Raw genomic sequence first — 102,118 nt, forward strand, 5'->3', positions numbered from 1 at the left:
CCTTCTCCGGCACGACCCGGCCCGACCACACCGGGACCCCGCCGCCCGGCCCGTACTCCCAGGCCGCGATGTCGACGCCGTTGCGGACGACCGTCGCGCGGGCTCCGGTCGGCGCCCACGAACGGGCGGTGTGCGCACTGACCGCGGCGAACCGCAGACGGCGTGGGTCGCCGAGCCGCACGGCGGACTCCATCCACGGGGTCGGCGGCGTGTGCAGCGTGGTCAGGACGGGCGCGTCGAGGGTGTCGGCCAGCGCGAGCGGCAGGTAGTGCAGGGAGTTGTTGTGCACCACGTCGAAGCGTCCGCGCTCGCGGGAGAGCGCCAGCAGCAGCTCCAGGTAGGAGTGGTGCTCGGCGAGGAACCACTCCGCCGGCATGCCGACGTCGCTGCGCGCGGCAGGCGAGATCGGCGGCAGCACCGCCATCTCCCGGACCCGCAGCCCCGGGTCGGAACCGGGCGCGCCGAACACGGTCACGTCGTGACCACGGCGTCGCAGCCGGGACGCGAGCCCGGCGGTGTGGGCCTCCAGCCCACCCGGGAACGGTTCACGGATCGGGTAGCGGGCCGAGGCGATGAGCGCGATCCGGGAGGTCACCGGCGGAAGGCGGACGGGGTCATGGGTCGACACGCTCCGAGGCTCGAAGGACGGAACCGTGCGAGCTGGCGGCTGAACCCGGACGTTCCACCGATCATGCGGCTCCCCGGAGCCCCCACAACTCGACCATGGTCGCCGGGACCCGGCTACAGCCCCAGAACCTCCAGCGTGTCGGCGTGTCGGGCCAGTCCGGCGTCCACCCATCCGGGGTGCGTGGCGTACCAGGCCCGCTGCGCCGCGGCGACCTCGTCCTCGGCGACCGGCCGGCCGGAGACGCACCAGTGCGGGCGCGGCGGCACGTCCAGCCCGAGGGCGTCGACGACGTCGGCGCGCAGCGGGGCCCGGATCCCGCCCAGCAGGGTGCGTCCGGGATCACCGACGACGCCCGGCATCCCTGCGGCGTCGAGGACCCGTCCGGCGAGCAGCGTCAGCACCTCGTTGCCGGGGTGGTTGAGGGTGTGCGCGGCCGCCGCGCCGAAGCCCGCGATCGCGTCGGACACCCCGACGTCGGTGTCGCGGGCCTCCCGCCGGGCGAGCTCGGCGATCCCGCGCCGGCCCACCTCGCGCAGCGCGTCCGGCGTCGGCGTCGGCCCTGCCGGGCGTCCGGCGGCGGCCGCGAGGGCCCGCAGGTCGTGGTAGGGCACCCCGGGCGGGACGGCGGCCGGGTCGGACGCGTGGCGCACGATCGCCGACCACGGGTGCAGCGCGGGATGGCGGATCACCGGCCAGCGCACGACGACCGCCCCCGGCGCGAGCCCGGCGGCGACCTGGGCGGTGCCCAGGGGCAGGTCGCGGTAGTCGTCGCGGACCGGCTGGGACGCGAGCAGCCGGGTCCGGGGCAGCAGCCGGCGCAGGTGCGGCAGGTCGTCGGCGGTGAGCTCGTGCACCGGCGGGATGCGGACCGGGGTGACCGGCAGGTCGGCGACGGTGGCGAGCAGCACCCGGACCGACTCGGCCTGGCAGTTGCCCCACACCAGGGCGAGCGGTCCCGGCGGCGGGGCCTCGAGGCCGTAGAGGACGCCGTAGTGGCGGCGGCGCGGATCGGTCACCCGGTCATCGTGGCCCGCGCGGTTGATCCGCGCCCGGACGGGCATCCCGGTGGATCCGAGGAGAGGAGCCGTCGCGTGCGCGTGGCATCCGTGCCCACCGCCCATCCCTACGTGGCGTCGCTGCACCACCCCGAGGTGGTCCGGCTCCCGGACCCGCCGGTCCCGGGTGCCCGTCCGGGGGTGTGGTGGCCCTCGCCCTGGCTCGACGCCGAGCACCTGCGCGCGCACGCCGCGGAGGTGGACGTGCTGCACGTCCACTTCGGCTTCGACGACCGCACCCCCGACCAGCTGCACGCACTCGTCGCGGCACTGGGGGAGACCGGTGTCCCGCTGGTGCTGACCGTGCACGACCTGCGCAACCCGCACCACGCCGACCCGGCGCCGCACGCCGCGGCCCTCGACGTGCTGGTGCCGGCCGCCGCCGGGCTGGTCACGCTGACCCCGGGGGCCGCCGCGCGGATCCGGGAGCGCTGGGGACGCGACGCGCTGGTGCTGGGGCACCCGGCCGTCGTCGGGCCGGACTGGCTGCGCCGCCCCCGGCCCCGCCGCGCCGACGGGTTCGTCGTGGGCCTGCACGCCAAGAGCCACCGCACCAACGCCGACCCGGTCGGGGTGGCCCGCGCGCTCGCCGCGACCGCCCCGCCCGAGGTCGCGCTGCGGGTCGACGCGCACGACGACGCGCGCGGCCGCGCCGTGGCCCACGCCCTGCGCGACGAGCCCCGCCTGGAGCTGCGGGTGCACCCCCCGTTCGACGACGACGCCTTCCACTCCTACCTCCAGGAGCTCGACGTGTCGGTGCTCCCGTACCGGTGGGGGACCCATTCCGGCTGGCTGGAGGCCTGCCACGACCTCGGCACGACCGCGCTGGTGCCCGAGGTCGGGCACTTCCGCGAGCAGGCGCCCTGTCTGACCTACGCCCTCACCGAGGACGGCCCCGACCGCGCCTCGCTCGGCGCCGCCGTCGCGCTGGCGCACCGGACCCGTCCGGCCTGGCGGGCCGACCCCGACGACCGGGAGCGGCGCCGCGCCGAGGTCGCCGACGCCCACGCCCGCGAGTACCGCCGGGTCCTGGCCGGGGTGGCGCGGTGACCGTCACCGTGCGGGTCGTCGCGCCCGGCGCGTCCGGGCACGGCGTGGTCCGGCACGCCGCCGCCGTCGCCGCCGCGGTGGCTGCCGAGGGCCTCGTCCCGGTCGGCTCCGGCCAGGCCGACCTCTCCCACGCCCAGTTCACCGACGCGCTCTGGGGCGCCGACGTCGCCGCGGCCGCCGACGCCTTCGTCGAGCAGGCGCGGGTCCTGCCCCGGCCGCTCGTCGTGACCCTGCACGACCTGCCCGGCGCCGACCCCGACCCGGCCCGCGACGCCCGCCGCTGCGCCGGGTACCGGCGTGTGGTCGCCGCCGCCGACGCGGTCGTCGTGTCCGCGGGGCACGAGGTCGACAAGGCTCGCGCGCTCGGCGCGGTCGACCCGGTGACCGTGGCGCTGCCGCTGCCGGTCGTCGTGCCCGCGGAGCAGGCGCCGGGCTGGGCGGGGCTCCGCACGCTCGGCGTGCTCGGGTTCGTCTACCCCGGCAAGGGGCACGAGGCCGTCATCGACGCGGCCGCGGCGCACCCGGACCGGCCCGCGGTCGTCGCCGCGGGGGCAGTCTCCGACGGACACGACGACCTCGCCCGGTCCCTCGCCGGGCGCGCCCGCTCCCGCGGGGTGGAGTGGATCCTGACCGGGCACCTGGAACCGGCGGCGCTCGCCGCGGCCGCCGCGGCGGTCACCGTCCCGGTGGCGCCGGGCCGCACCGTCAGCGCCAGCGGTTCGCTGCTGGCGTGGCTGGCCCACGGCCGCTACCCGCTGGCGGCGGCGGGCGCCTACGCCCGCGAGGTCGCCGTCGCCGCCCCGGGCTCGGTGGCGCTCTACGACGACGAGGACCGCCGCGACGCCCTCGTCGCCGACGCCCTGACCCGGCCCACCGCCACCCGCGGCCCGGGCCCGGACTGGCCGGACGCCGGGGCCGGGCACGCCGCCCTCTACCGCGGGCTGCTCGCCCGGTGAGCGTGCCGGGAAACCGCTGGGACCTGCTCCGCCCGCACACCGGGCCGCCGCCGTCGGTGGGGGTGGTGGTGTGCCACTACCGCCAGCCCGCGCAGCTGGCCCGCACCGTCGCCGCGCTGCAGGGCCAGACGCTCCCGCCGGTGTCGGTGGTCGTCGCCGACGACGGGTCGCCGGAGCCGCCGGACCCGGCCGCGCTCGCCGGACCGGTGCCGGTGCGGGTGGTGACCCAGGACGACCGCGGCTTCCGCGCCGCCGCCGCGCGCAACCGCGGTGCCGCACGGGCCGACGGCGAGATCCTGGTGTTCCTCGCCGCCGACACCGTCCCCGGGCCCGGGTTCCTCGCCGCGATCACCGCACGGATCGCGGCCTGCCCGGACGTGCTCGCCGTCGGCCGTCGTCGGCACGCCGACCTGTCCGGCACCGCACCGGGCGACGACCCGGCCGCCGCACCTCAGCTGCCCGACCCGGCTTGGCTCGCCGACGGCTACCGGCGCACCCGCGACCTGCTCGACGCCTCGGGCACGGACTGGCAGCTGGTCATCAGTGCCGTGCTCGCCCTGCACCGCGGCCTGTTCGACGACCTCGGCGGCTTCGACGAGCGCTACGTCGGCTACGGCGGCGAGGACTGGGACCTGGCCTACCGGGCCTGGAACAACGGGGCGCTGCTGGTCCACGAACCGGCCGCGGTGGCCTGGCACGACGGCCCCGACTGGGGTGGCCGCCCGGCGGACCACGACGCGGTGGGTGGCGGCAAGGACGGCGAACGGATCCGGATCGCCGCGCTCGTCCCCGACCCGGGCGTGCGCGGCGCACCGCTGCCCGGCGCGGTCCCCGACGTCCTCGCCACCGTCGACGCCGACGCGCGCGGGTGGGAGCTGGTGGAGATCGTCGACGCGGTGCTCAACCAGACCCACCGGGACGTGCGGGTGCGGCTGCCCGGCGGCGACCCACGGCTCGACGAGCTCTACCGCGGGGTCGCCGACCCCGGCCCGTGGAGCCCCGACCGGCTCCGCCGCGCCCGGGCCCGGCTGCACGTCAACGCGCCGCTCCCGCCCGACGCGCTGGCCCGCGCGATGGGCCTGCTCACCGGCCACGACCTCGGCCGCGTCGAGATCGCCGGACCCGACCGACGGACCCTCGCCGCACTCGTCTCCACCCGGGCGGCGGGCCGGGCCCGGCGCGGGCGGGTCGACGCCGCCGTCGCCCAGCACCGGGAGGGTGTCGCCACCCTGCTGCCAGGGACGCTGCCCCGGACGCCGCCAGGGACGCTGCCCGGGATGCCGTAGCCCTACGGAGGCCCGACCGCCCCGCAGGGCCCTAGCCTCGCCGGCATGACCGCACCAGCTGCCTCCCCGGTCCGCGGGGCCCGCCGCGCGATGATCGTCGCGGTGGTCGCGTCGCTGCTCGTCGCCTCGCTCCGCGGGATCGTCGCCCTGCTCGGTGGCGGCTTCGGTGACCTGCAGGCGCGGATCGTCGCCACCACCCTGATCGTCGCCGCGTTCGGCACCTCGGCGCTCTGCCATCTCGCCGTCGTCACCCGTGCCGTGCGGCTCCTCGGGTTCGCCGGCCTGGCGGCGAGCGTCGTCGCCGCGGGGGCGGCCCTGTGGCTGGTCTGGAGCGGCGACGAGCTGTTCGAGGGCGACGGCGACGGCTCGGTGCTGAAGACCCTGCTGGTGGCGACGATCGTCGCGATCAGCCTCGCGCACGCGAACCTGCTCCTGCTGCTCGCCGAGCGACGGCGGACCGTGATCCGCACGGGCCTGGTGCTGACCCTGGCCGCGATCGCCGTCGTCGCGACGATGCTGGCGCTGCCGGTGATCACCGCCGGCGCGGTCGGCGGCGGCGAGTGGTACTGGCGCTGGTTCGGTGTCGCCGGGATCGTCGACGCACTCGGCACCATCGCCCTGCCGGTGCTGGCCCTGGTCCTGCGCGGCCGACGGGAGCACAGGCCTTCCTCCACCGGAACCACCTCCACCGGGGCCGTCTCCTCTGGGACCACCTCCTCTGGGGCCACTGCCGAGGACGACGGCACCGGCACCCCGGGTGCTGCGCCGGAGGTGGCACCGGACGCGGCACCGGTCCGGATCGTGCTCGACCTGCCGGCCGACCTGGTCGCCCGGCTCGACGCCGCCGCGGACGGAGCGCCGAGGGACGCCGCGGCGCTGCGCGTTCTGCGGAACGCACTCGTCCGGGGCTGACCCGCCCGGGTCCTGGCCGTTGGCGCTGTCCGTTGCCGGATCCAGGGCGGTCGCGGAGCCGGGGACGCGACCGGTGCGGGTCAGGCCCGGGTGTCGCCGCCACCGCCACGGTCGCCGTTGCCGTCGCCGTCGCCGCCACGGTCGCTGTCGCCGCCGCGGTCGCGGCCACTGGCGCGGGCACCGTCGCGGTCGTCGGCCCGGTCCAGCCGTGCCCGCCGCTCCTGCTCCCGGCGGCTGTACGCGGCCTGACGGACCGCGCCGTCGTCCGCGAACCCGGAACCCAGCGCCCCGGCGACGGTCCCCATGGAGGTCGACAGCCAGGCGATCATGATCCAGTCGTCCGGCCCGGACTCGCGCATGAGTTTCGAGGAGAGGTAGTCCGGCGGGATCACGAGGAACGCCGCCACCAGTGCGAGCACGAACAGCAGGGCGAACATCGCGAGCACCCCGCAGGCCACCGTGATCACCGTGGACAGGTTCGACAGGAGCATCTCCTCGCGCAGTGAGCGGTGTCGCCGCGACTCCCAGAGCCGGTTGTCGAGGATCAGCCACGCGGTCATCCCGACCAGGGCGATCAGCATGACCGTCACCTGCCGGGCGGTCCCGAGCGCCGTCGCCAGCTCCCAGATGTTGGAGTAGAAGATCCCGAACGCGGCCCCGGCCGCCGCCGCGGCGATGGCGGGGGACAGGCTCGGCACCAGCCGCCACGGACGGTTCGCGCGGACCAGCCCGGCCAGCAGCCGGACACGGCCGCGGAGCCCGGTGAGGGCCAGCCGGACGTCGATGTCGTCCTCGACCCCGCCGCTGCCGGCGCCGGAGTCGTCCCCGTCCGCGTCTGCCTGCCCCCGGTCCTGGTCCCGGCCCCGGCGGTCGTCGTCGGACCTGGCTCCCGACCCCGGATCGATCCGGGTCAGGGGACCCGCATGGCCGGCGCCCGGCGCTCCTGCCTCTCCGGCGTGCGCGGGGTCGGCGGGCATCAGGTGCCCGGTCACCAGACGGACCACCGTGTCGCGGCACCGCCGGTACTGGTTGATCGCGCCCAGCGCGGGCAGCGACACCAGGCCCACCCGGTGCCCGGTCCCGCCGTCGGCCACGACCGGGTCCGCCCCGGAGCGGCGCGGCAGGTCGGTGAGCAGCACGACGGCGTCGGCACCGTCCCGCTCGCGCACCCGGTCGCCGATGTCGAGAGCGGGCAGCGCGCCGCGCTCGTCCAGCACGATCGGCTCGTCGGCGACGCGGACCTCCCAGCGGGCGTCGTCGTGCGCGCCGAGCGCGGCCGGCAGGTCGCGGACGAGCCGGTGGGCGAGCTCGGTCGGCAACCCGGGGTCGGCGACGAGGTCGAGCACGGTGGTGCGGGTCGCGTCGGTCACGGGGCGTGAGGCTAGTGCCCACTGACCGTGGCGGCACGACGTCGGAGGCGGGCCCGCCGGCGGGACCGGTGGACCGCGAGCCTGTGGACAGCGGGGCGGATGGCGGGTGAGCGTTCCGCCGGGTGGCGGACCATCGTGCGGTCGCACGTTGTGTGGCCGTGTGGTCGTGTGGCGGACCGAGATGGGTGGCGGTGGCAGGACCGTGCCGGAGCCCGGGGACGGGCCCAGCCGCTCAGGAGACCAGCACAGGAGAGCAGGGACGCCTGCCCTGGGCCGGGTGCCGTGCCGTCGCGTTCCGCGGAACGTGGACGGCGGCACCGGCGCGTCGGGTCAGGCCGCGGCCGCCGATGCCGTATCGGGAGGCAGGAGTGCGTCCAGGATGGGGCCCGGATCGAGGCGGTCGCCGTACCAATCGGGTGTCAGGGTGTCGCGGTCGATGCGGAGACGGGCTCGGGTGTTGATCTCTAGGAGTGTCTCGGCGCTGCCGTCGAGCGGGGCTCCGGTCGGTCGGACGACGGTGCCGTCGGGGCGGTGGACGGTCCACGTCCCACCGGGCGGGCGGAGGATCACGTAGCCGTGGTCGTGCACGAGCCGGTGGTGGAAGCTGCACAGCAGCACCAGGTTGTCGATGTCGGTGGGGCCTCCGTGCAGCCAGTGCCGGACGTGGTGGGCATGCAGGTGCCGGGTGTGCGCGCAGCCGGGGAACCGGCACTCGGGCCGACCCTCGGCAGCGCCCGCGGCGCTCAGTGCGGCGATCTGGGAGGGACCGGCGAGTCGGCGGGACCGGCCCAGGTAGAGGTGGTTCGCGTGGCGGTCGGTGAGCAGGACGCGGGCACGCGCGTCGCAGGCGAGCCGCTCGGCCGTCGGCGCGGGGATCTCGGGTCCGCCGTCGAGGCGGGCGGTACCGGTGGTGGCGTCGACGACCACCGTGACCCGCGTCCCGGGGCGGGACACGACCGGCCCGCCGTCGGCGTCACCCTCACGCGTGACGAGGTGCAGCAGGGCGTCGGCGCGCCGCGCGGCCAGGGTGTCGACGACGGCGCCCGGGGCGTGCTCGGCGGCCTCGCGGGCCCGTTCGTGAGGGCCGACCCGCGGATCGGGCTCGGTTGACGGCGCCGCGGTCGAGGGGGCGACGACGTGTGACTCGATCGCAGCGACCAGGGCCGCGCCGTCGTCGGGGGTGAGGCGGGCGCGCAGGACGAGCGAGCCGTCGCTGTCGTGGTACCAGCTCACGCCACGCAGGGCTGCGGTGTTCGCGGGCGGTGCGAGGCGGCGGCGCGCGGCGCGGACCACGCTCTCGACGTGGCTCGCGGTGCCGGTCAGGGCGAGGTCGAGCAGGACCTGCTCCGCGGGCGGAGGCGCGGATGCCGGCGACGGGCCGTGCGCACCGGGGACGGGTGCGCCGGTCGGGCGTCCGGGCGCGGCTGGGGTGCCGTCGGTGCCGTGCACGGCCGGGTCGGTGTCGTCGGCGCGACCGGCTGCTGACGAGGACAGGAGGCCCTGGTGCGGGCTGGTCCCGGGGTCGTCGCCGGCGCCGCAGGTGGTGGTGTCGTCGCCGGGGCGAGGGTCGGTGCGGGAGGCGGCGTCGAGGTGGGGCGACGCCGTTGTGGTGCAGGGGGCAGGAGTGTGCGGCATGACGGCCGGTGTGGGAGTGGGAGTGAGGCGGGCGAGGACGGAGTCCTCGGCGCCGGCGAGGCGGGTGATCGCCCGGACCTTGGAGTAGGAGATCCGGCCGGCCGCGAACGCCTCGGTGATCCGCGGCAGTCGGGTCAGCGCATGCGCGACGCGCAGGTGCTCGGTCGCGGTGCGCAGGCTCATCCCTGCTCGCCAGGTGAGCCAGTGCGCGCAGGACCGGACGCCGACCCCGCACCAGCCGCCGCGGTCGTCGAACTCGGCGAGCAGGCGCAGGAAGCGGCACTCGGCGGCGGCGATGTGGCCGGCGAGACCGAGGAGCTCGGACTCGAGCTCGTGCAGGTCGAGTGGCGGCGGGCCCGGGTCCGCTGCGGGGATGGTCGGCTCGGCGGACGGTTCCACGACGGCTCCTTCGTCGAACGTGTGTTCGCACGAGTGTGGCCGAGGGGTCCGACAGTTCGGATCGACCCGTGGTGGGGCCGGGTCTGCGGGGTGCGTTCCGCGGAACGCGCGCGGACGCCCACCGCGACCACCGCAGGCGCCCCCGGTCATGAGGCGCGGTCAGGAGGCGATCCCGATCAGGAAGGCGATCCCGGGCAGGAGGCGATCTCGGGCGGGGCGACCCCGGGCGGGGGCGGCCCTGGTCAGGACTGGGCGCGCAGCCACCCCGCGGCGATCGAGGCCAGCGGCTCGAGCTCCTTGTACTCCGCGACCTCCGGCGGCAGCGTCTCCAGGACCGACGCGAGACGGCTGCGCCAGGCCGGGACCTGCGCGACCCGTCGAGCGGAAGCAGGCGGATCCCGATCAGGAACAGCACCGCCCGGTCAGCGGGAGCCGCACCAGGTGCTGCACCTCGGTGCGCAGATGTATCTGTCGGCCGGGGTCGGTGAGATCGAGCCGGGTCCGGGCGGGCTGCCAGTGCGGGGCGGCGTCGAGGGACAGGTCGCGGTGGTCGTCGGGCTGCAAACCCCAGTTCAGGCGGCGGTAGGCCTCGCCGGGGTGCAGCCGCAGCAGGAAGCGTTCGGCGCGCTCGAACACGCCGCCGGGTCCGTTCCCGGGGACCGGTCCGTGCAGCTCCCGGAAGCTCATGCCGGCGTCGAACCCGATCGACCACACGGAGGCGGAGGCGAACGCGACGGCACCGGCGTCGAGCCACAGCGCGTCGTCGCGGGCACCGAGCACGACCACGTCCTCCGCGACGAGCCGGGACACCCAGCGCAACGGGTGTTCGGGGAGGGTGGCGTCGTCGCCGAACACGAACTCCCGGTCGGTGCCGGTCGCCGTATCACGGAACCGCCACCCGCCGGCCCTGCCGGGGGTGCGGGTCAGGGTGCAGGTGCCGGGTTGCTCGGCGGCGAGCCGACCGAGCAGGTACAGACAGGCGTCCCAGCAGGACGCGCGGGCGTGCGGCGCGGCGACGAACCGGGCGGACTCGCGGTCCAGGATCGACGCGCGCTCGGCGGCGACGGCGGGCCGGTCCGGGCCGTCGTGCAGGATCCGCGCGCCCCAGGAGCCGGCCTCGGTGCGGCGCTCCACGCCGGCCGGTTCGACGTTCGCGCGGATCCGGTAGGTCGGGTGCGGCAGCGGGAACGGGTAGTCGTCGACGCCGGTCACAGATCCAGCTCCAGTGTCGCCCCGGCGGCGCGGGACACACAGAGCGCCATCCGGTCGGCGCGCTCGTCGGCGGTCAGGACCGTGTCGCGGTGCTCGACCCCGCCGTCGACGACGGGGGTCACGCACTCCCCGCAGACCCCGCGCCGGCACATCGCGGGCGCAGTGACCCCGGCTCGCTGCACGGCGTCGAGCAGGGTCTCGTGGGCACCGACCTCGACCGTGCGGCCGCTGCGGCGCAGCACCGCGCGGAACGGGGTGCCGGGCTCGGGCTCGCCGACGAACGCCTCGGCGTGGATGCGGGCCTCGACCCAGTGCGCGGCGCGGGCGGTCCGGGCGGTCGCGGCGATCAGGCCGGGCGGGCCGCAGGTATAGACGTGGCTGCCGAACGGTGCCGTGCCCAGCAGCCGCTCCAGCGCGGCCCGGGCCTCGACGCGGCCGGTCGCCTCGACGAGCCGGTCCCCGCAGAGTGCGCGCAGCGCGTCGCGGTGCGGGGCGGGACCGGGCCGCTGCACCGTGAGCACGGTGTACGGGTTCCCCCAGAACGCGTGCCAGCGGGCGTGGGACAGGACCGCGGTCACCCCGATCCCGCCCGCGACGAGCAGGTGGTGGCGCGCGGTGTCGACCGGCGGGAACGAGCTGCGCGGCGTCGTCGCCACGACCGCGTCACCCGGGGCGAGACCGTGCGCCCACACCGAGCCGCCACGGGAGTCCGGGCGCCGCGCGACCGAGACGTGCCAGCGGTCGGGTGCGGGGGACGGCGCGGTCAGCGAGTAGGAGTTCCAGCGGCCCGGCGCCCACTCGATGCCGATGTGGCCGCCGGGCGGCGCCGCGGGCAGTGGTCCGGTCCCCGGCGCGGCGGCGAACTCCAGGGAACGGACGTCGGGTGCAGCGTCGGTGACCGCGACGACCCGCAGGTGCACCCCGGGCCGGGTCACGGCGCCCGCTGCGGGGTGGGTGCGCCGAGGAACGCCCCGAGCCGGCGCGAGTGGTGCCCGGCGACGTGCAGCACGACCCGTCAGCCGGGACAGGCCACGGCGTCCCCGACGGCGGCGTGCACGACGACGTGCTGGTGGCAGTGTGCGCAGTGCACCGTCCGTTCCCGGGTGGCGTGGGCGACGTCGGTCGGGACCAGGACGAGCTCCTCGTCGAGGGCTCCACGGTGCAGCGCTGCGGCGCGCACGGCCTGCACGAGCGCCTCGGGCCCGGTGACCAGGATCCGGGTGCCGGTGACCAGCGTCGCGAGCTCCCGGTCGAGCAGCGTCGCGGCGTCCGCGCCGGCAGGGAGCCGGACCAGGCGGTCGGCGGGCCCGAGGTCGGGAGCGGGCGCGGAGCCGCAGACGACGACCAGGTGCGGTGACCCGCCGCGTTCGGCCGGACCGGCGTAACGCGGCACCGTGGTCCACTCCGGTGCGACGTGCACGGACGGTGCGGCCGCGCCGGTGCGCAGCGGGCGGACGGGGTCGGGCATGACGGAGAGTGATGATACGGGCGTCGCGTGAACACCACATGGCGCCCAGCGAATGCGTAGGTCGCCATTTCTGGTGAAACTGTCGCCGAGTCGGTCACGATCTCGGCGCCGGCGCGATGGACTGCGTGAAGCGCCCGCACGTCGGAGAGGGGGACGTCATGGACGGCACGCCGTACCGCCCGCGGCACGCCCTGCGTGAGACCCCGCCCACGATCGCCGTCCCGGCGCAGCGGGGCGCCCCGCGGGCCGAGGCCGTGACCCGGCCGGACTCCGTGACCCGGCCGGACACCGACGAGCCGCACAGCGCGGGTCCGTGGTGGACGACGGTCCCGGCGCCCCGGGACGGCACCGCGCACCCTGCGCCGCCCGCCCCGGCGCCCGAGCGGCCCTGGTTCACCCCGGTCCCGGTCGTCGTCGAGCCCGCGGCCGGGCCCGGCACCGACGGGAGACTGCCCGGGTTCCCGACCGCGCTGCTGCCGCGCCGCCGTCGTCCGCTGGCGGTCGGTGCGGGCCTGGCCGGCGCGATCGCGGGGATGCTCGTCGTGTTCGCGGTGGTCGTCGGCGCCGCGGGGGCGGCGGGTCGCGGGATCGAGGACGCCGCCACGGCGACGGCCGCGGTCGGCGACTGGCGCGCCGAGGGCGGCCAGGTGCACGTCACCGCGATCACCGGGGCCCTGCGCGACATCGCCCGGGCAGGGTCGGACGGCGGGATCCCGGCCCTGGTCGAGGCCTGCCGCGGCCTGCGCGACGAGGTCGCCTCCGCCCAGGCGCACCCGGCGATCCCCGACGCCGTCGCCCAGACGTACTGGCAAGGCGGGCTCGCCGCGGGCGCCGATGCCGCCCGGCACTGCATCGCGGGGCGTCACTGGGCGACCCCGGACTGCTCGGCGACGCGGCCCGGGAGCTGAACGGGATGAGCTCGCAGCTGGGCGCGGTCGCCGACCGGCTCACGCTGCTGTCCGGCGGCTGACCGGCGGGCACTCCGCGCCCGGTGCGTCCGCGCCGCCGCGACCCTCCATCGGCTTCGCGGGCCCCTTGTGGACAGTGCTCCACGACCTCCGAGAGCCCCTCCGTCCGCGACGCACGGGCGTGGCGTGTCGTTGCGGCGGGCATCGGAGCCCCTGCGCCGCTAGGGTTCCCGCCGCAGGTCAACCGGGACGAACGGAGTGGGTCATGGATTCGGGGGCGCAACCGGCCGCGCGTGCCGAGGACGGTGGGGCGCGGCGGGACCCGGCGGAGGGCGGACTGCTGAACCCGTCGCCGACGGCCGGGGCCGCGAGCCGCGGCACCGTCATCGGCAACGGGCTCACCTGGGTGGCGGCGTGGAGCCTGCGGGTCGCGCTGATCTCCCTGGGGCTGGTCATCCTCGGCTACGTCACCGGCATGCTGTGGGTCGTCGTCTGGCCGGTGGTGCTCGCGATCCTGCTGGCCACCGTCCTGCGTCCGCCCGCGGCGCTGCTCATCCGGTGGCGCTTCCCACCCGCGGCCGCCTCGGCGGTGGTGCTGCTCGTCGGCATCGCCGCGGTGACCGGCCTGTTCGTGGGCATCGCGCCGTCGATCGCCGGGCAGACCCAGCAGATCACCTCCGGCGTGATCGCGGCGCTCGGCCAGATCCAGCAGTGGATCTCCGGTCCGCCGCTGAACCTCGGTGAGAGCCAGATCGGCGACATCATCACCCAGGTCACCCAGCAGCTGCAGCAGAGCGCGACCTCCATCGCCGGCGGCGTCCTGACCGGGGTGTCCACCGTCGCGTCCGGACTGGTCTCGCTGGTGCTGGCCCTGGTGCTGACGTTCTTCTTCGTCAAGGACGGGCCGCGGTTCCTGCCGTGGCTGACTTCGATCACCGGGCGCAGCGCGGGCGGGCACATCGCCGAGGTGCTGCGCCGGATGTGGGACGTCCTCGGCGGGTTCATCCGCGTCCAGGCACTGGTGAGCCTCATCGACGCCGTGTTCATCGGCATCGGCCTGGTGCTGCTGGGGATCCCGCTGGCGCTGCCGCTGGCCGTGCTGACCTTCATCGGTGGGTTCATCCCGATCGTCGGTGCGGTCGTCGCGGGCTCGCTGGCGGTCCTCATCGCGCTGGTCACGCAGGGTTTCGGCACCGCGGTCGCGGTGGTGGTGCTGGTCGTGGCGGTGCAGCAGATCGAGGGCAACGTGTTGCAGCCCTTTCTGCAGGGCCAGAGCCTCAAGCTGCACGGCGCGGTCGTGCTGCTGGCGGTGACGGCGGGCGGCTCGCTCGCCGGGATCGCCGGCGCGTTCCTCGCGGTGCCGGTCGCGGCCGTCGTCGCGGTGCTGCTGCGCTACCTCGGCGAGCAGATCGACCTGCGGGACCGCCGCTTCTCTCGCGTCGACGACATCGCCGCCGCGGGCCCGCCGGTCGCCGCCGCCCACGACGCGGCACCCGCCGACACCTCCACGGCGGGAGACCCGGACCGGGAGACGGAGGGCGCCGGGAGCGGCCCCGGGGACGGTTCCGTGCCCGCGCCCGCCGGACTCGGCTCGTCAGGACGGCGGCTGACCGACTCGCCCGGGCAGCCGGTCGGTCCCCAGCAGCCGGTCCATCACCCGGAACCGGAGCACCACCCACATCACGGCGAACCAGCAGACCAGGGTCGGCAGCACGACCAGGACCACCGGCGGCTCCGCGCCGGTGAGCCCGACGTACGACGACAGCGCCGGGGTCCCGACCACGCCCGCGAACACCAGGGTCAGGCCCAGTACCAGCCAGGCCGGGCGACGGTCGGGCACCGGCGCCGTCCACGCCGCGAGGAACCGGTGCGGTGGCAGCAGGAACAGGATCAGGACGAACGACGCCAGCCCCACGAACGTCGACAGCCCGGTCTGCGCGCCGAGCGTCGCGGCTGCCTCGGCGAAGTCGGCGTCGGTGCCGTAGGTCAGCCCGGTGTAGCTCTGGAACTGTGCGATCACCTGCTCCGGGGTCCGCCCGCTGGTGAAGCCCTGCAGGATGCCCTGGTAGAGCAGCGTGTAGACGACCGTCCCCGCGCCCGCGGTCACCACCGAGGCCGGCACCACGAAGCGGGCGAGGTTGCCCAGCAGGTCCGGGTCCGGCTCGGACGGCGTCGCCCACAGCGTCAGGAACAGCGTCGGCACGCCGACGGTCAGCAACGTCAGCCCGACCTGGGTGGGGGAGTAGGGGAACCCGAGCCCGAGCATGGTCACGGCCATGATCACCAGGCCCTGGGTGGCGACCCGGGTGAGGAACACGTACATCGACACCGCGATGCCGTCGACGATCCGGCGTCCCTCGGTGCGGGCCGGCAGCAGCGCGGCGAACGAGTCGTCGACGAGCACGATGTCGGCGACGTCGCGGGTCACCGCCGAACCGCTGCGCATCGCGACGCCGACGTGGGCCCGTTTGAGTGCCCGCGCGTCGTTCACGCCGTCGCCGAGCATCGCGACGTGCGCACCGCCCCGGCGCAGGCTCGCGACGATCCGCTCCTTCTGCTCCGGGGCGACCCGCCCGAAGACCGTGGTCCGGGCGACGAGCGCGTCGAGCGCGGCCCGGCGGTCGGCAGTGTTGTCGGCGGAGTCGGCGGAGTCGGCAGTGTTGTCGGCGGAGTCGCTGGACTCGGTTAAGTCAGCGAGCTCCGCGACCGCCGACCCGTCGACCGGCTCGCCGACGTCGAGCCCGGCCTGCGCCGCGAGCGTGGCGACGGTGCGCGGGTCGTCGCCGGACAGCACCTTCACCGCGACCCCGTCCGCGGCGAACCGCTCCAGGGCGTCGGCGACGCCGGGACGCAGCTCGTCCGACAGCGCCACCAGCGCCACCGGGACCAGGTCGGGCAGGGCGGGACGGCCGTCGTCGCCGCGCAGCCCGGCAGCCGGCCGCGCGGACCGGGCCAGCAGCAGCACCCGCAGCCCGGCGGCGGCGCGTGCCGCCACCCGGTCGGCGACGGCGTCCGGGTCGCCCAGGTGCGGGGCGAGCACGTCCGGGGCGCCGAGCACGAACGCCTCGCCGTCGGTGGTGACCTGCCCGGACCAGCGCAGCGACGAGGTGAACGGGACCTCGTCGCGCAGCTCGGACGGGGCGCCGGGCAGCGCGGCGGCGAGTGCGGCGGTGGTGGGGTTCGGGTCGGTCACCGAGGCCGCGAAGCGGGCGAGCACGGGGCCCGGCTCGGTCCCGTCGAGCGGGTCGACACGGTCCAGGCGCAGCGCGCCGGTGGTCAGGGTGCCGGTCTTGTCGGTGCAGACGACGTCGACGTGGGTGACCGCCTCCACCGCGTTGACCCGCTGGACCAGGGCGCCGCGCCCGGCGAGCCGGGCCGCACCCCGGGTGTAGGCGACGGCGATGAGGAAGAACAGGCCGTAGGGGACCAGCCCGGACAGCACCGCGGTGATCTGCACGACCCGCAGCAGCGAGAACCCCTCCAGGAACGCCTGGGCCAGGATCGCGCCGCTCATCAGGACGACCAGCACCATCGTCAGCCGTACGACGAAGTCGATGCGCCGCTGCAGCGGTGTCGCCTCGGTGGTGTCCGCGCGGGCCTGCAGCGTCAGCCGGCCGGCGTAACTGTCGACGCCGACGGCGGTCGCGCGCTGGCGAGCGGTCCCGGCGACGCAGTGGCTGCCCGAGCGCAGCAGGTCGCCGGGATCCTTGACGACCGGGTCGGACTCGCCGGTGAGCAGCGACTCGTCGGCCTCGGCCCGCCCGGTCAGCACCGGCCCGTCGACGACGACCTGCTCGCCCGCCCGCACCACCAGCACGTCCCCGACGACGACGTCGGCGGCCGGGACCCGCTGCTCGGCACCGTCGCGCACGACGGTGACCTCCGCGGCGTCGAGCAGCTGCAGCCGGTCCAGCTTCCGCTTGGCGCGCATCTCCTGCACCGCCCCGACGACGGCGTTGACCAGGCCGAGCCCCACGCTGGTCAGGGCGTCGCCGTAGCGACCCAGCACCAACAGGGCCAGCCCGATCGCGAACAGGATCGTGTTGTAGAAGGAGAAGACGTTGGTGCGCAGGATCCGCCCGTAGCCGCGTGTCCCGGCGCTCACCGGCGCGTTCGTCCTACCCGCGCGGCGCGCCGCCGCGACCTGCGCCGCGGTCAGCCCGTCGTCGGGCGCCGTCTGGACGGTCCCGGTCGTCACACCGTCCCCTCTCCGCCGTCGATCCCCGTGCGGCGATCGTGGCAGGCCGGGATGTGTGCCGGCTGTGCGCGAGCTGAGCGCTCACCAGCGCTGCAGACCCCCGCGCTTGACGAGCTGGGCGGCGATCACGTTGCGCTGGATCTCGTTGGTGCCCTCCCCGACGATCATCAGCGGGGCGTCGCGGAAGTACCGCTCGACGTCGAACTCGGTGGAGTAGCCGTAGCCGCCGTGGATGCGCACCGCGTCGAGGGCGACCTCCATGGCGGTCTCGGAGGCGAACAGCTTCGCCATGCCGGCCTCCATGTCGCACCGCTGCCCGGACTCGTACTTCCGGGCGGCGTGCAGGATCAGGGTCCGCGCAGCGGTGATCTTCGTGGCCATGTCGGCGAGGTGGTTGCCGACCGACTGGTGCTGCCAGATCGGCTTGCCGAACGACTCCCGCTCCTGGGCGTAGGCCAGGGAGTCGGCCAGAGCGGCGTCGGCGACGCCGAGTGCGCGCGCGGCGACCTGGATCCGGCCGGTCTCCAGGCCCTTCATCATCTGGGCGAAGCCGTGTCCCGGCTCTCCGCCGAGCACCGCGTCGGCGGGGACGGCCATGTCGGTGAAGGACAGCTCGCAGGACTCGACCCCCTTGTAGCCGAGCTTGGGCAGGTCCCGGGACACGGTCAGGCCGGGGCCGTGCTCGACGAGCAGCACCGAGATGCCGCGGTGGCGCGGTTCGGCGGTCGGGTCGGTCTTGCACAGCAGCGCGATCAGTCCCGAGCGCCGCGAGTTGGTGATCCAGGTCTTGGCGCCGTTCACCACCCACCCGTCGTCCGTGCGACGGGCGTGGGTCGTCATCGCCTGCAGGTCCGAGCCGCCACCGGGCTCGGTCAGCGCCATCGTCGCGCGCAGCTCACCGGTGGCCATCCGCGGCAGGTACCGGTCCTGCTGCTCCCGGGTGCCGAAGGCGACCAGCAGCTTCGCGACGACGGTGTGCCCGCCCATCGCGCCGGCCAGGCTCATCCAGCCGCGGGCCAGCTCGGCCGTGACCAGGGCGTAGCAGGGCATCGAGACCGGCGCCTCGCCCCACGGCTCGGGGACCGCGAGCCCGAAGATCCCGAGCTCCTTCATCTGCTCGATGAGCCCCTCGGGATAGGTGTTCGCGTGCTCCAGCTCCCGCACCACCGGGCGGACGTCCCGGTCGACGAAGTCGCGCACCGTCTCCACGACCGCCCGCTCCTCGGTGCTCAACCCCGTGTCCGACCCGGCGCTCTGCCCGTCCATGCGACCGAGCATCGGTCATCGACCGGGGACCCCGCGAGCCGGGGTGACCGGTCGTGTGCGACGGAACATCCGCGGCGGTGGGACCGTTGTAGGTTCCGAGACCCGACACAGGGAGGTTCATCCCCATGACCGAGACCGCGATCCTCGCCGGTGGCTGCTTCTGGGGCGTCCAGGAGCTGCTGCGCGCGCGTCCGGGCGTCGTCTCCACCCGGGTCGGCTACTCCGGCGATCCGAACACCCCGAACGCCACCTACCGGCGCCACGGTGACCACGCCGAGGCCGTCGAGATCGTCTTCGACCCGGAGCGGATCTCCTACCGCGAGATCCTGGAGTTCTTCTTCCAGATCCACGACCCGTCGACGAAGGACCGCCAGGGCAACGACATCGGCCGCAGCTACCGCTCCGCGATCTTCTACACCACCGAGGAGCAGCGGGCCGTCGCCCTGGACACGATCGCCGACGTCGACGCGTCCGGGCTCTGGCCGGGCCGCGCGACCACCGACGTGGAGCCGGCCGGCGACTTCTGGGAGGCCGAACCGGAGCACCAGGACTACCTGCAGAAGTTCCCCTACGGCTACACCTGCCACTTCCCGCGCCCGAACTGGGTGCTGCCGCGGCGGACGGCCAGCACGGGCTGAGGCCCTCCGTTCCCAGCACGTACGGACCGGCCCGCGACCACGCATCGCGGGCCGGTCCCGTGTGCGCCGGGCGGCCTCGCTCTGGTCGCTCAGAGGTGGCTGCGGGCCTCGGCGCGGTGCCGGCGCTCCACCGACCCGTTCACGACCTGCACCTTGTCCCCGACCTGCAGGGTCTCGAAGAACCGCCGGGCGTCGCGGGTGCGGAGCTTCACGCAGCCCGCGGACTCGCGGCTGAGGTCCCCGCCGTGGAAGGCGATCCCGCCGTCGGCGAAGAACACCGACCACGGCATCCGCGCCGGACGGCCGTCCGGGCCCGGGTACTCGCCGCTGCGGTGGTCGGCCTCCTTGCGGTACACCCGGAACGAGTGCCCGACCGGGGTGGCCTTCCCCTCGCCGCCGGTGGTGACCGGGAACGGGCCGCCGGTGACCCTGCCGTCGCGGACCAGCCACGCCTGCCGCGTCTCGAGGTCCACGCAGGCGCGCACCGACGCCGAGCACGGTGTACCCGGGGCCGCGGGTTCGGCGTGCGCCTGCTGCGCGACCCGGCTCTGCTCCGGGTCGGCGGTGGCGATCGCGGTCCCACCCAGCCCCACCCCGGCCACGAGCACGAGACCGATCACCAGCACACCGCGACGGCGACGGAGCCGCTCGGTCCGGGACATGCCCACCTCCCACGCCACAGATCACCCACCCGGGTGACAACAGGGCAGACGCCCGTCCGGATGTCGCGGTTGCGCGGGAGCGTCCCGCGGCGGCGAGTGGGCAGCGGTGCACGGCGAACGGGTGGGCGGCGGGCCCGGCGGCGGACCGATGGCCGGTCGACCGCCGGGGTACGGGAGCGGACCGTACGGCGTCCGGGGGCGTGATCTCCGTCCCGACGGGATGTCACGGCGCGATAACGGGGGTAGGTCTCGGTGATCGCCTCCTCACCCGCGGTGGTGGGGACGCCCCCGTCGTGACCGACCCCAGGAGGAACGATGCGCGCAGCCGACCGTCCGGGCTCCGAGCCGGGACCTGCCGACCGGCTCCGTCGTCGGGCGTCCCGTCGCGAGGACCTGCTCGCGGTGCTGTGCGGGCTGCTCGCCGCCTGCGGGCTCGCCGTGGCGTGGCTCGCCGGTGCCGCAGCCCACGGGACGGTGCTCGAACGCGGGGCTGTCGAGGCCCGGCAGCGCGTGCCGGTCGAGGCGACGGTCACCGCGCGGGCGAACGCGGTCGGGGACCTGCAGACCGGGCAGCAGTCGCTCACGCTGAGCTGGACCGGGCCGGACGGCGTGGCGCACTCCGGGGGCAGCTCGCTGCCCGGCATCTACGACGTCGGCGACCGGGTGTCGGCCTGGGTCGGTGCCGACGGCAGGCTGGCGCCGCCGCCGTCGACCCCGGCCGACGCCGTCACGGTCGCCGTCGCGGCCGGGTTCCTCACCGCCGCCGGGTGGGCCGGCGGGGTACTGGTGCTCGGGCGGCTGGCCTTCGCCTGGAACGGGCGCACGTTCGCCCGCGCCTGGGCGGAGGACTGGGCCGCCGTCGAGCCCGAGTGGTCGGGCCGCCGCACCCCCTGAGCCGGGCGACGAGTCAGAACATCAGCCGCCGTACCCGCTCGGGGTGGATCACCAGCCGCACCTGGTCCTCGGCGAGGATCGCCGCGAGGTCCGCGGCCCGCGTGGGGTCGTCGAGGTCCCAGTAGCGCTGCGCCAGACGCTGCGCCAGCGCGTGCGCCCCGTCGGTCTCGACGGTCGTGCCGCCCTCGACCGCGATCCAACGCTCCCGCTCCCCGACCGGAGCGGCGACGACGAGCGAGGCCCGCGGGTCCTTCCGCCTGCGCCGGATGTGCAGCGACTCCGGTCCGGTGAACAGCTGCACCGTGCCGTCGTCGGTCGCCTCGAACCAGACCGGCCGGGGCTGCGGCGGTACCGGGCCGCCCGCGACACTGAGAGCGTGTTTGGAAATTCTAGTGGGTTGAGGGTGTCGTGTGTTTCTGCTGGCGGGTGGCGGGGTATCCACGGGCGATGCGGCGGGTGATGGTGTTGATCGCGGCCCAGCGGATCATGGCTTCGGATGTGGTGGGGTGGCGTTCGTAGTCTCGGGCCAGGCGTCGGTGTGCGGTGAGCCAGGCCAGGGTCCGTTCGACCACCCACCTTCGTGGGAGGACGGTGAATCCGCGCTGCTCGGGTGGCTTGCGGATGATCTCGATCGTTGTCTGCAGGATCGTGGCGGCCCAGTCGAGCAGTCGCCCGGCGAAGCCGGCGTCGGCGTAGACGAACCGCACCCTGGTGCGCAGGTAGAGGTTGAGCAGGATCGGCTTGGCGCCGTCGCGGTCCTGTACCGAGGCCGAGCACACCATCGTGGTCAGCAGCAGACCGAGGGTGTCGGTCACGATGAACCGTTTCCGTCCGCCTGTCTTCTTCCCGGCGTCGTAGCCGCGGGAGTCCTGGCCGACGGTGTCGGCGCCCTTGACCGACTGGGAATCGATGATCCCCGCACTCGGCTCCGGATCACGGCCCTCGGCGATACGTAACTGCCCCCGCACGACCGGGAGGATCTTCTCGGTGACCTTCTGCTGTTCCCACTGGTTGAAGTACCAGTAGACGGTCTGCCAGGGCGGGAAGTCCACCGGCAACGCCCGCCAGGCACACCCGGTCCGCACGACATACAAGATCGCGTCCAGCACGTCCCGACGAGCATGAGCAACAGGCCGCCCCCGCCGCGCGAGCGGCGGTAACAACGGCTCGATCACCACCCACTGGGCATCACTGGTGTCCGAGGGGTACCGGCGCGGTCGTTCCTGCATGCCGACCACGATGGAGCACCCCAGCCGTGTCGACCATCCCGACACACCCACCATTTCCAAACACGCTCTGAGGTGCATGCCCGCATTGTGTCCGGTCCCGGGTTTCGACGGGATGTCCGGGAGGTTCCGAACGGTGTCCCGCCGGTGTCCCGATGTCCGGGTCGACTGTCGGAACCTACGAAAGCCCAGCGGCGAGCGGCCCGGGGTTCGTCGGGGACGGCGGTGCCGGGGGGTCCCGGCCCGGGCGCATGGTGATGCAGGTCGCAATCCGGCCCCTCTGCGCGCCCTGCCCCGTCATCCCCCTCCGGCTCTCATCGAGGTCACCGATGCGCCTGCGCCGATCCACCAGCGCCACCGCCGATCCCGCCCGTCCCGTCCACCCGGTCGACCGGGTGCCGCCCGCCGGACGGCTCGCCGTCTACGGCATGCAGCACGTGTTGGCGTTCTACGCCGGCGCCGTCGTCGTGCCGATCCTGCTCGCCAACGCCATCGGGCTCGACGAGCGCCAGCTCATCCACCTGATCAACGCCGACCTGTTCACCTGCGGCATCGCCTCGATCCTGCAGTCGGTCGGGATCGGCCGGATCGGGGTGCGGCTGCCGCTGCTGCAGGGCGTCACGTTCACCGCGGTCTCCCCGATGATCGCGATCGGGCTCGCCGCGGGGGGCGGGACGCAGGGGCTGACCACCATCTACGGCGCGGTGATCGTCGCCGGGCTGGTCACCTTCTTCGCCGCGCCCTACTTCGCGCGGCTGCTGCGCTTCTTCCCACCGGTCGTCACCGGCACGGTGATCACCGTGATCGGGCTGGCGCTGCTGCCGGTCGCCGCGACCGACGCGGTCGGCGGCTCGAACGCCCCCGACCCCGGCAACCCGCTCTACCTCGGGCTCGCCCTCGGGACGCTGGCGGTGATCGTGCTGATCCAGCGGCTGTTCCGTGGGTTCCTCGCGACGGTCGCCGTGCTGGCCGGGCTCGTGCTCGGCACGCTCGCCGCGGTGCCGTTCGGTCTGGTCGACCTGTCCGCGGTGGGGGAGTCGGACTGGGTCGGGGTCACCACGCCGTTCCACTTCGGCTGGCCGCAGTTCTCGATCGCCGCGATCCTGTCGATGATCGTCGTCATGATGATCACCGCGGTCGAGACGACCGGTGACGTGATCGCCACCGGCGAGATCGTGGACAAGAAGGTCGGGCCGGACGACGTCGCCCGCGCCCTGCGCGCCGACGGCGCCGCCACCACCCTGGGCGGTGTCCTCAACTCCTTCCCCTACACCTGCTTCGCCGAGAACGTCGGCCTCGTCCGTCTCACCCGGGTCTCCAGCCGCTGGGTGGTGGCCGCCGCGGGCGGTTTCATGATCCTCATCGGGCTGGTGCCGAAGGCCGGGGCGCTGGTCGCGGCCGTGCCGCACCCGGTGCTGGGCGGTGCGGCGCTGGCGATGTTCGCGACCGTCGCCGTCGTCGGGATCCAGACGCTGTCGCGGGTCGACTTCCGCGACCACCGCAACGTCGTCGTGGTCGGGTCCGGTCTCGGGGTCGCGCTGTTCGTGACCGTGCAGCCGGACGTGGCGCAGGCCCTGCCGGAGTGGGCGGGCATCGTGCTCGGCTCCGGGATCACCGCGGGCAGCGTGGTCGCGATCGGGCTCAACCTGCTCTTCTTCCACACCGGGCGCCGCCGCGACATCGCACCCGCGACGCCCGGCGGGGACACGGTGACCTTCGACCGGCTCGCCTCGGCCGACGCCGGCGAGTTCTCCGCGGTGCTCGGGCGGCTGTTCGAGGGCCCGACCGCGGTGCCCGCCCGGGTGCACGCCCGCGGCCCCTTCGCCGACGTCACCGCGCTGCGCGCCGCGGTGCAGGACGAGCTGTTCGCCGCGCCGCCCGAGGAGCAGCGGGCGCTGATGGGCCACTACCCCGACCTCGGGGGGCTCGCCGGCGCGGGCGGCTCCGGCGCCCCGGCCCCCCGCCGCCCCGACGGCGTCGGCCCGGTCGGTGGTCCCGTCGGTGGCACCGCCGCGGCGGCGCTGCGTGACCGGGCCGGGCTGGCCCTGCTCGGCAACGACGACCGCGCCGAGCTCTGCGCCGTGGCGTCGGCCTACCGGGAGCGCTTCGGGTTCCCGCTGATCGTCTGTCTGCGCGACGCGGGGGACCCCGCACGTTGCTCGCCACCGCGCGGCGGAGGCTGGAGCACCCGCCCCCGCGCAGGAGCACGCGACGGCCCTGGTGGAGATCGCCAAGGTCGCGGGCGCCGGTTCGACGACCTGGTGTCCGGCTGACCCGGTGACGGGCGCAGGGCCCGGCGGCCGGCGCGGGAGGTCCGCGCCGGCCGCTGCGGGTGTCCCGGGGCCGGTACGGTGGGCGGCGTGGACCTCGGGATCGGACGGCGCGCGCGGGCGGGGGCGGCCCTGCTGGTCGCGTCGCTGCTCCTGCTCGTGCCGGTCCTGCTGCCCGCCGAGGTCGAGACCGGGCTCGTCGGCGCCGTGGTCGCGCTCGCCGTCCTCGTGTGGGCCGGGCACCGCGAGCTCGGCGCGATCCACCTCGTCGCCACTGCCGCGACCACCCCGGTCCGTGAGGCCCGCCGGGTCCGCACCGGGCCGGGATCGTCCGCCAGACCGATCCCGACGCGGCGGGCGTCCCGGCCGCGCGCTCCGGGACCGCTCCACCCGGAGCAGGTTCCCGGCGTCGTCGCGGCCGCCTGACGCGCGCGGTCCGCGCGCCGGTGCGGTGTGCGCACCGGCCCGTCGTCGTCCCTGCTCCGGGACCCGTCCCGCCCCTCGGACGTCCCTGGAGTGAGAAGTGCTCGACTTCCTGTACTACCCCGTCTCCTTCGTCATGCGCCTGTGGCACGAGCTGTTCGGCGCCCTGTTCGGACCGGCCACCGGGCTGTCCTGGGCGCTGTCCGTGGTGTTCCTCGTGCTCACCGTCCGGGCGCTGCTGGTGCGCTCGGCCTGGACCCGGATGCGCGCCGCCCGGATCGGTCGCGCACTGGCCCCGCAGGTCGCCCGGCTCCGCGAACGCCACCGCGGCGACGCCCGGGCACTGGCCGAGGCGACCGCCGCGCTGCACCGCACGCACGGCTCGTCGCCGGTCGCCGGGCTCGGGGTGGTGTTCCTGCAGATCCCGGTGTTCGTCGCGCTGCTGCACGTGCTGCGCTCGTTCAACCGGCCCGGCCTGACCTTCGAACAGAACGCCGCGCTCGCCAACTACGCCTTCCCGCCCGACCAGGTCGCCTCGTTCCTGCAGGCCCGGCTGTTCGGGGCGCCGCTGTCGGCGTGGCTGCGGATGCCCGCCGAGCAGCTCGCCGCGTTCGGGGGGACCCCCGTCGACGGGGCGGCGGTCGCCGCCGTCGTGGTGGTGCTGGCCGTGCTCGCCGCGGTCTGCACCCACCTCAGCATGCGCTACGCCCGGGTCGACCGGGTGCCGTGCCGCAGGGCACAACCCGGATCCTCGCGGCCCTGCCCTGGATCGCGCCGGTCGGTGTCCTCGCCGGTGGGCTGCTCTACCCGGCGCCGGTCGCGCTGCTGCTCTACTGGATGACCGGCAGCGTCGCGACCCTGGTCCAGCAGCTCGTGCTCACCCGGCTGCTCGACCGCAGGCCACCGGTCGTCGTCGCCCCGCCGGCGCCGGAACGCAGCCGGGCGCCACGGCCGTGCGCCAAGCCGGTGCGCGCCGCCGCGCCGCCGGCGCCCGCCGCCGGGCCGCCGTCACCGAGAGCGCAGCGCCAGGTAGAGGTCGACGCGGTCGGTGAACGAGGACGGGTCCCGCCCGGTCAGCTCCGCCACCCGGCCGATCCGGTACCGGACGGTGTTGACGTGCAGGTGCAGCCGGGCCGCGGTCCGGTTCCAGGACCCGGACTCGTCGAGGAACACCTCCAGGGTCTCCACCAGCCCGGTGCCCGACCGCGCGTCGTGGTCGAGCACCGGGCCGAGGACCTGGGCGGCGAAGCCGCGCCGGACGTCGTCGGGGACCCCGGCCAGCAGCGCCACGTGCGAGGTGATCTCCCCGGCCCGCACCGAGGTCACCGGGCCGACCCGGGACGCCGCCAGTCCCGCGGCGTGCCCGGCCTCGGCGAGCGCACCCGACAGCGCCTCCGCCGTCGACGGCCGCGACACCCCGGCCGACAGCCGTCCGCCCGCCAGACCGGGGCCGAGCCGGTGCACCGCGCCCAGCACCACCTCGACCGGGTCCGGGGTGTCCGCACGCCCGGGCACCGCGACGACGGCGACCGCGTCGCCACCCAGCACCCCGACCGCGGCCGGGCCGGTGCCGACCAGCGCGTCGAGCAGCACGGTGTGCGCGGTGTCGGCCGGGTCCGCGACGCCCGAGGCACGCAGCACGACCACGGCGAGGGTCCCGTCCGGTTCCACCCCGGCCTGGCGCAGCCGCACCCGGGTCTCCGGCCGGTCGCCGGTGTCGGCGGCGATCCGGGCCAGTGCGTCGTCGGCGATCGGGCGAGCCACCGCCGTGCCCTCGCGGCGCCGGGACCGGTCCAGCGCGGCGATGGCGGCCAGCTCCCCGACGGCGTCGACGGCCTCGGTGCCCGCCTGTGCGGTGCCCGGCGGCAGCTGCGCGGCGACCAGCCAGCCGGTGGCCCGTGCCGTTCCCGGTGCCGCGGGACCACCAGGTGCGCGGCATCCTCCCGCCCGGCCGGGACGGTCACCGGCAGCCGGCCCGCGGTGAGGAACCCGGCGACGACGTCGTCGCGCTCGGCGTCGGGCAGGGCCGGCCCGGCCAGGAGGCCGCCCGCGGCGGTGAGCACCCGGCAGACCAGGCCGGTGCCCGCCGAGACCGACCCGGCCAGCTCGGCCAGCTCCGCGCCGCCGGCGAACGCGGCGAGCAGCCGCCGGTGCCGGCCCAGGGTGTGGGCGAGCCGGTCCCCGCGGGCCGCGGACAGCGCCCCGATCACCACCTCGGTCACGGCGCCGAACGACACGTCCACCGGGACCGCGATGAGGACGAGGTCGTGGCGGCGGCAGGCGTCGACGACGTCGGCCGGGATGTCGCCGAACACGGCCTCGCCGGCCACCAGCGCCGCCGCCCCGGACCGGGCGACGGCCGCGACGAACCGCTCCGAGTCCGCGGGTGTCCGTCGCCACACCAGCCCGGACACCACCAGCTCGCCGCCGCCCAGGTAACGCGACGGGTCGGGCAGGTCGGTCGGGTACACCCAGCGCACGGACCGGTCCAGATCGGCCGCCGAGCCGTGCAGGACCCGCAGCCGCAGCTCCGGTCGCGCGACCAGCTCCGAGAGCAGCATGGGAGGAACCTACAACTCGGTGCACCCGCTGGGACCCCGATTCGTCACAGTGGTGCCTTCTCCTGGTGACCGTCACACGGTGCACTGGGGTCCATGCAGCAGCCGAACGCCGGGCGGGCCGCCAGCCGGGTCGCCACCGGATCGCCATCGAGGGTGCCCACGTCGTCACCGTCAGCGGGGAGGAGATCCCCGGCGGGCACGTCGTCGTCGAGGGGGAACGGATCGCCGCCGTCGGGCCCGGCCCTGCCCCGGCGGGGTCCTACGACCGCAGGGTGGACGCCCGCGGCTGCCTGCTCACTCCGGGGCTGGTCAACACCCACCACCACCTCTACCAGTGGGTGACCCGTGGACTCGCCGTCGACCACACGCTGTTCGAGTGGCTGACCACGCTCTACCCGGTGTGGGCCGGCATCGACGAGCACGCCGTGCACACCGGCGCCACCGGGGCGCTGTCGGCGCTCGCGTTGTCGGGATGCACGACCACCACCGACCACCACTACGTCTTCCCCCGGGAGGGCGGCGACGTGCTCGGCGCCGAGATCCGGGCCGCCCAGCAGGTGGGGCTGCGGTTCCACCCGACCCGCGGGTCGATGGACCTGGGGCGCAGCGCGGGCGGGCTGCCGCCGGACCACGTCGTCTCCGACCGCGACGAGATCCTCGCCGCCTCCGCCGACGCCGTCGCCCGCTGGCACGACCCGTCACCGGGGTCGATGCTGCGGATCGCGCTGGCCCCCTGCTCGCCGTTCTCGGTGACACCGGAGCTGATGCGGGAGTCCGCGACGCTGGCCCGCGAGCTCGGCGTGCGGCTGCACACCCACCTCGCCGAGACCGACGACGAGGAGGCGTACTGCCGGGAGCGCTTCGGTGCCACCCCCACCGAGTACGTCGCCGACCTGGGCTGGACCGGGCCCGACGTGTGGTTCGCCCACACCGTGCACCTCGACGACGAGGCGGTGAAGTCCATCGGCGCCACCGGCACCGGCGTCGCGCACTGCCCCACCTCCAACGGCCGTCTCGGCGCCGGCATCGCGCGGGTCCGCGATCTCGTCGACGCCGGCGCCCGGGTCGGGATCGGCGTGGACGGCGCCGCCTCCAACGAGGGCACCCACCTGCTGGAGGACGTCAAGCACGCCGTCCTGTTCGCCCGCGCCGCGGGCGGCCCCCGCGCCCTGTCGGTGCGCGAGGCCCTGGAGCTCGGCACGCTCGGCGGCGCCCGGGTGCTCGGTCGCGAGGACGAGATCGGGTCGATCGAGACCGGGAAGCTCGCCGACCTCGCGCTGTGGCGCCTCGACGGGTTCCGGCACCGCGACGTCGCCGACCCGGTCGCCGCCCTCGTCCTGGGCACCCCGCCGCCGCTGGAGCTGCTGCTGGTGCACGGCCGCCCGGTCGTGGAGAAGGACACGGTCCTCACCGTCGACACCGACGCCGTCGCCGCCGAGTGCGCCGCGGTGCACCGCGACCTCGTCTCGCGGGCCGGGTGAGCGGATGGATCTGCACACCGTCACCGGGTTCCGGCGCGCCCGCGAGCGCGCCGACCTGGCGCTGGCGCCGGGGGAACGGATCCTCGCCGGCGGGACCTGGCTGTTCTCCGAGCCGCAGCCCGGCGTCACCGGCCTGGTCGACCTGACCACGATGGGCTGGGAGCCCCTGGAGCCGCTGCCCGACGGCGGCCTGTCGGTGGCGGCGACCTGCCCGATCGCCGACCTCGCCGGGTACGGGGAGCGCACCGGGCCCCGCTGTTCGCCCAGTGCGCGCACGCCCTGCTGGCGTCGTGGAAGATCTGGCACACCGCGACCGTCGGCGGGAACGTGTGCCGTGCCTACGCCGCCGCCGGGATGGTCGCGCTCGCCGCGCCGCTCGACGGCGTCGCCGTCGTCTGGACCCCCGACGGCGACGAGCACCGGGTCCCGGTCGCGACGCTCGTCACCGGGAACGGCACCACCGCGCTGCGCCCCGGCGAGGTCCTGCGCGCGGTCGAGCTGCCCGGTGCCGCACTGCGCGCCCGCACCGCCTTCCGCAAGATCGCACTCGCCGAGCTCGGCCGCTCCGGCGCCGTGCTCACCGGGCGGGTCGACACCGCGCGCCGACGGCGGCGCGGCCACGTTCGTGATCACCGCCGCGACCGAGGCACCCACCGTCCTGCGCTACCCGGCCGGTGTGCCCGACGCGGACCGGCTGCGCGCCGACGTCGACGCCGTCGACGGCTGGTACACCGACCCGCTCGGTTCCGCGGACTGGCGCCACGGGGTCAGTGCGGTGCTGCTGGAGCAGATCCGGGAGGAGCTGTCGTGAAGCTGCACATCAACGACACCGAGCTGGAGGCCGAGCCCGCCCCGGGCAGTGCACCCGCACGTTCCTGCGCGAGCACGGGCACCTGGAGGTGCGCAAGGGCTGCGACGCCGGGGACTGCGGTGCCTGCACCGTCCTGCTCGACGACCGGCCCGTGCACTCCTGCCTGATCCCCGCCCAGCGTCTCGACGGCGCGCGGGTCACCACCGTCGCCGGGCTGGCCGGGCCGGACGGGGAGCTGCACCCGGTGCAGCAGGCGTTCGTGGAGAAGTTCGGCTACCAGTGCGGGTTCTGCACGGCCGGGCAGATCGTCACCGCGTCCGCCCTGACCGCCGAGGACCTCGACGACCTGCCGCGGCGGATGAAGGGCAACCTGTGCCGCTGCACCGGCTACCGCAGCATCCGGGAGGCGATCGAGACCGGCGTCCGTCGTGGGTGCGCCGTCGACGGTCCCCGCGCCGCGGAGGGCACGGTCGGCTGCTCGGCCCGGCCCCCGGCGGCCGAGCGCATCGTCACCGGTGCCGAGCCGTTCACCTTCGACGTCGACCTCACCGGTGCCCTGCACCTGCGGATCCTCGGCTCCCCGCACGCCCACGCCCGGATCCGGTCGATCGACGCCACCGCCGCACGGGCCGCGCCGGGCGTCGCGCTGGTGCTGACCCACCACGACGTGCCGGACCTGCGGTACTCCACCGCCCGGCACGAGCACCGCACCGACGACCCCGACGACACCCGGATGCTCGACGACGTCGTCCGGCACGTCGGGCAGCGGGTCGCGGCCGTCGTCGCCGAGACCCCGGCGCAGGCGGAGGCCGCCTGCGCCCTGATCGCCGTCGACTACGAGGTGCTGCCCGCCGTGCTGGACCCGGAGGCGGCCCGCCTGCCCGGCGCGCCGCTGGTGCACCCGGACCGGACCCCGGCCGACCGCGTCGACGAGGCGTCCCGCAACGTCGTGCTGGCCCTGCACGGCGGACACGGCGGTGACGTCGACGCCGCGCTCGCCGGGTCCGCGCACACCGTCACCGGCACCTGGCGCACCAGCCGCGTCTCCCACGCCCAGCTCGAGTGCCACGGGGCCATCGGCTCCCTCGACGGCGACGGGCGGCTCGTCGTCCGCGCGGGGACCCAGGTCCCGTTCCTCACCCGCGCCGAGCTCGCCCGCGTGCTCGACCTCGACCCCGACCGGGTCCGGGTGCACACCGCGCGGGTCGGCGGCGGGTTCGGCGGCAAGCAGGAGATGTTCGCCGAGGACCTCGTCGGGCTCGCGGTGCTGCGGACCGGGCGCACCGTCGTCCACGAGTTCACCCGGACCGAGGAGTTCACCCGCACCGCACTGCGCCACCCGATGCGGGTCGCGGTCACCCTCGGCGCCGACGACGACGGCCGGCTCACCGCGATGAAGCTCGACGTCCTGTCCGACACCGGCGCCTACGGCAACCACTCCCGCGGGGTGCTGTTCCATGGCGTCGCCGAGTCGGTCAGCGTCTACAACTGCCCCGTGAAGCACCTCGACGCCGAGGTCGTCTACACGAACAACGTCCCCAGCGGCGCGTTCCGCGGCTACGGCCTGGGCCAGGTGATGTTCGCCGTCGAGTCCGCGATGGACGAGCTGGCGATCGTCACCGGCCTCGACCCGTTCGACCTGCGGCGGCGCAACATGGTCCGCGCCGGGGACCCGCTGCACGTCGCCCACCACGGCGATCCCGAGCACGACCTGCACTGGACCAGCTACGGCATGGACCAGTGCCTCGACCTCGTGCAGGACGCACTGGCCGACGGCAGCGGCGACCCCGTGCCGGAGGGCCCGACGTGGCGCGTCGGCGAGGGCACCGCCCTGGGCATGATGACGACGATGGCCCCGTTCGGGCACGCCGCCACCACCACGGTGACCCTGCTGCCCGGCGGGCGCTACCGGCTCGGTGCCGGCACCGTCGAGTTCGGCAACGGCACCACGACCACCCATCGCCAGGTCGTCGCGACCGTGCTGGGGACGACCGCGGACCGGGTCGACGCCCACCACGGCGACACCGACGCCTGCGGCTACGACACCGGGGCGTTCGCCTCGGCGGGCACCACCGTCGCGGGCAAGGCCCTGCACGCCGCGGCCACCGCGCTGCGGGCCCGCATCCTCGCGGTGACCGGCGGCGGAGAGCTGCACGCCGACGGCGTCACGACCCCCGACGGCGAGTGGTCCCTCGACGAGGTGCTGGCCGCCGCGTCGTCGCCGGGGGGACTGCCCGCGACGGGGGAGGAGCCCGGCACCGCGCGGGCGATCACCGCGAACTGCCACGGCGTGCGGGTCGCGGTGGACACCGCCACCGGCGAGGTCCGGGTGCTGCGCTCGGTGCAGGCCGTCGACGCCGGCACCGTCCTGAACCCCGAGCAGCTGCGCGGGCAGGTGGAGGGCGGTGCCGCGATGGGGCTGGGCAGCGCGCTCTACGAGGAGGTGTACGTCGGGGAGTCCGGGGAGATCCTCAACCCGGTGTTCCGCACGTACCGGGTGCCGCAGATGGCCGACGTCCCGGTCACCGAGGTGCGCTACGCCCGGACCCACGACGCGCTGGGCACCTACGGCGCGAAGTCGATGAGCGAGGCGCCCTACAACCCGGTGGCGCCCGCGGTCGCGAACGCGATCCGCCGGGCGCTGGGGGTGCGGCCGTACCACCAGCCGTTCAGCCGCGACCGGGTGTGGCGGCTGGCGACCGGTGGCACGGCGCCGTGAGCTGCGTGGTCAGCCGCGGCGGCGGGCGTGCTCCAGCAGCGCGGTCGCGGTGCGCCTGCCCAGCTCGTTCGCGGCCAGGGGGCTGTCACCGGTGATGACGTTGCGGTCGGTGGTGCAGCGGCCGGTCATGTCGTCGTTGACCACGCGGACGCCCTCGTCCTGGAGTGCCTTGCCGAGCAGCCACGGCATCTCGCCGGGCAGGTAGCCGATGTCGATGTTGGCGCCGGCGTCCAGTGCGTCGGGGAACACGCACATCTCGTAGCCCTCGAAGACCGACCGGCCGCGGCCGATGCGGGTGGAGAGGAACGCCGCGGGCCCGTGGCACAGCGACACCACGAGCCGGTCGGTGCGCATGGCCCACTCCAGGGTGTCGCGGACGTCGGTGGAGAACGGCAGCCCGGACAGCGCACCGTGCCCTCCCGGGACGAACACCGCCAGGTAGTCCGAGTCCTCGCCCAGCTCGCGGTCGACGACCTCGGCCAGCGACTTCGGGGCCCGCCACTGCGCGAGCAGCTTCTCGCGGGCGCTGGCGACCGCCTCGTCCTCGCCGGGGTAGGCCCACCACTCGAACTTCGCCGGGTTGCCGGTGAGCGTCGCGATCTCGACGCCGAACCCGGCCTCCAGCACGTGGTGCAGGGGGAGCAGGGTCTCCACCGGGTGGTTGCCGGTGGAGAAGAAGGTGCCGTTGCCCATGCGCAGGTAGCGCTCGTCGGTGGCCAGGACGAGTACCTTCCAGCGGCCGCCGGACCAGGCGCGCCGCTCGGTGGCGAGACCGTCGAAGTCCGTCCTCGGCGCGGTGTAGGCGTCCAGCGAGTACGGCGACGGGAAGTACGCATCGTGCTCCGCCGGGTCCGCGGTCGGATCCTTGCTGAGCGTGCTGTCGGACATCGGGGTGCCTCCGGGTCGTTCGTGCGGTGCCCCAGCGGCCTACCCCCGCCCGGTGCCCGCGAACCGCGCCGCCGGACCCCGCCGTGGGAAGGACGGTGCGTGCGGTGAACGGTGGCGGGCGACGTCGTCCGGGTCAGAAGTCGTGGCTCGCCTCCGGCGGTGCCCCGGTGATCCGCTGCAGGTGCACCCGGCGGGCGAGCCGGATCACCGGTCGGATCATCAGCTCGATCGAGCCGAGGAGGAACAGCCAGGTCCCCGCGTAGCTGGTGGCCTCGGAGAAGAACAGCACGCTGCCGATCACGAACCACAGCGCCACCAGGATGTCGTTGACGATGCTGAGCACCTCGTAGCGCTTCCGGACGACGAGCTCCTCGTGCCCGATGGTGAACGTCAGCGGTCGGTCGTGCGGGGTCGGTCCCATGCCGTGGTGGGTACCCCCTCGACCGGCCGTCCGCACGCCGGGAAGGGTGAGCACGTGCACACGACGCCCCAACGCCGGATCGGCACCGGCGACGCCGTCGTCCTCGGGATCGGGTCCATGCTGGGCGCCGGGGTGTTCGCGGTCTTCGGGCCCGCCGCGGCCGTCGCCGGGACCGCCCTGCTGCCCGCGCTCGCCGTGGCCGGCGCGGTCGCGGTCGCCAACGCGATGTCCTCGGCGTGGCTCGCCGCCCGCCACCCCGAGTCCGGTGGGGCCTACGTCTACGGCCGCCGCCGGCTGGGGGAGACGTGGGGGTTCCTCGCCGGGTGGGCGTTCGTCACCGGCAAGACCGCGTCGTGCGCCGCGATGGCCCTCACCCTGGGCTCCTACGCCTGGCCGGACAACGCCCGCGCGGTCGCGGCGGCGGCGGTGGTCGCGATGGTCGCGGTGAACCTGCGTGGCGTCACCCGCACCGCGCTCGCCACCCGGGTCCTGGTCGGGTGCACCCTCGCGGCGCTGACGGCGGTGGTCGTCGCCGCGTTCTCCCGCCCCGCCGTCGCCGCGCCGCTGCAGGGCTGGGCCGACGCCGGTCCGCTCGCGGTGCTGCAGGCCGCCGGGCTGCTGTTCTTCGCCTTCGCCGGGTACGCCCGGATCGCGACGCTCGGCGAGGAGGTCCGCGACCCCGCACGCACCATCCCACGGGCGATCCCGCTCGCGCTCGGCCTGGTGCTGGTGGTCTATGCGGTGGTCGCCGTCGCCGCGCTGCGGGCCGCCGGGCCCGACGCGCTCGCGGCGTCCGCGGCCCCGCTGGCCACCGCGGCCGGGGACGGGACGGCACCCCTGGTGCGCATCGGGGGCGCCGTCGCGTCGGCCGGGGTGCTGCTCGCGCTGGTCGCCGGGGTGGGGCGCACCGTGCTGGCCATGGCCCGGGACCGGGAGCTGCCGGGCGCACTCGCCGCGGTCCACCCGCGGTTTGCGGTGCCGCACCGCGCCGAGCTCGCCGTCGGCGCGGTCGTGCTGCTGCTGGTGGTCACGGCCGCTCCGGTCACCGCGATCGGCCTGTCCGGGTTCGCGGTGCTGCTGTACTACGCCGTCGCCAACGCCGCAGCGCTCACCCTGCACCGCGACCGGCCGTGGCGCCGCGCCCTGTCGGGGTTCGGGCTGCTCGGCTGCGTGGTGCTCGCGACGCTGCTGCCGCCGGTGTCGGTGCTGGCCGGGGCCGTGGTCCTGGCGGCCGGGACGACGGTGCGGGCGCTCGTACGGGCCGTGCGGGTCCGCCGTGGCGGCACCTCCACCGGCGACGACCGGACGGATCCCGTCGGACGCTGAGCCGCGGACGCCCCGCCCGCGGTGGCCCCGGGCCCGCTCGGTCCGCCGCGACCGTTCCCCCGCCCGCCCCGGCCCGGCCCCGGCAGGGCCCGGCCCCGACGGAGGCTGCTCCGGTCGTGGGCGGCCGGGCTCAGCAGCGGCGGTGCTCGTCGGCGCCGTCGCGCAGGACGGCGAGGATGCGGGCCAGCTCGGCGCGGTCGTCGTCGGACAGCCGCGCGAACAACGCCTCGGCCCCGTCGGCCCGTGCGGCCCGCACGTCGCGCGCGGTCGCCGCGCCCGCGTCCGTGACCCGCACCAGCACCGCCCGCCGGTCCGCCGGGTCGGTCGCCCGTTCGACGAGCCCGAGTCCGGCCAGCGCGTCGACGACCTCGGTCGCCGACCGCGGCGTGATCCGCAGGTGCCCGGCCAGCGTGCCCGGGCGCATCTCGCCGTGCCGGACCAGCGTGCCCAGCGCCCGCGCCTGCGACGGCGTCAGACCCCAGGCCGCCAGCCGCTCGGCCGAGGCGTGGCGCAGCGAGCGCGCCACCGACCAGAACGCGTCGACGAGGTCGCCGCGCGACTGGCTGGGTGGTTCCCGGTCCGGCACGGGAACAGACTAGCGCAGGACGCTGTTGCTGCCTCATAGTGAGGCAACCACAGTAATTGGCCCGGAGGAAACCCCTTGGACACCCGACCCCCGAACCGGCCCGGACGGCCGGACACCCGCACCGCCACCCCCGAGGAACGGGAGCAGGCGCGCGCGGTCTCGCTGCGCCGCATCGGCGCACTGTTCGCCCCGCACCGGGGCCCGCTCACGGTCGTCGTCGTGACGATCGTGGCGTCCTCGATCGTGGGAATGGCCTCGCCGTTCCTGCTCCGCGAGGTCATCGACGTCGCCCTGCCCGAGCGCGACGTCACCCTGCTCGCCTGGCTGGCCGCGGGCATGGTCGCGGTCGCCGCGGTCACCGCCGCCCTCGGCGTCGCCCAGACCTGGATCTCCACCCGCATCGGGCAGGAGGTCATGCACGGCCTGCGCACCGGCGTCTTCGCCCACCTGCAGCGCCAGAGCCTGGCGTTCTTCACCCGCACCCGCACCGGGGAGGTGCAGTCGCGGATCACCAACGACATCGGCGGCATGCAGTCGGTGGTCACCAGCACCGCCACCTCGGTCGCGTCGAACCTGACCACCACCGTCGCCACCCTGGTCGCGATGACCGCGTTGTCCTGGCAGCTCACCCTGGTGTCCCTGGTCGTGCTGCCCCCGGCGATCCTGCTGACCCGGCGGGTCGCCCGCACCCGCCGCGCGATCACCGCGGCCCAGCAGCGCGAGCTCGCCGACCTGAGCGTCGCGGTCGAGGAGAACCTGTCCGTCGACGGGATCGCCCTGTCCAAGACCCTGGGCAGTGGCCCGGAGCTGAGCCGCCGGTTCGCCGAGTCCTCGTCCCGGCTGATCGGGCTGGAGCTGCGCTCCCAGCTCGCCGGACGCTGGACGATGGCCGTCACCCAGGTCGTGTTCGCCGCCGTCCCGGCCGCCATCTACCTCGCCGCCGGGCTGCCGTTCGCCGCCGGGACGATGAGCATCGGCACCCTGGTGGCGTTCACCGCGCTGCAGGGCGGGCTGTTCCGCCCGGTCATGGGCATGCTGAGCGTCGGCGTGCAGATCGTCGCCTCGCTGGCGCTGTTCGAGCGGATCTTCTCCTACCTCGACCTGACCACCGACGTGCCCGAGCCCGAGCACCCCGTCGCCGTCGACCACGACCGCGTCCGCGGGCACGTGCGGATCGAGGGCGTCACCTTCGTCTACCCGGGCAGCGACGCCGCCGCCGTCGCCGGCATCGACCTCGACGTCCCCGCCGGCACCACGCTGGCCCTGGTCGGGGAGACCGGGTCGGGCAAGACCACCCTGGCCGGGCTCGTGTCCCGGCTGCACGACCCGACCGCGGGCCGGGTGACCATCGACGGGATCGACCTGCGCGACATGGCCGCGGCCGACCTGACCCGGATCGTCGGCGTCGTCGGGCAGGACACCTACCTGTTGCACGCCACCGTGCGGGAGAACCTGCGCCACGCCCGCCCGGACGCCACCGACGCCGAGATCGAGGCCGCCGCCCGCGCCGCGCAGGTCCACGACCTGATCGTCTCGCTGCCCGAGGGCTACGACACCGTCGTCGGCTCACGCGGGCACCGGTTCTCCGGCGGGGAGAAGCAGCGGATCGCGATCGCCCGCACGCTGCTGCGCGACCCGAAGGTGCTGGTCCTCGACGAGGCCACCAGTGCGCTGGACACCCGTACCGAGCGGGCGGTGCAGGCCGCGTTCGACGCGCTGGCCCACGGCCGCACGACGATCACCATCGCGCACCGGCTCACGACCGTGCGCGACGCCGACCGGATCGCCGTCGTCGACCACGGCCGGATCGTCGAGTCCGGCAGCCATGACGAGCTGCTCGCCGACGCGGGCCGCTACGCCGCGCTCGCCGCGGTGTGAGGGACGGCGCCGGCCTACGCCACGCCCGGCGCCGTCACGACCTCGATGAGCCGGGGGCCGTCGTCGGCGAAGGCCTCCTTCAGCGCCGCCGCGGCGGAGGCGGCGTCCCGCACCGACACCGCGGGCACGCCGTAGCCCTCGGAGATCCGCACGAAGTCGATCCGGGGACGTCCAGGCCCGGTGTCTCCCCGGTGCCCAGCAGCTCGGCGAAGCCGCGCAACGCACCGTAGGTCCCGTTGCGCAGGATCACGACGACCACCGGCACCCGGTACTGCGCCGCCGTCCAGAGCGCGGTGATGCCGTAGTTGGCGGACCCGTCGCCGACGAGTGCGACCACCCGGCGCGCGTCGCCGTGCGCCAGCTGCGCGCCGACGGCGGCGGGCAGCCCGAACCCGAGACCGCCGGACGCGGGGAACAGGTAGCTGCCCGGCTCGGTCAGGTCGGCCTGGGTGACGAAGTCGTCGATCGTCGAGGTGGACTCGCACACGTGCACGGTCCCGGCCGGCGCCGCGTCGCGGACCAGCGCGAACAGCTGCTGCGGCGGGACGTGGTCCGCGGCGCCCTGCGGGGCGGGCGGTGCGGGCCGGGGCGGCAGCGGCGCCCGCCCCGAGGCGGGCACCCGCCCGGCGAGCGCGGCCAGCGCCGGACCGACCGGGCCGACCCAGGCCTCGCCCATCGGGGCCCGCGCGGCCTCGGCCGGATCAGCGGTCAGGTGCAGCAGCCGGGAGCCCGCCGGCAGCAGGTCACCGGGGACCCACTGGTGGTAGCGGAACACCGGCGCACCCGCGACGAGCACGACGTCGTGCCCGGCCAGCCGGTCGGACACGTCGCGCACCGACGCCGGGAGGATCCCGCGGAACGCCGGGTGCCGGGTCGGGAACGGACACCGCGACGCCGACGGCGCGATCCACACCGGGCAGGCGAGCCGCTCGGCCAGGGCGACGGCGTGGCCGTTCGCCCGGTCCGCGTCGACCTGCGGACCCAGCACCAGGACCGGGTTCGCCGCCCCGGCCAGTGCCCCGGCCAGCTCGGCGACCGCCCGTTCACCCAGCTGGGCGGCGGTGGTCGTGCGTCGCGACGGCAGGTGCGCGGCGTCCGGGCCGGCCTCGCGGGACCAGTCGTCGTAGGGGATCGAGAGGTAGACCGGGCCCCGTGGCGCCAGCAGCGCGGTGTGCACCGCCTGGGACAGCGCCCGCGGGACGTCCTGGGCCGACGCGGGCTCGGCGGAGTACTTGACCAGCGGACGCGGCAGGGCGGCCGCGTCCACATTGGTCAGCATGACCTCCTGGCCGACGGTGGACCGCACCTGTTGGCCCGCGGTGAGCACGAGCGGGGAGTGGGAGTAGACGGCGTTGGTGAGCGCGCCCATCGCGTTGCCCGACCCGGACGCCGCGTGCAGGTTGACCAGGGCCGGGCCGCCGGAGGCCAGGGCGTAGCCGTCGGCCATGCCCAGCACCGCGCCCTCGTGCAGACCCAGCACGTAGCGCACCCCGTCGGGCATCGCCGCCAGGAAGGGCAGCTCATTGGAGCCGGGGTTGCCGAACACGGTGTCGATGCCGTGGGCGGTCAGCACCTGCCAGCCGGCTTCACCGACGGTCGTCATGGGGCTCCTCGGGTCGCGGAACCCCACCGTAGGTCGCCTCAGCGGCGCGCGGCGACCCGCTCGTCGTGGGCACTGCGGCGCAGGTGGGCGACGACCAGCGGCCGGACGGCCAGCGCGGCGGCGGCCAGGACCAGGGTGACGGAGGTGGGGGCCAGCGACACCGAGACGATCGTGGCGACGGCCAGCAGGACCATCAGCACCCCGGCGAGCACGACCGCGCGCACCTCGGTCGTCCGCGACTGCGGAGCGGCTCGGAACATGGCGTCCACCTCCTGGTCGGCGCCCGTGCCACCGACTCGCACAGTACGCCCCGAACCCTGGAGTTCGGTCCGGCTAACTCTACGCCTCGGCGCGCCTGAACAACAGCGTCGGGTCGCCACGGGATCGGTGATCACCTATCGTGCACGCAGCGTCACGCCCGCCGGGGGACCGAGGGGACGCCATGACGGGGGTGATGTGTGACCGCACCGGTACGGGTCCCGCACCGACACGTGCTGACCGTGCCGGTCAGCGATGAGCAGCTCGCCGAGGACGTCGCCGCGTTCCTGGCCGAGGGGCTCGCGGCGGGGGAGCGGGTCGTCTACCTCGACGACGACACCGCAGGTCTGGTCCTCTCCCGCCTGACCGACGACGGCGTCGACGTCACCGGCCCGCTGCGTTCCGGGCAGTTCCGGCTCGTCCCGGGCGAGGTCACCCGCGCCGCCCTGCGCGGCCCGCTCGAGGAGCTGACCGGGCTGGTGGCGCACCACCTCACCTCCGCCCTGGACGACGGCTGGGCGGGGCTGCGGGTCAGCGGCCAGACCGACCACGGCCTGCGCCGGCCCGGCGGGCAGGTGCTCGACGAGTACGACCGCAGGCTCGACGACGCCGTCCGCGACCAGCCGCTGCGCGTGCTGTGCGTCTACGACCACCTGCGCTACCCCGACGATCTCATCGCGACGATGCGCGCCCGGCACCCCGCCGAGCTGACCGCCACCCCGCTCCACGACGACAGCCTGCTGCGCGTCACCGAGACCGGGCCGGCCCGGATCCGGCTGGCCGGCGAGGTCGACCACGCCAACCGCCCCCAGGTCCGCCGCGTGCTGGCCGGACTGATCGACCAGGTCGTGCGCGGCGACGTCGGGGAGGGCACGCTGACCGCGGACCTGTCCGCGCTGCGGTTCGTCGACGTCGCCGGTGCGGTCAGCCTCGTGCACGCCGCCGACGAGCTCCCGGCCAGTGTGCGGCTGCAGCTGGTGAACCTCCGCCCCGGCGTGGCCCGGCTCCTCGAACGCTGCGGTGCGGGGTTCGCCCCGCAGCTGGAGATGAGCATCCGCGAGCGGCACGCCCTGCGCCCCGCCCAGGGCCCCGGCAAAGTCGTGATGGGTGGGTCCTGAGCTGCGGTGATGTGGGGGGTGGGGGTGGGTGCGGACACAGGCTTGGCGTGATCATGAGGGTGTCGAATCCTTGCTCACGTCAGGAAGCCTGTGTCCGCAGTGTCAGTGTCTCCGATCGTTGCTGCTCTGGAAGGCCTGGAGGTCGGTCCTGACGCGGGGAGAGCCGCGCCGGTCGTGAGGCGGCGGGGTTGTCGCTGGTGGAGGCCCTGTCGCGAGTGCCGGACCCGCGGAAACCACGCGGTGTCCGCCACGGTGTCCTCGCGGTGTTGCTACTGGGGGCGTGCGCGGTGTTGGCGGGGGCCCGGTCGTTCACCGCGATCGCCGAGTACGCCCATGACGTCGGCCGCGCCGTGCTGGACGTGCTCGGGGTGGGCGCGGTCGCTCCGCACGAGTCGACCATCCGCCGGGTCCTGCAACGGGTCGACGCCTCGGCGCTGGAGGCGGCGTTGCAGTCCTGGGTGTTGCCCCAGCTCAGCGCCCAGCCGGCCCCGGAGGGCACACCCCGGCGAGAACAGCGCCGCGTGCTGGCCTTGGACGGCAAGACCCTGCGCGGCGCCCGCGTCCGTGCCGCCGACGGCAGGGTCTGGCTCCCGCATCTGGTGTCGGTGCTCGACCAGACCAGCGGTGGCGTGCTCGGCCAGGTTCAGGTCGCAGAGAAGGGCAGCGAGATCACCGCGTTCACCGCGCTGCTCGACCCCCTCGACCTCGACGATGTACTGGTCACCGCGGACGCTCTGCACACCCAGCGAGCCCACGCCGACTACCTACACCGCCGCGGCGGGACTACCTGATGACGATCAAAGCGAACCAGCCCACGCTGCTGGCACGGGTACGGGCCTGCCCTGGACCCAGATCGGCGTCGCTGATCGTCAACGCGGGCGTGGGCACGGCCGCGTCGAGACCCGCACGATCAGCGTGGTCAGCCTGCACCCCTGTCCCGACCTGGGCGCAGAGTTCTTCCCCCACGCATCCCAGGCGATCAAGCTGGTGCGCCGGCGTCGCCCACTGCGGCCTGGCGGGAAGTGGAGAACCGAGACCGCCTACGCGATCACCAGCCTGACCAGCACCGACGCCGATCCAGGACTGCTCGCCCGCTGGATCCGTGGGCACTGGTCGATCGAGAATCGCCTGCACTGGGTCCGTGATGTCTGCTTCGACGAAGACCGCGCCACCGCCCACACCGGTCACGCCCCGCAGGTCATGTCGGCGTTGCGGAACCTCGCGATCACCGCGCTACGCCTGCACGGCGTCAGCAACATCGCCGCAGCACTCCGCCACCACGCCCGCGACCCCCATCGACCACTGACCACCTACAAGATCATCTAGCGACTTTGCCGGGGCCCTGGCGCCCCGCCGAGGCGCTGGACCTCGCGGCGGGCGCGGCCCAGCGAGCGGACCGGTCCACGCCCGGCGCCGACACCGCGGCCGCGATCTGACCGACCGGCCCGGGCCCCGGGATCCGGTGGCCTCAGCGCGTGTCGAGTGCGTGGAAGGACTCCACGAGCCGCCCGGGCGGGAACCCGGCCCGCTTCGCCAGCGACGCGGACCACTGCCCGATCATGTCCTCCAGGTCGGTCATGTGGGCGGTCTGGCTCTCGTGCGCGCGCAGCGCCGCGATCTTCACGTCGATGGTGTCGGTGATGTCGACGTGCCGCGCCCCCTCCGGGTCGTCGGCCGGGGCCGGGCCCATGATCCACACCTCGCCGACCGTGTGCGCCTCGTACCCGGCCTCGGCCAGCTCGGGGAAGGCGTAGGGATTGCGCGCGTCGGGGTAGACCGCGCACAGGGCGGCCTCGCCGGTCGCGGTGTGGTCGGGGTGGCTGCCGTACATGCTGCGCAGGTCGCGCACCGGCTGCGGCACGAGGACCCGGTCCGGGCGGACCTGCCGGATCACCCGCGCCAGGTCGCGGCGCAGCTCCAGGGTGACGGTCAGCCGCCCGTCGGGGTGGCCGAGGAACACCAGGTCGGAGACGCCCACCACGGCGGCCGCGGCGGTCTGCTCGGCCCGGCGGATGCCCGCGATGTCGCTGCGCGGCACGGCGGGGTCGAACCCGCCCGCGTCGCCGTCGGTCACCAGGCAGTAGGTCACCGCGACGCCGGCCGCGGTCCACACCGCGACGGTGCCGCTGCAGGAGAAGTCGATGTCGTCGGGGTGCGCGGCGATCACCAGCACGCGCTCCACCCCCGTGTGCGCGCGGTCGTCGGCCGCCGTGCGCTCGTCCTCGGTCGCAGTCACCCGGTCATCCTGGGTCACGCGCCCGGGGCGGTCACCGGCAGGACCCCTCCACGGGCGCCGTCCGATTCCGGGATGAACGTCGGCCGCGTGCGTGCCAGGCTGCCGGAGTGATCACCACCCCGATCGGGCCCGAGCTGCTGCACGGCGTCCTCGACGCCGTCGACGGCGAGCGGGGCCTGCTCCCGCAGCGGCTCCCCGCCCCCGCCCGCCCCCGCCCGCCCCCGCCCGCGCCCGCAACGGCGACCCGCAGCTGGCCGGGGCGCAGAGCCAGCCGTCCGGGGTCCGTGTCGTGTTCCGCACCGCCGCGCGGACGGTCGAGCTGGAGACCCTGCGCACCCGGGTCGGGCTCGTCGGAGCCCCGCTACGGCCCGACGGCGCCTACGACCTGCTCGTCGACGGCCGGCCGATGGGCAGTGCCACGACCTCCGGCGGGAAGCTCCTCATGACCGACCCGGCGACCGGACAGGTCACGGTCACCGACGGCGCGCCCGGCCCGGTGCGGTTCACCCTGCCCGGCCACGACACGCTCGTCGAGATCTGGCTGCCGCACAACGAGATCACCGAGGTCGTCGCGCTGCGCACCGACGCGCCGGTCGCCGTCGTCCCGCCCGGTGGGCGCCCGGTGTGGCTGCACCACGGGAGCTCGATCAGCCAGGGCAGCAACGCCGCGGGCCCCAGCACCACCTGGCCGGCGCTCGCCGCCCGCACCGCCGGCGTCGAGCTGGTCAACCTGGGGTTCTCCGGCAGCGCGATGCTGGACCCGTTCGTCGCCCGCGCGCTGCGCGACACCCCGGCCGCGATGATCAGCGTCAAGATCGGGATCAACATCGTCAACGCCGACCTCATGCGCCGGCGCGCCTTCGCCCCCGCCGTGCACGGGTTCCTCGACACGATCCGCGACGGGCACCCGGACACCCCGCTGCTGGTGGTGTCGCCGGTGCTGTGCCCGATCCACGAGCACACCCCGGGCCCGGGGCGCCGGAGGTCGTCGACGGGCGGCTGCTGTTCCGCGCGACCGGCGACCCGGCCGGGTCGCGGCGGGGCAGCTGACGCTGTCGGTGATCCGCGAGGAGCTGGCCCGGATCGTGGCCGACCGCACCCCGGAGGACCCGGCACTGGCCGCCCTCGACGGCCGGGAGCTCTACGGCGAGGACGACGCGGCCGAGCTGCCGCTGCCCGACCGGCTGCACCCGTGTCCGGAGGCGCACGTGCGGATGGGGGAGCGGTTCGCCCGGCTGGCGTTCGGTGCGGGGGGTGCGTTCCACGCGGCGGCGCGTTCCACACCGCGAACCGCGGGCCCCGCCTGACCGGTGACCGGCCGGGGGGCCCGCGGGAACGGGCTCAGTTGCCGTCCTGGTCCAACTGCCCCTCGAGGCGGCCCTCGAAGTCCTGCTGGCACTGCGCGATCGCGGACTGGTCGTCGCCGGCCTGCTGCACACAGCTGACGTACTCGCTGCCGCCGACCTGGTTGAACACGCTCACGCCGAACGCGACGACGGCGATCGCGATGACGATGCCGACGACGCCGAGGACGAGCCCGGCGATCGCGACACCGCGGTTGGTGGCGGCGCCCTTGGACGCCCGGCTGATCCCGAGATGCCCAGCGCGACGGCGACGACACCGAACAGGGCGCCGATCAGGAAGAACCCGAGCAGCACGGCCAGGATGCCGAGCACCAGCGCGGCGATCCCGACGCCGTTGCGCGGTGGGGTCGCCGGCGCCCCGCCCTGCGGCCACCCCGGGGGCCCGGCGGCCGGTCGGTCCGGGTAGGCGGCCTGCTCGTGGCCCTGCGCGCCGTAGGGCTGCTGGCCGTACTGCTGGTCACCGTACTGCTGCTGGCCGTAGGGCTGTTGCCCGTACGGCTGCTGGCCGTACTGCTGCTGACCCTGCTGCTGTCCGCCGTAGGGCTGGGCGCCGGGGTGCTCGCCGTGGGGCTGCCCGTCGTAGGGCTGGTTCTGCCGGGTCGGCTGGTCCAGGTTGTTCGGGTCCTGCGGGTCCCCGGGCTGACCCGGGTACGGGGGTGGGCTGCTCACGCTCGTCCTCTCCTCACCGACGCACCGGGTGGTCCCCGATGCCGGCGGTGTCGTCCGGCGGAGTCGCCGTGACCGTCCTCGCCGTCGTGTCCGGTTCGATGATCCCCAGGTGCCCGTGTCCGGTCCAGGCAAAACACCCAGGGGAGCGGCGCGGAGACCCCGGTCGTGATGGGATCGGTGCCCGTGAGCGGCAATCGACGAGATCGAGGAGTGGGCCCGGGCGCAGCGCCGGGTCGTCGACCTGGTGCGGGACCTGCCACCCGAGCGCACGGAGCTGACCGTCCCGGCCTGCCCGGACTGGACGGTGCGCGACCTGTTCTCGCACATGGTCGGTCTGGGTGCCGACGTGGTGCGCGGCGCCGAGCCCGACGACCACAACGAGGAGTGGACGAGCCGGCAGGTGCGGGAGCGGCGCGACCACGACATGGCCGCACTCGTCGCGGAGTGGGAGTCGCTGACCGGCCCGCTGCGCGACTGGATGGCGGCGAACACCACCCGCCCGCTCGGCGACGTGATCATCCACGAGCAGGACCTGCGCGGTGCGCTGCGCGAGCCCGGCGGGCAGCACACCCCCGGCCTCTACGCGGTCATGGACCGGTTCCTGGGCCGGTTCGCCGCCGCGCTCGGCGACCGGGCACCGATCGCGCTGATCGGCGACGGCCGCCGCTGGGTGTCTGCCGGCGACGAGGCGGGGGCCGCGGTCGTCGTGCGGGCCCCCGACTTCGAGCTGGCCAGGGCCCTGATGACCCGCCGGTCGGCGGCGCAGCTGCGGGCCTGGACCGAGCGCGGTGACGTCGAGCCGTACCTGGATGCGTTCGCCCTGCTCGGGCCGTTGCCCGACACCGACCTCACCGAGTCCTGACCGCGGTCGTCACCGAAGGGGCCGGCACCGGCCGGCGCCGGTCAGCGCCGGTCAGTACCGTCGACGTGACACGGTCCTGACAGTGGGTCCAGACTGGGCCGGTGAGCGTGCACCCCACCCACCCCGTCCCCGCCCTCGACGACGCGCTGACCGCGCGCGCCGTCGACCGTGTGCGCCGCTGGACCGAGCGCACCGGCACCTCCCCCGTCCACCGGCCCCGGCCGCGGTACCGACCCGACGCAGCGGCTGGCCGCGTTGATGCACGACCCCGCCGGGGTCGACTTCACCCTCCGCTTCGTCGACCGCGTGGCCCGTCCCGCCGACGACCGGGTCGCGGCCCGCGAGCTGGCCCGGCTCGCCGGGGCGGGCGCCGCACTGCCGGCGTTCGTCGCCGGTACCGACCGGCTGCTGCTGCGGGCCGGCGGCCGGCTGGCGACGGCGCTGCCGCACGTCGTCGTGCCCGCGGCGCGGTCGCGGCTGCGCAGCCTGGTCGGGCACCTGATCGTCGACGCCGGCGGGCGGGGCCTGGACCGGCGGCTCGCCGCGGCCCGCCGCGACGGACACCGGCTGAACCTGAACCTGCTCGGCGAGGCGGTCCTCGGCCGCGACGAGGCCGACCGTCGCCTCGCCCGCACGATCGCGCTGGTGCGCCGGCCGGGCGTCGACCACGTCTCGGTGAAGGCGTCCTCGGTCGTCGCTCAGCTCGTGCCGTGGGACCTCGGGGGCAGCCGGGACCTGCTCGTGGACCGGCTGCTGCCGCTCTACCGGGCCGCCCGCGAGCACAGCGTGTTCGTGAACCTCGACATGGAGGAGTACAAGGACCTCCACCTGACCATCGCGCTGTTCACGACGCTGCTGGCACGCCCGGAGTTCCACGACCTGCCCGCTGGCATCGTCCTGCAGGCCTACCTGCCCGACTCCGTCGCCGCGCTCGACGAGCTCGGGGAGTTCGCCACCCGCCGCGCCGCCGCGGGCGGAGCCCCGATCAAGGTGCGTCTGGTGAAGGGCGCGAACCTGGCCATGGAACGGGTCGACGCCGAGCTGCACGACTGGCCGCAGGCCCCCTACGCCACCAAGGCCGAGGTCGACGCCAACTACGTCCGGCTCCTCGACCGCGGCATCGGTGGTCCGCACGCCGACGGGATGCGCCTGGGCATCGCGTCGCACCACCTCCACCACGTCGCGCTCGCCCTGGAACTGGCCGAGGCCCGCGGTGCCCGGCCCCAGCTGGACCTGGAGATGCTGCAGGGCATGGCACCCGCGTTCGCCGACGCCGTCGCGGGCGACCTGCCCGAGTCCGGACCGGGCTCGCAGCTGGTGCTCTACACCCCCGTCGTGCACCGCGGTGACTTCGACACCGCGGTGTCCTACCTGGTCCGACGGCTGGAGGAGAACGCCTCGCCGGAGGGTACCTGTACACACTGTTCGCCCCCGACTCCGGCGGCCCGGCGAGCTACCAGGAGCGGTTCCTCGCCTCGGTACGCGACCGCGACGCCGTCGCCGCCACCCCGCGCCGCACCCAGGACCGCACCGTGTCCGCGCCGGTCGGTACCGACGGCCCGCTGCCGGGGGACCCCGTGCCGCCCGGGTTCCGCGCCGAGCCCGACACCGACCCGTCGCTGCCCGCGAACCGCGAGTGGGCCCGCCGCGCCGCGACGACCGTCGTCGCGCGCTCGGAGGTCCCGGTCGTCACCGACCCGGCCGCGGTCGACGCCGCGGTCGAGCGTGCCCGCACCTGCGGCTGGCGCGAGGTCCCCGCCGCGGAGCGGGCCGCGACGCTGCGCCGCGCCGCCCGCGCACTGGCCGCCGCCCGCGGGACGCTGCTGTCGGTGATGCTGCACGAGGCGGGCAAGACCGTCGCCGAGGCCGATCCCGAGATCTCCGAGGCCGTCGACTTCGCCGCCTACTACGCCGAGCGCGCCGCCGAGCTCGACGGCGCCGTGTTCACCCCGGACCGGGTCGTGGCGGTGACCCCGCCCTGGAACTTCCCGGTCGCGATCCCGCTCGGCGGCTGCCTGGCCGCGCTCGCCGCCGGCGCCCCTGTGCTGCTCAAGCCCGCCCCGCAGGTCCGCGCGTGCGCCGAGGCGGGGGTGGCCGCGCTGCACCGCGGCGGGATCCCGCGCGACGCGCTGCAGCTGCTGCCCACCGACGAGGCCGACGCCGGACGCCGGCTCGTCACCCACCCCGCGATCGACCGGGTCGTGCTGACCGGCTCCTCGGAGACCGCCGCGCTGTTCCGCTCCTGGCGGCCCGACCTGAACCTCCTCGCGGAGACCAGCGGCAAGAACGCGCTGGTCATCACCCCCGCCGCCGACCCGGACCTCGCCGTCGCCGACCTCGTGCGCTCGGCGTTCGGCCACGCCGGGCAGAAGTGCTCCGCGGCGTCGCTGGCCATCCTGGTCGGTCCGGCCGCGACCGGCTCGGCCGTCGGGAGGCGGCTGCGCCGTCAGCTCGTCGACGCCGTCAGCACCCTGCGCGTCGGCCCCGGCACCGACCTCGCGACGACCATGGGCCCGCTGATCGAGGCGCCCTCGGCGAAGCTGCACCGCGCGCTCACCACGCTGGAGCCGGGGGAGCGGTGGCTGGTGCGTCCACGCCGGATCTCCGAGACGGCGTGGACGCCGGGCGTGCGGGCCTGGGTCTCGCCGGGCAGCTGGTTCCACCGCACCGAGTGCTTCGGCCCGGTGCTCGGCCTGATGGCCGCCCGCGACCTCGACGAGGCGATCGCCTGGCAGAACGACACCGGCTTCGGTCTCACCGGCGGCATCCACTCCCTCGACGACGACGAGATCGCGCACTGGCTCGACCGCGTCGAGGTCGGCAACGCCTACGTCAACCGGCACATCACCGGCGCGATCGTGCAGCGCCAGTCCTTCGGCGGCTGGAAGGGCTCGGTGCTGGGCCCGGGCGCCAAGCCCGGCGGACCGAACTACGTCGCCCAGTTCGGCACCTGGCACGATGGCGACCTCCCCGCACCGGGCCCGACCTCCGGCCCGGCCGCCGACCGCGTGCTGGCCGCCGCGGCCGACCTGGACCCGGCCGCCCGCGACCGTCTCGCCCGCGCCGCCGCCTCCGACGCCCGCGCGTGGGACACCGAGTTCGGGGTCGAGCACGACCCGACCGGGCTGGCCGCGGAGTCCAACGTGTTCCGCTACCGGCCCGCCCCGTCGGCGACGCTGTGGTGCGGCACCGGCACCGCCCGCGCCGACGTCCTGCGGGTGCTGCTCGCCGCGGCCACGGCGGGGGTGCCGGTACGGCTGCACGGGCCGGGGATCCCGCCGGGCGAGGTCCCCGGCGGGGTGCACGGCGGCGACGACCTCGTCCCCGTCGCGGGCGAGCGGATCCGGGCCCTGGGCACCGTGCCCGAGGGTCTGCGGGCGGCCGCCGCCGATGTGGGCGCCTCCGTCGTGGACACCCCGGTGGTGCTCGACGGCCGCCGGGAGATGCTCACCGTGCTGCGCGAGCAGGCGGTCAGTCGCACCCGGCACCGGTTCGGCCACCTCGAACGGTGAACGATGGCGGACGCGACGCCGCCGTGGTTACGGTGCGTCCATGGTGGTGCGTGCTCGTGATGTCATGACCGAACGCGTCGTCACGATCTGGGCGGACGCACCGCTGGCGCGGGCGCAGGAGCGGATGGCCGAGTCCCGGTTCTCGGCCCTGCCCGTCGTCGACCGCCGGTTCTCCCTGGTCGGGGTGATCTCGCTGGTGGACGTGCTGCGGCACCGCGACGACCCGCACGCCGTCGTCGGCGACGCGATGACCGAGCAGGTCGTGTCGGTGCTCCCGACGACGAACGTCTCGATCGTCGCGCACCGGATGCGCGTCTACGGCGAGCTGCGGCTCGTCCCGGTCGTCGACAAGGGCATCCTGGTCGGCGTGATCACCCGCAGCGACCTGCTGCGGCACCGGCACTCCGGGGGACGGCTGCGGCGAACCGCCCGCCGGATCGGCGGTGTCCTCCCGGTCGCACCGCTGCCCGAGGCGATGGCCCCGCGCGGGGCCGGCCGGGTCGGCGGCCGGCCGACGTCGTCGCTGCGGGTCTCGGACGTGATGACCGACGGCGGGCTGGTCGCGATCCCGCCGGAGCTGGCCCTCGACGAGACCGCCGAGGTGCTGCTGTCCTACCGGTTCACCGCCGTCCCGGTCGTCGACGACCGGGACCACCTGCTGGGCATCGTCTCCGAGGCCGACCTCATGCACGGCTCCCTGGACGGAGGCCGGCGGCTGCGGGCCCGCACCGTGTCGGAGGTGATGACCCGCGACGTCGAGACGGTGCAGCCGGACGACCCGCTCACCGACGCCGAGGACCTGCTGTCCCGGCGCGGGTTCCGGGTCGTCCCGGTCGTCGATGCCGACGACGTGCTGGTCGGGGTGCTCAGCCGCAGCGACCTGCTCTGACCCGCGGTCAGGCCCCCGCCACAGGGGCGGTGGGCGCGGCCGGTGTGGCCGGTGCGCGGACGGCGTCGCACTCCTGGGCTGCCTTGGTGACCAGGGCCGAGAACGCCACCGGGTCCGCCAGCGACTGCGCCGGCAGTGCCCCGAAGTCCAGGTACTTCTGCAGACAGACCAGCTGCGCGGCCTGGTCGGCCGGGGTCAGCGGCGGCTCGGTGGTCGGGGCGGGCTGCGCCGACGCGGTCCCGGCGGTCACGGCGGCCAGTGCGAGTGCGGCGGCGACGGCGCCTGCCGCGGTGGTGGCGGCACGCAGGGCGGTCCTCACGATGTGCTCGCTTCCTGCGCCGGGAACCGGCGCGGTCGGGGTCCTACCGCCCTCCGCGTGGCGTCCCGGCCCGGCCGGTGTCCGCGGTGCGACGATCGTGCGGCCCCGCGGCCACCCGGCGCGCCCCGACGGGAGCGGATCGACCCGGAGGTGTGACCCTCGGTCGGGGTGGGCGTGGGATCGTGGCGGGGTGCCCCACGACCACACCCCCGCCCGCGAGCTGCTGTGCACGTGGTCCCGCCGGATGGTCCGCGACGGCCTGGTCGTCGGCACCTCGGGGAACCTGTCGCTGCGCACCGGCGACCTGATCGCGGTCACCCCGTCCGGAGTGGACTACGAGACGATGACGGCGGCGGACGTCGTGCTCGTCGACGGGGCGGGCACGGTCGTCGCGGGCACCCGGGAGCCGACCAGCGAGCTGGGGCTGCACGTGGCCGCGCAGGCCCGGCCGGGGACGGGCGCCGTCGTCCACACCCACTCCACGGCGGCGGTCGCCCTGTCGACGCTGTCCGACCACGTCCCGGCCGTGCACTACCAGCTCGCGATGTTCGGCGAGGGCGTGCGGGTGTCGGAGTACGCGCCGTTCGGCAGCCCCGAGCTGGTCGAGAACGCACTCGCAGCGCTGGGGGAGTCCACCGCCGTCGTCCTCGGCAACCACGGCACGCTGGTGCTCGGCGACACCCTCGGTGCCGCCTACGACGGCGCCCGCCAGCTGGAGTGGCTCTGCGACGTCTGGCTGCGCGCCCGCGCCGTCGGCGAGCCGCGGCTGCTGCCCGACGCCGAGATCAGCGCGGTGCGCCGGCGGTTCGCCGCCCAGCGGGCGAGGGTGCGGGCGACGACCCCGGCCCCCACGCCCGCTCCTCGGTGACGATCGCGGTCACCAGGTCGAACGGCGTCACGTCGAACGCCGGATTGTAGACCGGGGTCCCCGGCAGGGTGAGCAGGGTGCCGCCGTGCTCGCGGACCTCGTCGGCCCCCCGCTGCTCGACGACGATGTCCGCGCCGGTCGGGGTGTGCGGGTCGATCGTCTCCTCCGGCGCGACCACCACGAACGGGACCCCGGACCGGGCCGCGGCGCAGGCCAGCATGTAGGTCCCGATCTTGTTCGCGACGTCGCCGTTGGCCGCGATCCGGTCGGCCCCGACGAACACCGCGTCGACCAGTCCCGAGGCGATCGCCGCGGGGCCCGCCGAGTCGACGCACAGCCGGTGCGGCGCCCCGGCCGCCGCCAGCTCCCACACGGTCAGCCGCGCACCCTGCAGCAGCGGGCGCGTCTCGCAGGCCAGCACCTCGGCCAGCGCGCCGCGCTCGTGCAGCCGCAGGATCGCCCCCAGCGCGGTGCCGCCGTCGCCGGTGGCCAGCGGGCCGGTGTTGCACACGGTCAGCGCCCGCAGCGGACGGTCCGGGCACAGCTCCTGCGCCAGGTCAGCGGCCCGGCCGGTCGCCGCGGCGTTGACCCGGGCGGCCTCCGCGGCCACCGCCCGTGCCCGTGCCAGCACCGCGGCCGGACCGCCGTCGAGCGCCTCCAGGGCACTCGCGACCCCCAGCCCCAGCGGGACGGCGGTGGGCCGGGCGACCGCGATCCGCTCGGCCGCGGCCCGCACCGCGGCGACGGCGACCGGCGTCGCGGTGCCGTGCAGGTGCGCGGCCAGCGCGACCCCGTAGGCGCCGGTGATGCCCAGGCTCGGGGCGCCGCGCACGGCCAGCGACCGGATCGCCTCGATCAGCTCGTCGACGGTGCGCAGGTACAGGTGCCGGGTCGCGGCGGGCAGCGCGCGCTGGTCCAGCAGGACCACCGCCGGGCCGCCCTCGTCGTCGCCGGCCCAGTCCACGATCCGCATCCGCCCCCACCCTCCCGGGCATCCGCCCTCGGGTGCCCGGCAGAACCTATCGCGGTGCCGGAGACGACCGGGGCCGACTGCGGCCCCGGTCACGGCGGGCACTCACCGCCCGGGCGGGGCCACCCGGTAGACGGCACCGGCGTCGTCGTCGGTCACGTAGACCGCTCCGTCCGGCCCGACGACGGCCGCGACCGGCCGGCCCCAGCGCGCTCCCGACGGGTCCTGGAACCCGCCGACCAGGGTCTGCTGCGCGCCCAGGGCACCGTCCCGCCACGGGAAGAACGACACCTCCGTGCCCGCGGCGGGTCCGCGTTCCAGGAGCCGTGCACCCCGGCCAGCGCTCCGGCCGCGTACGGCGCGGGCAGCACACCCTCGGTGAACGACAGCCCCAGCGGCGCCGAGTGCGCCGGGAACGACTGCTCCATCGGGGCCAGCGCCGCACAGTCCATCGCGCGCCCGCCGGGGTTGAGCTCGGCGTCGGCCACCAGTGCGACGTCGGCGAAGTCCTGCGCGGACCCCGTGACGCCCGGGTCGGTGTCCGGATCCGGGTTGCAGAACGGCCAGCCCAGCTCGCGGCCCGGGGTGAGCCGGGCCAGCGGCTCGGCCGGGTGGTCGGTCACGTAGCCGTCGACGACCTTCCCGAACGACGAGCCGGTGTCGTCGCCGTAGGGCCGGTCGTAGGGGTAGGGCACGTTGTCGCGGCCGTTGACCGCGGTCCAGACCGAGCCGTCGGGGGCGGTGGCCAGCCCGGTGCCGTTGCGGACGCCGGTCGCGAACGGCGCGGCGGGCCCGCCGGTGGGCGGCATCCGCAGGATCGACGCGCGCGGCGGAGTGGCGTCCCGGTCGGCGACCGAGATGTTGCCGGTCGAGCCGACCGAGACGTAGACCGCGCCGTCCGGGCCGACGGTCACCGACTTCAGCTCGTGGCCGTAGGCGCCGCGCAGGTCGGGGGAGTTGGCATCGGGCAGGCCGGGCACGACGACCCGCTGCCGGGTCGCCACGCCGCGCGCCCAGGTGAAGGCGGACACCTGGTTCGACTCGGCGACGTAGAGGGCCGTGCCGTCCGGGGAGAACGCCAGCCCGTGCGGCTGGGTGAGCCCGGTCAGCAGCGGCCGTTGCGCACCGGTGCGCGACAGCGCCAGCACCCTGCCGTCGTCGGGCACCGAGACGAGCAGCTCACCGTCGGGGCTCCACACGGCCAGCCGGGCGTTCGGGACGCGGGCGAACACCGACATCGTCCAGCCGGCCGGGACGAGTGCGTCGCGGGGTTCGTCGAACGGGGCGGTCGCGGCCCCGGGCGGCACCGACACCGGGACCGGCACCAGGCCCGCACCCGCCGCGGCGACCGGGGCCTCGGCGCCGGACAACGCGTTGGTCACCGGGTTGGGGCCGGTGTCGCAGGCGGCGAGCAGGGGCAGCGTGACCAGGGCGGCCAGCCAGGGGGCGATCCGCATGAACCCGACGCTACGGCCGGAACCGGTCCGTCGCGCGGCGGGGCGCGCGGCCGCCGGACGAGCCCGGACCCGGCCGACCGGGCCCGGGCCAGACCGGCCCGGGCCCGGGCTACCGGGTGCCGGCGCGGGTGTCGCCGGGGATGCCGGCCTGCTGTCCCGCCCGGGCGAGGTGGTCCAGGGCCAGCGTCGCGAACGCGGCGGGCACCTCGATCTGGGGCATGTGCCCCACCCGGCCGAACACGTGCGTCGTGACCTGCGGCAGCCGGCTCGCCGCCCGCAGCTGGGCCGCGGGCAGGATCAGGTCCCGCTCGCCCCACACGGCCAGCGTCGGCTTCGGCGCGCGGGCGAACGCGTCGAGCAGCGCCCGCCGCCAGCCCGGGCGGCCGCCGCGGACGGTGCCCAGCTCGGCCGCGACCTCGGCGAAGGTCTGCGCGAACTCCGGCCGCCGCGCGATCTCCACGGCGCGGGCGACCCGCTCGTCGGTGACCAGGGAGCCGTCGACGAACAGGGACCGCTCCGAGCGTCGGGCGGCCGCGGCGTCGAGGTGGCCCAGCAGGAACCGGCCGAGCAGCGGCACCCCGATGACCCGCAGCGCGGGCGTCACCTCGGCCCCGAACCCGGCCGGGTCGGCCAGCACCAGCGAGACGACGCGCTCCGGGTGCCGGGTGGAGATCAGCAGCGCGACGGCGCCGCCGAGCGAGTTGCCCATGACGTGCGCCGGCCGGGTCTCCCCGAGCGCGTCGAGGGTGACCAGCGCGGTGTCGGCGAGCTTCTCCAGCGTCGCCGGGCCGGGCACCCGGTCGGAGTGACCGAACCCGGCCAGGTCGACCGCGACCACCCGGTACCGGGACAGGAACTCGTGCTGCGGGTCCCAGTCCTCGAGGCTCCGGCCGATGCCGTGCAGCAGCAGGACCGGCTCACCGGCCGGGTCACCGGACTCGCGGACCCGGATCCGGGTGCCCCCGACGTCGACGAAGCGGGGCTGCGGGACGGTCATCGCGCCCCCGCCGATCGCGCCGACTTCGCCGACTTCGCGTTCCCCGAGGCACCGACGATCTTCGCGAAGATCCGGATGCTGTTCGCCGGGGCGAGCCGGGCCAGCAGGTCCGGGACCTTGGCGCTGATCCCGATGAGCAGCCGCGGGCGGCGCTTCTCGATGGCGTCGACGATCAGCTCGGCGGCCTTCTCGGCGGGGAAGGTCAGCAGCTTCTCGAAGTCCTTCTTCCCCCGCTCGGCCTCCTCGGCCGGGATGTTCACCCCGACCCGGGCGCTCGCGGCGATCCTGGTCCGGATGCCGCCCGGGTGCACCGTGGTGACGCTCGCGCCGACCTGGGCGAGCTCGGCGCGCAGCGCCTCGGAGAACCCGCGGATCGCGAACTTCGACGACGAGTACGCCGACTGCCCCGGCGGGGCGATCAGCCCGAACAGGCTGGACACGTTGACCACGTGCGCGCCGGGGCGCGCGGTCAGCGCGGGCAGCAGGGCGTGGGTCAGCCGCACCGGGGCGCGGAAGTTGACGTCCATGACCCAGTCGAACTCGTCGAGGGTCAGCCGGGCGAAGTCCCCGCCGAGCGCGACGCCGGCGTTGTTGACCAGCAGCCTGATCTCCGGGTGACCGGCCAGGATCCGGGCCGCCAGCGCGTCGACGGCCTCGCGGTCGGCCAGGTCGACGGTCTCGGTGGTCACCGACAGGCCGGGGTGCTTCGCGCGGATCGCGGCGGCGACGGTGTCGAGCCGGTCGCCGTCGCGGTCGACGAGCACGAGGTCGCTGCCGCGTTCGCCCAGGAGCTTCGCGACGTGCTCGCCCATGCCACCGGCGGCGCCGGTGACGACGGCGGTGCCCTCGGCGAAACGGAACGGTGAGCGGGCCATCAGGAAGCCACCTCCTGCTGTGCGGCCGCCGGGGCGGCGGTGCCGGATCCGGTGCCGGTCGTGGCGTCGGCGGCGATGCCGGCCGCGGTCGGGGTGGGGACGCGGGCGTCGCGGGCGCCCAGCGCCGAGGCAGGGGTGAGGATCATGTCCCGCTTGAGGTCGGCCCGTCCGAGCCCGACGGCGTCGAGGAAGAAGTTCTGGTGCAGCCGCCACGGGTCCTTGCGGCCCTGGCGGGGGAACAGGTGCTCGGAGCGCTTCACGTAGTTCGACTCGATGTCGAGCAGCGGGCGGTCCGGCGAGACGGTCGGGGCCGGGGTGGCGATCGCGATCCGCTCGCGGTCCATCAGCGCCAGCAGCTTCGGCACGTAGCGGGCGACGAGGTCGGCGCGCAGCGTCCAGGACGCGTTGATGTAGCCGATGCAGAACGCCAGGTTCGGGATGCCCGAGAGCATCAGGCCGCGGTAGGTGACGGTCTTGCCGATGTCCACCTGCTCGCCGTCGACGTGGATCGTGATGCCGCCCAGCGGGCTCAGCGACAGCCCGGTCGCCGACACGATCACGTCGGCCTCCAGCTCCTCGCCGGAGCGCAGCCGGATGCCGTTGGCGGTGATCCGGTCGATGTGGTCGGTGACGACCGAGGCGTCCCCACGGTTGATCGACTTGTAGAAGTCGCCCTCCGGGATGACGCACAGGCGCTGGTCCCACGGGTCGTAGCTCGGGGTGAAGTGCTGGTCGACGTAGGCCTCGTCCTTGAGGAACTTCAGGGCGAGCCCGCGCAGGACCTTCTTCACCCGCTCCGGGCGGCGCCGGGCGAGCTGGTAGAACGCCTGGGTCAGCGTCACGTACTGCAGGCGCAGGATGGCGTGCGCGAGCTTCGCGGGCAGGAAGCGGCGGAGCTGGTCGGCGACCGGGTCCTTGCTGGGCAGCACCGTCAGGTACGACGGTGAGCGCTGCAGCATGGTGACGTGCCCGGCCCGGGCGGCCAGCGACGGGATCAGGGTGACGGCGGTGGCGCCGGAGCCGATGACGACGACCTTCTTGCCGGTGTAGTCCAGGTCCTCCGGCCAGAACTGCGGGTGCACCCAGGTGCCGGCGAAGTCCTCCCGGCCCGGGAACTCGGGCTGGAAGCCCCGGTCGTAGTCGTAGTAGCCCGAGCACATGAACAGGAACGAGCAGGTGTAGCGCTTCGGGCCGTCGGCAGTGGTGGTCTCGACGGTCCACCGCGCGGTGGTGGAGTCCCAGGAGGCGTCGACGACCTTCGTGCCGAACCGGATCCGCTCGGTCACGCCGTACTCGCGGGCGGTCTCGGTGATGTAGCGGCGGATGTCGGCGCCGTCGGCGATCGACTTCGGCTCGCGCCACGGCCGGAACGGGTAGGCCAGGGTGAACATGTCCGAGTCCGAGCGGATGCCCGGGTAGCGGAACAGGTCCCAGGTGCCGCCGATGTTCTCGCGGCCCTCCAGGATCACGTAGTCCTTGCCGGGCAGCTCCTGGTGCAGCCGGGCCGCCGCACCGATACCGGAGAGCCCGGCCCCCACGATGATCACGTCGCGGTGCTCGACGGCGGTGCCGTCCGGAGCGGGTGTCGTACCGGCCTGGGTCATGTGGTCCTCCTCATCGGGCGCGTCCGCGCTGACTACCTCTGTCGACCGGGGTCCAGTGTGCCCCAAACCTACCCGGAGTAACTTGACCTGGCGCGACAACAACTTACCCTCGGACGACATGGGAACCGGATCACTCACCCGGGCGAGGGCGTTGCGTGGGTTCGTCGCGCTGGTCGGGGAGCTGGGCGGCGACGGCGCCGAGCTCTTCGCCCGGTTCCGGATCCCGATCGACGCCGTCGAGGGCAACGACCCGGACGCGCTGGTCCCGACGCGCTCGGTCGCCAGGGTGCTGGAGACCGCGGCAGCCGAGCTGGGCTGCGGCGACCTCGGGCTGCGCCTCGCGCAGCGGCAGGGCCCGGAGATCCTCGGCCCGCTGGCCGTCGCCGTCGAGGCGTCCCCGACGCTGGGGGCCGCCCTGGACTGCGCCTCGCGCTACCTCTACGTGCACAGCCCGGTGCTGACCGTCGGCGCGGTGCCCGACCCGGAGGGCGTGCCGGGGGTGACCGGCGTGGCGTACGGCAGCACCGAGCCGCTCCCGCCGCAGGTCGCCGACCTCGGCACGGGGGTGCTGCACCGGATCGTGAGCCTGCTGGCCGGCGGGCCCTACGGCCTGCGCTCGGTGCACCTGCCGCACGAGGCACCGCCTGCCCCGGAGCGGTTCCGCGAGTTCTTCGGGGCCGAGGTCCGCTTCGACCGGCCGGCCGCGGTCCTGCGGGTGCCCGGCGACCTGCTGCGAAGGCCGGTGGCCGGCGGGGACGAGACCGTCCGGGCCATCGCGATCGAGTACCTGGAGACCCATTTCGCGCGCCCCGGCCGCACCGTCACCGACCGGGTGCGAGCCGCGGTCGACCGGTCGCTGGGCACCGGGCCGGTGCGCATCGGCTCGGTGGCCCGGCTGCTGCGGGTGCACCCACGGACCCTGCAACGCCACCTCGCGGCCGAGGGCACGACCTTCGAGACCGTCGTCGACGAGGCGCGTCGGGACACCGCCGAGCGGCTCATCCTGCGGACCGACCTGCCGTTCACCCAGGTCGCGGCCATGGTGGGGCTGGCCGAGCAGTCCGCGCTGTCGCGGGCGGCGCGGCGCTGGTTCGGCGAGTCGCCCCGCGCCCTGCGCCGGGCCGGCCCGGGCGGGCTGCCGGCGCCCCCGGTGCCGGCCGCCCACGGATGACCATCATCCGCGGGGGTGGCAGGGTGCTCACCACGGTCGCCCGACGATGGGCCCGACGAAGGGGGTACGAGTGTCCGACGCGGTGCTGCTCACCCGGCTCGACGGCCCGGTGCTCACCCTCACCCTGAACCGCCCGCACCGGCGCAACGCGATCGACCGGGCGCTGTGGGACGCCCTCGGCGAGGCGCTGCACCGGGCCACCGTCGACGAGGAGGTCCGCGCGGTCGTCGTCACCGGCGCCGGTGGTGCCTTCTGCGGCGGCGCCGACCTCGACCCGGCTGCCCGCGGGGCGGACGCCGAGCACCCGACCCGGCTGATGCGGCGGATCAACGACGTCGCGCTGGCGCTGCACGAGCTGCCGGTGCCGTCCGTCGCGGTCGTCGACGGTGTCGCCGTCGGTGCCGGGTGGAACCTCGCGCTGGGCTGCGACCTCGTCGTCGCCACCCCCGCGGCGCGGTTCTCCCAGATCTTCGCCCGCCGGGGCCTGTCGGTGGACTTCGGCGGGACCTGGCTGCTGCCCCGGCTGGTGGGGATGCAGCAGGCCAAGCGGCTAGCGCTGCTCGCCGAGACGATCGGCGCCGAGGAGGCGCACGCGCTCGGCCTGGTCACCTGGGTCGTCGACGGCGACGAGCTGCCCGCCTTCGTCGCCGACATCGCCGGCCGGCTCGCGGACGGACCGCCGGTCGCGCTGGCCAGGGACAAAGCGATGCTGCACGCCGCGACCCGGTCGTCGTTCGCCGAGGCACTCGACGCCGAGGCCATCTCGCAGGCGATCAACTTCGTCACCGACGCCCCCGAGGGGATCGCCGCGTTCGTCGAGCGCCGCGACGCCGGGTTCGACGGGCGGTGGCGGTTCGACCGGACCTAGCGCGCCCGCAGCGCGTAGCGGCGCTCGGCGTAGTCGAGGTCGTCGCGCCACAGCTTCGTGGCGGCCGCGGCCATCGCCGGGCGGATCGCCGGGGCGAGCCGGGTCGCCACCGCGAAACCGGGCCGGTCCGACCCGGCGACGACGGCCTCGATCACCGCGGTGCGCGGCCGCCCGTCGGGGCCGGGGCCGAGCGGGGTCGCGTGGGTCTCGACGACCGACCCGACACCCTCGCCCTCCACGATCCGCATGACCACGGTGCGCGGCTCCGGGCACACGAACTCCGCCCGCACCGGCACACCCAGCCCCGGTCCGACCTTGAAGGTGACGCTCACGAGGAACCGGTCGTCGTCGGGGGCGACGTCGGTGACGGCGGGCGCGGAGTCCACCGTCAGCCGCTGGAACGAGTACGGGTGGAACCAGGCGCCGTGCCACGGGTCGAGCCGGTTGGCGACGATGTCCTCCGGCTCGCACACCCCGGTCAGCGTGGTGACGGCGTCGAGCACCGCGCCGGCCGGTCGGGCCGGGACGACGGGGGCGTCGGTCGGCTCCTCGCCGCCGAGGTCGTCGAGCCGCACCCAGACCAGGACCCCGTCGTCGTGGACGGGCAGCACCGCCCAGCCCGGGCCGGACCGGGCGCCCAGGCGCAGCCCGTGCCAGCGGCACACCAGCTCGCCGCAGTCGACGGCGGCCAGCGCCATCGGTGCACCGAGGTGCGGGCAGGCGCCGGGACCCACCCGGACCGTGCCGTCCTGCTCCCGCCACGCGACGAGCTCGGTCCCGCCGACCCGGACGCCGTGCGGCCGGTCGCGGCGGATCTCGCGGCTCGCGGCGACGACGAACCAGTTCCCCGACGGACGTGCCTGTGCCCGCTCCAGCGAGGCCGAGATCAGCTTCGGGTCCGCGCCGGCGTAGGTCGGCTTCTGCGCCGCCCACCGCTGCGACGGAAGCGGCTGCAGCGGCCAGTGGGACGGCCAGTTCTCGGTGATCCGGGAGAGCAGGGTCATGGCGTGGTGTCCTTCGGGGGTCAGGTGCGCATCGCGTACTCGGCGGCGCGCCGCAGCGGACCGAGGCGGCCGCTGGTGGGGACGGTCTCGAGGGGGTGGCCGGCCAGACCCCAGCCGGCGAGCAGCCGGTTCGCCGCCTGCCAGCCGGTGCTCGCGGCCCGCTCCATGAGCGCGACGGGCAGGTCGATCCGGATGCCGTCGCCGGCCAGCACCAGGCCGTCGACGGGGGTGGCGACCGTGGGCCGCCGCGCGAAGTCGCCGACGCCGAACATCGGGCAGTCCGCCCGCCACTGCACCAGTTCGCCGACCACCCCGGCATCCGCGGTCTCGGGGTAGAGCTCGTGCAGCCGGGCGACCGTGCGACGGCGCAGCTCGGCGGTCCAGGCGTCGTCGCCCGTGCCCGGCGGCGGCGCCGCGGAGTAGGCGTGGAGCTCCACGACGGACCCGCCGTGGTGGGCCGCCCAGCCCGCGGCGTCGCGCTCGTAGCGGTCCAGCACGGAGATGTTGTCGAGCGGGTCGAGCCCGCCGGTGCCGAGGAACGGCGGGCGGGCGGCGTCGACGGGCCGGTCGAGCCACAGCCGTTGCACGAGGAACGGCGGGGCGCTGCCCAGCGCGGCGACGTCGGCGCGCCAGCGGGCGAGCGCGTCCGGCCCGTCGACGGCCGAGACGGGGTCGCCCAGACCGGGGGAGGCGGCGACGATGTCGCGCAACCCGCGTACGTCCGGGGCCAGCACGACCGCGTCCGCCTCGCTGCTGCCGCCGGTGCCGCCGCCGTCGTGATGATTCACGTGGAACCGTCCACTGCCGACACCGTCGGCCGGGGACCGTTCTGCCGGGGATCGTTCGACCGAGGAGACCGTGACCCCGGTCCGGAACGTGACGCCGCGGGTGGTCAGGTAGTGGCGCAGCGGCTCCCACAGCGCGGTGTCGAAGCCCGCGTCGGGCACGTCGAACATCAGGCCCTCGGAGGAGCCGAGGAAGTAGATGTGGAACATCGTCGCGAGCTCGGCGGCCGACATGGTCGAGGGCGGTGCGAAGAAGCTGCGGGAGAACACCTCGAACGCCAGGTGCCGGGCCGCGGGCGGGAAGTTGATCGACTCGACGAAGCTCTGCGCGTCGACGTGGTCGATCGCCTCGTAGATGCCGGGCACGCTGACCGCGGCCAGCGGCGCGGCGGCGCGGGCGTCGAGGCGCAGCAGGTCCGACGGGCGGAAGGTGGGGCTGCGCAGGGCGAACAGCACCGCGTTCCACGGCGGGGTGCGCGGCAGCCCGCGGAAGGTGTCCCGGCGCCCGTCGGCGTCGACGAGCGGGTAGTCCTCCAGGGGCACCAGCCGCTCCAGCTCGGGGTCGCCCCGGCGCAGCAGCGCGCGCAGGTTGTAGTACTGGCGGAAGAACGCGTGGAAGCCGCGGCTCATCGACACCGGGGTGCCGTCGGGCAGCGGCTCCGACCAGCCGCCGACCCGCCCGCCCAGGTAGGGCTCGCGCTCCAGTAGCTCGACGACGACCCCGCGCTCGGCGAGCCCGGTCGCCGCGGCCAGCCCGGCGATCCCGCCGCCGACGACGACGACCCGCGGTCGCCGCCCCAGTTGCCCGGCGTCGCCGAGGCCGCCGGCGGGCTCGTGGCGGACCCGGCGCGGGTCGGTCGGGCGGGCGGTCACGACCGCGTCCCGAGCACGGTGTGCACGACGCCGTTCTGCCAGCCGGTCATGGTCTCGGAGTGCACGGCGTCGAACCCGGCGCCGCGCACCCGGTCGCGCAGGCGGCCGATGCCGTCGAAGGTGTTCACGCTGCGCCACAGGTGCCGGTACAGCGCGGTCCCACCGGTGGTCATCCGGCCGAGCGGCACGATGATCCCCCAGCAGACCGCGTGCCAGGACAGCCGGGCGCGGGGCGAGTCGGCCACCGAGTACTCGTGCAGCGCGAGCACCCCACCGGGGCGCAGCAGGTCGCGGAAGCGGCGCAGCTGGGCGTCCGGGTCGTCCAGGTTGCGCAGCAGGTAGGCGGCGAGGATCCCGTCGAACGGGCCCTCGACCCCGTTCTCGGCGAGGGCCTCGGCGGTGGAGTGCACGAACCGCACCGACGCCGGCCACGGCTTGGTGCGGGCGCGCTCCAGCATCCCGGCCGAGGCGTCGACGGCGACGATCTCGGCGCGCGGGGCGACCCCGAGCAGCGCCGCGGTGGAGGCCCCGGTGCCGCAGCCCGCGTCGAGCAGCCGCAGCCCGGCGCCGTCCCGGGGCAGCCGCATCCGGGCCGCGGAGGCGCGCAGGTGGTCGTGGTAGCCGGGGTTCATCCCGACCAGCCGGTCGTAGTCGGCCGCGCCGTCGTCGAAGTGCGACGGCACCTGCTCGCGCGGCAGACCCGCGCGGCCGACGGTTCCGGGGCGGGCGGGGCGGGACGGGGAACGGTCGGCCATGTCCGCGAGCCTAGGACCGCCCACGGCGCCCGGCGCGTCGGGTCGCATCCTGGTGCACCGCAGCCGTTCGCGGGGCGGGCCCGGTCAGGAGACCCGGTCGGCGCAGCGCACGGCCATCGCCCGCAGCACCGCGGCGACGTCGTCGCCGAGCAAGCCGCCGTCGACCGCACCGTCCACCAGCCGCAGCGCGCCCTGCACCCGGGTGGCGATCAGCTCCTCGATGCGGCGGCGGGCGCCGGTGGACTCGATCGCGACCCGCGCCGCGGCGACGTCGACCGGACCGTCGGTCTCGTCGGAGCCGGGCAGCAGCGCGTCGAGGGTGTCCCGGGTGGCCGGCCCGGCGACCTCGCGGGCCAGCACGACCAGGCTGGTGGCCTTGCGCTCGGCCAGGTCGTCGCCCGCGGTCTTGCCGGTGGCGTCGGTGCCGAACACGCCCAGCACGTCGTCGCGCATCTGGAAGGCCTCGCCGACCATCGTCCCGTAGTCGCCGAGGGCGGTGAGCAGCTCCGGCCCGGCGCCCGCCATCGCGGCACCGAGCTCCAGCGGGCGGCGCACGGTGTAGTTGCCGGACTTGCGACGCAGCACGTCCATCACCTCGTCGAGGGTGGGGACGCGGCGTGCCTCGTTGAGCAGGTCGGCGAACTGGCCGACGGCCAGCTCGGAGCGCATCTCGTCGTAGCGTGGCCAGCCGCGGTCCAGCGCGGCGCGCGGCAGCCCGCTCTCGCGCATCGCCTGCTCGGCCCAGACCAGGCACAGGTCGCCCAGCAGGACCGCGCCGGACTCGCCGAACCGCTCCGCGGAGCCGGACATGCCCTGGCCGCGATGCCAGGAGGCGAGCTGGACGTGCACCGTCGGCCGGCCGCGACGCAGCTGCGAGCGGTCCATGACGTCGTCCTGCAGCAGCGCGAACGCGTGCAGCAGCTCCAGCTCCAGCCCGGACACCGCGGCCAGCGCGGCGGGGGAGTCCGGGGCGGCGGCCCGCCAGCCCAGGTAGCCGAACATCGAGCGCAGGTACTTGCCGCGACCGACGAAGTCGCTCAGCACCCCGGTCACGACGTCCGCCCCGCGCATCGAGTGGACGTGCTCGGCGCAGCGACGGCGCACCGTCTCCGCGACCTGCTCACGGACCCGGTCGCGGATCTCCTCCGCCCAGCCCGGATGGGTGGGGACGAGCTCGGGGCGCCGGGGCTGTGTGGTCTGCGCGGAGCCGGTCTTCACAGAGCTGGTCTGCACGGACGTGGTCGTCACCGACGTGCTCTTCACGGACGTCACGCGGCCTCCCGTCGGGTCGCCTGGGGTGGTGGGCGGCCGGACGTCGGCGTCCGGACCCGGTCGGGAGCCGAGGGCGCCGCCGGGCCGGGTCCTGTCGAGGGTATGGGGGGTGCCGTCATCGCGCGCGCCGAACCGGACGGACCACCCCGGTCGTGTTCGGACGGACGCGTCCGCATGGTTCGGGTGACCCCCGTCACCGACCCGGGCCGGTCAGCCGGCGCGGAGGAACGACCACGCGGCCAGCCACACCGATCCGGCGACCAGCGCCATCGCCCCGGGCACGTGCACGACCAGGCCCGGGATGCTCCCGAACCACGCCTGGACGAAGGTGAACGCGAAGACCGCGACGGCGAGCACGGACGGCCACCACGACCCGGCCGTGACGACCCGCAGCCACACCGCGGCCGCCGCGGCGAGCCCGGTGACGACGTGCAGCACGATCGCCCCGGCGCCGTGCGGACCGACGTCGCCGCCGGTGAACAGGCCGGCGGCTGTCACGAACTGCCAGGCCAGGACCACGACCGAGGCGGTCGCGAGCACCCGCAGGGCCAGGACGGGCGTGGAGCGGACGGCGTCGGGTGCGGCGTGGCGGTGTGGGACGGTCATTCTTCCAGTCTGCCGAACCGGCCGCAGGTGTACGAACCGGGCGTTCACGCCATCGCAGGTGCGAGTGCCCGCACGCCCACGACGGCCGACCACGCCGGGAGGAAGTGCCGCGCCGGGTCGAGCGCCCGGACGCCGGTGACCGGCACGAAGTGGTGGTCCACGAACGCGCGCAGCGCCGCGGAGTGGCCGCACGGGCCCGGCACGTACGCCACGTCGTCACGCCAGCCGCACTCGCAGGCCGCGCGGTAGGCGACGGCCGGTGCGCGACGCGCGTCGGCCCAGATCCCCGTCGCGCGACCGTCGGCGGTGTCCGCGCTGACGAAACCCTCGTGGTCGTCCGACCCGGGGATCTCCACCGGTCCGATGTCGAGCACGTCGGTGATCCTCCCCGGGAGCCGGACGTGCGCAACGCCGGGGGGCCGGGCGGGCGCCCCGGTTCGCCCGGCGGTCGGCGACCGGTCCCGCGTGGCAGGCTGGACCGGTGACGGACGACGCTCGGGGCGAGGCGGTGCTGGGCGCGGCGAACCGACGCGGCACGCCGGGAGTTCGGTGACGACCTGGTGGCGGCCTACACCCTCGGCAGCCTCGCGCACGGCGGGTTCGCCCCCGCCGTCAGCGACGTCGACCTGGCCCTGGTGCTGTCGGAGACCGGCGGCAGTACGGCGTCGCGGGTGCACGACGTCGTCGCCGCGGCCCGGGACGCCGCCGCGGGCACCGACGGGCTGGCCGAGCGGCTCTCGGTGTTCTGGGCCGACCCGCACACCGTCCGCCACGGCCCCGGTGACCGGCCGGCCCGGCTGCCCGCCGTCGACCGGCTCGACCTGCTCGACTCCGGGGTGCTGCGCCACGGCACCGACGTGCGCGACGGCGCCGTGCGGCCCACCCACGACGAGCTGGTCCGCGGCTCGGCGGAGTTCCTCGTCGAGCGGGTCGACGACGCCTGGCTCGCCGGGATCGCCGACCCGGCGACACTGCTGGCCCGCGGGCCGCGGGCGGTCACCAAGACGGTGCTGTTCCCCGTCCGGTTCCTGCACACCCTCACGACCGGGGAGATCGGCCGCAACGACGCCGCCGTCGCGTCCTACGACGGCGAGCACGGCGCTCTGGCGACCGCGGCCCTGCGGTGGCGCGGCGGGACGCTCGGCGACCGGGTCGCCGCCTGGTCGCTGCTGACCGACCACCTGGCGGGGCTCTACCGGGAGTGCGTCGACGCCCACCTCGCGGCGCTGCCCGATGCCGACCCCGTCGTCGCCGGGCTGCGGGCCCTGCGCGACGCCGTGGCGCTGGTCGGTGCTCCACGGGCCGTGCCGAGGGGCCGGCTCAGTGCTTCGCCGGCTTCCGCCCCACGAACGCCCCGATCCCCGTGACCGCACGCCCCACGACCAGAGTGTTGATCTCCTTGGTGCCCTCGTAGGAGTAGAGGGCCTCGGCGTCGTTGAAGAAGCGGCCGACCTTGTTCTCCAGCAGGATGCCGTTGCCGCCGAACACCTCCCGGGCCCGCGCGACGGCGTCGCGCAGCATGATCGTCGCCTGCCGCTTGGCCAGGGCCGCCTGCTCGTCGCGGAAGGTGCCGTCGTCCTGCATCTGCGCGACCTTGACCGCCATCCCGAGCGAGGCCACGACGTCGCCCAGGATCGACACGAGATGGTCCTGCACCAGCTGGAACGACGCGATCGGCTGCCCGAACTGGACGCGCTCGACGGCGTAGTCGCGGGCCAGCTCGTACACCCCGGCCATCGCGCCGACCGCGTTCCAGGCGACCCCGCCGCGGGTCACCCGCAGCACCCGGTTGGTGTCGCGGAAGGACTCCGCACCCGGCAGCCGGTTCGCCTCGGGCACCCGCACACCGTCGAAGGTGAGGTCGGCGTTCTGCACCGAGCGCAGTGCGAGCTTGCCCTCCATCTTCGTCGCGGTGAAACCGGGCATGTCCTTCTCGACGACGAAGCCCTTCACCGGGCCGCCGGTGGGGTCGTCGGTCACGTCGCGCGCCCACACGACCACCAGGTCGGCGAAGGTGCCGTTGCCGATCCAGCGCTTCGCACCGTCGATCACCCACACCGCGTCCGCGCCGTCCCCCTCGCGCCGCGCGGTGGTCTCCAGCCCGCCCGCGACGTCGGAACCGCCGTGCGGCTCGGACAGCGCGAACGCCCCGATCAGCTCCATCCGCCGCATGGCGGGGAGCCAGCGCTGCTTCTGCTCCTCCGAGCCGCACAGGTCGATCGAGGTGAGCGCGAGCCCGGCGTGCACGCCGAAGAAGGTCGCCATCGAGGGGTCGACGCGGGACAGCTCCATCGACACGAACGACGTGAGCAGCCGCGAGTACGCGGGCCGGTCCGGCCACTCCCGGGCCAGGCCGACGACGTCGAGCTCGGCGAAGCCGGGGATGAGCTCGTGCGGGAACTCGGCGCGGTCCCAGTAGTCGTCGGCGATCGGGGCGATCCGGGTCTCGGCGAACTCGCGGACCCGGGCGAGAATCTTCTTCTCCTGCTCGCCCAGCAGGTCCAGGTAGCCGTAGAGGTCGGCGGGCAGGGGGCTGGTCATGACTGCTCCAGAATGTCGTCGCGGGCGGCGAGCACGGCGGTCTCGGCGCGGTCGCGTGCGGTGGTCAGCGCCTCGCGGCTGGGGCCGTAGGCGTCCTCGGTGGCGCTGCTGATCGCCTCGACGGTGTCGGCGTCGAGGGCGGGGTTCCCCAGGTCGGCCCAGCGGCGCGCCATGCCCGGGCCGAGGTGCTCGAGCAGGTGGCGCAGGCCGCCGTCACCGCCGCCGAGGTGGAAGGACAGGAACGGCCCGCCGGTCGCCCAGCGCGGGCCGAGCGCCCCGGTGACCACCCGGTCGAGCTCGGCGGGGGAGACCACGCCGTCGCGGACCAGGGACACGGCTTCGCGAACAGCGCGGACTGGAGCCGGTTCCCGACGAAGCCGTACACCTCCTTGTGGATCTCGACCGGGTCCTTGCCGACGCCGCGCAGGAACGCCGCGGCGCGCTCGACGGCGTCCCGCCCGGTCCGCCGCCCGGCGACGAGCTCGACGAGCGGCAGCACGTGCGGCGGATTGAACGGGTGCGCCACCAGCAGCCGCGCGGCGGCGTCGTCGGGCAGCTCGGCGGCGATGTCGCTGGGCAGGATCCCGGAGGTGGAGCTGAGCAGCAGCGCCCCGGTGGGGGCGTGCGCCGCCACCGTCGCCCAGATCTCCCGCTTGACCGCCAGGTCCTCCGGGCCCTGCTCCTGGACGACGTCGGCGCCTGCGACGGCGACGGCGAGGTCGGGCTCGCACACGACCCGGTCGAGCAGGTCCGGCGAGCCGAAGCGCGCCACCTCGGTCTCGACGACGTCGGCCAGGTCCGGCCGCGGGTCGGTGACGACGACGTCGTGCCCGGCCGCGGCCAGCAGCACCGTCCAGGAGACGCCGATCGTGCCGGCGCCGATCTCGGTGATCCTCATGTCAGCGCTCCAGGTAGTCGTGCACGGTCTCGACCGGCGCCAGGGTGAGGTCGGTGAGCACGTGCGATGCGGAGACGACCTCGCGCACCGGCAGGTCCGCCAGCGGTGCGAGGACGTGGTGGAACAGCTGCAGCCGCGCCGGGCCGGTGAAGGCGCGCTTCACGGTCAGGTCGGTGATCCGGGTGCGGACCAGGCGGGCGTCGACCGGGCCGGAGCGGCCGGGGGACGAGCTTGACCATGAACGTCGGGACGCCGATCTGCGCGGCGGCCTCGGCCGGATCGAGCGGGGCGTGCTGGTAGGCCATCGTGGCGACGGCGACCGGCAGCGACCCCTTGTGCAGGGTCCCGACCAGCGCGCCGTCCTCCACGGTCAGCCGCGGGGTGCCGAACGCCTTGGGATAGGCGCTCTGCTCGCGACCGGCGAAGGTGGCCGGCGAGTTGTCCAGCCACATCCCGTGCAGGTACTCGCCCTGCTCGCCGTCGAAGGAACAGGCCAGCGCCTGACCGGACTCGGTGTAGGGGCCGAACCCGTCGACGTCGCCCATGTGCATGACCTCGAACCGGACCAGCGGGTCACCGGCCACCAGCGGCTCGGGCAGGGCGTGGCGGAACGCGTCGGGGTCGGTGCGGTAGACGACGTTGAGGTACTCGCGGTCGGTGAACCGGTGCGCCCCGGGCGGGAACGCCGGCGCGGTGAGCGGGGTGGTCCCGGCGGCGAGGACGTCGGCGGCCCTCATCGGACCAGCACCCCCTCGGCGACGAGCGCGTCGATCTCGTCCTCGGTGCGCCCCAGCTCGCGCAGCACCGCGGCGCCGTCGGCACCGAGTGCGGGGGCGGGGGTGCGCATCCCGGCCGGGGTGGCCGAGAGCCGGACCGGGAAGCCGATCGAGCGGTAGCGGCCCTCGGTGGGGTGCTCGGCCTCGGTCAGCAGACCGCCGGAGGTGACGTACGGGTCGGTCTCGGCGTCGTCGACGGCGAGCACCGGCGCGAACGGGATCGAGTGCTCGGCGCACAGCGCCGCCCACTCGTCGGTGGTGCGCTGCGGGGCGAGCTCGCCGATCAGCGCGTACAGCTCGGGCTGGTGCGCCGCCATCGCCGGCGAGGTGGCGAACCGCTCGTCGGCGGCCAGGTCCTCACGGCCGGCCGCGGCGAAGAAGTCCGCGATGTTGCGCGGGGTGTAGGGCAGGATGCACGCCCAGCCGTCCTTCGTCGCGACGGCCTCGTGCCCGGCCGCCATCGACCGGTTGAACCCGGTCGGGCCCTCCGCGGGCACGAAGGTGTGCCCGGACAGGTGCTCCACCAGGTTGAACGCGAGCAGCGTGTCGGTCATCGGGACCTCGACCAGCTGCCCCTCACCGGTGGCCCGCTGGTGGATCACCGCGGCCAGCGTGGAGTAGGCGATGGTCAGCGCGCACACCTTGTCCGCGAGGATCGTCGGCGCGTACGACGGGGTGCCGGTCGCCCGCCGCATCAGGTCCACCATCCCCGAGGACGCCTGGACGATCTCGTCGTAGGCGGCCCGGTCGGCCAGCTCGGAGTCGCTGCGGAAGCCCTGCGCCCGCACCTGAACCAGACGCGGGAAGCGTTCGGCGACCCGCCCGGGATCGAGCCCGAGCCGCTCCAGCGCACCGGGGCGCATGTTCGTGACGAGCACGTCGGCGGTGTCGAGCAGGTCGTCGAGCACGGCCCGCCCGGCGTCGGTCTTGAGGTCGAGGGCGACCGAGCGCTTGTTGCGGTTCACGTTCAGCGCGAGCGCACCCATGCCGGGGTGGCGCTGGGGCAGCGTCCGGCGGGTCATGTCCCCGGCGGGCGGCTCGATCTTGATCACCTCCGCGCCCAGGTCACCCAGGATCTGGCAGGCGTAGGGGCCCATGACCACCGAGGCCAGGTCGATCACCCGCAGCCCGTCCAGTGCGCCACCCATGTCGTGCTCCCTCCGGTCGGTCCGCGATCACGTTCTCCATGAGCATGGCTAACTTCTCTCGCTCCTGCGAGCTACCCTTACCCATATGCGTAAGCACCACCGGACGGTGGACCGGGTGGCTGGTCTGCTCGAAGCCGCCGCGCGCCGCCCCGACGGCAGCACCCTCTCCGCGCTGGCCCGGCGCGTCGGTGCCCCGGTGTCCTCGGTGCAGAAGCTCGTCGACGGTCTCGTCGCCACCGGCTACCTCGACGAACGCGACCGTCGCTACACCCTGGGGCCCGCGCCGTGGATGCTCGCGGCGAGAGCGGGAGAACCACCCGTCCCGGCGATCCCGCACGAGGCACTCGACCAGCTGGCCCGGCACACCGGCCTGCCCGTGCTCCTCGCCGCCCGGATCGGCGACGACGTCGTCTACCTCGACTGGGCGGGCGCCGACGAGAGCTTCGACGTGGCGTTGTCCGCCCGGGTCCGCGCGCCGCTGCCCGACACCGCTGCCGGCCGGGTCCTGCTCGCCCACCTCGCCCCGCCGAGCGCAAGCGGGTGGCGCTGGCCGCGCACGACGGCGACCCCGGCGCCGCCGCCGCGCTGCTCGACACCTGCGCACGGATCCGCACCGACGGGTTCGAACGCGGCGCCAGCGGAGCCCTGTTGCCCGGGGCGGTCGCCGTCGCGGTCGCACTCCGCCACGACGGCCGCGTCACGGGGGCGCTCTCGGCCGCCGACCGTGGGTCGGGACCGCTGCCCCGCGGGGTCGCCGACGCACTCGCCGACGCCGCGGACGCGTGGTCGACCTGAGCCGCGCGACGTTTGCCGACCGGTGTGCCGGGAAGGCGACGGTCGATGCGTACCGACTGGATCCGACCCCTGAACGACAGCGACGGCCCCTTCGCGACCGTCGTGCTCGACGCCACGCACGACACCGCCGACGCGACCGAGCAGTACCGCCTGCGCTGGCGCGACCTGCGTGAGCGCCTCGCCGACTCCGGCGCCGACTCCTCGGCGCTCGCCGTCCTCGACGAGGCCGTGACCGCCGCCGACGCCCCCGACGGCACGGCCGGGCGGGTACTGGTCGCCGACGCGACGCGGGTGCTGCTCGACCGGCACACCGAGGTCCCGCCCGAGCGCGGGACCGCGACCTGGGGTGCGGTCCCGGACCTGCTGGGCGTGCTCGGCGCGGTGGGGGAGGACGTGGCGACCGTCGTCGTCGCGCTCGACCGGACCGGCGGTCGGATCCGCGGTGTCGACGGCACCGTCGAGGAGGTGTCGACCGACTCCGGCGGCCCGGTCCACAAGGCGAACGTCGCAGGCCCCGGCGAGGGCTCCGCGGACGCCCGGGTCGAGGAGACCTGGAAGCGCAACGCCCGGGCCGTCGCCGAGCGGGTCGACACGATCGTCCGCGGCGGCAACGCGGACCTGCTCGTCGTCGCCGGGGACGCGGAGTCCCGGGCCCGCCTGCGCGACGAGCTCCCGCCGGCCTCGGCCGGGATCATGGCCGAGATCGAGAACACCGGCGGCACGGCGCCCGAGCAGGTCGACGACACCGTCCGCGCCGCGGCCGACGAGGTCCGCGAGGCCCGCCGCGGCGAGGCCGTCTCGAGCTTCGCGACCGCCTCCGGCCGCGACGACGGGCTCGCCGTCACCGGGCTCGGCGACGTCGTCGGGGCCACCGTGCGCACGCCGTCGAGACGCTGCTGGTCGACCCGTCCGCGGTGCCCGGGACCGAGCTGGTCGCCGGGACCGACCCGGCGGCAGTGGGGGAGAAGGCCGACGAGCTCGTCGGTGACACCCCGGTTCTGTCCGGACCGGCCGCGAACGTGCTCGTCCGGGCGGCCGCCGCGACCGATGCCGCCGTCGTGCTGGTCCACCCGGGCGACGAGGTCTCGCTCACCGACGGTGTCGGCGCCGTCCTGCGCTTCCCGGTCGGTCCCGCCGCCTGAGCCCGCGATCGTCGTGCTCCGTCCCGGGCCGGACCGGCCGGGACGGGGCATGATCGGTTCCATGAGCGACCAGCGGATCGAGACCTCCCGCATCGTCGACGCGAGCCCGGCCGAGATCTTCGCCGTGCTCCGTGACCCGCGTGGGCACGTGGCCATCGACAGCTCCGGCATGCTGATGTCGGCCGAGGGCGAACCGGTCTCGGCGGCCGGGGACACCTTCGTCGTGCACATGGACCGCGAATCGCTCGGCGACCGTCCGATGGGGCGCTACGACGTCACCGTGCACATCGCGAGCTACGTGCCGGACCGCGAGATCTCCTGGACCATCGTCGGCGTCATGCGCCCGCCGGTCGGCCACGTGTACGGCTACCGGCTGGAGCCGGTCGACCAGGCCGACGGCGGCGGCACCCGGGTCGTCTCGTGGTGCGACTGGTCCGACATCCACCCGCAGTACCGCGACTCCGACCTGTTCCCGGTGATCTCCGCGTCGTCGCTCAGAGCGTGTTTGGAAATTCTAGTGGGTTGAGGGTGTCGTGTGTTTCTGCTGGCGGGTGGCGGGGTATCCACGGGCGATGCGGCGGGTGATGGTGTTGATCGCGGCCCAGCGGATCATGGCTTCGGATGTGGTGGGGTGGCGTTCGTAGTCTCGGGCCAGGCGTCGGTGTGCGGTGAGCCAGGCCAGGGTCCGTTCGACCACCCACCTTCGTGGGAGGACGGTGAATCCGCGCTGCTCGGGTGGCTTGCGGATGATCTCGATCGTTGTCTGCAGGATCGTGGCGGCCCAGTCGAGCAGTCGCCCGGCGAAGCCGGCGTCGGCGTAGACGAACCGCACCCTGGTGCGCAGGTAGAGGTTGAGCAGGATCGGCTTGGCGCCGTCGCGGTCCTGTACCGAGGCCGAGCACACCATCGTGGTCAGCAGCAGACCGAGGGTGTCGGTCACGATGAACCGTTTCCGTCCGCCTGTCTTCTTCCCGGCGTCGTAGCCGCGGGAGTCCTGGCCGACGGTGTCGGCGCCCTTGACCGACTGGGAATCGATGATCCCCGCACTCGGCTCCGGATCACGGCCCTCGGCGATACGTAACTGCCCCCGCACGACCGGGAGGATCTTCTCGGTGACCTTCTGCTGTTCCCACTGGTTGAAGTACCAGTAGACGGTCTGCCAGGGCGGGAAGTCCACCGGCAACGCCCGCCAGGCACACCCGGTCCGCACGACATACAAGATCGCGTCCAGCACGTCCCGACGAGCATGAGCAACAGGCCGCCCCCGCCGCGCGAGCGGCGGTAACAACGGCTCGATCACCACCCACTGGGCATCACTGGTGTCCGAGGGGTACCGGCGCGGTCGTTCCTGCATGCCGACCACGATGGAGCACCCCAGCCGTGTCGACCATCCCGACACACCCACCATTTCCAAACACGCTCTCAGGGCGACCCTGGGCATCCTCGCCCGGACCGTGCAGACGTTCCCGGCACCGGTGGTCGCCGTACCACCGTCGTAGCGGTCCGCCGTCACCCCGCTGTCACCCCGTTGTCGTAGCGCGGTGCCGACGACCGGGCCACGGTGCGCGCCGGCACTGGGCGGTGCGGGTGAACCGGACCTGTTTGCGATTGAGCCGCGCACGGCCGGGGAATCCTGGGGCCACGAATGCACGACACGAACTCCTGCACGGACCGGGCGCTGGGGAGCCTTCCGGTCCGTGGGCCCCGGGTCCGGGGTGCGACCGCTTCGGGGGTGGTCGCACCCCGGACCCGTTCCTCGTCGCGGCCACCCCGGCGGGCCGTCGCGGCACGCCGGATCCCGCGGGCTCGGATGTACTCCCGACGCCGAACGCATACCCTGTGGGAATGACCGAGCCCGGAACCGTGGCGCCGCTGGCGCTCGACGAGCAGCTCTGTTTCGCGCTCCACTCGGCGTCCCGCGCGATGACCGGGTGCTACCGCCCGATCCTCGACGCCATCGGGCTGACCTACAGCCAGTACGCGGTCCTGCTCGTGCTGTGGGCCGAGGAGACGGTGCCCCAGCGGGAGCTCGGGGAGCGCATGTTCCTCGACAGCGGCACGTTGTCGCCGATGCTGACCCGGCTGGAGGGCCGCGGGCTGGTCACCCGCGCCCGTCGCCCAGACGACGAGCGCACCGTGCAGGTGTCGCTCACCGAGAAGGGCAAGGCGCTGCGGGACCAGGCCGCCGCCGCGCAGGACGAGGTCATCAAGGCCACCGGCATGTCGACGGACGAGCTGTTCCGCCTCCGGGACGACCTGCAGCGGCTCGCCTCCCGCCTCCGGGCGTCGGAGGCCGGGGCCGCCTCGGCCTGACCGGGGCCGCACCACGCGTCCGCGACGCGGCGCGGATCGTTGCACGGGTATATGCTTGCCGACAGGCAATCATATGGAGTGTGCATGAGCGGCCTCGACCCCGACGAGCTGGCGCGGCTGCGCACGGACCTGGCCCGGATCGCCCGTGGCCTGGACCGGGCCACCCGCGGCTCCGACCTCACCCGCAGCGCCCTGTCGGTGCTCGGCACCGTCGCCGTCCGCGGCCCCATCGGGATGGGGGAGCTCGCCACCGTCGAGGGGGTCAACCCCACGATGCTGTCGCGTCTGGCCGGCAGGCTGGAGGCCGCGGGACTGCTCGTCCGCGACACCGACCCCGACGACGGCCGCGCCGTGCGCGTCGCGGTCACCGAGGCGGGCGCGGCCGAGCACCGCCGACGGCGCGAGGAACGCACCCGTCTGCTCGGCGCACACGTCGACGCCCTGACCCCCGACCACACCGCACGGCTGCGGGCCGCGCTGCCCGCGCTCGACGCGCTCGCCGCGGCCCTGCGGGACGCACGGTGACCGCCGGCCCGGACCAGGCACCCCGGCGGGCGCTCGCCCGGACCTTCGCGTCGCTGTCCGGCCACAACTACCGGCTCTGGGTCGGCGGTCAGTCGATCTCCCTGGTCGGCACCTGGATGCAGTCGATCGCCCAGTCCTGGCTGGTCTACGAGCTGACCGGGTCCGCGGCCGTGCTCGGCACCGTCGTCGCCGTCCAGACCGTGCCCACGCTGCTCCTCGGGCCCTACGCCGGGGTGTGGGTGGACCGGCTCGACCGGCGACGGCTGATGATCGGCCTGCAGACGATGATGGGCCTGCAGGCCGCCGCGCTCGCCGTGCTCACCCTCACCGGCACCGTCGCGCTCTGGCACGTCTACGTGCTGGCCGCGGTGCTCGGGCTGAACAAGGCCGTCGAGAACCCGGCCCGGCAGACCTTCGTGCACGAGCTCGTCGGCCCCGACGACCTCCGCAACGCCGTCACCCTCAACTCGGTCCTGGTCAACGCCGCGCGCGCGGTCGGTCCCGCGGTCGCCGGGCTGGTCATCGTCGCGGGTGGGACCGGGATCTGCTTCGCGGTCAACGCGGTCAGCTTCGTCGCCGTCGTGACCTCGCTGCTGCGCCTGGACACCTCCGCGCTCGTGCCCACAGCGCCGACGCCGCGGGCGCCCGGGCAGCTGCGCGAGGGACTCGCGCACGTGCGGGACAACCCCGAGCTGCGGGTCCCGCTGGTGATGATGGCGTTGATCGGCTGCCTGGCCTACGAGTTCCCGGTGGTGTTGCCGGTGGTGGCCTCGCAGACCTTCGGCGGCGACGCGAGCACCTACGGCTGGCTGACCGGCGCGATGGGTGTCGGCGCGGTCGTCGGGGGGCTCGTCGTCGCCGGGAACGGGCGCACCGGGGTGCCGATGCTGGTGCGCACCGCGCTGCTGTTCGGCCTGGTCATGGGGCTCGCCGCGATCGCGCCGTCGCTGTGGGTCGCGCTGGTCGCGATGGGGCTGGTCGGGATGGCCAGCGTCGCGTTCATGGCGGGCGGCAACTCGACGCTGCAGCTGGCCTCGGCCCCGCACATGCGGGGGCGGGTGATGGCGCTGTGGTCGGTGGCCTTCCTCGGCTCCACCCCGATCGGCGGCCCGATCGCCGGCTGGGTCAGCGAGCAGTGGGGTGGTCGCGGCGGGCTCGCGCTGGGGGCGGTGGCCTGCCTGGTCGCGGCCGCGATCGGCCTCCCCACGGCGCGCCGCGCCGCCCGGGCGGAGGCCGCGTCGTGAGCGCGCCCGGCCGGCCGGCGGTGCTCACGGCCGTCGCCGCCGGCGGGGTGGTGGGCGCCGAGGTGCGCTGGCTGCTGGGGCTCGTCGGCCCGCCGGCACCGTGGACGACGCTGATCATCAACGTCACCGGCTGCCTGCTCATGGGGATGCTGATGGTGCTGGTCACCGAGCGGTTCTCCGCCCACCCGCTGGTCCGACCGGCCCTCGGGGTCGGGGTGCTCGGCGGGTACACGACGTTCTCCACCTACGCCGTCGACGTCGCCGCGCCGGCGTTCGGGTCACCGGGGTCGCTCGCGCTGATGGTCGGCACCCCGGTGCTCGCCGTCGCCGCGACGGCGCTCGGCGCGAGCCTGACCCGCGCGCTCGCCGGGGGCAGCCCCCGATGACGGCGCTGCTCGTCGCCCTCGGTGCGGCCGTCGGGGCGCCGCTGCGCTACCTGGTCGACACCGCGGTGAAGGCGCGGACGCCGTCGGCGTTCCCGTGGGGCACCTGGGTGATCAACGTGGTGGGGTCGTTCGTGCTGGGTGCGGTGGTGGCGCTGACCCCGTCGGCCGGGCCGGGGTTCGCCGCGCTGCTCGGCACCGGGTTCTGCGGGGCGTTCACCACCTACAGCACCTTCGGCTGGGAGACGCTGTCGCTGCTCGAACGGGGTCGCACCGCGCTCGCCGTGGGCTACGCGGCGGCCAGCGCCGTCGTCGGTGTCGCGGCGGCGCTGGCCGGGCACGCGCTGCTCACCGCCGTGGCCGGCTGAGCCGCGCCGGGAGACGGCGGCCGGGTCAGCGGATGCGGCCGCCGGTGGCGATGCGCAGCAGGTCACGGGCGGTGCCGCGGGGGGAGGTGCCCTCCCGCCAGACGGCACGGAACTCCCGGGTCAGGTCGAGGCCGCGGACGTCGACGACGACCAGGGACCCGGCCGCGACGTCGGCGGCGACCACCGCACGCCCCAGCACCGCGGGGCCCGCACCCGCGCGGACGGCGGCACGCAGGGCGGCGTCCGCGGCGTACTCGCGACGCGGCGCAGCGAGCTCACCGGCACCGGCGGCGTCGAGCGCGGCCTCCAGCGCGGGCCGGGCCCCGGCACCGGGCGGCCGGGTGAGCAGCGGGGTACCCGCCAGCTCCGCGGCGTCGACACCGTCGACCGCGGACCACGGGTGCCCGGGGGCGACGACGAGCACCAGCGGGTCCGACGCCACCGTCGCCGCGTGCAGGTCCTCCAGGGGGCCGGGCGTGGACACCACACCGACGGCCGCGTCACCGGACCGGACCGCCGCGGCGGGGTCCGCGGTGTCGCGCAGCACGACCCGCCCGCCCGGACCGTCGCGCAGCTCGACCAGCCAGCCCTGCAGCAGACACTCCGCGACCACCGGGTTCGCCGCCAGGACGACCGCGTCCTCCCCGGCCGGCTCGTCGCGCAGGGCCGCGACCGCGACGTCCAGGTCGGCCGCGGCGGCCAGCAGCGGGCCCGCCCACTCCACGAGCAGGACACCGCGGGTGGTGAGGCTGCTCGACCGGCGCCCCCGCCGGCCGCGTTCGAGCACCGGCCCGCCGGCCTGCTGTTCGGCGGCCCGGATCCGCGCCGACGCGGCCTGCACCGTCAGCCCGAGCCCCTCGGCCGCGGTGGCCATGCTCCCGGAGCAGGCGATGTCACGGAGCAGGGCGAGAGCGGTCAGGTCGGGGACGCGTGCAGGTGCGGTGGCCATCGGAGCCAGCCTAGGTGGCGGGCGGGGTCACACTCCCAGCAGCCCGCGCAGATAGGCCGCCTGACCGGCGTGCTGGAGGTCGTCGCCGACCACACTGACCAGGCGTTCGCCGAGGGTCACGTTCTCCCCCCAGGTGGGCGGCAGGACGCGCGACAGGTCCTCGTCGGCGAGGCCCGCGAGGTGCCCGACGGTGCGTTCGTGCACCGCCGCGCCGTAGCCGGTCAGCAGGTCGGCGGTCGTCCGCACGGCGTCGACCTGCGCCGAGGTGTGCCCGAACCCGGTGTCGGCGGGGTCGAGGTCGAGGCCGAACCGCTCGGCCCAGCCCTCGCCGGTCCAGACCTGCTCGGCGTCGAAGGCCTCGGCGACGTGGTCGTCCTGCACCCGCAGCAGGTGCCACGCCAGCCAGCCGATCGGGTTGCCGGGGCCGTCCGCACCCTCCGGGCGGCGGGCGAGGTCGGCCTCGGACAGGCCGTCGACCACCTCGCGCACGAGCTCGTCGATCCGGCCGACGTGGTCGGTCAGCAGTTCCGCGGTCGTCGTCATGCGGCAGGCGTTCCCGTATGCAGGCCTCCGCATGCGGGTTCGTGCGGGTTACGGTGGGCCGTGGTGACCGAGAACGTGAGGACCCACAGCGCGCACTGGGGCGTGTTCCACGCCCGCTGGGACGGCAGCAGGCTGCGGGTCCGCCCGCACCCCGGCGACCCGGACCCGTCGCCGGTGCTGGACAACGTCCCCGCGGCCGTCGGGCACGCCGCCCGGGTCGCCGCACCGGCGGTGCGCCGCGGCTGGTGGGACCGGGGCCCCGGCCGTGACCCCGGCCGCGGGCGCGACGGCTATCGCACGGTGTCCTGGGACGCCGTGCTCGACCGGCTCGCCGAGGAGACCCACCGGGTCCGTTCCACCCACGGCGACGAGGCCGTCTACGGCGGCTCCTACGGCTGGGCGTCGGCCGGGCGGTTCCACCACGCGCAGAGCCAGCTGCACCGGTTCCTGGCGCTGACCGGGGGCTACACCCGCTCGGTCAACACCTACTCCGGCGGTGCCGCCGAGGTGGTCCTGCCGCACGTGCTGGGCACCTTCGACGCGGTGACCCGCTACGCGGTGACCTGGGACCAGGTCGCGGCGCACACCGACACCGTCGTCGCGTTCGGCGGGATGGCGCTGAAGAACTCCGCGATCGCCGCGGGCGGGGTCAGCCGGCACGTCGAGCGCGGGGCGATGCGTGCCGCGCGTGAACGGGGCGCGGTGTTCGTGCTGGTCAGCCCGCTGCGCCCGGATCTGCCGGAGGCCCTCGACGCCACCTGGCTGCCGATCCGGCCGGGCACCGACGTCGCCCTGATGCTGGCGCTCATGCACACGATCGTCGAGGCGGGGCGGGCCGACACCGACTTCCTCGCCTCGCACTGCGACGGCTGGGACCGGCTGCGCGAGTACCTGTTCGCCGCCCCGGCGCGCGACGCCGGGTGGGCCGAGGACATCACCGGCATCCCGGCCGCGACGATCCGGGAGCTGGCCTGGCGGATGGCGCACGGCCGCACCCTGGTCACCGTCGCGCAGTCGCTGCAGCGCGCCGAGCACGGCGAGCAGCCGGTGTGGGGCGGGACGGCGCTCGCCGCGGTGCTCGGCCAGATCGGCCTGTCCGGGGGCGGCTTCAACTACGGCCTCGGGTCGCTCGGGCACTACGGGCGCCCGCGCAACGCGGTGCCGGTGCCCACGTTCTCCCGGGCGCCCAACCCGGTGACCTCGTTCATCCCGGTCGCGCGGGTCGCGGACATGCTGCTGCGCCCCGGGGAGACCTACTCCTACCAGGGCGTCGACCACACCTACCCGCACGTGCGGATGGCCTGGTGGGCCGGGGGCAACCCGTTCCACCACCACCAGGACCTGCGCCGGCTGCGGCGTGCGGTCGCCGAGCTCGACACGTTCGTCGTGCACGACCCGATGTGGACGGCGACGGCGCGGCACGCCGACGTCGTGCTGCCGTCGACGACGACCCTGGAACGCGACGACATCGGCGCCACCAGCTCCGACCCGCTCGTCGTCGCGATGAAGCAGCTCGTGCCCCGGCACGGCGAGGCCCGCGACGACTACGACGTGCTCGCCGACCTGGCCGCGCGGCTCGGGCACGGCGAGGCCTTCACCGAGGGCCGGACGTCGCACGAGTGGCTGGTCGACATGTACGACCGCACCCGCAAGGGCCTGGCCGACCGGGGACTCGACGCGCCGTCGTTCGAGGAGTTCTGGGAGCGCGGCGAGCTGGAGCTGCCCCAGCGTCCCGACGACGGCGGGGTGCTCGGCCGCTTCCGCGCCGACCCCGCCCGGCACCCGTTGCCGACGGCGTCCGGCCGCGTCCAGCTCGGGTCCGGCCCGATCGCCGCGCTCGGGCTGCCCGACCACCCCGGCCACCCCGCGTGGATCGAGCCGACCGAGGTCCCCGACGACCGGCACCCGTTCTGGCTGGTCTCCAACCAGCCGGCGACCCGGCTGCACTCCCAGCTCGACTTCGGCGCCCACTCGGCCGGGGCGAAACGCTCCGGGCGCGAGGTCGTGCGCATCCACCCCGACGACGCCGCCCGGCTCGGGATCGGCGACGGCGACGTCGTCCGCATCCACAACGACCGCGGTGCCTGTCTGGCCGCGGCGCGGGTCACCGACGACATCCGGCCCGGCGTGCTGCAGCTGCCGACCGGGGCGTGGTGGGACCCGCGCCCCGACCCGGACCGTCCCGAGTTCGGCGACGACGGCCTCTGCGTGCACGGCAACCCGAACGCCGTGACCCGCGACCGCGGGACGTCGAGCTTCGCGCAGGGCTGCAGCGGTCAGCTGTGCGCGGTCGCCGTCGAGCGGTACCGCCACGACGCCCCGCAGGTCACCGCGCACGTCCCGCCGGTCATGCGGTGACCGGGCCCGCCAGGTCCTTCTCGATCTCCTCGAGGCTGCGGCCCTTGGTCTCCGGCAGGAGCCTCGTCGCGTACAGGTAGGCGGCGGCCGTCGTCACCGCGAAGAACAGGAAGTTCCAGCCCGCCCCGAACGCCTCGAGCAGCGACGGGAACAGCAGCGCGACGGTCATGTTGAACAGCCAGTTGAACGTCACGCAGAACGCGACCGCGCCGGCGCGTACCCGCAGCGGGAACAGCTCCGGCAGCAGCACCCACTGCACCGGCCCCAGGAGATCGAGAACGAGGCGATGTAGACGACGATCCCGGCCAGCGTCAGGCCGAGCAGCAGCGGTCCCTGCTCCAGGCCGATCAGGTTCGTGACCGCCAGGACGATCATCGCCAGGCACATGCCGACCGCGCCCCACCGCAGCAGCGGGCGTCGCCCGGCGCGGTCGATCAGCCACATCCCGGGCAGCGTCATCAGCATGTTCACCGCACCGATGGCGACGTTGGCGCCGATCGCGTCGGTCGCCCCGTAGCCGACGTCGGTGAGCAGGGTCGGCGCGTAGTAGATGATCGTGTTGATGCCGACGAAGTTCTGGAAGAACACCAGGAGCATCCCGATCAGGGTCAGCCGCCGCAGCCGCGGGGAGAACAGCGTGCCGATCGCGACCTTCTCGGTGTGCTCGCGCTCGACGCGCACGCTCTCCCGGATCTCCGACAGCTCGGCCTCGGCCGCCTCCGGGGTGCCGCGCAGCCGCTCCAGGACGGCCCGGGCCGTGGTGACACCGTCCTCGTCACCGCCGGGTCCGTGTGCGACCAGCCAGCGGGGGCTCTCCGGCTGGGTGTAGATGCCGATCGCGAGCACGACCGCGGGGATCACGCCGAGCCCGATCATCCAGCGCCAGTCCCGGGCGTCGGCGAAGGCGTAGTCGACGACGTAGGCGAGGAAGATCCCGACCGTCACCAGCAGCTGCATGAGCGAGGTGAGCCGCCCGCGGATCCGGGCCGGGGCCAGCTCGGACAGGTACATCGGCACGACCACCGACACGATCCCGACGCCGACGCCCATCACGAACCGGAACCCGACGAGCATCGCGACGTTCACCCCGAGGGCCGCGCCGAGCGTGCCGACGACGAACACGATGCCGCCGAGCAGGATCAGCGGCCGTCGGCCGAGGGTGTCGGCGAGCTTGCCGGAGACACCCGCCCCGAGCATCGCGCCGACGAGCAGCCCGGACACCACGGTGCCCTGCTCCAGTGAGGACAGCGGGATGTCGTCGGGGATGAACAGGATCGCCCCGGAGATGACGCCCGTGTCGTACCCCCACAGGATCCCGCCGAGTGCCCCGAAGAACCAGATCGCCCACTGCGACGGCCGCTTCGCCGTCCCTGCCCCCGAACTCATCCGCTGATCCTCCGGCGGGGTGTTGCGGGCCGCAACAGGAGGGTCAGGTGGCGTGCCGGGAGGCGTCCAGCCTGCGGCGTCCGTCGTCGGTCGCGGCGTCGACCTCCCGGACCCCCAGCGCCTTCGCCAGCCCCGATGCCGGCATGTCCCCGTAGACGGTCTCGAACTCCCCGGCGACGAAGGTCTCGTGCCAGATGCCGACGGCCCCGGGGTAGCGGCGGGCCCGCCGGTTGAACGCGGCCCAGGCCGGCCGGTGCGTCGCCGTGGTGTCGCTCGCGTAGCGTAGAGGGACTCGCGGTCGCGCCAGTACTGGACGAGCAGCGGACCGCCGGGGCCGATCCCCGAGCGGGTCCCGAGCAGCCCGTGGGCGGGCTCGCGTTCCAGCTCGCGCAGCATCCCGGCCATCGCGGTCACGACCGGGAGCCACGCCCGGACCTTCCAGGGCTTGTTGAAGCGCATCCCGATCAGGAACACGACGACCTGGTCCTCGGTCGGCTGGTTGGTCGTGCGGGTGTAGGGCGCCATCGGTCCACTCCCTCGTGCGGCGGGCTGTGGATACTGACCTATCCGATAGCGGGGTCATCCGTCGCGGTCGAGCCAGGCCCGGACCTCGGCGGAGTCGGCCCCGAGCGGCGGGGGAGAGCGGCGGTAGGACGGCGGGTGGCCGACCAGCCGACCGGGTTGCGGACGGTCGGGATGGCGGCGGCGTCGTCGGCCCGGACGACCGGGTCGAGTCCGAGCTCCTCGGCGAGGGCGACACCCGCCGTCGACGGTGTTGATCGGGCCGCAGGGCACACCGGCGGCGGTGATCGCGTCGTACCACTCCTGGGCGGTGCGGGTGGCGAGGCGGGCGCGCAGCCGCTGCTCGATCTCCTCGCGGTGGCCGATCCGTCGGACATGGTCGCGAAGCGCGGGTCCTGCGCCATGGCCGGGTCGCCGAGGACGGTCGCGAGCTTGCGGAACTGGCCGTCGTTGCCGGCGATGACGATGAGGTCGCCGTCCGCGGTGGGCATCGGCTGGTACGGGAACACGCTGGGGTGGGCGTTGCCCATCCGGCGGCCGACCGCGCCGGCGGCGACGTAGGCCTCGCTCTGGTTGACCAGGGTGGACATCGCGACCGACAGCAGGTTGGTCTCCAGCAGCTGGCCCTGCCCGGTCCGGTCGCGGTGCCGCAGCGCCGCGCTGACCGCGAGTGCCGCGTGCAGCCCGGTCAGGACGTCGAAGACCGCGACCCCCGCGCGGAACGGGGGGCCGTCGTCGTCGCCGGTCAGGCTCATCAGCCCGGACACCGCCTGGACCAGCAGGTCGTAGCCGGCCAGGTGGGCGCCGCCGCGGGCCCCGAACCCGGTGATCGAGCAGTACACGACCCCGGGGTTGTCGCGGGCGACGCTGTCGTGGTCCAGCCCGAACCGCGCCGCACCACCCGGCCGGAAGTTCTCGACGACGACGTCGGCCCGCCGCGCCAGCTCCCGTGCCGCCGCGAGGTCGCCCGGGTCGGTCAGGTCGAGCACGACCGACCGCTTGTTCCGGTTGATCGACAGGTAGTAGGTGGAGATCTCGCCCTGCTCGGGGTCGCTGACCACCGGGGGCTTCCAGGTGCGTGTGTCGTCGCCGCCCGGGCCCTCGACCTTGATCACCGTCGCGCCGAGGTCGGCCAGCATCATCGTGGCGTAGGGCCCGGCGAGCACGCGGGAGAAGTCGGCCACCAGCACGCCGTCCAGCGGTCCGCCGGTGGGGTCGTCGCCGAACGGGGAGTGGTCCACGTCCCGGCACGCTAGCCGCGACGACGCCCGGCCGCTCACGGTGGGTCGGGTGCGAGGTAGGTGTGTCCGGTGGGTGTCGTGGTCGTGACCCCGTCCGGACCGCGGGCCACGTGCCAGCCGAGTTGTTCGCGGATGTGGTTGTGGAACTCGCACAGTCCGCGTCCGTTGTCGAGTTCGGTGTGTCCGCCGTCGGTGTGGCGGTGGATGTGGTCGATGTGGCGGAGGGGTGCGTCGCAGTAGGGCTCGGTGCACCGGTTGTTCGCGCGGGCTTTGACGAGGGTGGCGAGGAGTCCGGTGAAGGTGCGTTGGCGCGAGTCGCCGCCGATGACCAGGCCCTGGTCGGTGAGCAGCCGCCGTAGGGATGAGGTTCCCTCGCTGGTGGCGAGCAGCTCGACCGGGACGGGTCCGAGCCCGGGGATCTCCGCGGGGAGCGGGGAGGTGGGGTCGAGCAGCGCCTGGACCGGGACGGTGACCTGCACTTCCAGGTTGACCGCGGTGGCGGTGGTCTGTCCGGTGACGCGTTCGACCAGGGTGTCGGCCAAGATCTGCCCGCGGCTGCGAGTCAGGGGTGCCGGGTCGATCTGGGCTTGGACGAAGGCTTTCTGTAGTGCGGCGAGGCAGGCGGCGCCTTGTGCGACGGGGATGTAGGCGGTGAGGTAGCTCATCGCGTCCGGTGCCGGGCGCAGGGTGACCCGGCGTTCGGCTGCGGCGGCGTGGACGCGGGCTCGGAAGTGTTCGGGGGCGATTTCGGCGACGAGTCGGCGGGTGAGGGCGCGGAGTCGGCCGATGCCGTGGCGGGTGAGGTCGTGTGTGGCGAGGCGGGTGTCGACCTGCCTGCGCTGGTGTGGGTCGAGGTCGCGGCATTCGACGGCGATGGCGGTGACCTTGGCGGCGCTGAGCTCGCCGGCGGTGTGGAGGCCGCGGACGTGGTCGAGCCCGGAGTGCAGGTCGCGGGCGTTCGCCACGCGGGTGCGGGCCTCGGTGGTGGAGACCCGGCAGGCGAGCTGGATCTGGGCGACGACGCTGCGGTGGAGCCGCTCGGGGTCGGTCCGGGCGCGGTCGCTCCCGTCGGTCCCGTCATCGGTGAGCCGGTTCTGGATGTGCGTCTGGGCGAACGCCCGGATCCGACTCGCCTGCAGCGCGGCGAGGGAGGCCTGGACGGACTCGATCTGCTGGACCTGGTCGATCAGGTCGGCCTCGGAGAGCAGGGTGGTGTCGTCGCCGATGGCCTGGTCGATCAGGAGCTGGATGAGGGCGAGGTCACCGGAGCGGAACCTGCCGGAGCCCACGCCGGTGGCGTGGGCGGGTGGTTCCTGGGTCGCGGTCACCTCACCATGGTACTCGACCATATGTTCGATCGAACGCCTTTCGTCGCAGGCAGGAGGCCACTCGTCGCGCACCCGAACGCGCTGTGCGGGCGCCCGTTCCCCGGGGTGCCGGGCCGTCAGTTCCGAGCGGCGTCGCGGGCCACTGCCTCGGCAAGCCGCGCGGCCACCGCGGAGGCACCGACCGGCTCGGCCTGCGCGTTCACGACCGTCGCCTCGTCACGCCCCGACGCATAATGGCGACCCGTCCAGCGAATCCCCTCAGGTGTCCGCAGCTCCCGGACGTTGCCGGTGCCGTAGGTGTCGACGAGCCGCTTCAATTCGACCGCGCCGGTGATGTCGGGCATCTCTACGACGGCGACGGCAACCACCACTCGGGCCCCGCGCTCGCGCACCTCGAACGACGCCCGCCCGACCGCGACGCACGGGGAACCGGCGAAGAACTCACGCACCCGGCCGTAGGAGACCGAGGCACAGTCGGTGCGGACGTCGCCGTCGAGACGACGGACCTCACGGCCTGCACCGGCCAGCCGGCGAGCCGCGCCGTACTGGTTCCGATCCTTCGCGCGGACGCTGCGAGAGCTCGCTGCCGCGGATCCTGATGCCCCGCTCGACGCCGCGGCCCCCGCTCCGGCCGCGCCGCCGGCCGCACCGCTGCCGAGGCCTCCACCGGACACGGCGAGCCACAGCGCCAGCAGGAGCGCGCCCACCCCGGTTCCGGCCTTGACGAACCGGCCGTCCGGGCCCCGCTTGTCGTGCCGTGCCAACCGTCCCCACCCCTCCGTCCACGCGGAGTCGCCAGAGGGGCACGGGGCGTTACCTACCCGACGTCACCGTCGACGTAGAACCACCGCCCGTCCTCCCGGACGAACCGGCTGCGCTCGGCCAGCACCCCGTCCGTCCGGTGGGCCCGGAACTCGACGGTCCCCTCGGTCTCGAACATCGTCCCGCCCGAACGCGCGACGATCTCCAGTCCCGTCCATACCGACCCCGGCTCCAGCCGCAGCCGCCGCGGTCGCGTCGACGGGTGCCACGACGCCAGCAGGTACGCGCGGTCGCCTCGCACGAAGGCGGTGTAACGGCTGCGCATCAGGGCCTCCGCCGTGGCGGCGGGGCGCCCGGCGAGCACGGGGGCGCAGCAGGTGTCCTCGGGGCGGCCGGTACCGCAGGGGCAGAGCACGGTCGTCGAGCATGCCCCACCCCGCATGTGAGGTGCCCGACCGACCCGACGGGACAGTTGACCACCTCGACGGACGTGTGGTCGTCTCATCCGTCGCCGTGCCGTGTACCGCAGGAGGAATGCCGACGTGACGGACTTCTACGACGTCCTGCACTCCCGCCGTGACGTCCGTACCGGCTTCCGGCCCGACCCGGTCGACGACGACGTCCTCACCCGCGTCCTGGCGGCCGCGCACGCCGCTCCGAGCGTCGGGTTCTCCCAGCCCTGGGACTTCGTGCTGGTCCGCGACGCGGCCGTCCGCGAGCGCGTGCACGCCCTGGTCTCCGCCCAGCGCGACCGCTACGCCGCGTCGCTGCCCGCCGCCCGCGCCGAGGCGCTGCGCGCGATCCGGGTGGAGGCGATCCGGGAGACCCCGCTGAACGTCGTCGTGACCGCCGACGCCACCCGCGGCGGCCGCCACACCCTCGGCCGGCACGAACGGCCCGAGATGGGCCCCTACTCCGCCGCACTCGCGGTGCAGAACCTGTGGCTGGCCGCCCGGGCCGAGGGCCTCGGCGTCGGCTGGGTGTCGTTCTTCGGTGACGAGGGGCTCACCGAGCTCGGCGCGCTGCTCGGGCTGCCCGCACACGTCGAGGTCGTCGCCTACCTGTGCGTCGGCCACGTGGACGCCTTCCCCGACCGGCCCGAGCTGGAGCGGCACGGCTGGGCCCGGCGCCGCCCGCTGGACTGGGCGGTGCACCAGGACACCTGGGGTGCCCGCGGGCTGCCCGGCGCCGCACCCACCGCGCTGCTGGAGTCCACCGTGGAGGCCGTCGCACCGGTCGACGAGGCCGCCCGGGCCGCGGCTCGCGACCGGCTCGACCGCATGACCAAGCCGCGTGGCGCGCTCGGCCGGGTGGAGGACGTCGCCGTCGCGCTGGCCGGGATCGCCGGCGCCGAGGTGCCGCCGGTGCCGTCCCCGGCTGCGGTCGCGATCTTCGCCGGCGACCACGGCGTGCACGCCCAGGGCGTCACCCCGTGGCCGCAGGAGGTCACCGCGCAGATGGTCGCGAACTTCACCGCGGGCGGTGCCGTGGTGAACGCGTTCGCCCGTCAGCTCGGGGCGGAGGTGCTCGTCGTCGACGTCGGGGTGGCCGCCGATCTGGATACCGTCCCGGGGCTGCTCCCGCGCAAGGTCGCGTCCGGCACCGCGGACATGACCGCCGGGCCCGCGATGACCCGCGAGCAGGCCCGCGCGGCACTGGAGCACGGCATCGAGGTCGCCCGAGACCTGGTCGCCGCCGGGAACCGCTGCCTGCTCACCGGGGACATGGGCATCGCCAACACCACCGCCGCGGCCGCGCTGGTGTGTGCGTTCACCGGGGCCGACCCGGCCGTCGCGACCGGGCGCGGCACCGGCGTCGAGGACGAGACCCTGGCCCGCAAGACCGACGTCGTGCGTCGTGCCCTGGAGCGGCACCGGCCCGATCCGGCCGACCCGCTCGGGGTGCTGGCCGCCGTCGGCGGGCTGGAGCACGCGGGGCTGGCCGGGTTCGTCCTGGGCGCCGCCGCGCTGCGCACCCCCGTGGTGCTCGACGGCATCATCGCCGGCTCCGCCGCGCTCGTCGCCGCCGCGTTCGCCCCGGAGGTCGCCGGCTACTGCCTGGGTGGGCACCGGTCCGCCGAGCCAGGCGGTGCGCTCGCCCTGGACCACCTCGGCCTGGCGCCGCTGCTGGAGCTCGACATGCGCCTCGGCGAGGGCACCGGCGCGCTGCTCGCGCTGCCGGTGCTGCAGGGCGCGGCGCGGGCGATGGCCGACGTCGCCACCTTCGACGCCGCCGGGGTCACGGACAAGACCGGTGGGTGACCCGCTCACCGTCGTCGGGGTCGGCGCCGACGGGTGGGCCGGGCTGCCGGAGACCCACCGCGACGCCCTGCGCGACGCCGAGGTGCTGCTCGGCGGGCCCCGCCAGCTCGACCTGCTGCCCGCCGACGTCGCCGGGGAGCGGCGGGCGTGGCCGTCGCCGCTGGTCCCGGCGCTGCCCGGGATCCTCGACGAGCTGTCCGGCCGCCGCGTCGCGGTGCTCGCCTCCGGCGACCCGATGTTCTTCGGGATCGGCGCCACGCTCGCCCGCGTCGCCGGGCCGGACCGGCTGCGGGTGCTGACCCACCCGTCGTCGGTGGCGCTCGCGTGCGCCCGCCTGGGCTGGGGCTCGGAGCACGTCGCGGTGCTCAGCGTCGTCGGCCGCCCACTCGACGCGCTGCGCCGGGCACTGGCCCCGGACGCCCGGCTGGTCGTGCTCTCGGCCGGAGCCGGGTCGCCCACCGAGATCGCCGGGCTGCTCACCGGCGCCGGGTGGGGTGGGTCGCGGATGACGGTCCTGGAGCGGCTCGGCGCGCCCGACGAGCGCCGGGTGTCCGCCACCGCCGCGGCCTGGCGGGGCGAGGCGGACGCGTTGAACGTCGTCGCGGTCGAGTGCGTGCCCGACGCCGGGCTGGTCCCGCCGGGGGAGACGCCCGGTCTCCCCGACGACGCCTACGACCACGACGGACAGCTCACCAAGCGCGAGGTCCGCGCCGTCACCCTCGCCCACCTCGCGCCGCGCGCGGGGGAGCTGCTGTGGGACGTCGGCGCCGGGTCCGGCTCGATCGGCATCGAGTGGATGCGGGCGCACCCGCGGTGCCGCGCGATCGCCGTCGAGAGCCGCCCCGAGCGCGCCGACCGGGTCGCCGCCAACGCCGCGGCCCTCGGCGTCCCCGGCCTGCGGGTGGTGACCGGCCCCGCGCCGGACGTGCTGGCCGGGCTGGAACGCCCCGACGTCGTGTTCGTCGGCGGCGGGCTGACCCGCGAGGGCGTCCTCGACGCCTGCCTGGCCGCGCTGGGACCGGGCGGCCGCCTGGTCGCCAACGCGGTCACGGTGCAGACCGAGGCGGCCCTGGCCGCCGCCCACGCCGCACACGGCGGGGACCTCGTGCGGGTGCAGGTCGCCCGCGCCGTCCCCGTCGGCGGCTTCCACGGATGGCGCCCCGCCATGCCCGTGACCCTGTGGAGCTGGAGGAACCCCTCGTGAGGACCGAACCGTGACGGTGCACTTCATCGGGGCCGGACCCGGTGCCGTCGACCTGCTGACCCTGCGGGCCCGCGACCTGATCGCGGCCTCCCCGGTCTGCCTCTACGCGGGCAGCCTGGTGCCGCTGGAGATGCTGGAGATCTGCCCGCCCGGGGCCCGCACCGTCGACACGGCGCTGATGACGCTCGACGAGATCCTGGACGAGATGGTGCGCGCGCACCGGCACGGGCTCGACGTCGCCCGGCTCGCCTCCGGTGACCCGTCGGTGTTCTCCGCGATGGCCGAGCAGATGCGCCGGCTGGAGGCGGCCGGCGTGCCCTACGACGTGTGCCCCGGCGTCCCGGCCTACGCGGCGGCGGCCGCGGCGCTGGGCCGCGAGCTCACCGTCCCCACGGTCGCCCAGACGGTCACCCTGACCCGGATCGCGGCGCGCGCGACCCCGATGCCGGAGAACGAGGGTCTCGACAAGCTGGGCAACGCCGGCGGCACCGTCGTGCTGCACCTGGCCGTGCACCGCATCGCCGAGGTCGTCGACGCGCTCGCCCCGTCCTACGGCGGCGACTGCCCGGCCGCGGTGGTGGCGCACGCGTCGCGCGCACACGAGCTCGTGCTGCGGGGGACCCTGGAGCAGATGCCCAAGGCCGTCGACGAGGCAGGCATCCAGCGCACCGCCGTGATCATCGTCGGCGAGGCGCTCGCGGCCCGGCACTTCCCGGACTCGCACCTCTACAGCGCGGACCGCTGCCGGAGCTGACGACGCGGCGACCGCTCGTCGTCCGTTCGCCGCCCGACGGTGGCATCCGGGCGCGCGACGATCATCGATCGAACGCGCACGTGGCCCACTGGACGCACCCGATCGGAGGATCGGCGTCGGTCGGTGGGAGGAACCAGCCGTGCAGATCAGGAGCGTCGTCACCGGGATCGCGGCCGCGGTCGGCATCGCATTGGCAGGCGTCGTCGCCGCCCCCACGGCGGGCGCGGCACCCGCCCCGCCGACCGGGTGCCCGCAGATCGAGACGATCGCCGTACGCGGCAGCACCGAGGCCCAGGGCGGCGGCAGCATCGCGGGCCCGCAGGCGTCGTCGATCCAGTCACGGTCCGCGCAGACCGTCCGGACCCACGACCTGGTCTACCCGGCCTCGCTCGGCAACTACGCGAGCAGCGTGCGCCAGGGGGTGTCCGCGCTGCGCAGCAGGCTGGCGGCGACCTCCGCGCAGTGTCCGTCCACCCGGTTCGTCCTGATCGGCTACTCGCAGGGCGCCCAGGTCATCGGGGACACCCTGGCCGCGGGCGGCGTACCCGGCGCCGACCGCATCCCGGCCGTGCTGCTCTTCGGCGACCCGACGTTCAACGGCCGCGAGAGCTACAACACCGGCAGCTACTCCGCGGCCCGCAACGGCGTGTTCGCCCGCTCGCGCGGCACGCTGTCGGCCTACGCGTCCTCGATCCGCTCCTACTGCAACGCCACCGACAACTTCTGCCAGCGCGGGGCGACCGGCTCGGGGCACTACCGCTACGCGAGCGACCGGACCGCCGCCACGACGTTCGCCGTGCAGCGGATCGGCGGCTGAGCCCGGCTCAGTAGTCCTCGTGCCAGGCCCGGCCGTCGCGCTCGATCAGCGCGGTGGCCGAGGCCGGGCCGTGGCTGCCCGCGCTGTAGGGGCGCGGCCGCTGGTCGGTCGCCTCCCAGGTCCGCAGGATCGGCTCGGCCCACCGCCACGCGGCCTCGATCTCGTCGCGGCGCATGAACAGGGTCGGGTTGCCGCGCAGCACGTCCATGAGCAGCCGCTCGTAGGCGTCGGGCAGCCGGTCGCCGAAGGTGCGGGCGAAGCTCAGGTCCAGCCGCGCCGGGATCGGGCGGATCCCGCCGGGGCCGGGCTGCTTGGCCGTCATGTGCAGCCGCACGCCCTCGTCGGGCTGCAGCCGCAGGACGAGCCGGTTGGCCGGGATCTCCTCGCCGAACGCGGGGAAGATCGAGTGCGGGACCGGCTTGAACTGCACGACGATCTCCGACGCGTGGGTCGCGAGCCGCTTGCCGGTGCGCAGGTAGAACGGCACCCCGGCCCAGCGCCAGTTGGCGACCTCGGCGCGCAGCGCGACGAAGGTCTCGGTGGAGGAGCGCTCCCGCTCCCGCGGGGTCCCGGCGCGGGACTCGGCCAGCTCGGTGGCGTAGCCGGGCACCGCGGTGCCGTCGACGAGCCCCTCGACGTACTGCCCGCGCACGGTGTCGCGCACCACGTCCGGACCGTCGAGCGGCCGCAGCGACTGCAGGACCTTCAGCTTCTCGTCGCGCACGCCCTCGCCGTCGATCTTGGCGGGCGGCTCCATCGCGACCAGGCACAGCAGCTGCAGCAGGTGGTTCTGCACCATGTCGCGCAGCGCGCCGGAACCGTCGTAGTAGTCCGCGCGGTTCCCGACACCGATCGACTCGGCGACGGTGATCTGCACGTGGTCGATCTGCGAGGCGTTCCACAGCGGCTCGAACAGGGAGTTGCCGAAGCGCAGGACCAGCAGGTTCTGCACCGTCTCCTTACCGAGGTAGTGGTCGATCCGGTAGATCTGCTCCTCGGAGAACACCGAGCCGACCTCGTCGTTGATCGCCTGCGCCGACGCCAGGTCGGTGCCCAGCGGCTTCTCCAGCACGACGCGGGTGTGCTCGTCGACGATGCCGGCGGCCGCGCTGCCGACGCAGATCCGGCCGAACAGCTGCGGGGCGGAGGCGAGGTAGAGCACCCGGGTGCGGCCCGGCGAGGGCGCCCCGATCAGGTCCGACAGCAGCGACCAGTCGTCGTCGGCGACGTCGAGGGTCACGTGGTGCAGCCGGTCCAGGAAGCGGCGGTGCTGCGCGTCGTCGGCGCAGGCGTCGGGGCCGGCCCAGCGCGGCGCGGTGCGCCGCAGCTCGGAGTCGACCTTGTCGCGGTAGCCGGGGTCGTCGACTCCGGAGCGGGACACGGCGACGATGCGGGTGTCGTCGGCGAGCTGGCCGTCGCGGTCGCGGAGGTAGAGCGCGGGCAGCAGCTTGCGCATCGCGAGATCGCCGGTGCCGCCGAACACGACGACGTCGGCGGGGGCCATGACGGGAAGGGGGTGCGGCACGAGCCGTCTCCTCGGTAAGCGAACGGGTGCGGGTCGAGCGGTGCCAGGGCCCGCATGACGGGCACTTCCGTACTGTACCGATTCCGTTCCGCCCGCGAAAGGCGTAAGGGGTATGCGGTCAGGCCAGCCGGCCCGCCCCGTCCGACGGCGTTCCGGTGAACACGACCGGCTCGGTCCAGCCGCGCTGTGCGTAGGCCTCGCGCACCGACGCCGCGACCGCGGCCGCGGCGTCGGCCTCGACCAGCGCGATCACGCAGCCGCCGAAACCGCCGCCGGTCATCCGGGCGCCGGTCGCGCCGCCGGCGCGGGCCGCCTCGACCGCCACGTCGACGTGCGGGACGGTGATCTCGAAGTCGTCGCGCATCGAGGCGTGCGAGGCGTCGAGCAGCGGCCCGATCGCCCGCGGGTCCGCGCCGCCGGTGAGCAGGCGCACGGTCTCGACGACCCGGTCGTTCTCGGTCACGATGTGCCGGGCCCGGCGGCGGATCCGCTCGTCGGCGATGCGGGGCAGGTCGTCCGGGCCCGCGTCGCGCAGGGCCGCGGCGGCCGCGGCCTCGCAGTCGGCGCGCCGAGCCCCATACTCGCCCGAGGCGTGTGCGTGCGGCGCACGGGTGTCGACGACCAGCAGCTCCAGGCCGTGCGCCGGCAGGTCGAAGGGGACGAGCTCGACGGTGTCGTCGCGGGTGTCGAGGAACACCAGCCGACCGGCGCGGCCGTGCATCGAGGCCATCTGGTCCATCCCGCCGGTGGGGGCGCCGACGAACTCGTTCTCCGCGCGCCGCGCGATCCGGGCCAGCGTCGTGGGGTCGACGTCGATCCCGGCCAGCCCGGCGAGCGCGACGCCGACCGCGCACTCCACCGCGGCCGACGACGACAGCCCCGCCCCGACCGGCACGTCGGAGTCCAGCTCCAGCTCGACCTCGCCCACCGGGTACCCGGCCTCGCGGAACGCCCAGCAGGTCCCGGCCACGTAGGCGGCCCACCCCGGGACCTGGCCCGGCACCACCGACGCCGCGGAGAACTCCACCGCCCCGCCGGGCTCCTGCACCGACCGGACGCGGCTGCGGCCACCGGTCGCGGGCGCGGCGGCGCCGACGGCCCGGTGCGGCAGCGCGAAGGGCAGCACGAACCCGTCGTTGTAGTCGGTGTGCTCGCCGATCAGGTTGACCCGCCCCGGGGCGAACCAGACCCTCTCGGGCAGCCTTCCGAACACCCACCACCGACATGCCCATGTACTCGGCAGCTCGCGCTATACGCATCTAAAGCAGTATGAGCTAGTACCGGATACTTTGTCAACAGTCGATGAGCCCGGTCGGGGCCGCCCCGTGACGGGTGGTGAAGGCGTCGGAGACGATGGACATGGCAGCTCCGGTCGTACTGGTGCGTGATCGCTGGCGGGCTCGGTGGTGGGCACGGTCGCGGACTCTGTGGCGGACTCGGTGGCTGGTCCGGGGCGCGGGCACGGTAGCCGACCCCCGCGCCGCGGGGCCGGGGAGCCGGGGCACGATGACCTCCGTGCCCGACGTGTCCGATCGCCTCGAGTCCGTCCTGAACGACCCGGTGACCGCCACCCTGCGCGGGCGGCTCGGCGCCTTCGGCGCGACCCGCGGTGGCGCGGTGCGCTTCGACCCGGAGGTGTCGCCGTTCGGGGCGCTCCCGCTCGACCGGGACGGCCACGGCAGCGCCGGTGACTGGGCCGACCTCGCGGCGCTGTGCGGGCCGGGCGAGGAGGTGGTCGTCGTGCGCTCCGCCGACGGGCCACCCCGGGTCCCGGCGGGCTGGGAGCTGCTCCGTGCGATCCCCGGGGTGCAGATGGACGGCTCCGCGGTGCCGGGCGCGGCCGCCGACGACGTCGTCGAGCTGGGCCCGGCGGACCGGCCGGAGATGGCGGATCTCACCGCGCGCACCCGGCCGGGGCCGTGGCTGGCGCGCACCGCCGAGCTGGGCCGCTACCTCGGCGTCCGCCACGACGGCCGGCTGGTCGCGATGGCGGGGGAGCGGATGCGCCTCGGCGGCGAGGGTGCCGCCGGGGCGACCGAGATCAGCGCGGTCTGCACCGACCCGCAGTACCGCGGCCGCGGTCTGGCCCGCCGCCTGGTCGACGCCGTCGCAGCCGGGATCGTCGCCCGCGGCGAGCGCCCCGTGCTGCACACGGCCGCGACAACCACGGCGCGATCCGGCTCTACGAGGCGATGGGGTTCACGCTGGCCCGCGCGATGCGGTTCGACCTGCTGCGCGTGCCGCACCGCTGAGCGGCTCAGGCCGACAGGGCGGCGTCGACGGAGCCGGGGGAGAGCACCTCGTCGAGCACCAGGATCGCGCAGCCCATCACGCCGGAGCGCCCGCTGAGCAGGCCCGGCTCGATGCGCAGGTTCTGGGTGGCCGCGGCCATCGAGCGCCGGTAGATCGCCTCCCGCACGCCCGCGACGAGCGGGTCGAATGCCCCGACCAGGTCCCCGCCGATCGCGACCAGCGCGGGGTTGACCAGGTTCACCGCGGCGGCGAGGACCTCGCCGAGCCGGCGCCCGGCGATGCGCACCAGCCGCACCGCGTCCGGGTCGCCCTGCTTGACCAGCGCGACGACGTCGGCGATCGCGGTGACCGGCTGCCCGCACTCGGCGAGGTCGCGCACCAGGGCGCGGCCCGAGGCCAGCACCTCCAGGCAGTCGATGTTCCCGCAGCCGCAGCCGATGCCCGGCCCGTCGTGGACCGGGGTGTGCCCGATCTCGCCCGCCGCGCCCCAGGCGCCACGCTGCAGCACGCCGCCGCAGACGAGCCCGGCGCCGACCCGGACCCGATCTTGACCATCAACAGGTCGTCGACGTCGGGATGCGCGTCGTGCTCGGCCAGGGCCATGACGTTCACGTCGTTGTCGACCAGCACCGGGGCCGGGAAGCGCGCGGTGAGCAGCGGCGGCAGCGCGATCCGCTCCCAGCCGGGCAGCGCGGGGACACCCACCGACCAGCCCCGCTCGCCGTCCACGGTGCCCGGGATCGACAACCCGATGCCGCGGATCGTCGCGTCGTCCACACCGGCGGTGAGCAGCAGCTTCTCCAGCCGGATGACCGCCTCGGAGAGCAGGTGCTCCGGACCGGCGGAGGCGGGGATGTCCACGACCTCCTCGGCGAGCACGGTGCCGGACAGGTCGCACACGGCAGCCTTGGACCGGCTGACCCCGACCGACAGCGCCAGCACGGTGCCGCCGGCGGCGTTGAACTCCAGGCGCGCGGCGGGGCGCCCGCCGGTCGCGGCGGCGCCGACCACCTCGGTGACCAGGCCGTCGGCGAGCAGCCGGTCGACGCGTGCGGCGACCGCGGTCCGGGACAGGCCGGTCTCGCGACCGATCTCGGTCCGGGTCCCGGCCACGCCGTCCCGGACCAGCCGGAAGATCTCGCCCGCCGTGGCGGGCGCGCTGGTCGGGGTGCGTCCTCGCATTCGTCCAGTGAACCACAGGGCTTCCACCTGGTGAAACGCTGATGCCGTCGCACTAACGTCTTGTGAGTACATAAGTCAGTCGATAGAGTGCTTATCGAACGGTTCGCCAGGCCCCCACCCTCTGGAGATCGACGTACCGTGACCGCTTCCGTCCCGCTGCACCCCGTCGTCGACGCCGTCACCCGGCGGGTCGACCGCCCGCTCGGCCACCACCCGATCCGCCTACCTCGAGCGCATCCGTGCGGCCGCCGCCGCGGGGGCCCGCAGCCGGTCCCGGCCGCGCCGACCTCGGATGCGCCAACCTCGCCCACGCCGTCGCCGCGTGCGGCCGGACAAGCTGACGCTCACCGCGTCGCCCGCCCGCAACATCGGCATCGTCACCGCCTACAACGACATGCTCTCGGCGCATCAGCCGTTCGAGACCTACCCCGCGCGGATCAAGGCCGCGGCCCGCGCCGCGGGCGGGTCGCCCAGGTCGCCGGCGGGGTCCCCGCCATGTGCGACGGGATCACCCAGGGCCGCGCCGGCATGGAGCTGTCGCTGTTCTCCCGCGACGTCATCGCGATGTCCACCGCGATCGCGCTGAGCCACGACATGTTCGACGCCGCCGTCCTGCTCGGGGTCTGCGACAAGATCGTCCCCGGGCTGGTGATGGGGGCGCTGTCCTTCGGTCACCTGCCGGTGCTGCTCGCCCGGCCGGCCCGATGACCTCCGGCCTGCCGAACAAGGACAAGGGCCGCGTCCGGCAGGCGTTCGCCGCGGGCGAGGCCGACCGCGCCGAGCTGCTCCGGGCCGAGTCGGCCAGCTACCACGGCCCCGGACCTGCACCTTCTTCGGCACCGCGAACTCCAACCAGCTGCTGATGGAGGTCATGGGCCTGCACCTGCCGGGGTCGTCGTTCGTCAACCCCGGCACCGCGCTGCGCGACGCCCTGACCGACGAGGTCGCCCGCCGCGCACTCGACGCCGCGGGGGACCCGGACCGGGCGATGGGCGCCGTCGTCGACGAGAAGGCCGTGGTCAACGGGATCGTCGCGCTGCTGGCCACCGGCGGCTCCACCAACCACACGATGCACCTGGTCGCGATGGCCGCCGCCGCGGGCGTGCAGATCACCTGGGACGACTTCTCGGACCTGTCCGCCGGTGGTGCCGCTGCTGGCCCGGATCTACCCCAACGGCTCCGCGGACGTGAACCACTTCCACGCCGCGGGCGGCACGGCGCTGCTGGTCCGCGAGCTGCTCGACCACGGCCTCGCCCACGACGACGTCCGCACCGTCGACGGCCCCGGCCTGCGCCGGTACACCCGCGAGCCGTTCCTCGACACCGGAAGCGGCAGCGGCACGCAGCGACACCGGCGTTCTCGTCTGGCGCGAGGGACCCACGGAGAGCCTGGACAAGTCGGTGCTCCGCTCGGTCGCCGACCCGTTCTCCCCGGACGGCGGGCTGCGCGTGCTGCACGGCAACCTCGGCCGGTCGGTGGTCAAGACCTCCGCCGTCGAGCCCGACCACCGCGTCGTCGAGGCACCGGCCGTGGTCTTCGACGACCAGGACGACCTGCTGGCGGCGTTCGCCGCGGTGAGCTCGACGGGCGCGACCTGGTCGCCGTCGTCCGCTACCAGGGCCCGCGTGCCAACGGCATGCCCGAGCTGCACAAGCTGACCCCCGCGCTGGGGCTTGCTGCAGGACCGCGGGCACCAGGTCGCGATCGTCACCGACGGCCGCATGTCCGGCGCCTCGGGCAAGGTCCCGGCCGCACTGCACGTCACCCCGGAGGCCGCACAGGGCGGACCGCTGCGCAGCGTCCGCGACGGCGACCTGGTACGTCTGGACACCCTGAACGGCACGCTGTCCCTGCTGGTCGACGCCGACGAGTTCGACGCCCGCGAGCCCGCCCGACCCACCCGCCCCTCCGGTCCGACGACCGGAACCGGGCGGGATCTGTTCGGCGCGTTCCGGCGGCCGTCGGACCCGCCGACGCCGGCGCGACCGTCGCCCTGCCCTACTGAGCCGCCCTGCCCTACCGAGAGGACCCCGCCCGTGAGCGAGAAGCTGCTGGAGCTGGCCCCCGTCGTCCCCGTCGTCGTGCTGCACGACGCGGCGACGGCCGTCCCGCTCGCCCGCGCCCTGGTCGACGGCGGGCTGCCGGTCATCGAGGTGACCCTGCGGACCCCGGCCGCGCTCGAGGGCGTCCGCCGGATCGCGGCCGAGGTGCCCGACGCCGTCGTCGGCACCGGAACCGTCCGCACCCCCGACGACGTGCGCGCCTCGGTCGAGGCGGGCGCCCGCTTCCTGGTCAGCCCCGGCGCGACGCCGCGGCTGCTCGACGCGATGGAGGACTCCGGGCTGGACTTCCTCCCGGGACCGCGACGATCTCGGAGATGATGGCCGTCGCCGAGCGCGGACACACCGCGTGCAAGTTCTTCCCGCCGAGGCGGCGGGCGGGCGCCCGTTCCTGAAGGCCGTCGCCGGGCCGCTGCCGGACCTGCGGTTCTGCCCGACCGGCGGGATCACCGTCGACTCCGCGCCGGCTACCTCGCGTTGCCCACCGTCTCCTGCGTCGGGGGGTCCTGGCTGACCCCGGCCGACGCCTCGCGGCGGGGACTTCGAGCGGATCCGCGGGCTCGCCGCGGCCGCCGCGGCGCTCGGCTGACGGTTCGGCGAACGCAGCCGGCCGGGCCGCCAGCACGGCCAGCAGCACGTAGCCGAGGACCAGGATTGCTCCGGCGATGTCGCTCACGCGCCATGGTGGCGCGCTGCGGCACGGGCGGTGATCCGGACGCGATCCTGACGCCCGGGCGGCACGGGGGGCCGCGCCGGGGCGTCGGGCCGCCGGTGGTGCGCGCCTCGAACGGGCTGACGCCGACGCCGGGGCCGTTAGGATCCGTACCGGTGTGCCGGGAAGTCTGGTCGGCGAGCGCTGCCCGCTGCCCGCCCGACCTCCCCGGAGCCCCGTGAACACCGGTCCCGTGCCCACCACCCCACCCGCCGACGCCTGTTCCCCCACGGGTCCTGGCCGCGCGCCCGCCGGTCGCCGACGTGCTGCGCACCGAGACCGTCGGCGGTGTCCTGCTCGTGAGCGCGGCCGCGGCGGCGCTGCTGTTCGCCAACTCGCCCTGGCGCGACACCTACACCGCGCTCGCCGGGTTCACCGTCGGCCCGCCGCGCTGCACCTGGACCTGTCGCTCGCGACCTGGGCCGCCGACGGGCTGCTGGCGGTCTTCTTCTTCGTCGTCGGGCTGGAGCTCAAGCGCGAGTTCCTGGCCGGGGACCTGCGCGACCCGCGCACGGCGCTGCTCCCGGTCGCCGCGGCCGTCGGCGGCATGGCGGTGCCCCGCCTGATCTACGTCGCGATCAACCTCGCGAACCCCGACGCCCTGGTCGGCTGGGCCATCCCGACCGCCACCGACATCGCCTTCGCCCTCGCGGTGCTCGCCGTGATCGGGACCACCTGCCGACCGCGTTGCGGACCTTCCTGCTGACCCTCGCCGTCGTCGACGACCTGCTGGCCATCACCGTGATCGCCGTGTTCTACACCGACCGGCTGTCGGTGGCCGCGCTGCTCGGGCGCTCGTCCCGCTCGCGCTGTTCACCCTCGCGTGCAGCGCGGGGTCCGGTCCTGGTGGGTGCTGCTACCGCTCGCCGCCCTGACCTGGGTGCTCGTCCACGCATCGGGGGTGCACGCCACCGTCGCCGGGGTGCTGCTCGGCTTCGCGGTGCCGGTCCTCGGTCGGCGCCGGGTGCACGGGGTGTCGCTGTCGGAGCACTTCGAGCACCGGTGGCGCCCGCTGTCGGCCGGGTTCGCGGTGCCGGTGTTCGCCTTCTTCGCCGCCGGGGTCACCGTCGTCGGCGGCAACGGCAACGGCAACGGCAACGGCAGCGGCGACGGCGGGGGCATCGGTGCCGCCCTGGCCGACACCGTCACCCTCGGGGTCGTCGCGGGCTGGTGGTCGGCAAGACCGTGGGCGTGCTCGGCGCGACCTGGCTGGTGCAGCGGTGCACCCGGGCCGAGCTGTCCGACGACCTGTCCTGGTGGGACCTGCTCGGCCTCGCGCAGCTCGGCCGGGATCGGGTTCACCGTGTCGCTGCTCGTGGGGGAGCTGGCCTTCGGCACCGGGACCCCGCAGGACGACCACGCGAAGATCGGTGTGCTCGGCGGGTCGCTGCTCGCGGCGCTGCTCGCGACCGTGGTGCTGCGTGTCCGCAACGCCCACTACCGGCGGATCCGGGACATCGAGACCCGCGACGACGACCGGGACGGCGTCCCGGACGTGTACCAGCAGGAGGACCGGACCAGCCCGGACGGCTGAGAGCGTGTTTGGAAATTCTAGTGGGTTGAGGGTGTCGTGTGTTTCTGCTGGCGGGTGGCGGGGTATCCACGGGCGATGCGGCGGGGGTGATGGTGTTGATCGCGCCCAGCGGATCATGGCTTCGGATGTGGTGGGGTGGCGTTCGTAGTCTCGGGCAGGCGTCGGTGTGCGGTGAGCCAGGCCAGGGTCCGTTCGACCACCCACCTTCGGGGAGGACGGTGAATCCGCGCTGCTCGGGTGGCTTGCGGATGATCTCGATCGTTGTCTGCAGGATCGTGGCGGCCCAGTCGAGCAGTCGCCCGGCGAAGCCGGCGTCCGGCGTAGACGAACCGCACCCTGGTGCGCAGGTAGAGGTTGAGCAGGATCGGCTTGGCGCCGTCGCGGTCCTGTACCGAGGCCGAGCACACCATCGTGGTCAGCAGCAGACCGAGGGTGTCGGTCACGATGAACCGTTTCCGTCCGCCTGTCTTCTTCCCGGCGTCGTAGCCGCGGGAGTCCTGGCCGACGGTGTCGGCGCCCTTGACCGACTGGGAATCGATGATCCCCGCACTCGGCTCCGATCACGGCCCTCGGCGATACGTAACTGCCCCCGCACGACCGGGAGGATCTTCTCGGTGACCTTCTGCTGTTCCCACTGGTTGAAGTACCAGTAGACGGTCTGCCAGGGCGGGAGTCCACCGGCAACGCCGCAGGCACACCCGGTCCGCACGACATACAAGATCGCGTCCAGCACGTCCCGACGAGCATGAGCAACAGGCCGCCCCCGCCGCGCGAGCGGCGGTAACAACGGCTCGATCACCACCCACTGGGCATCACTGGTGTCCGAGGGGTACCGGCGCGGTCGTTCCTGCATGCCGACCACGATGGAGCACCCCAGCCGTGTCGACCATCCCGACACACCCACCATTTCCAAACACGCTCTCAGGGCCGGGCAGCGGTGGTCGGCGCGGGCCGCGGCGTGCTGCACCGCGGCCGGGGCAGGCCGCGACGCCCGTGGTCCCAGTCCCCGGTGTCCGGGCGCGCGCAGGGCAGGGCGTGCACGAAGCTGCGCACGGGCCCGCCGGCGGGCGTCGTCCCGCCGTGGGTGCGCATCCGCAGCGGCTCGGTCGTCGGGTCGATCGGGTTGAGGCAGCGCTCGCAGAGCGCGTCCCGGATCACGCAGCCCACCGACCGCCGGGGACCACGGTGCCCGCGGGGACGCACGCCTCGACGTGCACGACGGCCTCGCGCCAGGTCACCTCGCCCCCGCCGCATCGGCCGACTCGATGTGGGACAACCGGTAGACGCGCTCGGTCTCGGCGTCGACGGGGCGAAGCAGCGTTCGCAGAGCTGGATCATCGGGCTCGACCTCGCGGCTCTCTCTCGGGATCGGACGGCCAGGATCCACCCACCGGCCATCATCCGGACACCGGAACGTGACCGGCGCCGCTGTGTGGTGCGCCCCACCTGACCTGCGGCGCCGTCATCGGTGACCCGGCGGGCGGTGTCGCGGCGGGGGATCGGCGCGGGCCCCGTCCTAGACTCGGCGGTTCCCCCGTACCCGACCGTTCCGGGAGTTCCTCCGTGCGCTTCGTGCACGCCGCCGACCTGCACCTCGACAGTCCGCTGCGCGGCCTGTCGCGGCTCGGGGACTCCGAGCTCGCCGCGACGCTGCGCGCGGACCCGGCGGGCCTGCGAGAACCTCGTCGACGCGGTCGTCGACTCCCGGGCCGAGGCGCTGGTGCTGGCCGGCGACGTCTACGACGGCGACTGGAAGGACTACGCGACCGGCGCGTTCTTCGTCCGGCAGCTGTCGCGGCTGCACGACGAGGGCATCCCGGTGTTCCTCATCAGCGGCAACCACGACGCCGAGTCCGAGATCACCCCGGTCGCTGCGGCTCCCGCCGACCACCCGCCGGCTCTCGGTGGACGCCCCCGAGACCGTCGTCGACGACGACCTCGGCCTGGCCGTGCACGGCCAGGGCTTCGCCCGCCGCGCGGTCCTGGAGAACCTCGTGCCCGCCTACCCCGACCGGATCCCCGGCCTGGTCAACGTCGGCATGCTGCACACCTCGGTGCAGGGCGACGACCGGCACGACACCTACGCCCCCTGCCGCCCCGAGGACCTGTCCGGCTGCGGGTACGAGTACTTCGCCCTCGGCCACGTGCCGAGCAGCGCGCGGTCTGCGAGGGCCCGCACCCGGCCTGGTTCTCCGGGAACCTGCAGGGCCGCCACCCGCAGGAGCGCGGTGCGAAGGGCGCCCTGCTCGTCGACGCGGCCCCCGGCCGCAGCGGCGACGGTCACCCCGCTCGTCCTCGACGTCGCCCGCTGGGAGCTCGTCGAGGTCGACATCACCGGCCTGGGCGGCGCCGACGACGTCTACGACGCCGTCGAGGTCGCGCTGCGCGAGCGCTGCGTGGTGGCCGCGCCGCGGACCGTCGTCGCCCAGGTCACGCTACGGCTACGGCGCGGGCCCGGCCGCCGACGGACCTCACCTCCGCGGACGGGGTCCGCACCGAGCTGGAGCTGCTCGCCGAGCGCTGCGGAGCGG

The 102,118-nt window shown here is 75.1% G+C and carries 84 protein-coding genes and 21 pseudogenes (1 of these 105 cut by a window edge); 51 read left to right on the top strand and 54 right to left on the bottom strand.

The window, feature by feature from the left end:
* Positions 1–595 carry the 5' portion of a glycosyltransferase gene (locus tag KPL57_RS07580; RefSeq protein ID WP_020623966.1) on the bottom strand. The gene continues 467 nt to the left of window position 1, outside the view, so 595 of the gene's 1,062 nt are visible here — the first part of the coding sequence; its start codon is at positions 593–595; its stop codon lies off the left edge, out of view.
* A 146-nt stretch (positions 596–741) separates the two neighbouring features.
* Positions 742–1,644 carry a WcbI family polysaccharide biosynthesis putative acetyltransferase gene (locus tag KPL57_RS07585; protein ID WP_226351024.1) on the bottom strand — a complete coding sequence of 301 codons (903 nt, stop codon included), beginning with the start codon at positions 1,642–1,644 and terminating at the stop codon, positions 742–744.
* 75 nt (positions 1,645–1,719) lie between these two features.
* On the opposite strand from KPL57_RS07585, the gene KPL57_RS07590 reads away from it, so the two are divergent.
* The 4 genes from KPL57_RS07590 to KPL57_RS07605 are packed head-to-tail and all read left to right on the top strand — an operon-like array spanning position 1,720 to position 5,887.
* Positions 1,720–2,733, top strand: a complete 1,014-nt coding sequence (locus tag KPL57_RS07590; RefSeq protein ID WP_226351025.1) for a glycosyltransferase family 1 protein — start codon at positions 1,720–1,722, stop codon at positions 2,731–2,733.
* Complete coding sequence (locus tag KPL57_RS07595) at positions 2,730–3,689, top strand: hypothetical protein (RefSeq protein WP_226351026.1); 960 nt, start codon at positions 2,730–2,732, stop codon at positions 3,687–3,689. Before KPL57_RS07590 ends, KPL57_RS07595 begins: the two co-directional genes overlap by 4 nt.
* The gene (locus KPL57_RS07600; RefSeq protein WP_226351027.1) at positions 3,686–4,975 is read left to right on the top strand and encodes a glycosyltransferase family 2 protein; all 1,290 of its coding nucleotides are present in this window, start codon (positions 3,686–3,688) and stop codon (positions 4,973–4,975) included. The genes KPL57_RS07595 and KPL57_RS07600 overlap by 4 nt, the downstream gene beginning before the upstream one ends.
* Positions 4,976–5,020: 45 nt before the next feature.
* Positions 5,021–5,887 carry a hypothetical protein gene (locus KPL57_RS07605; protein WP_226351028.1) on the top strand — a complete coding sequence of 289 codons (867 nt, stop codon included), beginning with the start codon at positions 5,021–5,023 and terminating at the stop codon, positions 5,885–5,887.
* Between the two features lie 80 nt (positions 5,888–5,967).
* On the opposite strand, the gene KPL57_RS07610 is transcribed toward KPL57_RS07605, so the two are convergent.
* The 5 genes from KPL57_RS07610 to KPL57_RS07640 all read right to left on the bottom strand — a co-directional run bounded on the left by KPL57_RS07610 (position 5,968) and on the right by KPL57_RS07640 (position 11,971).
* Positions 5,968–7,257 carry a hypothetical protein gene (locus KPL57_RS07610; RefSeq protein ID WP_226351029.1) on the bottom strand — a complete coding sequence of 430 codons (1,290 nt, stop codon included), beginning with the start codon at positions 7,255–7,257 and terminating at the stop codon, positions 5,968–5,970.
* Positions 7,258–7,587: 330 nt separating this feature from the next.
* A complete protein-coding gene (locus KPL57_RS07615; RefSeq protein WP_308252814.1) occupies positions 7,588–9,291 on the bottom strand; it encodes a DUF222 domain-containing protein in 1,704 nt (567 codons plus the stop codon).
* Between the two features lie 402 nt (positions 9,292–9,693).
* Positions 9,694–10,503, bottom strand: a complete 810-nt coding sequence (locus KPL57_RS07630; RefSeq protein WP_226351030.1) for a heme-dependent oxidative N-demethylase subunit alpha family protein — start codon at positions 10,501–10,503, stop codon at positions 9,694–9,696.
* On the bottom strand, positions 10,500–11,438 hold the full coding sequence (locus KPL57_RS07635) for a PDR/VanB family oxidoreductase (RefSeq protein WP_226351031.1): 939 nt from the start codon (positions 11,436–11,438) through the stop codon (positions 10,500–10,502). Before KPL57_RS07635 ends, KPL57_RS07630 begins: the two co-directional genes overlap by 4 nt.
* 80 nt (positions 11,439–11,518) lie before the next feature.
* Positions 11,519–11,971, bottom strand: coding sequence for a hypothetical protein (locus KPL57_RS07640; RefSeq protein ID WP_226351032.1), 453 nt, complete (start codon positions 11,969–11,971; stop codon positions 11,519–11,521).
* A gap of 158 nt (positions 11,972–12,129) precedes the next feature.
* Between KPL57_RS07640 and KPL57_RS07645 the strand changes: the two genes are divergently transcribed.
* Together KPL57_RS07645 and KPL57_RS07650 are read left to right on the top strand one after the other, a co-directional pair.
* Positions 12,130–12,879, top strand: coding sequence for a hypothetical protein (locus KPL57_RS07645; RefSeq protein WP_226351033.1), 750 nt, complete (start codon positions 12,130–12,132; stop codon positions 12,877–12,879).
* A 475-nt stretch (positions 12,880–13,354) separates the two neighbouring features.
* Positions 13,355–14,212, top strand: a pseudogene (locus KPL57_RS07650) (AI-2E family transporter); the annotation flags it as partial.
* A 261-nt stretch (positions 14,213–14,473) separates the two neighbouring features.
* On the opposite strand, the gene KPL57_RS07655 reads toward KPL57_RS07650, so the two are convergent.
* Both KPL57_RS07655 and KPL57_RS07660 read right to left on the bottom strand, forming a co-directional pair.
* Positions 14,474–17,077 (bottom strand): HAD-IC family P-type ATPase, encoded by a 2,604-nt coding sequence (locus tag KPL57_RS07655; RefSeq protein WP_226351034.1) that lies wholly within the window; start codon positions 17,075–17,077, stop codon positions 14,474–14,476.
* An 81-nt stretch (positions 17,078–17,158) separates the two neighbouring features.
* Positions 17,159–18,343: an acyl-CoA dehydrogenase family protein gene (locus tag KPL57_RS07660; protein ID WP_226351035.1), complete on the bottom strand. Its 1,185-nt coding sequence runs from the start codon at positions 18,341–18,343 to the stop codon at positions 17,159–17,161.
* 125 nt (positions 18,344–18,468) lie between these two features.
* Here KPL57_RS07660 and msrA point away from each other — a divergent pair, with 125 nt between their 5' ends.
* The gene (gene msrA / locus KPL57_RS07665) at positions 18,469–18,981 is read left to right on the top strand and encodes a peptide-methionine (S)-S-oxide reductase MsrA (RefSeq protein WP_020624599.1); all 513 of its coding nucleotides are present in this window, start codon (positions 18,469–18,471) and stop codon (positions 18,979–18,981) included.
* 89 nt (positions 18,982–19,070) lie between these two features.
* Here msrA and KPL57_RS07670 read toward each other — a convergent pair whose 3' ends face one another.
* Entirely contained in the window at positions 19,071–19,643 is a 573-nt protein-coding gene (locus KPL57_RS07670; protein WP_226351036.1) for a L,D-transpeptidase, read from the bottom strand.
* 315 nt (positions 19,644–19,958) lie between these two features.
* On the opposite strand from KPL57_RS07670, the gene KPL57_RS07675 reads away from it, so the two are divergent.
* Positions 19,959–20,537, top strand: coding sequence for a hypothetical protein (locus KPL57_RS07675; RefSeq protein ID WP_226351037.1), 579 nt, complete (start codon positions 19,959–19,961; stop codon positions 20,535–20,537).
* A gap of 13 nt (positions 20,538–20,550) precedes the next feature.
* Here the strand turns inward: KPL57_RS07675 and KPL57_RS07680 are convergent, their stop codons facing one another.
* Together KPL57_RS07680 and KPL57_RS07685 are read right to left on the bottom strand one after the other, a co-directional pair.
* Entirely contained in the window at positions 20,551–20,925 is a 375-nt protein-coding gene (locus KPL57_RS07680; RefSeq protein WP_226351089.1) for a pyridoxamine 5'-phosphate oxidase family protein, read from the bottom strand.
* Positions 20,911–21,820 (bottom strand): annotated as a pseudogene (locus tag KPL57_RS07685) (IS5 family transposase); the annotation flags it as partial. The gene KPL57_RS07680 and the pseudogene KPL57_RS07685, both read right to left, overlap by 15 nt.
* 272 nt (positions 21,821–22,092) lie before the next feature.
* Between KPL57_RS07685 and KPL57_RS07690 the strand changes: the two are divergent.
* The 3 genes from KPL57_RS07690 to KPL57_RS07700 all read left to right on the top strand — a co-directional run bounded on the left by KPL57_RS07690 (position 22,093) and on the right by KPL57_RS07700 (position 25,297).
* Entirely contained in the window at positions 22,093–24,036 is a 1,944-nt protein-coding gene (locus tag KPL57_RS07690; RefSeq protein ID WP_226351038.1) for a solute carrier family 23 protein, read from the top strand.
* A gap of 87 nt (positions 24,037–24,123) precedes the next feature.
* Positions 24,124–24,459, top strand: coding sequence for a hypothetical protein (locus KPL57_RS07695; RefSeq protein ID WP_226351039.1), 336 nt, complete (start codon positions 24,124–24,126; stop codon positions 24,457–24,459).
* Positions 24,460–24,556: 97 nt separating this feature from the next.
* Positions 24,557–25,297 carry a YidC/Oxa1 family membrane protein insertase gene (locus tag KPL57_RS07700; RefSeq protein WP_226351040.1) on the top strand — a complete coding sequence of 247 codons (741 nt, stop codon included), beginning with the start codon at positions 24,557–24,559 and terminating at the stop codon, positions 25,295–25,297.
* Positions 25,298–25,464: 167 nt separating this feature from the next.
* Here KPL57_RS07700 and KPL57_RS69435 read toward each other — a convergent pair whose 3' ends face one another.
* Together KPL57_RS69435 and KPL57_RS71860 are read right to left on the bottom strand one after the other, a co-directional pair.
* Positions 25,465–26,220, bottom strand: a complete 756-nt coding sequence (locus KPL57_RS69435) for a CdaR family transcriptional regulator (protein ID WP_226351041.1) — start codon at positions 26,218–26,220, stop codon at positions 25,465–25,467.
* A gap of 494 nt (positions 26,221–26,714) precedes the next feature.
* Positions 26,715–27,017, bottom strand: a pseudogene (locus KPL57_RS71860) (PucR family transcriptional regulator ligand-binding domain-containing protein); the annotation flags it as partial.
* Between the two features lie 140 nt (positions 27,018–27,157).
* Here KPL57_RS71860 and KPL57_RS07715 point away from each other — a divergent pair.
* The 3 genes from KPL57_RS07715 to KPL57_RS07725 all read left to right on the top strand — a co-directional run bounded on the left by KPL57_RS07715 (position 27,158) and on the right by KPL57_RS07725 (position 32,028).
* Entirely contained in the window at positions 27,158–28,498 is a 1,341-nt protein-coding gene (locus KPL57_RS07715) for an 8-oxoguanine deaminase (RefSeq protein WP_226351090.1), read from the top strand.
* 327 nt (positions 28,499–28,825) lie between these two features.
* Positions 28,826–29,476, top strand: coding sequence for a hypothetical protein (locus KPL57_RS71865; protein ID WP_374203681.1), 651 nt, complete (start codon positions 28,826–28,828; stop codon positions 29,474–29,476).
* Positions 29,398–32,028 (top strand): molybdopterin-dependent oxidoreductase, encoded by a 2,631-nt coding sequence (locus KPL57_RS07725; protein ID WP_226351042.1) that lies wholly within the window; start codon positions 29,398–29,400, stop codon positions 32,026–32,028. Before KPL57_RS71865 ends, KPL57_RS07725 begins: the two co-directional genes overlap by 79 nt.
* A 9-nt stretch (positions 32,029–32,037) precedes the next feature.
* Here KPL57_RS07725 and hchA read toward each other — a convergent pair whose 3' ends face one another.
* The gene (gene hchA / locus KPL57_RS07730; RefSeq protein WP_226351043.1) at positions 32,038–32,916 is read right to left on the bottom strand and encodes a glyoxalase III HchA; all 879 of its coding nucleotides are present in this window, start codon (positions 32,914–32,916) and stop codon (positions 32,038–32,040) included.
* 133 nt (positions 32,917–33,049) lie between these two features.
* Positions 33,050–33,337 carry a YrhK family protein gene (locus tag KPL57_RS07735; protein ID WP_075306564.1) on the bottom strand — a complete coding sequence of 96 codons (288 nt, stop codon included), beginning with the start codon at positions 33,335–33,337 and terminating at the stop codon, positions 33,050–33,052.
* A gap of 54 nt (positions 33,338–33,391) precedes the next feature.
* Between KPL57_RS07735 and KPL57_RS07740 the strand changes: the two genes are divergently transcribed.
* A complete protein-coding gene (locus KPL57_RS07740; RefSeq protein WP_308187982.1) occupies positions 33,392–34,663 on the top strand; it encodes an APC family permease in 1,272 nt (423 codons plus the stop codon).
* Positions 34,664–34,793: 130 nt separating this feature from the next.
* Here KPL57_RS07740 and KPL57_RS07745 read toward each other — a convergent pair whose 3' ends face one another.
* Positions 34,794–35,249, bottom strand: a complete 456-nt coding sequence (locus tag KPL57_RS07745; protein ID WP_308187954.1) for a MarR family transcriptional regulator — start codon at positions 35,247–35,249, stop codon at positions 34,794–34,796.
* A gap of 75 nt (positions 35,250–35,324) precedes the next feature.
* Between KPL57_RS07745 and KPL57_RS07750 the strand changes: the two genes are divergently transcribed.
* Positions 35,325–37,127 carry an ABC transporter ATP-binding protein gene (locus KPL57_RS07750; protein ID WP_226351045.1) on the top strand — a complete coding sequence of 601 codons (1,803 nt, stop codon included), beginning with the start codon at positions 35,325–35,327 and terminating at the stop codon, positions 37,125–37,127.
* A gap of 14 nt (positions 37,128–37,141) precedes the next feature.
* On the opposite strand, the pseudogene mdlC reads toward KPL57_RS07750, so the two are convergent.
* Both mdlC and KPL57_RS07760 read right to left on the bottom strand, forming a co-directional pair.
* A pseudogene (gene mdlC / locus KPL57_RS07755) lies at positions 37,142–38,730 on the bottom strand (benzoylformate decarboxylase).
* Positions 38,731–38,768: 38 nt separating this feature from the next.
* Positions 38,769–38,990, bottom strand: a complete 222-nt coding sequence (locus KPL57_RS07760) for a hypothetical protein (RefSeq protein ID WP_139318721.1) — start codon at positions 38,988–38,990, stop codon at positions 38,769–38,771.
* A 198-nt stretch (positions 38,991–39,188) separates the two neighbouring features.
* Between KPL57_RS07760 and KPL57_RS07765 the strand changes: the two genes are divergently transcribed.
* From KPL57_RS07765 to KPL57_RS66050, 3 genes are all read left to right on the top strand, one after another.
* The gene (locus tag KPL57_RS07765) at positions 39,189–40,106 is read left to right on the top strand and encodes an MEDS domain-containing protein (RefSeq protein WP_226351046.1); all 918 of its coding nucleotides are present in this window, start codon (positions 39,189–39,191) and stop codon (positions 40,104–40,106) included.
* Between the two features lie 197 nt (positions 40,107–40,303).
* Positions 40,304–40,897: an ISAs1 family transposase gene (locus KPL57_RS66045; RefSeq protein ID WP_308252817.1), complete on the top strand. Its 594-nt coding sequence runs from the start codon at positions 40,304–40,306 to the stop codon at positions 40,895–40,897.
* Positions 40,818–41,432, top strand: coding sequence for an ISAs1 family transposase (locus tag KPL57_RS66050; RefSeq protein WP_264197847.1), 615 nt, complete (start codon positions 40,818–40,820; stop codon positions 41,430–41,432). The genes KPL57_RS66045 and KPL57_RS66050 overlap by 80 nt, the downstream gene beginning before the upstream one ends.
* 142 nt (positions 41,433–41,574) lie before the next feature.
* On the opposite strand, the gene KPL57_RS07775 is transcribed toward KPL57_RS66050, so the two are convergent.
* On the bottom strand, positions 41,575–42,342 hold the full coding sequence (locus KPL57_RS07775) for a PIG-L deacetylase family protein (RefSeq protein ID WP_226351047.1): 768 nt from the start codon (positions 42,340–42,342) through the stop codon (positions 41,575–41,577).
* Positions 42,343–42,449: 107 nt separating this feature from the next.
* On the opposite strand from KPL57_RS07775, the pseudogene KPL57_RS07780 reads away from it, so the two are divergent.
* A pseudogene (locus tag KPL57_RS07780) lies at positions 42,450–43,649 on the top strand (SGNH/GDSL hydrolase family protein).
* Between the two features lie 34 nt (positions 43,650–43,683).
* Here KPL57_RS07780 and KPL57_RS07785 read toward each other — a convergent pair.
* The gene (locus KPL57_RS07785; RefSeq protein WP_226351048.1) at positions 43,684–43,824 is read right to left on the bottom strand and encodes a hypothetical protein; all 141 of its coding nucleotides are present in this window, start codon (positions 43,822–43,824) and stop codon (positions 43,684–43,686) included.
* Positions 43,821–44,375 carry a DUF308 domain-containing protein gene (locus KPL57_RS07790; RefSeq protein ID WP_226351049.1) on the bottom strand — a complete coding sequence of 185 codons (555 nt, stop codon included), beginning with the start codon at positions 44,373–44,375 and terminating at the stop codon, positions 43,821–43,823. Before KPL57_RS07790 ends, KPL57_RS07785 begins: the two co-directional genes overlap by 4 nt.
* A 202-nt stretch (positions 44,376–44,577) precedes the next feature.
* On the opposite strand from KPL57_RS07790, the gene KPL57_RS07795 reads away from it, so the two are divergent.
* The 4 genes and pseudogenes from KPL57_RS07795 (at position 44,578) to KPL57_RS07810 (ending at position 49,638) form a co-directional block, all read left to right on the top strand.
* Complete coding sequence (locus tag KPL57_RS07795) at positions 44,578–45,237, top strand: maleylpyruvate isomerase family mycothiol-dependent enzyme (RefSeq protein ID WP_226351093.1); 660 nt, start codon at positions 44,578–44,580, stop codon at positions 45,235–45,237.
* A 258-nt stretch (positions 45,238–45,495) separates the two neighbouring features.
* Positions 45,496–46,590, top strand: a pseudogene (locus tag KPL57_RS07800) (proline dehydrogenase family protein); the annotation flags it as partial.
* A gap of 179 nt (positions 46,591–46,769) precedes the next feature.
* Positions 46,770–48,749, top strand: coding sequence for an aldehyde dehydrogenase family protein (locus tag KPL57_RS07805; protein WP_226351050.1), 1,980 nt, complete (start codon positions 46,770–46,772; stop codon positions 48,747–48,749).
* A gap of 40 nt (positions 48,750–48,789) precedes the next feature.
* Complete coding sequence (locus KPL57_RS07810) at positions 48,790–49,638, top strand: CBS domain-containing protein (protein ID WP_226351051.1); 849 nt, start codon at positions 48,790–48,792, stop codon at positions 49,636–49,638.
* A 7-nt stretch (positions 49,639–49,645) separates the two neighbouring features.
* On the opposite strand, the gene KPL57_RS07815 is transcribed toward KPL57_RS07810, so the two are convergent.
* Complete coding sequence (locus KPL57_RS07815) at positions 49,646–49,957, bottom strand: hypothetical protein (RefSeq protein ID WP_226351052.1); 312 nt, start codon at positions 49,955–49,957, stop codon at positions 49,646–49,648.
* A gap of 190 nt (positions 49,958–50,147) precedes the next feature.
* Between KPL57_RS07815 and KPL57_RS07820 the strand changes: the two genes are divergently transcribed.
* Complete coding sequence (locus KPL57_RS07820; protein ID WP_226351053.1) at positions 50,148–50,825, top strand: class II aldolase/adducin family protein; 678 nt, start codon at positions 50,148–50,150, stop codon at positions 50,823–50,825.
* Here KPL57_RS07820 and mtnA read toward each other — a convergent pair.
* The 5 genes from mtnA to KPL57_RS07845 form a co-directional block, all read right to left on the bottom strand.
* Entirely contained in the window at positions 50,743–51,798 is a 1,056-nt protein-coding gene (mtnA, locus tag KPL57_RS07825) for an S-methyl-5-thioribose-1-phosphate isomerase (RefSeq protein WP_226351054.1), read from the bottom strand. The two genes, KPL57_RS07820 and mtnA, sit on opposite strands and share 83 nt — an antisense overlap.
* Before the next feature lie 152 nt (positions 51,799–51,950).
* Positions 51,951–53,252, bottom strand: coding sequence for a sorbosone dehydrogenase family protein (locus KPL57_RS07830; RefSeq protein ID WP_226351055.1), 1,302 nt, complete (start codon positions 53,250–53,252; stop codon positions 51,951–51,953).
* A gap of 109 nt (positions 53,253–53,361) precedes the next feature.
* Positions 53,362–54,249 (bottom strand): alpha/beta fold hydrolase, encoded by an 888-nt coding sequence (locus KPL57_RS07835; protein WP_226351056.1) that lies wholly within the window; start codon positions 54,247–54,249, stop codon positions 53,362–53,364.
* Complete coding sequence (locus KPL57_RS07840) at positions 54,246–55,124, bottom strand: SDR family oxidoreductase (protein ID WP_226351057.1); 879 nt, start codon at positions 55,122–55,124, stop codon at positions 54,246–54,248. Before KPL57_RS07840 ends, KPL57_RS07835 begins: the two co-directional genes overlap by 4 nt.
* A complete protein-coding gene (locus KPL57_RS07845; protein ID WP_226351058.1) occupies positions 55,124–56,728 on the bottom strand; it encodes an NAD(P)/FAD-dependent oxidoreductase in 1,605 nt (534 codons plus the stop codon). Before KPL57_RS07845 ends, KPL57_RS07840 begins: the two co-directional genes overlap by 1 nt.
* Before the next feature lie 118 nt (positions 56,729–56,846).
* Between KPL57_RS07845 and KPL57_RS07850 the strand changes: the two genes are divergently transcribed.
* On the top strand, positions 56,847–57,899 hold the full coding sequence (locus KPL57_RS07850; RefSeq protein ID WP_075306551.1) for an AraC family transcriptional regulator ligand-binding domain-containing protein: 1,053 nt from the start codon (positions 56,847–56,849) through the stop codon (positions 57,897–57,899).
* Between the two features lie 46 nt (positions 57,900–57,945).
* Positions 57,946–58,767, top strand: a complete 822-nt coding sequence (locus tag KPL57_RS07855) for an enoyl-CoA hydratase/isomerase family protein (RefSeq protein WP_226351059.1) — start codon at positions 57,946–57,948, stop codon at positions 58,765–58,767.
* Here KPL57_RS07855 and KPL57_RS07860 read toward each other — a convergent pair.
* The 6 genes from KPL57_RS07860 to KPL57_RS07885 all read right to left on the bottom strand — a co-directional run bounded on the left by KPL57_RS07860 (position 58,764) and on the right by KPL57_RS07885 (position 64,436).
* On the bottom strand, positions 58,764–59,771 hold the full coding sequence (locus KPL57_RS07860; RefSeq protein WP_226351060.1) for a DUF5914 domain-containing protein: 1,008 nt from the start codon (positions 59,769–59,771) through the stop codon (positions 58,764–58,766). The two genes, KPL57_RS07855 and KPL57_RS07860, sit on opposite strands and share 4 nt — an antisense overlap.
* Positions 59,772–59,791: 20 nt before the next feature.
* Entirely contained in the window at positions 59,792–61,429 is a 1,638-nt protein-coding gene (locus KPL57_RS07865) for an FAD-dependent oxidoreductase (RefSeq protein ID WP_226351061.1), read from the bottom strand.
* Entirely contained in the window at positions 61,426–62,184 is a 759-nt protein-coding gene (locus KPL57_RS07870) for a class I SAM-dependent methyltransferase (RefSeq protein WP_226351062.1), read from the bottom strand. Before KPL57_RS07870 ends, KPL57_RS07865 begins: the two co-directional genes overlap by 4 nt.
* An 84-nt stretch (positions 62,185–62,268) precedes the next feature.
* The gene (locus KPL57_RS07875; RefSeq protein WP_226351063.1) at positions 62,269–63,432 is read right to left on the bottom strand and encodes a polyprenyl synthetase family protein; all 1,164 of its coding nucleotides are present in this window, start codon (positions 63,430–63,432) and stop codon (positions 62,269–62,271) included.
* A 234-nt stretch (positions 63,433–63,666) separates the two neighbouring features.
* Positions 63,667–64,062, bottom strand: a complete 396-nt coding sequence (locus KPL57_RS07880) for a hypothetical protein (protein ID WP_075306548.1) — start codon at positions 64,060–64,062, stop codon at positions 63,667–63,669.
* 44 nt (positions 64,063–64,106) lie between these two features.
* Positions 64,107–64,436 carry a hypothetical protein gene (locus KPL57_RS07885; RefSeq protein ID WP_226351064.1) on the bottom strand — a complete coding sequence of 110 codons (330 nt, stop codon included), beginning with the start codon at positions 64,434–64,436 and terminating at the stop codon, positions 64,107–64,109.
* A gap of 186 nt (positions 64,437–64,622) precedes the next feature.
* Here KPL57_RS07885 and KPL57_RS07890 point away from each other — a divergent pair, with 186 nt between their 5' ends.
* Positions 64,623–65,429, top strand: coding sequence for a hypothetical protein (locus KPL57_RS07890; RefSeq protein WP_226351065.1), 807 nt, complete (start codon positions 64,623–64,625; stop codon positions 65,427–65,429).
* Here the strand turns inward: KPL57_RS07890 and KPL57_RS07895 are convergent.
* From KPL57_RS07895 to KPL57_RS07910, 5 genes and pseudogenes are all read right to left on the bottom strand, one after another.
* Positions 65,383–66,603, bottom strand: a complete 1,221-nt coding sequence (locus KPL57_RS07895; RefSeq protein WP_226351066.1) for an acyl-CoA dehydrogenase family protein — start codon at positions 66,601–66,603, stop codon at positions 65,383–65,385. The genes KPL57_RS07890 and KPL57_RS07895 overlap by 47 nt on opposite strands.
* On the bottom strand, positions 66,600–66,938 hold the full coding sequence (locus KPL57_RS69450; protein ID WP_308252818.1) for a hypothetical protein: 339 nt from the start codon (positions 66,936–66,938) through the stop codon (positions 66,600–66,602). The genes KPL57_RS07895 and KPL57_RS69450 overlap by 4 nt, the downstream gene beginning before the upstream one ends.
* Positions 66,939–67,048: 110 nt before the next feature.
* A pseudogene (locus tag KPL57_RS69455) lies at positions 67,049–67,501 on the bottom strand (3-hydroxyacyl-CoA dehydrogenase NAD-binding domain-containing protein); the annotation flags it as partial.
* A gap of 1 nt (position 67,502) precedes the next feature.
* Positions 67,503–68,238, bottom strand: a pseudogene (locus tag KPL57_RS07905) (acetoacetate decarboxylase).
* On the bottom strand, positions 68,235–69,425 hold the full coding sequence (locus KPL57_RS07910; protein WP_075553932.1) for a CaiB/BaiF CoA-transferase family protein: 1,191 nt from the start codon (positions 69,423–69,425) through the stop codon (positions 68,235–68,237). The pseudogene KPL57_RS07905 and the gene KPL57_RS07910 overlap by 4 nt, the downstream one beginning before the upstream one ends.
* Before the next feature lie 85 nt (positions 69,426–69,510).
* Here KPL57_RS07910 and KPL57_RS71870 point away from each other — a divergent pair.
* The 3 genes and pseudogenes from KPL57_RS71870 to KPL57_RS69460 all read left to right on the top strand — a co-directional run.
* Positions 69,511–69,666, top strand: a pseudogene (locus tag KPL57_RS71870) (helix-turn-helix domain-containing protein); the annotation flags it as partial.
* A 299-nt stretch (positions 69,667–69,965) separates the two neighbouring features.
* Positions 69,966–70,220, top strand: coding sequence for a hypothetical protein (locus KPL57_RS07920; protein ID WP_226351099.1), 255 nt, complete (start codon positions 69,966–69,968; stop codon positions 70,218–70,220).
* 45 nt (positions 70,221–70,265) lie between these two features.
* On the top strand, positions 70,266–71,888 hold the full coding sequence (locus KPL57_RS69460) for an SRPBCC family protein (protein WP_308252819.1): 1,623 nt from the start codon (positions 70,266–70,268) through the stop codon (positions 71,886–71,888).
* On the opposite strand, the pseudogene KPL57_RS07935 reads toward KPL57_RS69460, so the two are convergent.
* Positions 71,861–72,770, bottom strand: a pseudogene (locus tag KPL57_RS07935) (IS5 family transposase); the annotation flags it as partial. The gene KPL57_RS69460 and the pseudogene KPL57_RS07935 overlap by 28 nt on opposite strands.
* 437 nt (positions 72,771–73,207) lie before the next feature.
* Between KPL57_RS07935 and KPL57_RS07940 the strand changes: the two are divergent.
* The 5 genes from KPL57_RS07940 to crcB all read left to right on the top strand — a co-directional run bounded on the left by KPL57_RS07940 (position 73,208) and on the right by crcB (position 76,195).
* On the top strand, positions 73,208–73,675 hold the full coding sequence (locus tag KPL57_RS07940; RefSeq protein ID WP_020626520.1) for a MarR family winged helix-turn-helix transcriptional regulator: 468 nt from the start codon (positions 73,208–73,210) through the stop codon (positions 73,673–73,675).
* Between the two features lie 84 nt (positions 73,676–73,759).
* Positions 73,760–74,200, top strand: a complete 441-nt coding sequence (locus KPL57_RS07945) for a MarR family winged helix-turn-helix transcriptional regulator (RefSeq protein ID WP_226351067.1) — start codon at positions 73,760–73,762, stop codon at positions 74,198–74,200.
* Positions 74,197–75,444: an MFS transporter gene (locus tag KPL57_RS07950; RefSeq protein ID WP_226351068.1), complete on the top strand. Its 1,248-nt coding sequence runs from the start codon at positions 74,197–74,199 to the stop codon at positions 75,442–75,444. The genes KPL57_RS07945 and KPL57_RS07950 overlap by 4 nt, the downstream gene beginning before the upstream one ends.
* Complete coding sequence (locus tag KPL57_RS07955) at positions 75,441–75,830, top strand: CrcB family protein (protein ID WP_226351069.1); 390 nt, start codon at positions 75,441–75,443, stop codon at positions 75,828–75,830. Before KPL57_RS07950 ends, KPL57_RS07955 begins: the two co-directional genes overlap by 4 nt.
* Positions 75,827–76,195 carry a fluoride efflux transporter CrcB gene (gene crcB / locus KPL57_RS07960; protein WP_020625581.1) on the top strand — a complete coding sequence of 123 codons (369 nt, stop codon included), beginning with the start codon at positions 75,827–75,829 and terminating at the stop codon, positions 76,193–76,195. Before KPL57_RS07955 ends, crcB begins: the two co-directional genes overlap by 4 nt.
* 25 nt (positions 76,196–76,220) lie before the next feature.
* On the opposite strand, the gene KPL57_RS07965 is transcribed toward crcB, so the two are convergent.
* Positions 76,221–77,144 carry a LysR family transcriptional regulator gene (locus tag KPL57_RS07965; RefSeq protein ID WP_226351070.1) on the bottom strand — a complete coding sequence of 308 codons (924 nt, stop codon included), beginning with the start codon at positions 77,142–77,144 and terminating at the stop codon, positions 76,221–76,223.
* Positions 77,145–77,171: 27 nt separating this feature from the next.
* On the bottom strand, positions 77,172–77,687 hold the full coding sequence (locus tag KPL57_RS07970) for a DUF664 domain-containing protein (RefSeq protein ID WP_226351071.1): 516 nt from the start codon (positions 77,685–77,687) through the stop codon (positions 77,172–77,174).
* Positions 77,688–77,750: 63 nt separating this feature from the next.
* On the opposite strand from KPL57_RS07970, the gene KPL57_RS69465 reads away from it, so the two are divergent.
* The gene (locus KPL57_RS69465) at positions 77,751–80,045 is read left to right on the top strand and encodes a molybdopterin-dependent oxidoreductase (RefSeq protein WP_226351072.1); all 2,295 of its coding nucleotides are present in this window, start codon (positions 77,751–77,753) and stop codon (positions 80,043–80,045) included.
* On the opposite strand, the pseudogene KPL57_RS07980 reads toward KPL57_RS69465, so the two are convergent.
* From KPL57_RS07980 to KPL57_RS08005, 6 genes and pseudogenes are all read right to left on the bottom strand, one after another.
* Positions 80,035–81,431, bottom strand: a pseudogene (locus KPL57_RS07980) (sugar porter family MFS transporter). The gene KPL57_RS69465 and the pseudogene KPL57_RS07980 overlap by 11 nt on opposite strands.
* A gap of 43 nt (positions 81,432–81,474) precedes the next feature.
* Positions 81,475–81,956, bottom strand: a pseudogene (locus tag KPL57_RS07985) (DUF4188 domain-containing protein).
* A gap of 54 nt (positions 81,957–82,010) precedes the next feature.
* A pseudogene (locus KPL57_RS07990) lies at positions 82,011–83,095 on the bottom strand (CaiB/BaiF CoA transferase family protein).
* Positions 83,096–83,229: 134 nt separating this feature from the next.
* Positions 83,230–84,522 (bottom strand): DUF222 domain-containing protein, encoded by a 1,293-nt coding sequence (locus KPL57_RS07995; protein WP_226351073.1) that lies wholly within the window; start codon positions 84,520–84,522, stop codon positions 83,230–83,232.
* Between the two features lie 116 nt (positions 84,523–84,638).
* The gene (locus tag KPL57_RS08000; protein WP_226351074.1) at positions 84,639–85,229 is read right to left on the bottom strand and encodes a hypothetical protein; all 591 of its coding nucleotides are present in this window, start codon (positions 85,227–85,229) and stop codon (positions 84,639–84,641) included.
* 110 nt (positions 85,230–85,339) lie between these two features.
* Complete coding sequence (locus KPL57_RS08005) at positions 85,340–85,726, bottom strand: YchJ family metal-binding protein (protein ID WP_075306530.1); 387 nt, start codon at positions 85,724–85,726, stop codon at positions 85,340–85,342.
* A gap of 100 nt (positions 85,727–85,826) precedes the next feature.
* Here KPL57_RS08005 and cobT point away from each other — a divergent pair, with 100 nt between their 5' ends.
* From cobT to KPL57_RS08030, 4 genes are all read left to right on the top strand, one after another.
* The gene (gene cobT, locus KPL57_RS69470; RefSeq protein WP_308187955.1) at positions 85,827–87,545 is read left to right on the top strand and encodes a nicotinate-nucleotide--dimethylbenzimidazole phosphoribosyltransferase; all 1,719 of its coding nucleotides are present in this window, start codon (positions 85,827–85,829) and stop codon (positions 87,543–87,545) included.
* Positions 87,538–88,749, top strand: a complete 1,212-nt coding sequence (gene cbiE, locus KPL57_RS08020) for a precorrin-6y C5,15-methyltransferase (decarboxylating) subunit CbiE (RefSeq protein ID WP_226351076.1) — start codon at positions 87,538–87,540, stop codon at positions 88,747–88,749. The genes cobT and cbiE overlap by 8 nt, the downstream gene beginning before the upstream one ends.
* Positions 88,750–88,759: 10 nt before the next feature.
* Entirely contained in the window at positions 88,760–89,503 is a 744-nt protein-coding gene (gene cobM, locus KPL57_RS08025; protein ID WP_226351077.1) for a precorrin-4 C(11)-methyltransferase, read from the top strand.
* A gap of 139 nt (positions 89,504–89,642) precedes the next feature.
* Positions 89,643–90,320, top strand: a complete 678-nt coding sequence (locus tag KPL57_RS08030; RefSeq protein ID WP_226351078.1) for a cutinase family protein — start codon at positions 89,643–89,645, stop codon at positions 90,318–90,320.
* 7 nt (positions 90,321–90,327) lie between these two features.
* Here the strand turns inward: KPL57_RS08030 and zwf are convergent, their stop codons facing one another.
* Positions 90,328–91,824 (bottom strand): glucose-6-phosphate dehydrogenase, encoded by a 1,497-nt coding sequence (gene zwf, locus KPL57_RS08035; protein WP_226351079.1) that lies wholly within the window; start codon positions 91,822–91,824, stop codon positions 90,328–90,330.
* Positions 91,825–91,963: 139 nt separating this feature from the next.
* The gene (gene galK / locus KPL57_RS08040; RefSeq protein WP_226351080.1) at positions 91,964–93,058 is read right to left on the bottom strand and encodes a galactokinase; all 1,095 of its coding nucleotides are present in this window, start codon (positions 93,056–93,058) and stop codon (positions 91,964–91,966) included.
* Positions 93,059–93,360: 302 nt separating this feature from the next.
* Here galK and KPL57_RS69475 point away from each other — a divergent pair, with 302 nt between their 5' ends.
* Positions 93,361–94,194 carry a GNAT family N-acetyltransferase gene (locus tag KPL57_RS69475; protein WP_226351081.1) on the top strand — a complete coding sequence of 278 codons (834 nt, stop codon included), beginning with the start codon at positions 93,361–93,363 and terminating at the stop codon, positions 94,192–94,194.
* On the opposite strand, the pseudogene KPL57_RS08050 reads toward KPL57_RS69475, so the two are convergent.
* Positions 94,103–95,352: pseudogene (locus KPL57_RS08050) on the bottom strand (ROK family protein). The gene KPL57_RS69475 and the pseudogene KPL57_RS08050 overlap by 92 nt on opposite strands.
* Before the next feature lie 423 nt (positions 95,353–95,775).
* Here KPL57_RS08050 and KPL57_RS66075 point away from each other — a divergent pair.
* From KPL57_RS66075 to nhaA, 7 genes and pseudogenes are all read left to right on the top strand, one after another.
* Complete coding sequence (locus tag KPL57_RS66075; RefSeq protein ID WP_264197851.1) at positions 95,776–95,988, top strand: dihydroxy-acid dehydratase; 213 nt, start codon at positions 95,776–95,778, stop codon at positions 95,986–95,988.
* The gene (locus KPL57_RS66080; RefSeq protein WP_264197852.1) at positions 95,985–96,143 is read left to right on the top strand and encodes a hypothetical protein; all 159 of its coding nucleotides are present in this window, start codon (positions 95,985–95,987) and stop codon (positions 96,141–96,143) included. Before KPL57_RS66075 ends, KPL57_RS66080 begins: the two co-directional genes overlap by 4 nt.
* A pseudogene (locus tag KPL57_RS66085) lies at positions 96,143–96,358 on the top strand (dihydroxy-acid dehydratase); the annotation flags it as partial. The gene KPL57_RS66080 and the pseudogene KPL57_RS66085, both read left to right, overlap by 1 nt.
* Before the next feature lie 109 nt (positions 96,359–96,467).
* Positions 96,468–96,521, top strand: a pseudogene (locus KPL57_RS69480) (hypothetical protein); the annotation flags it as partial.
* 160 nt (positions 96,522–96,681) lie between these two features.
* Positions 96,682–97,125 (top strand): annotated as a pseudogene (locus tag KPL57_RS66095) (dihydroxy-acid dehydratase); the annotation flags it as partial.
* A 204-nt stretch (positions 97,126–97,329) separates the two neighbouring features.
* Positions 97,330–97,930, top strand: a pseudogene (gene eda, locus KPL57_RS08060) (bifunctional 4-hydroxy-2-oxoglutarate aldolase/2-dehydro-3-deoxy-phosphogluconate aldolase).
* A 342-nt stretch (positions 97,931–98,272) separates the two neighbouring features.
* A pseudogene (gene nhaA, locus KPL57_RS08065) lies at positions 98,273–99,587 on the top strand (Na+/H+ antiporter NhaA).
* Between the two features lie 113 nt (positions 99,588–99,700).
* Here nhaA and KPL57_RS08070 read toward each other — a convergent pair.
* Genes KPL57_RS08070 through KPL57_RS08080 form a run of 3 tightly spaced genes read right to left on the bottom strand, consistent with a single transcriptional unit; the run spans position 99,701 to position 100,745 of the window.
* Positions 99,701–100,129, bottom strand: coding sequence for a transposase (locus KPL57_RS08070; protein WP_226351096.1), 429 nt, complete (start codon positions 100,127–100,129; stop codon positions 99,701–99,703).
* Complete coding sequence (locus tag KPL57_RS08075) at positions 100,027–100,494, bottom strand: transposase (RefSeq protein ID WP_226351082.1); 468 nt, start codon at positions 100,492–100,494, stop codon at positions 100,027–100,029. The genes KPL57_RS08070 and KPL57_RS08075 overlap by 103 nt, the downstream gene beginning before the upstream one ends.
* Positions 100,495–100,508: 14 nt before the next feature.
* Positions 100,509–100,745, bottom strand: a complete 237-nt coding sequence (locus KPL57_RS08080) for a hypothetical protein (protein ID WP_226351083.1) — start codon at positions 100,743–100,745, stop codon at positions 100,509–100,511.
* 325 nt (positions 100,746–101,070) lie between these two features.
* Here KPL57_RS08080 and KPL57_RS71875 point away from each other — a divergent pair.
* Together KPL57_RS71875 and KPL57_RS08090 are read left to right on the top strand one after the other, a co-directional pair.
* Positions 101,071–101,427: pseudogene (locus tag KPL57_RS71875) on the top strand (hypothetical protein); the annotation flags it as partial.
* 64 nt (positions 101,428–101,491) lie between these two features.
* Positions 101,492–102,118 (top strand): annotated as a pseudogene (locus KPL57_RS08090) (hypothetical protein); the annotation flags it as partial.

Source organism: Pseudonocardia sp. ICBG601 (assembly GCF_020496245.1).

Excerpts from the sequence above, each read along its gene's own strand:
- KPL57_RS07605 (WP_226351028.1), top strand. The coding sequence starts at position 5,021 with ATGACCGCACCAGCTGCCTCCCCGGTCCGCGGGGCCCGCCGCGCGATG.
- KPL57_RS07640 (WP_226351032.1), bottom strand. The coding sequence starts at position 11,971 with ATGCCCGACCCCGTCCGCCCGCTGCGCACCGGCGCGGCCGCACCGTCC.
- KPL57_RS07645 (WP_226351033.1), top strand. The coding sequence starts at position 12,130 with ATGGACGGCACGCCGTACCGCCCGCGGCACGCCCTGCGTGAGACCCCG.
- KPL57_RS07660 (WP_226351035.1), bottom strand. The coding sequence starts at position 18,343 with ATGGACGGGCAGAGCGCCGGGTCGGACACGGGGTTGAGCACCGAGGAG.
- msrA (WP_020624599.1), top strand. The coding sequence starts at position 18,469 with ATGACCGAGACCGCGATCCTCGCCGGTGGCTGCTTCTGGGGCGTCCAG.
- KPL57_RS07670 (WP_226351036.1), bottom strand. The coding sequence starts at position 19,643 with ATGTCCCGGACCGAGCGGCTCCGTCGCCGTCGCGGTGTGCTGGTGATC.
- KPL57_RS07675 (WP_226351037.1), top strand. The coding sequence starts at position 19,959 with ATGCGCGCAGCCGACCGTCCGGGCTCCGAGCCGGGACCTGCCGACCGG.
- KPL57_RS07690 (WP_226351038.1), top strand. The coding sequence starts at position 22,093 with ATGCGCCTGCGCCGATCCACCAGCGCCACCGCCGATCCCGCCCGTCCC.
- hchA (WP_226351043.1), bottom strand. The coding sequence starts at position 32,916 with ATGTCCGACAGCACGCTCAGCAAGGATCCGACCGCGGACCCGGCGGAG.
- KPL57_RS07735 (WP_075306564.1), bottom strand. The coding sequence starts at position 33,337 with ATGGGACCGACCCCGCACGACCGACCGCTGACGTTCACCATCGGGCAC.
- KPL57_RS07760 (WP_139318721.1), bottom strand. The coding sequence starts at position 38,990 with ATGTTCCGAGCCGCTCCGCAGTCGCGGACGACCGAGGTGCGCGCGGTC.
- KPL57_RS66050 (WP_264197847.1), top strand. The coding sequence starts at position 40,818 with ATGTACTGGTCACCGCGGACGCTCTGCACACCCAGCGAGCCCACGCCG.
- KPL57_RS07810 (WP_226351051.1), top strand. The coding sequence starts at position 48,790 with ATGGTGGTGCGTGCTCGTGATGTCATGACCGAACGCGTCGTCACGATC.
- mtnA (WP_226351054.1), bottom strand. The coding sequence starts at position 51,798 with ATGCGGATCGTGGACTGGGCCGGCGACGACGAGGGCGGCCCGGCGGTG.
- KPL57_RS07830 (WP_226351055.1), bottom strand. The coding sequence starts at position 53,252 with ATGCGGATCGCCCCCTGGCTGGCCGCCCTGGTCACGCTGCCCCTGCTC.
- KPL57_RS07835 (WP_226351056.1), bottom strand. The coding sequence starts at position 54,249 with ATGACCGTCCCGCAGCCCCGCTTCGTCGACGTCGGGGGCACCCGGATC.
- KPL57_RS07840 (WP_226351057.1), bottom strand. The coding sequence starts at position 55,124 with ATGGCCCGCTCACCGTTCCGTTTCGCCGAGGGCACCGCCGTCGTCACC.
- KPL57_RS07845 (WP_226351058.1), bottom strand. The coding sequence starts at position 56,728 with ATGACCCAGGCCGGTACGACACCCGCTCCGGACGGCACCGCCGTCGAG.
- KPL57_RS07850 (WP_075306551.1), top strand. The coding sequence starts at position 56,847 with ATGGGAACCGGATCACTCACCCGGGCGAGGGCGTTGCGTGGGTTCGTC.
- KPL57_RS07855 (WP_226351059.1), top strand. The coding sequence starts at position 57,946 with ATGGGCCCGACGAAGGGGGTACGAGTGTCCGACGCGGTGCTGCTCACC.
- KPL57_RS07860 (WP_226351060.1), bottom strand. The coding sequence starts at position 59,771 with ATGACCCTGCTCTCCCGGATCACCGAGAACTGGCCGTCCCACTGGCCG.
- KPL57_RS07870 (WP_226351062.1), bottom strand. The coding sequence starts at position 62,184 with ATGGCCGACCGTTCCCCGTCCCGCCCCGCCCGCCCCGGAACCGTCGGC.
- KPL57_RS07880 (WP_075306548.1), bottom strand. The coding sequence starts at position 64,062 with ATGACCGTCCCACACCGCCACGCCGCACCCGACGCCGTCCGCTCCACG.
- KPL57_RS07895 (WP_226351066.1), bottom strand. The coding sequence starts at position 66,603 with ATGACCAGCCCCCTGCCCGCCGACCTCTACGGCTACCTGGACCTGCTG.
- KPL57_RS07910 (WP_075553932.1), bottom strand. The coding sequence starts at position 69,425 with ATGGGTGGCGCACTGGACGGGCTGCGGGTGATCGACCTGGCCTCGGTG.
- KPL57_RS69460 (WP_308252819.1), top strand. The coding sequence starts at position 70,266 with ATGCGTACCGACTGGATCCGACCCCTGAACGACAGCGACGGCCCCTTC.
- KPL57_RS07940 (WP_020626520.1), top strand. The coding sequence starts at position 73,208 with ATGACCGAGCCCGGAACCGTGGCGCCGCTGGCGCTCGACGAGCAGCTC.
- KPL57_RS07945 (WP_226351067.1), top strand. The coding sequence starts at position 73,760 with ATGAGCGGCCTCGACCCCGACGAGCTGGCGCGGCTGCGCACGGACCTG.
- crcB (WP_020625581.1), top strand. The coding sequence starts at position 75,827 with ATGACGGCGCTGCTCGTCGCCCTCGGTGCGGCCGTCGGGGCGCCGCTG.
- KPL57_RS07965 (WP_226351070.1), bottom strand. The coding sequence starts at position 77,144 with ATGGCCACCGCACCTGCACGCGTCCCCGACCTGACCGCTCTCGCCCTG.
- KPL57_RS07970 (WP_226351071.1), bottom strand. The coding sequence starts at position 77,687 with ATGACGACGACCGCGGAACTGCTGACCGACCACGTCGGCCGGATCGAC.
- KPL57_RS08005 (WP_075306530.1), bottom strand. The coding sequence starts at position 85,726 with ATGCGGGGTGGGGCATGCTCGACGACCGTGCTCTGCCCCTGCGGTACC.
- zwf (WP_226351079.1), bottom strand. The coding sequence starts at position 91,824 with ATGGCCCCCGCCGACGTCGTCGTGTTCGGCGGCACCGGCGATCTCGCG.
- KPL57_RS66075 (WP_264197851.1), top strand. The coding sequence starts at position 95,776 with ATGTGCGACGGGATCACCCAGGGCCGCGCCGGCATGGAGCTGTCGCTG.
- KPL57_RS66080 (WP_264197852.1), top strand. The coding sequence starts at position 95,985 with ATGACCTCCGGCCTGCCGAACAAGGACAAGGGCCGCGTCCGGCAGGCG.
- KPL57_RS08075 (WP_226351082.1), bottom strand. The coding sequence starts at position 100,494 with ATGGTGGGTGTGTCGGGATGGTCGACACGGCTGGGGTGCTCCATCGTG.